At 41.5% G+C, this 115,343-nt stretch carries 101 protein-coding genes and 1 tRNA gene (2 of these 102 only partly in view); 54 read left to right on the forward strand and 48 right to left on the reverse strand.

Features of this window, described 5'->3' with window-relative positions; translation table 11 throughout:
- A protein-coding gene (gene alr, locus AAEY78_RS04130) for an alanine racemase (RefSeq protein ID WP_352337554.1) crosses the window boundary here: on the forward strand, window positions 1-756 show its 3' portion. Its footprint begins 351 nt before the window's first position; 756 of the gene's 1,107 nt are visible here — the last part of the coding sequence; its start codon lies off the left edge, out of view; its stop codon occupies window positions 754-756.
- 278 nt (window positions 757-1,034) lie between these two features.
- Window positions 1,035-1,955, forward strand: coding sequence for an ornithine carbamoyltransferase (argF, locus tag AAEY78_RS04135; protein WP_352337555.1), 921 nt, complete (start codon window positions 1,035-1,037; stop codon window positions 1,953-1,955).
- Window positions 1,956-2,082: 127 nt separating this feature from the next.
- On the opposite strand, the gene rpiA is transcribed toward argF, so the two are convergent.
- Window positions 2,083-2,742 (reverse strand): ribose-5-phosphate isomerase RpiA, encoded by a 660-nt coding sequence (rpiA, locus tag AAEY78_RS04140; protein WP_352337556.1) that lies wholly within the window; start codon window positions 2,740-2,742, stop codon window positions 2,083-2,085.
- Window positions 2,743-3,089: 347 nt separating this feature from the next.
- Here rpiA and ilvA point away from each other — a divergent pair, with 347 nt between their 5' ends.
- The 8 genes from ilvA (at window position 3,090) to AAEY78_RS04180 (ending at window position 9,687) form a co-directional block, all read left to right on the forward strand.
- Window positions 3,090-4,643 carry a threonine ammonia-lyase, biosynthetic gene (ilvA, locus tag AAEY78_RS04145; protein ID WP_182406349.1) on the forward strand — a complete coding sequence of 518 codons (1,554 nt, stop codon included), beginning with the start codon at window positions 3,090-3,092 and terminating at the stop codon, window positions 4,641-4,643.
- Window positions 4,644-4,688: 45 nt separating this feature from the next.
- On the forward strand, window positions 4,689-5,018 hold the full coding sequence (locus AAEY78_RS15295) for an excalibur calcium-binding domain-containing protein (RefSeq protein WP_502943648.1): 330 nt from the start codon (window positions 4,689-4,691) through the stop codon (window positions 5,016-5,018).
- 81 nt (window positions 5,019-5,099) lie between these two features.
- Window positions 5,100-5,519: an RNA-binding S4 domain-containing protein gene (locus AAEY78_RS04155; protein ID WP_352337558.1), complete on the forward strand. Its 420-nt coding sequence runs from the start codon at window positions 5,100-5,102 to the stop codon at window positions 5,517-5,519.
- 221 nt (window positions 5,520-5,740) lie between these two features.
- Window positions 5,741-6,238 carry a low molecular weight protein-tyrosine-phosphatase gene (locus tag AAEY78_RS04160; protein ID WP_352337560.1) on the forward strand — a complete coding sequence of 166 codons (498 nt, stop codon included), beginning with the start codon at window positions 5,741-5,743 and terminating at the stop codon, window positions 6,236-6,238.
- Between the two features lie 140 nt (window positions 6,239-6,378).
- Window positions 6,379-7,455 carry a UDP-N-acetylmuramate dehydrogenase gene (gene murB / locus AAEY78_RS04165; RefSeq protein ID WP_352337722.1) on the forward strand — a complete coding sequence of 359 codons (1,077 nt, stop codon included), beginning with the start codon at window positions 6,379-6,381 and terminating at the stop codon, window positions 7,453-7,455.
- Window positions 7,421-8,230, forward strand: a complete 810-nt coding sequence (locus AAEY78_RS04170) for a YdcF family protein (RefSeq protein ID WP_352337562.1) — start codon at window positions 7,421-7,423, stop codon at window positions 8,228-8,230. The genes murB and AAEY78_RS04170 overlap by 35 nt, the downstream gene beginning before the upstream one ends.
- Before the next feature lie 151 nt (window positions 8,231-8,381).
- The gene (gene ccoS / locus AAEY78_RS04175) at window positions 8,382-8,660 is read left to right on the forward strand and encodes a cbb3-type cytochrome oxidase assembly protein CcoS (protein ID WP_352337563.1); all 279 of its coding nucleotides are present in this window, start codon (window positions 8,382-8,384) and stop codon (window positions 8,658-8,660) included.
- 121 nt (window positions 8,661-8,781) lie between these two features.
- Window positions 8,782-9,687: a sulfite exporter TauE/SafE family protein gene (locus tag AAEY78_RS04180; RefSeq protein WP_352337564.1), complete on the forward strand. Its 906-nt coding sequence runs from the start codon at window positions 8,782-8,784 to the stop codon at window positions 9,685-9,687.
- A gap of 158 nt (window positions 9,688-9,845) precedes the next feature.
- Here the strand turns inward: AAEY78_RS04180 and AAEY78_RS04185 are convergent, their stop codons facing one another.
- Window positions 9,846-11,000 (reverse strand): DEAD/DEAH box helicase, encoded by a 1,155-nt coding sequence (locus tag AAEY78_RS04185; protein ID WP_352337566.1) that lies wholly within the window; start codon window positions 10,998-11,000, stop codon window positions 9,846-9,848.
- Window positions 11,001-11,246: 246 nt separating this feature from the next.
- Window positions 11,247-11,459 (reverse strand): cold-shock protein, encoded by a 213-nt coding sequence (locus tag AAEY78_RS04190; protein ID WP_352337567.1) that lies wholly within the window; start codon window positions 11,457-11,459, stop codon window positions 11,247-11,249.
- A gap of 483 nt (window positions 11,460-11,942) precedes the next feature.
- On the opposite strand from AAEY78_RS04190, the gene aroQ reads away from it, so the two are divergent.
- Window positions 11,943-12,482, forward strand: coding sequence for a type II 3-dehydroquinate dehydratase (gene aroQ / locus AAEY78_RS04195; protein WP_352337569.1), 540 nt, complete (start codon window positions 11,943-11,945; stop codon window positions 12,480-12,482).
- Window positions 12,483-12,749: 267 nt separating this feature from the next.
- A complete protein-coding gene (locus tag AAEY78_RS04200; protein ID WP_352337570.1) occupies window positions 12,750-14,045 on the forward strand; it encodes an ABC1 kinase family protein in 1,296 nt (431 codons plus the stop codon).
- A 57-nt stretch (window positions 14,046-14,102) separates the two neighbouring features.
- On the opposite strand, the gene AAEY78_RS04205 is transcribed toward AAEY78_RS04200, so the two are convergent.
- Entirely contained in the window at window positions 14,103-14,933 is an 831-nt protein-coding gene (locus AAEY78_RS04205; RefSeq protein ID WP_352337572.1) for an ion transporter, read from the reverse strand.
- Window positions 14,934-15,341: 408 nt separating this feature from the next.
- On the opposite strand from AAEY78_RS04205, the gene AAEY78_RS04210 reads away from it, so the two are divergent.
- On the forward strand, window positions 15,342-16,094 hold the full coding sequence (locus AAEY78_RS04210; RefSeq protein ID WP_352337573.1) for a YebC/PmpR family DNA-binding transcriptional regulator: 753 nt from the start codon (window positions 15,342-15,344) through the stop codon (window positions 16,092-16,094).
- Between the two features lie 140 nt (window positions 16,095-16,234).
- Here the strand turns inward: AAEY78_RS04210 and AAEY78_RS04215 are convergent, their stop codons facing one another.
- The 3 genes from AAEY78_RS04215 to AAEY78_RS04225 all read right to left on the reverse strand — a co-directional run bounded on the left by AAEY78_RS04215 (window position 16,235) and on the right by AAEY78_RS04225 (window position 19,046).
- Window positions 16,235-16,873 carry a methylated-DNA--[protein]-cysteine S-methyltransferase gene (locus AAEY78_RS04215; protein WP_352337574.1) on the reverse strand — a complete coding sequence of 213 codons (639 nt, stop codon included), beginning with the start codon at window positions 16,871-16,873 and terminating at the stop codon, window positions 16,235-16,237.
- Between the two features lie 32 nt (window positions 16,874-16,905).
- Window positions 16,906-17,817 carry a signal recognition particle-docking protein FtsY gene (gene ftsY, locus AAEY78_RS04220; RefSeq protein ID WP_352337723.1) on the reverse strand — a complete coding sequence of 304 codons (912 nt, stop codon included), beginning with the start codon at window positions 17,815-17,817 and terminating at the stop codon, window positions 16,906-16,908.
- Between the two features lie 986 nt (window positions 17,818-18,803).
- Window positions 18,804-19,046 (reverse strand): hypothetical protein, encoded by a 243-nt coding sequence (locus tag AAEY78_RS04225; protein WP_352337576.1) that lies wholly within the window; start codon window positions 19,044-19,046, stop codon window positions 18,804-18,806.
- Between the two features lie 101 nt (window positions 19,047-19,147).
- On the opposite strand from AAEY78_RS04225, the gene AAEY78_RS04230 reads away from it, so the two are divergent.
- The 3 genes from AAEY78_RS04230 (at window position 19,148) to AAEY78_RS04240 (ending at window position 22,657) form a co-directional block, all read left to right on the forward strand.
- Complete coding sequence (locus tag AAEY78_RS04230; protein WP_352337577.1) at window positions 19,148-19,324, forward strand: hypothetical protein; 177 nt, start codon at window positions 19,148-19,150, stop codon at window positions 19,322-19,324.
- Window positions 19,325-19,445: 121 nt separating this feature from the next.
- Window positions 19,446-20,975, forward strand: coding sequence for a M16 family metallopeptidase (locus AAEY78_RS04235; RefSeq protein ID WP_352337578.1), 1,530 nt, complete (start codon window positions 19,446-19,448; stop codon window positions 20,973-20,975).
- 122 nt (window positions 20,976-21,097) lie between these two features.
- A complete protein-coding gene (locus tag AAEY78_RS04240) occupies window positions 21,098-22,657 on the forward strand; it encodes a M16 family metallopeptidase (protein WP_352337580.1) in 1,560 nt (519 codons plus the stop codon).
- A 201-nt stretch (window positions 22,658-22,858) separates the two neighbouring features.
- Here the strand turns inward: AAEY78_RS04240 and AAEY78_RS04245 are convergent, their stop codons facing one another.
- Window positions 22,859-23,854 (reverse strand): D-Ala-D-Ala carboxypeptidase family metallohydrolase, encoded by a 996-nt coding sequence (locus AAEY78_RS04245; RefSeq protein WP_352337582.1) that lies wholly within the window; start codon window positions 23,852-23,854, stop codon window positions 22,859-22,861.
- Between the two features lie 322 nt (window positions 23,855-24,176).
- Here AAEY78_RS04245 and rodA point away from each other — a divergent pair, with 322 nt between their 5' ends.
- A complete protein-coding gene (gene rodA / locus AAEY78_RS04250) occupies window positions 24,177-25,319 on the forward strand; it encodes a rod shape-determining protein RodA (RefSeq protein ID WP_352337583.1) in 1,143 nt (380 codons plus the stop codon).
- Window positions 25,320-26,385: 1,066 nt separating this feature from the next.
- Complete coding sequence (locus AAEY78_RS04255) at window positions 26,386-27,000, forward strand: septal ring lytic transglycosylase RlpA family protein (protein ID WP_352337585.1); 615 nt, start codon at window positions 26,386-26,388, stop codon at window positions 26,998-27,000.
- Between the two features lie 103 nt (window positions 27,001-27,103).
- On the opposite strand, the gene radA is transcribed toward AAEY78_RS04255, so the two are convergent.
- The 11 genes from radA to AAEY78_RS04310 form a co-directional block, all read right to left on the reverse strand.
- Window positions 27,104-28,549, reverse strand: a complete 1,446-nt coding sequence (gene radA, locus AAEY78_RS04260; protein ID WP_352337587.1) for a DNA repair protein RadA — start codon at window positions 28,547-28,549, stop codon at window positions 27,104-27,106.
- A 366-nt stretch (window positions 28,550-28,915) separates the two neighbouring features.
- The gene (gene lptB / locus AAEY78_RS04265) at window positions 28,916-29,626 is read right to left on the reverse strand and encodes an LPS export ABC transporter ATP-binding protein (protein ID WP_352337725.1); all 711 of its coding nucleotides are present in this window, start codon (window positions 29,624-29,626) and stop codon (window positions 28,916-28,918) included.
- A gap of 240 nt (window positions 29,627-29,866) precedes the next feature.
- Window positions 29,867-30,433, reverse strand: coding sequence for a lipopolysaccharide transport periplasmic protein LptA (gene lptA / locus AAEY78_RS04270; RefSeq protein ID WP_502943652.1), 567 nt, complete (start codon window positions 30,431-30,433; stop codon window positions 29,867-29,869).
- Between the two features lie 163 nt (window positions 30,434-30,596).
- The gene (gene lptC / locus AAEY78_RS04275) at window positions 30,597-31,181 is read right to left on the reverse strand and encodes an LPS export ABC transporter periplasmic protein LptC (RefSeq protein ID WP_352337588.1); all 585 of its coding nucleotides are present in this window, start codon (window positions 31,179-31,181) and stop codon (window positions 30,597-30,599) included.
- Window positions 31,178-31,753 (reverse strand): KdsC family phosphatase, encoded by a 576-nt coding sequence (locus AAEY78_RS04280; RefSeq protein ID WP_352337590.1) that lies wholly within the window; start codon window positions 31,751-31,753, stop codon window positions 31,178-31,180. The genes lptC and AAEY78_RS04280 overlap by 4 nt, the downstream gene beginning before the upstream one ends.
- Before the next feature lie 157 nt (window positions 31,754-31,910).
- Window positions 31,911-32,903, reverse strand: coding sequence for a KpsF/GutQ family sugar-phosphate isomerase (locus AAEY78_RS04285; RefSeq protein WP_352337592.1), 993 nt, complete (start codon window positions 32,901-32,903; stop codon window positions 31,911-31,913).
- A gap of 154 nt (window positions 32,904-33,057) precedes the next feature.
- A complete protein-coding gene (gene hfq, locus AAEY78_RS04290; protein WP_352337594.1) occupies window positions 33,058-33,606 on the reverse strand; it encodes an RNA chaperone Hfq in 549 nt (182 codons plus the stop codon).
- A gap of 378 nt (window positions 33,607-33,984) precedes the next feature.
- Window positions 33,985-35,178, reverse strand: a complete 1,194-nt coding sequence (gene miaA, locus AAEY78_RS04295; RefSeq protein WP_352337596.1) for a tRNA (adenosine(37)-N6)-dimethylallyltransferase MiaA — start codon at window positions 35,176-35,178, stop codon at window positions 33,985-33,987.
- Between the two features lie 68 nt (window positions 35,179-35,246).
- Window positions 35,247-37,046 (reverse strand): DNA mismatch repair endonuclease MutL, encoded by a 1,800-nt coding sequence (gene mutL / locus AAEY78_RS04300; protein WP_352337598.1) that lies wholly within the window; start codon window positions 37,044-37,046, stop codon window positions 35,247-35,249.
- 72 nt (window positions 37,047-37,118) lie between these two features.
- Window positions 37,119-37,637, reverse strand: coding sequence for a tRNA (adenosine(37)-N6)-threonylcarbamoyltransferase complex ATPase subunit type 1 TsaE (gene tsaE, locus AAEY78_RS04305; RefSeq protein ID WP_352337600.1), 519 nt, complete (start codon window positions 37,635-37,637; stop codon window positions 37,119-37,121).
- Window positions 37,630-38,256 (reverse strand): 6-pyruvoyl trahydropterin synthase family protein, encoded by a 627-nt coding sequence (locus AAEY78_RS04310; protein WP_352337601.1) that lies wholly within the window; start codon window positions 38,254-38,256, stop codon window positions 37,630-37,632. Before AAEY78_RS04310 ends, tsaE begins: the two co-directional genes overlap by 8 nt.
- Before the next feature lie 253 nt (window positions 38,257-38,509).
- Between AAEY78_RS04310 and AAEY78_RS04315 the strand changes: the two genes are divergently transcribed.
- A complete protein-coding gene (locus tag AAEY78_RS04315; protein WP_259365089.1) occupies window positions 38,510-38,632 on the forward strand; it encodes a hypothetical protein in 123 nt (40 codons plus the stop codon).
- Window positions 38,633-38,773: 141 nt separating this feature from the next.
- On the opposite strand, the gene AAEY78_RS04320 is transcribed toward AAEY78_RS04315, so the two are convergent.
- From AAEY78_RS04320 to AAEY78_RS04345, 6 genes are all read right to left on the reverse strand, one after another.
- Complete coding sequence (locus tag AAEY78_RS04320; protein WP_352337603.1) at window positions 38,774-39,115, reverse strand: YnfA family protein; 342 nt, start codon at window positions 39,113-39,115, stop codon at window positions 38,774-38,776.
- Between the two features lie 12 nt (window positions 39,116-39,127).
- Window positions 39,128-39,949, reverse strand: a complete 822-nt coding sequence (locus AAEY78_RS04325) for a PhzF family phenazine biosynthesis protein (protein ID WP_352337605.1) — start codon at window positions 39,947-39,949, stop codon at window positions 39,128-39,130.
- A 93-nt stretch (window positions 39,950-40,042) separates the two neighbouring features.
- Entirely contained in the window at window positions 40,043-40,504 is a 462-nt protein-coding gene (locus AAEY78_RS04330; RefSeq protein ID WP_352337606.1) for a methyltransferase family protein, read from the reverse strand.
- Window positions 40,505-40,603: 99 nt separating this feature from the next.
- Window positions 40,604-41,188 (reverse strand): HD domain-containing protein, encoded by a 585-nt coding sequence (locus AAEY78_RS04335; protein ID WP_352337608.1) that lies wholly within the window; start codon window positions 41,186-41,188, stop codon window positions 40,604-40,606.
- Window positions 41,189-41,267: 79 nt separating this feature from the next.
- Window positions 41,268-41,684, reverse strand: coding sequence for a hypothetical protein (locus AAEY78_RS04340; protein WP_352337610.1), 417 nt, complete (start codon window positions 41,682-41,684; stop codon window positions 41,268-41,270).
- Window positions 41,685-41,772: 88 nt separating this feature from the next.
- Entirely contained in the window at window positions 41,773-42,408 is a 636-nt protein-coding gene (locus AAEY78_RS04345; RefSeq protein WP_352337612.1) for an FMN-binding negative transcriptional regulator, read from the reverse strand.
- A gap of 332 nt (window positions 42,409-42,740) precedes the next feature.
- On the opposite strand from AAEY78_RS04345, the gene AAEY78_RS04350 reads away from it, so the two are divergent.
- Both AAEY78_RS04350 and AAEY78_RS04355 read left to right on the forward strand, forming a co-directional pair.
- Window positions 42,741-43,184: a DMT family transporter gene (locus tag AAEY78_RS04350; RefSeq protein ID WP_352337613.1), complete on the forward strand. Its 444-nt coding sequence runs from the start codon at window positions 42,741-42,743 to the stop codon at window positions 43,182-43,184.
- Between the two features lie 38 nt (window positions 43,185-43,222).
- Window positions 43,223-43,684: a DMT family transporter gene (locus AAEY78_RS04355; protein WP_352337615.1), complete on the forward strand. Its 462-nt coding sequence runs from the start codon at window positions 43,223-43,225 to the stop codon at window positions 43,682-43,684.
- Window positions 43,685-43,724: 40 nt separating this feature from the next.
- Here the strand turns inward: AAEY78_RS04355 and AAEY78_RS04360 are convergent, their stop codons facing one another.
- The 6 genes from AAEY78_RS04360 to AAEY78_RS04385 form a co-directional block, all read right to left on the reverse strand.
- Window positions 43,725-44,408 carry a DUF4145 domain-containing protein gene (locus tag AAEY78_RS04360; RefSeq protein ID WP_352337617.1) on the reverse strand — a complete coding sequence of 228 codons (684 nt, stop codon included), beginning with the start codon at window positions 44,406-44,408 and terminating at the stop codon, window positions 43,725-43,727.
- Between the two features lie 138 nt (window positions 44,409-44,546).
- Entirely contained in the window at window positions 44,547-46,820 is a 2,274-nt protein-coding gene (betT, locus tag AAEY78_RS04365) for a choline BCCT transporter BetT (RefSeq protein ID WP_352337618.1), read from the reverse strand.
- 197 nt (window positions 46,821-47,017) lie between these two features.
- Complete coding sequence (locus AAEY78_RS04370) at window positions 47,018-47,815, reverse strand: hypothetical protein (protein ID WP_352337619.1); 798 nt, start codon at window positions 47,813-47,815, stop codon at window positions 47,018-47,020.
- 65 nt (window positions 47,816-47,880) lie between these two features.
- On the reverse strand, window positions 47,881-48,552 hold the full coding sequence (locus AAEY78_RS04375) for a hypothetical protein (protein WP_352337621.1): 672 nt from the start codon (window positions 48,550-48,552) through the stop codon (window positions 47,881-47,883).
- Window positions 48,553-48,686: 134 nt separating this feature from the next.
- Entirely contained in the window at window positions 48,687-49,961 is a 1,275-nt protein-coding gene (locus AAEY78_RS04380; RefSeq protein ID WP_352337622.1) for a saccharopine dehydrogenase family protein, read from the reverse strand.
- A gap of 290 nt (window positions 49,962-50,251) precedes the next feature.
- Window positions 50,252-51,523 (reverse strand): carboxynorspermidine decarboxylase, encoded by a 1,272-nt coding sequence (locus AAEY78_RS04385; protein ID WP_352337624.1) that lies wholly within the window; start codon window positions 51,521-51,523, stop codon window positions 50,252-50,254.
- A 166-nt stretch (window positions 51,524-51,689) separates the two neighbouring features.
- On the opposite strand from AAEY78_RS04385, the gene AAEY78_RS04390 reads away from it, so the two are divergent.
- Entirely contained in the window at window positions 51,690-52,334 is a 645-nt protein-coding gene (locus AAEY78_RS04390; protein WP_352337625.1) for a DUF924 family protein, read from the forward strand.
- A 23-nt stretch (window positions 52,335-52,357) separates the two neighbouring features.
- Here AAEY78_RS04390 and rnhB read toward each other — a convergent pair whose 3' ends face one another.
- The gene (gene rnhB / locus AAEY78_RS04395) at window positions 52,358-53,221 is read right to left on the reverse strand and encodes a ribonuclease HII (RefSeq protein ID WP_352337626.1); all 864 of its coding nucleotides are present in this window, start codon (window positions 53,219-53,221) and stop codon (window positions 52,358-52,360) included.
- Between the two features lie 30 nt (window positions 53,222-53,251).
- Entirely contained in the window at window positions 53,252-54,580 is a 1,329-nt protein-coding gene (lpxB, locus tag AAEY78_RS04400) for a lipid-A-disaccharide synthase (RefSeq protein WP_352337627.1), read from the reverse strand.
- 204 nt (window positions 54,581-54,784) lie between these two features.
- On the opposite strand from lpxB, the gene AAEY78_RS04405 reads away from it, so the two are divergent.
- Window positions 54,785-55,867, forward strand: a complete 1,083-nt coding sequence (locus tag AAEY78_RS04405) for a 3-deoxy-7-phosphoheptulonate synthase (RefSeq protein ID WP_352337628.1) — start codon at window positions 54,785-54,787, stop codon at window positions 55,865-55,867.
- A 98-nt stretch (window positions 55,868-55,965) separates the two neighbouring features.
- Here the strand turns inward: AAEY78_RS04405 and pepN are convergent, their stop codons facing one another.
- Complete coding sequence (pepN, locus tag AAEY78_RS04410; RefSeq protein WP_352337630.1) at window positions 55,966-58,623, reverse strand: aminopeptidase N; 2,658 nt, start codon at window positions 58,621-58,623, stop codon at window positions 55,966-55,968.
- 435 nt (window positions 58,624-59,058) lie between these two features.
- Here pepN and pal point away from each other — a divergent pair, with 435 nt between their 5' ends.
- Both pal and AAEY78_RS04420 read left to right on the forward strand, forming a co-directional pair.
- Entirely contained in the window at window positions 59,059-59,610 is a 552-nt protein-coding gene (pal, locus tag AAEY78_RS04415) for a peptidoglycan-associated lipoprotein Pal (RefSeq protein ID WP_352337631.1), read from the forward strand.
- 135 nt (window positions 59,611-59,745) lie between these two features.
- A complete protein-coding gene (locus AAEY78_RS04420; protein WP_352337632.1) occupies window positions 59,746-60,504 on the forward strand; it encodes a 4'-phosphopantetheinyl transferase family protein in 759 nt (252 codons plus the stop codon).
- A gap of 138 nt (window positions 60,505-60,642) precedes the next feature.
- On the opposite strand, the gene AAEY78_RS04425 is transcribed toward AAEY78_RS04420, so the two are convergent.
- A complete protein-coding gene (locus tag AAEY78_RS04425) occupies window positions 60,643-61,524 on the reverse strand; it encodes a hypothetical protein (RefSeq protein ID WP_352337633.1) in 882 nt (293 codons plus the stop codon).
- 629 nt (window positions 61,525-62,153) lie between these two features.
- Here AAEY78_RS04425 and AAEY78_RS04430 point away from each other — a divergent pair.
- Window positions 62,154-62,912, forward strand: a complete 759-nt coding sequence (locus AAEY78_RS04430; RefSeq protein WP_352337635.1) for an IclR family transcriptional regulator — start codon at window positions 62,154-62,156, stop codon at window positions 62,910-62,912.
- A 50-nt stretch (window positions 62,913-62,962) separates the two neighbouring features.
- Here the strand turns inward: AAEY78_RS04430 and AAEY78_RS04435 are convergent, their stop codons facing one another.
- From AAEY78_RS04435 to AAEY78_RS04450, 4 genes are all read right to left on the reverse strand, one after another.
- Complete coding sequence (locus AAEY78_RS04435) at window positions 62,963-64,264, reverse strand: enoyl-CoA hydratase/isomerase family protein (protein WP_352337637.1); 1,302 nt, start codon at window positions 64,262-64,264, stop codon at window positions 62,963-62,965.
- A gap of 158 nt (window positions 64,265-64,422) precedes the next feature.
- Window positions 64,423-66,093 (reverse strand): fatty acid--CoA ligase, encoded by a 1,671-nt coding sequence (locus AAEY78_RS04440; protein ID WP_352337639.1) that lies wholly within the window; start codon window positions 66,091-66,093, stop codon window positions 64,423-64,425.
- A 225-nt stretch (window positions 66,094-66,318) separates the two neighbouring features.
- A complete protein-coding gene (locus tag AAEY78_RS04445) occupies window positions 66,319-67,464 on the reverse strand; it encodes an MFS transporter (RefSeq protein ID WP_352337728.1) in 1,146 nt (381 codons plus the stop codon).
- Between the two features lie 352 nt (window positions 67,465-67,816).
- Window positions 67,817-68,608, reverse strand: a complete 792-nt coding sequence (locus AAEY78_RS04450) for an ankyrin repeat domain-containing protein (RefSeq protein ID WP_352337641.1) — start codon at window positions 68,606-68,608, stop codon at window positions 67,817-67,819.
- Window positions 68,609-68,957: 349 nt separating this feature from the next.
- On the opposite strand from AAEY78_RS04450, the gene AAEY78_RS04455 reads away from it, so the two are divergent.
- Window positions 68,958-69,779 (forward strand): carbonic anhydrase, encoded by an 822-nt coding sequence (locus AAEY78_RS04455; RefSeq protein WP_352337642.1) that lies wholly within the window; start codon window positions 68,958-68,960, stop codon window positions 69,777-69,779.
- Between the two features lie 142 nt (window positions 69,780-69,921).
- Here AAEY78_RS04455 and AAEY78_RS04460 read toward each other — a convergent pair whose 3' ends face one another.
- On the reverse strand, window positions 69,922-70,503 hold the full coding sequence (locus tag AAEY78_RS04460) for an Rrf2 family transcriptional regulator (protein WP_352337644.1): 582 nt from the start codon (window positions 70,501-70,503) through the stop codon (window positions 69,922-69,924).
- Window positions 70,504-70,539: 36 nt separating this feature from the next.
- Window positions 70,540-71,793, reverse strand: a complete 1,254-nt coding sequence (locus tag AAEY78_RS04465; RefSeq protein WP_352337646.1) for an NnrS family protein — start codon at window positions 71,791-71,793, stop codon at window positions 70,540-70,542.
- Between the two features lie 183 nt (window positions 71,794-71,976).
- Between AAEY78_RS04465 and AAEY78_RS04470 the strand changes: the two genes are divergently transcribed.
- A complete protein-coding gene (locus AAEY78_RS04470) occupies window positions 71,977-72,216 on the forward strand; it encodes a hypothetical protein (RefSeq protein ID WP_352337648.1) in 240 nt (79 codons plus the stop codon).
- Window positions 72,217-72,313: 97 nt separating this feature from the next.
- Here AAEY78_RS04470 and AAEY78_RS04475 read toward each other — a convergent pair whose 3' ends face one another.
- Window positions 72,314-73,804, reverse strand: a complete 1,491-nt coding sequence (locus AAEY78_RS04475) for an aldehyde dehydrogenase family protein (protein WP_352337649.1) — start codon at window positions 73,802-73,804, stop codon at window positions 72,314-72,316.
- Window positions 73,805-74,080: 276 nt separating this feature from the next.
- On the opposite strand from AAEY78_RS04475, the gene AAEY78_RS04480 reads away from it, so the two are divergent.
- From AAEY78_RS04480 to AAEY78_RS04510, 7 genes are all read left to right on the forward strand, one after another.
- A complete protein-coding gene (locus tag AAEY78_RS04480; RefSeq protein ID WP_352337651.1) occupies window positions 74,081-74,719 on the forward strand; it encodes a TetR/AcrR family transcriptional regulator in 639 nt (212 codons plus the stop codon).
- Window positions 74,720-75,065: 346 nt separating this feature from the next.
- Complete coding sequence (locus AAEY78_RS04485; protein ID WP_352337653.1) at window positions 75,066-76,286, forward strand: iron-containing alcohol dehydrogenase; 1,221 nt, start codon at window positions 75,066-75,068, stop codon at window positions 76,284-76,286.
- Between the two features lie 102 nt (window positions 76,287-76,388).
- Window positions 76,389-77,438: an NADPH-dependent curcumin/dihydrocurcumin reductase gene (curA, locus tag AAEY78_RS04490; RefSeq protein WP_352337655.1), complete on the forward strand. Its 1,050-nt coding sequence runs from the start codon at window positions 76,389-76,391 to the stop codon at window positions 77,436-77,438.
- Window positions 77,439-77,659: 221 nt separating this feature from the next.
- Window positions 77,660-78,337, forward strand: a complete 678-nt coding sequence (locus AAEY78_RS04495) for a type 1 glutamine amidotransferase domain-containing protein (RefSeq protein WP_352337656.1) — start codon at window positions 77,660-77,662, stop codon at window positions 78,335-78,337.
- A 33-nt stretch (window positions 78,338-78,370) separates the two neighbouring features.
- Entirely contained in the window at window positions 78,371-79,006 is a 636-nt protein-coding gene (locus AAEY78_RS04500; protein WP_352337658.1) for a glutathione S-transferase family protein, read from the forward strand.
- Between the two features lie 294 nt (window positions 79,007-79,300).
- On the forward strand, window positions 79,301-80,917 hold the full coding sequence (locus AAEY78_RS04505; protein ID WP_352337660.1) for an efflux MFS transporter permease: 1,617 nt from the start codon (window positions 79,301-79,303) through the stop codon (window positions 80,915-80,917).
- 101 nt (window positions 80,918-81,018) lie between these two features.
- On the forward strand, window positions 81,019-82,374 hold the full coding sequence (locus AAEY78_RS04510) for an HlyD family secretion protein (RefSeq protein WP_352337662.1): 1,356 nt from the start codon (window positions 81,019-81,021) through the stop codon (window positions 82,372-82,374).
- Between the two features lie 136 nt (window positions 82,375-82,510).
- On the opposite strand, the gene pdxH is transcribed toward AAEY78_RS04510, so the two are convergent.
- The 5 genes from pdxH to cysS form a co-directional block, all read right to left on the reverse strand.
- Window positions 82,511-83,161, reverse strand: coding sequence for a pyridoxamine 5'-phosphate oxidase (gene pdxH / locus AAEY78_RS04515; protein ID WP_352337663.1), 651 nt, complete (start codon window positions 83,159-83,161; stop codon window positions 82,511-82,513).
- 72 nt (window positions 83,162-83,233) lie between these two features.
- Complete coding sequence (glmM, locus tag AAEY78_RS04520) at window positions 83,234-84,601, reverse strand: phosphoglucosamine mutase (protein WP_352337666.1); 1,368 nt, start codon at window positions 84,599-84,601, stop codon at window positions 83,234-83,236.
- 280 nt (window positions 84,602-84,881) lie between these two features.
- Window positions 84,882-86,354 (reverse strand): IMP dehydrogenase, encoded by a 1,473-nt coding sequence (gene guaB / locus AAEY78_RS04525; protein ID WP_352337667.1) that lies wholly within the window; start codon window positions 86,352-86,354, stop codon window positions 84,882-84,884.
- A 313-nt stretch (window positions 86,355-86,667) separates the two neighbouring features.
- On the reverse strand, window positions 86,668-88,497 hold the full coding sequence (locus tag AAEY78_RS04530; RefSeq protein WP_352337669.1) for a mechanosensitive ion channel family protein: 1,830 nt from the start codon (window positions 88,495-88,497) through the stop codon (window positions 86,668-86,670).
- A 257-nt stretch (window positions 88,498-88,754) separates the two neighbouring features.
- Window positions 88,755-90,215, reverse strand: a complete 1,461-nt coding sequence (cysS, locus tag AAEY78_RS04535) for a cysteine--tRNA ligase (RefSeq protein ID WP_352337671.1) — start codon at window positions 90,213-90,215, stop codon at window positions 88,755-88,757.
- Window positions 90,216-90,492: 277 nt separating this feature from the next.
- On the opposite strand from cysS, the gene AAEY78_RS04540 reads away from it, so the two are divergent.
- Window positions 90,493-91,128 carry a cob(I)yrinic acid a,c-diamide adenosyltransferase gene (locus AAEY78_RS04540; protein ID WP_352337673.1) on the forward strand — a complete coding sequence of 212 codons (636 nt, stop codon included), beginning with the start codon at window positions 90,493-90,495 and terminating at the stop codon, window positions 91,126-91,128.
- A 113-nt stretch (window positions 91,129-91,241) separates the two neighbouring features.
- Here AAEY78_RS04540 and AAEY78_RS04545 read toward each other — a convergent pair whose 3' ends face one another.
- Entirely contained in the window at window positions 91,242-92,210 is a 969-nt protein-coding gene (locus AAEY78_RS04545) for a hypothetical protein (RefSeq protein ID WP_352337675.1), read from the reverse strand.
- A gap of 415 nt (window positions 92,211-92,625) precedes the next feature.
- Between AAEY78_RS04545 and AAEY78_RS04550 the strand changes: the two genes are divergently transcribed.
- From AAEY78_RS04550 to wecB, 18 genes are all read left to right on the forward strand, one after another.
- Window positions 92,626-93,504, forward strand: coding sequence for a glycerophosphodiester phosphodiesterase (locus AAEY78_RS04550; RefSeq protein WP_352337676.1), 879 nt, complete (start codon window positions 92,626-92,628; stop codon window positions 93,502-93,504).
- A gap of 476 nt (window positions 93,505-93,980) precedes the next feature.
- Window positions 93,981-95,177: an acyl-CoA desaturase gene (locus AAEY78_RS04555; protein WP_352337730.1), complete on the forward strand. Its 1,197-nt coding sequence runs from the start codon at window positions 93,981-93,983 to the stop codon at window positions 95,175-95,177.
- Between the two features lie 154 nt (window positions 95,178-95,331).
- Entirely contained in the window at window positions 95,332-96,804 is a 1,473-nt protein-coding gene (locus tag AAEY78_RS04560) for a protein adenylyltransferase SelO (RefSeq protein WP_352337678.1), read from the forward strand.
- Window positions 96,805-97,117: 313 nt separating this feature from the next.
- A complete protein-coding gene (locus AAEY78_RS04565; protein ID WP_352337680.1) occupies window positions 97,118-99,439 on the forward strand; it encodes an NADP-dependent malic enzyme in 2,322 nt (773 codons plus the stop codon).
- Between the two features lie 174 nt (window positions 99,440-99,613).
- Window positions 99,614-100,825 (forward strand): tRNA nucleotidyltransferase/poly(A) polymerase-related protein, encoded by a 1,212-nt coding sequence (locus AAEY78_RS04570; RefSeq protein ID WP_352337681.1) that lies wholly within the window; start codon window positions 99,614-99,616, stop codon window positions 100,823-100,825.
- Between the two features lie 13 nt (window positions 100,826-100,838).
- Window positions 100,839-101,645 (forward strand): pteridine reductase, encoded by an 807-nt coding sequence (locus AAEY78_RS04575; RefSeq protein WP_352337682.1) that lies wholly within the window; start codon window positions 100,839-100,841, stop codon window positions 101,643-101,645.
- Between the two features lie 56 nt (window positions 101,646-101,701).
- Window positions 101,702-101,778: transfer RNA gene (locus AAEY78_RS04580), tRNA-Ile, on the forward strand.
- Window positions 101,779-102,503: 725 nt separating this feature from the next.
- Window positions 102,504-103,619 carry a polysaccharide biosynthesis/export family protein gene (locus AAEY78_RS04585; RefSeq protein WP_352337684.1) on the forward strand — a complete coding sequence of 372 codons (1,116 nt, stop codon included), beginning with the start codon at window positions 102,504-102,506 and terminating at the stop codon, window positions 103,617-103,619.
- Window positions 103,620-103,944: 325 nt separating this feature from the next.
- Window positions 103,945-106,182: a polysaccharide biosynthesis tyrosine autokinase gene (locus tag AAEY78_RS04590; RefSeq protein WP_352337685.1), complete on the forward strand. Its 2,238-nt coding sequence runs from the start codon at window positions 103,945-103,947 to the stop codon at window positions 106,180-106,182.
- A gap of 83 nt (window positions 106,183-106,265) precedes the next feature.
- Entirely contained in the window at window positions 106,266-107,546 is a 1,281-nt protein-coding gene (tviB, locus tag AAEY78_RS04595) for a Vi polysaccharide biosynthesis UDP-N-acetylglucosamine C-6 dehydrogenase TviB (RefSeq protein WP_352337687.1), read from the forward strand.
- A gap of 20 nt (window positions 107,547-107,566) precedes the next feature.
- The gene (locus AAEY78_RS04600; protein ID WP_352337688.1) at window positions 107,567-108,529 is read left to right on the forward strand and encodes a Gfo/Idh/MocA family protein; all 963 of its coding nucleotides are present in this window, start codon (window positions 107,567-107,569) and stop codon (window positions 108,527-108,529) included.
- A 3-nt stretch (window positions 108,530-108,532) separates the two neighbouring features.
- Window positions 108,533-109,129, forward strand: a complete 597-nt coding sequence (locus AAEY78_RS04605; RefSeq protein ID WP_352337690.1) for an acyltransferase — start codon at window positions 108,533-108,535, stop codon at window positions 109,127-109,129.
- 49 nt (window positions 109,130-109,178) lie between these two features.
- Window positions 109,179-110,258: a DegT/DnrJ/EryC1/StrS family aminotransferase gene (locus tag AAEY78_RS04610; protein ID WP_352337691.1), complete on the forward strand. Its 1,080-nt coding sequence runs from the start codon at window positions 109,179-109,181 to the stop codon at window positions 110,256-110,258.
- On the forward strand, window positions 110,255-111,511 hold the full coding sequence (locus tag AAEY78_RS04615; RefSeq protein WP_352337692.1) for a glycosyltransferase: 1,257 nt from the start codon (window positions 110,255-110,257) through the stop codon (window positions 111,509-111,511). The genes AAEY78_RS04610 and AAEY78_RS04615 overlap by 4 nt, the downstream gene beginning before the upstream one ends.
- On the forward strand, window positions 111,501-112,910 hold the full coding sequence (locus AAEY78_RS04620; protein WP_352337694.1) for a lipopolysaccharide biosynthesis protein: 1,410 nt from the start codon (window positions 111,501-111,503) through the stop codon (window positions 112,908-112,910). The genes AAEY78_RS04615 and AAEY78_RS04620 overlap by 11 nt, the downstream gene beginning before the upstream one ends.
- Window positions 112,911-113,155: 245 nt before the next feature.
- Window positions 113,156-114,184 (forward strand): hypothetical protein, encoded by a 1,029-nt coding sequence (locus tag AAEY78_RS04625; protein WP_352337696.1) that lies wholly within the window; start codon window positions 113,156-113,158, stop codon window positions 114,182-114,184.
- Between the two features lie 26 nt (window positions 114,185-114,210).
- The gene (locus AAEY78_RS04630; RefSeq protein WP_352337697.1) at window positions 114,211-115,323 is read left to right on the forward strand and encodes a glycosyltransferase family 4 protein; all 1,113 of its coding nucleotides are present in this window, start codon (window positions 114,211-114,213) and stop codon (window positions 115,321-115,323) included.
- 18 nt (window positions 115,324-115,341) lie between these two features.
- Window positions 115,342-115,343, forward strand: partial view of a non-hydrolyzing UDP-N-acetylglucosamine 2-epimerase gene (gene wecB / locus AAEY78_RS04635; protein WP_352337699.1) — a 2-nt sliver only. 1,069 nt of this gene lie beyond the right edge of the window; a 2-nt sliver of its 1,071-nt coding sequence is all that appears in the window; its start codon straddles the right edge of the window (only 2 of its three bases are visible, at window positions 115,342-115,343); its stop codon lies off the right edge, out of view.

Below are 115,343 nucleotides of genomic sequence, written 5' to 3' on the forward strand. Positions count from 1 at the left end.
CGGCTAGTCTGGCTAAAATTTAATACCGGCATGAATCGCTTAGGCTTTAATGAGCAGACTATTTTGGATGCTGCTCAGCGTCTGCATGATGCCGGTTATCAGCTGATTCTTACCACCCATTTTGCCAATGCTGATGATGTTCATCATCCGCTCAATGCCATTCAAAAACAACGCTTTGCCGATATGCTTAATATCTTACGAGAGACTGTGAGTCAAGATGTGCAAGGCTCGCTATGCAATTCATCAGGACTAATCAATTTTCCTGACAGTCATTACGATTGGGTACGTCCGGGTATCATGCTATACGGCAGCTCACCCATTAAGAATATGTGTGCGCATGAGTTAAACTTGCAACCAGCGATGGATTTTAGCGCGCAGATTATGGCGCTACAAACGATAAAAGTGGGTGATGCCATTGGTTATGGCAGCCACTGGATTGCGCAGCAAGAAACCAGAACTGCGTTGGTAAGTATTGGCTATGGTGACGGCTATCCGCGCATACTCAATCAAGATGCTTATGTTTCAGTGATTGATGAGAGCACCAATCAAAGCTACCCTTGCCCTGTTCGCGGTCGGGTTGCTATGGATATGATTGTCATTGATATCAGCTCCACACCTATAACGCTTGCTTTAGATAGTAAGGTGATACTTTGGGGCAGCGCGCCGCATGTTGATGAGGTGGCAAACCATGCTGGAACAATAGGCTACGAGTTATTATGTCGCCTAAGTACCCGACCGCTGCGCATGCAGAATTAAGTTGCATTGCATTATCAAAGCGCGGTCTTAAAGTTAATAAAGCGATTTTAAAAGTTATTTCAAAATAGCAGGTAAATATTTTAGTAAGTGCCTTTATTGGTAAATCATTTTCATAGAAAAATGGTCAAGTTTATTATGGCAAAATTGGGCGTTTACATTATCCTCAATTGCGCTATACTAAAATTTTGTTGTCAGCACGCTATCGGTCATTTTGCCATATCGTCGACTACTGATAACCTTCCATTTTCCATTGACTGTGATCGACTGCTAGGATTGCTATGAGTTTGCGCCATTTTTTGACTTTATCTGATTTAACCAAACAAGAACTACAAGCCCTTATCAAACGCGGCAGCGAGTTGCGCAAAATGCAGCATGCCGGTGAGATTTACCAACCTTTTGTTGGTCGGACGCTGGGCATGATTTTTGAGAAATCCTCTACCCGTACGCGTATCTCCTTTGAGACTGGCATGGGGCAATTTGGTGGCAGCGCGATATTTTTATCACCAAATGATACCCAGTTGGGTCGCGGTGAGCCGCTTGAGGATTCCGCACGGGTGATATCTAGTATGGTCGATATCATTATGATTCGTACCTTTGGGCATGAAAAAGTTGAAACCTTTGCAGAATATTCTAGCGTACCGATTATTAATGCTTTAACCGATGAGTTCCATCCGTGTCAATTGCTGGCTGATATGCAAACTTACTATGAGCATCACGGCAGTATTGAAAATAAAATTGTCACGTGGGTTGGTGATGGCAACAATATGTGCGCCTCCTATATGCAAGCGGCAAATCAGTTTGGCTTTGAGCTACGCGTTGCTGCCCCTTATGGTTTTGAGCCAGATCCGGTACTTATGGAGCAGTTCTCGCATTGTGTTAGCCTAGTTGAAAATGTGCAAGATGCAGCAAAAGACTCAAACCTGATTGTCACCGATGTATGGGCGAGTATGGGGCAAGAATCTGAGCAAAGCACTCGCGCGCGTCGTTTTGCGCCTTATCAAGTGACACCATCGTTATTGGATAAAGCCGATCCTGATGTGGTGTTTATGCATTGCTTACCAGCGCATCGCGGTGAAGAGATTTCTCATGATATGCTTGATGACCCGCGTTCAGTCGTTTGGGATGAAGCTGAAAACCGGTTACATGCGCAAAAAGCACTGATGGAATTTTTATTAAAAGATAAGATTAAATTGTCTTAATGATATAAAAAACGTATTTTAAAAGTCCATAAAAAAGGCAGGCTACTTAACGTAACCTGCCTTTTTCTTATCTTGTACTTAAATACTCATCAATCAACTTATTAATGAAGCTTTAACGCAGCAAACATTAACGCAAAATAGTTTTAACGCCATTACTACCAGCTTTGAGCAAAATATCCGCTTGATTGGCGGCAAAAATACCATTACAAACCACGCCAACGATATTATTTAATTGCTGCTCAAGGGCGATAGGATCGCTAACATCCAAGTCATAGGTATCTAAAATCACATTGCCATAATCAGTAACGAAATCTTCACGATATACTGGCTCACCGCCCAATTGCGCCAATTGACGAGCAACATACGAGCGCGCTTGTGGTAAGACTTCAATCGGCACCGGAAATGCGCGCCCTAACACATCAACCATCTTGCTGTCATCAACCATGCAGATAAACTGATTGGACGCTGCGGCAACGATTTTTTCACGGGTTAATGCGCCACCACCACCTTTAATAAGTTGCAAATGCGCATTTACTTCGTCTGCGCCATCGATATATAAATCAAGCGTACCGGCAAAGTTTAAATCGACCACTTCAATGCCAAGCGCACGAAGCTTATCTTCAGTCACTTGCGAGCTGGCAACCGCACCGGCAAGCCTAAGCTGCGGCAATAACTCAATCAAGCAGTTGACCGTGCTGCCCGTCCCTACACCAAGTATCATATCGTCTTCAATATAGCGTAGCGCAGCCTTGGCAGCGGCTTGCTTTTGTGCGTGCTGATCACTCATCATAAATCCTTGGCAAGGTAAAATAATATAAAAAATGCGCGCTTATTATAACTGATAGTGCTAAGCACTGGCTATGCTTGTCTGAGGTCATTAGTAATTATCCATTGATAATCATTCCTTGATATTCTCGTATTAAAAGCAGCCTATTATTACAACAACTACAGCAACCTTCTCATTTTACTAGATAAATTAACGTTTGAAGTTAAGCTGAGACGCTTATCGCCTTAAAATGGATGGCAAAAATTGCAATTGCGCCTTGCAAGATACCAAAAATCAGCATAGGCTAATCTATTTCGTTTTTACCATTGTTTGTCTTCTGTTTATTCACTTTTATATTAGGAACCATTATGCTGTCACACTGGGTACGAGCCATCTTGCAAGCCACCGTCTATGACGTTGCCATTCAAACCCCTCTTGAGCCTGCACCCAAGCTGACCCAGCGTTTTGCTAATGATATTCGTCTAAAGCGTGAAGACCTGCAGCCGGTTTTTTCTTTTAAATTGCGCGGTGCTTATAACCGAATTAGCCAGCTGAGTGATGAGCAAAAAGCGCGTGGCGTTATTTGTGCGTCAGCCGGTAATCATGCCCAAGGCGTGGCTTATTCTGCTCGTAAATTATCTCTTAATAACATCATTGTGATGCCAACCACGACCCCAGATATCAAGGTCGACGCGGTTAAAGCACTGGGCGGTAATGTTGATTTATATGGCGATAGTTTTGATCAGGCAAATCGTTATGCGATTGATCGCGCTGCACGTGAAGGCTTAACTTTTATCCCGCCCTATGATGATGAATTGGTTATTGCGGGGCAAGGAACAATTGGGCTTGAGCTGACCCAACAATGGCGCAATATGGATTACGTCTTTGTAGCCGTTGGCGGCGGTGGTCTTATTTCAGGGATTGCCGCATTTTTAGGTGAAGTGGCACCGCATGTGAAAGTTATTGCCGTAGAGGCGGATCAATCGGCTAGCTTAAAAGCAGCGCTAGAAGCCAATGAGCGAGTCATACTGCCACAAGTGGGCTTATTCGTCGATGGTGTTGCCGTTGCTCAAATCGGTAAGCTGCCGTTCGATGTGGTGCGCATGCAAAAAAGCGATAACTCAGGACCTGTTGTCGAGCCGGAAGTCGTTACTTGTACCAATGATGAAGTGTGCGCCGCTATTAAAGATGTGTTTGAAGAAAACCGTAGTATCGTTGAGCCTGCTGGCGCGCTCTCTGTTGCCGGTATGAAAAAATATATTAAAGCCAATAATTTACAAGGTAAAAACTGCGTTGGCATTATTTGCGGTGCTAATATGAATTTTGATCGCCTGCGTTATATTGCTGAGCGCACTGAAATTGGTGAGAAGAAAGAAGCCATTTTTGCCGTCACCATTCCTGAAAAAACGGGTGCATTCTTAAACTTCTGTCGCAGCCTACATGGCCGTAATATTACTGAGTTTAACTATCGTGCCGACCATCAACAGTCGCCCGACTCTATGGATCCTGCGGCTATTTTTGTCGGTATTGCACTAAAAGAGGGTGATAAAGAGCGCGAGACTATCAGCAATCAATTAGCCGCTGACGGCTATCTAGCCTATGATTTAACCGATGACGATATTGCCAAATCGCACATTCGCCATTTGATTGGCGGTCATGCTCATGTTGAAAACGAGCAATTATTAAAAATTAAATTTCCCGAACGTCCGGGCGCTTTATTAACCTTTTTAGAAAAGCTGGGTGATGACTTTAATATTACCTTATTTCATTATCGCAATCATGGCGCTGCTGAAGGTCGGGTATTGGTCGGGCTACAAGCCTCTGAGAGCAATTCACGCTTATTACAAGATGCGCTGCTCGATATCGGCTATGACTGTATCGCTATCAATGATAATATCGGCTATCAGTTATTTTTAAAATAAACACCTCACTAATTACATAGTAAATAGTAATAAAAAGATGCCATTATGAAAAAAATAATGCTCGTTGTTATATTATTAATAGTGGCATTTTATAGCTATCAATACTTTCAAGCTAAAGGTGATATAGATAGTAATGCGTCTGCGGGCGTGTCATCATCTGCTATGAGTATCGCTGACGTCGATAGTATTGCGCCAACTTACGTGGATGATGAAACCATACAGCCTGTTGCCGCAAATTTTTCTTGTGACGGCAGGCAACATTGTTCACAAATGACCTCCTGCGCTGAAGCAACTTATTTCGTTCAACATTGCCCTAATACGCAGATGGATGGTAATAATGACGGCGTACCGTGTGAGCAGCAGTGGTGTCATTAGCAAATGAGACCGGCGCAACAGTCAGCCTTTTAATTAATACAATTAACCCCATTAATATCTTAATCTGTTAACGAGGTTTTGATGAGTAAACATAATGATAGCGCTGGTGTGCCAGCCAAAATTCGCCTTGATAAATGGCTATGGGCGGCGCGTTTTTATCGGACACGTACCCTTGCTAAACAAGCTATTGAAAGTGGTCGTGTACATTACGCTGGCAGTCGGGTAAAGACTAGTAAAGAGATTGCTATTGGCGATGAGTTAACCATTCGTCAAGGCTCTGCCACGGCAATGACTGAAAAGACGGTTATTGTTGAGGCATTAACGCTGCAACGTGGCAATGCAACTGCCGCACAAATACTGTATTCTGAAACAGAAGAAAGTGAAACACGGCGCGCCTATTATGCCGAGCAGCGCAAACTTGCTAATCTTGCCCGCCCAGACAATAAGCCCAATAAGAAAGAGCGCCGCGATTTGCATCGCTTTAAAAGCAGTCAAGACTAAGTATTTAAGCCGTTAAGTCATGCTATTATTAATTTGTTGATGCGCTTAGCGAGATTTGGCAATGGTTCAAATGACGGTATTCTTTAGTGTCGGCTATTGCCATCCGCTTCATTAAGCGTTACGCTGAGCGCGAATACTATCGCTATTGACATGCCGATACGCCAACATTGCAATGCTGGTTTGTGCTGGCATGTTTTTTTATGGTTATAAAAGGTACTATTATGCTGATTAAAGCGTCTGCCCCTTCATCTGTACTATTGGTCTGCTTAGGGAATATATGCCGCTCGCCAACTGCCGAAGAAATCTTTCGTCAGCAAGCTGCGGTTGCCGGGTTTGAGATTAAGGTCGATTCTGCCGGTACTGGAGATTGGCATATTGGTCATGCACCTGATGAACGCGCGCAGCGTCATGCAAAAGCGCACGGCTATAACATCAGTAAACTCAAAGCCCGCCAAGTAAGTGCGGATGATTTCCATGACTTTGATTTGATTTTAGCGATGGATGGTCAAAACTTAGCCGACTTACAAGCCATCAAAGATAGCGTGGCGGGTGAAAAAAAGAACTTGGCTAAATTGGCTTTATTTAGTGAAGAAGACCCTACTTATGGTGGTGATGATGTTCCTGATCCGTATACTGGTGATGGTGATGCCTTTGAAGAGGTCATTGAGCGTATCGAATCAAGTGCGCAAGCTTGGATTGAGAGCTGGAAGAGTAACTAAGCCATTTTTACTGTTATAGCTATGCCTTGTTATGTTTTATCCTTTAGTCTATAGGATACTTTAAACCCTTATCCATTCGCCACATAGGTCGTTTTATGACGTTAGCTTCACGCTCTGCTTTGCATACTCATGATGACTTGATGCTTAAACAGCAGCATGATCTGTCGCAAGCTAATACGATGGCACTAGCTTGTATGGCAGATACGGTGGTGACATTAACCGATGAGGCACAGCTCGATGACTTTATGGCGTACTATCGCGATAATGATGAGCAAGCGCCTTTATTTGTATTGTCTGGCGGTAGCAATGTGTTGTTGCCAGCCACGTTACAAGCGACCGTGCTACAACCACACATGCGCGGCATTCATCTGCTTGAGCATACGGATGATTATGTCGATATTGAAGTGATGGCGGGTGAGAACTGGCATGAGTTGGTGTTATATACAATCAGTCAAGGATGGTATGGGCTAGAAAATTTAGCGCTAATTCCTGGTCTGACGGGCGCAGCACCAGTACAGAATATTGGTGCATATGGCGTACAGCTGGATGACTGCTTACAATATGTGCGCGCTTATCATTTACCGAGCAATACATGGCATCAGCTGACAGCAAGTGACTGTCAATTTGGCTATCGTGACAGTATGTTTAAGCGTGCGCCCAATACTTGGCTGATTAGCCGTGTTGGCTTGCGTTTACATAAGGACGCGACACGGATTTTAGCCAGTTATGGCGATGTGCAGTCGGTTGCACAGCGTTATGCTGAGCAAGATGGTCGTCAGCAACCAATGCCAGCTGATGTGATGCAGGCAATTATTGATATCCGTCAGCAAAAACTCCCTGACCCCAAGCAGTTGCCCAATTGTGGCAGTTTTTTTCAAAATCCAATTATTAACCAATCCCAGTTTACCGCGCTGCAAGTATCCTTTCCCAATATTGTCGGCTACCCTATGCCAGACTCTATGGTCAAAGTCGCGGCAGGCTGGCTCATTGAGCAAGCAGGGCTAAAGGGTGGTGGTATTGCACCCATTATGACTCATACACAACAAGCCTTAGTATTGACCAATCATGCGCCCTTTATGGCTACTCAAGAAGATGTAGCAGCCGCCCAAGACTATATTGCTAACTGCGTGTATGAGAAATTTGCTATTACCATTATGCGTGAACCTGTTTGGGTACAGGCTGATGCAACCATCGGTCTTGGCAACCATGCCATCTAAAAAGCTGTTCTCAAGACGTTTATGGTCAAAACGGCTATGGCGCTATTATTTGCGTTCAGCTGAGCGCACGATTAAAGTTTTCCGTATCATTAATATTACCTTCGTACTTGGTACGACCATGGTTATTGTGGTTATTATCAGTTTATTCACCCCATTATTTTCGCGCGCTGTCGTCTATTTATTCCAGCACTTACCCTTACCGACGATGACGGGCGCAGCCATGAGTTCGCCACCGACTGCCTATGTCATACTTGGCGGCGGTCTAACCAATGATCGTGATAATCGCACGATATTAAATAACTATAGTTTAAACCGTGTCCGCACAGCAGCAACCGCGTATCATGATTTGCCGCTACCGATAGTCTTAAGCGGTGCTGAAGCGCCATGGCTTGGGCACTGGCTGATTGAGCATGGCATTGATGGCATTATTAGTGAAAATGCCAGCATGAACACCTGTGAAAATGCGCGGTTTACCGCTAAACGCATACCATTACATCACGTTTACCTAATCACTGATAGCTACCATATGGCTCGTGCACGGCGACAGTTTGCGCTAAACAATATCAATACCACAGCCATGCCAGCGCCTTTACCGGTTAATCTCGATTGGATGCAACCAGCGCAAAACTTAACCCATTCACGCCGCGCCGTATATGAGATTGCCGCTTATATGCGGGATATTTTTAGCCCTCAATCTAATTGTCGCCATGCTGACGAAGTGAGCGAGCAGCAACTCTTAACACCAAGAGGCAGCGCGGTAAAAACCTTTTCTTAAATAATCTGTTATAAATATTTGAATGCTCTTCTCAGTCGGTTTATAAGTTGCAGATAATCAATGCTAAGTAGCGTACTGCGCCTTCATTATGCAAATAAACAGCGTATAATAAAGGTATTATTTATTAAAACTGCCAGTTAAGAGGTATCTCATGCTCAGCATATTTTTATTAATTCCATTAAGTCTTATGCTGTTTGTGGTCGCTATTTGGGCAGTACGCTATGCGGTAAGGTCTAATCAGTTTGAGGATTTGGACAATGCCTCCCAGCGCATTATTTTGGATGATCGCCAAGAGCGGCGGCAGGTCATAAACGCGCATCAAACGACACTTTCTGAAGACTCAGCAGATGAATCTATCCTTCCTGACACGCCTGCCAACTCCCCCACTGCTGATAATGAGAGTGATGCTAATAAGTACATTATTAAGTAATGACGATGAATAATTAATCGTGCCATATTTGGTTAAGATTACTTTTAGTAGCATTACTTATCACATTACCTAAATTTTAAATCCTTTTTTAAACTGTCTTTCATATTAAGAGATACTTATTATGACCATTGCTTTATTGGTTGCCGCTTTGCTGATGGGATTCTTTGGTTCGCCACATTGTTTGGGGATGTGTGGTGGCTTGGTTGCCGCTTTCGGGCTGTCTATGAAAGATGTTAGCCCGGCTAAACGTCGTGTCTTAATTGCTACTTATCACGTTGGGCGACTGCTTAGCTACGCATCATTAGGGCTATTAGCAGGCGTGATTGGTACTACTGTCCTAGCGCCACTGATGGTAGGAAACAATATCCCACGTATTTTACTTGGTTTGGTATTGGTGTTCGTGGGTATGATTATGCTTGGTGCACCATTTTTGAATAAGCTTGAACGCTTAGGTATGCGCTTTTGGCAAGCATTAGCTCCCTTACGCAAAAAAGTATTTCCATTGACCACTTTTCCACGGGCGTTAACGGCTGGTCTATTATGGGGATTTTTACCATGCGGGCTGGTATATGGCGCATTATTAATTGCCGTGGTGGGACATGACCCATTAACAGGTGCCGTGTTAATGTTTGCCTTTGGCTTGGGCACCGTACCTATGTTAGTGGCAACTCATGGTACGGTTAATTGGCTACGCACTCAAATCGGACGCTGGCGCTTACGACAAATGAATGGCGCGATTATGATGCTGTCAGGACTGGCGGTTATTGTTGTACCGATAGCCATGAGCAGCATGCATGGTGGACATTCTGGTCATAGCGCTGGCATGCCTATGGATCATAGCGCTCATTCAGCGATGATGACTGAGACAGACATGTCTAATCAAGCCGATATGAGCCATATGAATCATGATATGATACCTAAAGCACATGCCGAGATGAATCATGGTATGGAGCACAGCATGGATGAGATGCCAAGCGAGCATCATATGAATGACCAGAATGCAGTAACAGAACACGCTCATCATTAATGATTTAATAATTATTCAATCACTGTTTTTACAACCTCCCTATTCATTATATTTATCAAAAAGCCTTTAACGTCATATTAACGTTAAAGGCTTTTTGTTTTAGCTAATTATAGGTAACTATCAATGTAGCAATGAGCGGGTTGATAGTTTGTGCTAACTTACTCTTGCCATTGCTCAAGGGTAAATTTACTATCCAAATGTTTCTCAAGCTCTGGAATATTAAAGGCATCATCTTCACTAACAAAGCTAATGCTAATACCGGTTTGCCCTGCACGTCCGGTACGTCCAATACGATGCACATAATCATCTGGCTGATCCGGCAAGGTATAATTAATCACATGGCTGATATCATCCACATGAATACCGCGCCCTGCTACATCCGTCGCCACCAATATTGAAGCATGACCTTCTTTAAAACGCTGCAAATATTTCTCACGTTTTTGTTGAATCACATCGCCCGATAGCATGACGATTTTATGTGCTTGGCGCAATTTATGATACAAACGCTTCACTTGGTCTTTACGATTGGCAAAGATAATAACTTTACCAACCGCGCTATCAGCAAGAATACGCTCAAGTGCTGCTAACTTTTGACTCTCGCTTAGCAGATAAAAGTGCTGCTCTACCAACTCACTGGTTTTATGCTCAGGCTCAATTTCGACAAACTGCGGTTCATGAAGCCAGCGATAGGCTAAATTCATCACATCTTGATTAAAGGTGGCTGAAAACAGCAAACTTTGGCGATCCGTATTGGCTGGCATCTTACCCACCAAGCGCTTAATATCAGGGATAAAGCCCATATCTAGCATTCGATCAGCTTCATCTAACACCAGAACTTCTACCCGATCCAAATATACCATGCCCCGATTGACAAGATCAATCAAGCGCCCCGGCGTCGCAACCAAAATATCAACATATTGCCGCTCAAGCTCATGCTGCTGGGTTTCATAATTGGTGCCACCCATGATGCAGACGCTGTGCAGCCCTGTATACTTTGTCAAAGCCAGACAATCATCAAATATTTGCTGAGCAAGCTCGCGCGTCGGTGCCATTACCACTGCACGCGGCTCTCCTAAGTAGCGCTCTTCATCCGCGGTAAAGGGTCGTGTGAGTAGCGACTGTATAATGGTTAGCAAAAATGTGGCGGTCTTACCCGTACCCGTTTGCGCCTGCCCAATAGCATCTTGGTGCGCTAAGGTATACGGCAATATATGGGCTTGAATCGCCGTCAATTCCTTAAACCCTAAGTCATCAATCGCCTGTAATATAGGCTCTGAGAGCGGTAAATCTGTAAATGTTGTGAAGTGACTCAAAAAATTATCCTTACTATGGTAACGGCTGATATCAGTGGCAAAAACCTTGATAATGAAGTCTTTACTGCAAACCAACAAACACAAAAAAGCCAAACCTAATGCCATCATCCCACCATGGACATAAAATGTCCCTATCAGTAGGATAAGACAGGCTTGGCTTGATAGTATATCAGTAGTTCACTCAGTCACGACTACTCAAAAGTAACATTGTCCGAATGACTGATATCACATGATTTATATTGCTAACTAATCTACTTTTCTAACTTCTTCTGCTTGCAGACCTTTATCGCCTTCCGTTACAGTGAATTCCACCTTTTCACCATCTTGTAGTGAGCGATAGCCATCACCTTGAATAGCGCGGAAATGGACAAAGATATCTTCACCACTATCACGTTGAATAAAACCGAAGCCTTTTGAATCATTGAACCACTTGACAGTACCTTGTTCACGAGCTGACATAATATTATTTCCTAAAAAGTGTGCTTAGCCCCAAATCCCTTTGCTACATTGCATATAAGCGGGGTCTAAATAAAATCATGAAATTCATATCTAAAGTAAGCGTTATCGATAAAGTGAAAGCATACAACCTTATAAATAAGTTTCGCTTTAGATACAAGTCGTTTGCAATCATAGCAGTAACAAGCTTGCAATGTTTCCTACCTAAAAAATATCATAGCATGGGTTTTTAGTAACATAAAGTCTTTTAACCCGATTTTTGACGAGTAGATAGCCTTTTGTGTAACTTTTTTATAAAATACAGGTCAAGCTGTTATGATAATGGATTAGGGTAACTATAAAGGTAGATTCACAACTAGCAGTGATAATAAAAAACAACGTTGACGATAATAAAACGTCTTTATAGTCAAACCCCTTTATATTCAAATTCTTGATCTTTATTCAATACATTTCCCTTTTCTTCATTTTATATACACCGAGAACTTTATGAGCACTGCTTCCGCCACCAATATCTCATCACAATCCATAGCTACGCCGCAACCTCAAATCTTGTCTCATAAAATATTATTGGTGAATGGTGTCAATTTAAATCTGCTAGGCAAACGTGAACCAGAGATTTATGGACATACTACGCTTGCTGATATCGAAGCCCAGCTTACCGCTAAAGCAGCAAAATATGGGATTGAACTTATCTGCATTCAGTCCAATCATGAAGGCAAACTGGTTGACGATATCCAGCATTATGGTTTATTGGCTGACGCGACTAAGCAAGTTGATGCGATTATCATCAATCCTGCCGCCTTTACCCATACCTCTGTCGCTATCCGTGATGCGCTGCTTGCTACGCAAAAACCTTTTATCGAAGTGCATTTATCGAACGTTCATAGCCGAGAACCGTTTCGCCATTTGTCTTATCTAAGCGATGTGGCAGTGGGTGTTATTTGTGGTTTAGGGTCTTTAGGCTATCAAACCGCGCTGGATTACTGGCTAATAAATGCCTATAGCCTTGATTTGAGTGCTGAGTAATATATTACCTAAGATGACAGATAGATTGGGTAACGCAAGCTTACTGGTTAAAGAGCTATGGTTTTATTACACTGTATTTATTGCGCCCTACATTTATTGAGCGCTAGATTTATTGCGATAAAGAACCTTGTATATAAAGAATAAATATCAATATAGAGTGACAGTCATAATTAATATCAATTCTCATTAATCTTCATAATGATGAATAACTTATAACTCAGCAGATAATCAATAACACATAGACAGTCAAAAAACACGGTGATATGAATGGCACAATCGTCCGGAAAACGCTTTATGAAATTGGCGGGCATGACGGCAAGTATTGCAGGTAAGGCAGCAAAGAATTCATTAAAGCACCTATCTAGTGACGAAGAAAAACGTCTGCAAGCGCGCTCAGACATGATGCAAGATGTCGGTATTCAGATTGCAGAAACATTAGGCGAGATGAAAGGCGCAGTGATGAAAGTGGGGCAAATTGCCTCGCAGTATAAAGATGTGTTTCCGCCCGAAGTCGCAACGGCATTAGAGAAGCTGCAAAAAGATGCGCCGCCGATGCCTTATGCGCAGATTAAAGCCCAAGTTGAGCGCGAGCTACAAGGGGATATTACTGAATTATTTGCTGAGTTTGAAGAAACACCATTTGCAGCCGCGTCTATCGGTCAAGTGCATAAAGCGGTTTTGCAGTCAGGGCAGCATGTTGTGGTAAAAGTGCAATATCCTGATGTCGATAAAAACTGCGATAGCGATTTAAAACAAGTACGTATGGCGCTTAAAATCGCAGGCGTCTTGAATATGAGCCGGGCGCTGCAAGAGCAACTGTTTGCTGAGATTCGTCAAAGCTTACATGATGAGCTGGATTACACAAAAGAGGCGCACAATTTACGCATTTTTGGCGGTTTTCATTCTAGAGATGACGGTATTATTATCCCGAGAGTGATTAGTAGCCATTCTTCCAAGCGCATATTGACACTGACGGAGGAGATGGGTGAGACGCTTGCAGTTGCGGCAACTTGGGATAATGACATTAAGCAAAAGATAGCCACTCATTTATTTCACTTTACCGCAGGTCAGCTGTTTGGCTTATACCGCATGCATTGCGACCCGCATCCGGGGAATTTTGCTTTTCGCGCTGATGGTAGTGTAGTCGCTTATGACTTTGGTGGTATTCGCAGCTATAGCGATAGCGAAGTGAAGCTGTTCCGCCGTTTTGCACAGCATGCTATAAAAGGTGATGTGACCGCGCTTGAACAAGATTTAATTGCGCTAGAAGTTCGTCGTGATGATACTAATTTAGTTCCGGGTGAATTTTATCAGCAGTGGTTAGCGATTGGGCTCAAGCCATTATCGATTCCGCCTTATCAAGAAGGTGAGTTTGACTTTGCCAGCAGCCACGTGCATCACGATGTCATCGCTCAAATGCGCACCTCACTCAAATACTTTGGACAATTTCAACCGTCTGCAACCACAATGATGCTCGATCGCACCGTCTCGGGTCAATACTGGAATTTGGTCAATCTCGGGGTGAAAATTGATTTATCACCACTCGTTCACGAGTATTTATAGATGATTAGATGACAGGTAAGACATAATTATTCGCAAGTGAATATATAAAAACAAAGATTAGATATGCAACGCATGCCCACAACGATCGCAAAACGTAGCATTTACCGCGTGACCAAATTTACCACAATTTGGACATGCTATAGGGGTCAACTGCGGGCGCATATTACGTGCCAGCTCAGCAGTAAAAATCCCAGTCGGTACGGCAATGATAGAATAACCCGTTATCATGACCATAGATGCAATCGCCTGCCCAATGGGGGTCTTAGGTGACATATCGCCATAGCCGGTTGTGGTTACCGTTACAACCGCCCAGTAAATAGACACTGGAATACTGGTAAAGCCGTTTTCTGCCCCTTCGACCACGTAAATAACCGCGCCAAAGATTGTCACTAACAGTACTAAAGATAAGAAAAATACCGTGATTTTTTGCTGGCTTGTTTTTAGCGCTGATGCTAAAAATCCGGCTTGCTGCATATAAGCTTTAAGCCCAAGTACCCGAAACACCCTTAATATCCGCAGAATTCGAACAACTAGTAGATATTGAACGCCCACAAACATTAAGCTTAAATAACTTGGTAATACCGATAATAAATCTACTACCCCAAAAAAACTAAACACATAACGTAAGCGGTTGGGTGCTGAAAACAGTCTGAGCAGATACTCAATGGTAAATAAGAGGGTAAAGAACCATTCTGCATAAAAAAATAATGTGCCATACTGCAAGCGCATATACAGCACGCTATCGAGCATAACCACGGCAACACTTGCTAAAATAGCTATTAATAATATCACATCAAAAATTTTACCCAAACGTGTATCTGTGCCTTCAACAATAATGTGAATGCGATTACGCAGATGGGTTATGGCTTCAGCAGTCGGTTGCTTCATAAAATCAATAGGTTCGTGAACGCTTGGATGGGTGCATAAATAAATCCGTAGATAAACAGTTATGCATGACTTAAATAGCGCTAGAGTGGCTGAAAGTAGTTAAATGAGACAGAAGTGGTTTATAATATAACCCACTTCTATACAATTTTGACAGTGTAGCAAAAATTCGCCGCGAACAACATCACATTCACTGATTTGTACAAGCGCTTGTATATATTTGCACGCATATTGAGCTTCTATTCATAAGCGCCTTTTTATAAGAAAAAGTAAGCGGTAACAAGTCTTAAGAAAAAAAGTACATACCATAAAAAATGTAAGACATGGCAGTAGAGACAGTTTTATTCATATTAATCTATTAGCCTTGTTTTATTAGCACTATCACTCGTCAGCAACAGTTAAGGATGTAACATGGCAGGTCATTCAAAATGGGCGAATATCAAACACCGCAAAGCCCGTCAGGATGCGGTAAAAGGTAAGATATTCACCAAAATTATTCGTGAAATTGTTTCCGCTGCCAAGCAAGGTGACCCAGACCCCAATAAAAATCCACGCCTGCGTGCTATCATTGAAAAAGCATTGTCTGTCAATATGACTAGAGATACCATCAATCGCGCTGTCGCACGTGGCACGGGCGGCGGTGATAATGATAATATGGAAGACATCACCTATGAAGGTTATGGCATTGGCGGCGTTGCCGTATTGGTCGAGACCATGACGGACAATGTCAATCGTACGGTTAGCGAAGTACGTCACGCCTTTACCAAGCATGATGGTAATTTGGGTACCTCAGGCTCTGTTGCCTATTTATTTAATAAGCGCGGTGAAATCAGTTTTAATGATGTGAGCCTAGAAGACGAGGTAATGCTAGCCGCATTGGATGCAGGCGCGCTGGATATTGAAAACGATGGTGAAACACTATTAGTCATCACTGATGTAGAAAACTTTGGACAAGTAAAAGACGCGCTAAATGCAGCGGGTTTGGTCTCCGATAACGCAGAAGTCACTATGTCACCTGCGACCATAGCAGATATTGACAATATCGATGATGCAATTAAAGTAATGAAAATGATTGATATGTTAGAAGATATCGATGATGTGCAAGAGGTTTATAGCAATGTCAATTTTACAGATGAGGTTATGGCGCAGCTTGAAGCGCAATAGTAGTGGGCGCAATAATAGTAGGTTAAGTTATTAGTAAATAAACTTCAAAGCACTATATTAAATAAAAAAGCCAGACGTTCTAACCGTTTGGCTTTTTTATGTCATGGGCATACAGTTTGATATAATTTAACTAACCTTAACTATGACCGACACTTTATTCCTTCTAAAGCCAACAAGTACTCTTTTTTATCTACTCCGCCCGTATAACCGCCAAGCTTACCATTGCTGCTAATTACACGATGGCAAGGTATTAAAATACTAAGTGGGTTTCTACTATTAGCTTGAGCGACGGCACGAAAACCTTTTGGGCTATCAACGCGCTGTGCTAACGTCGCATAACTGATGGTATCGCCATGTTTGATATCTAATAACGCTTGCCAAACTTTTTGCTGAAAGGGCGTGCCTAAAGTGGCATCTATTGGTAAGTCAAAGTCATGACGTGTTCCTTGCACATACTGCTGCAACTGCGCAATACTTGCCAATAATAACTGCTGTTCAGGCTTGCTGGCATTCAATTCTGAAACAGGGATAAACTGTGTATCAATAGCATTAAACTTATAATGCTTAGCTAGAGCAGCCAGTTTAACTTTATCCTGCCAGCGCACATCAGTAGCAAGCCAATCACACAGAATTAATTTGGGTGTACCTTCTATCAGATGACAGCCTAGCAGCAATGATGCTTTAGGCATTGGTTCATTATTCATTGGGTTATTAGGCACTGAGTCATTACTATCGTTATAAGGAGCGATATCAGATAATAAAATAGTGGTAATAATCATAGCTATAAATCCTTGAGCACTGTCATTAGGAATTATTCTTTATCATCAGTCTCAAACAATGCTGCGACAAACTGCTTCGGACTAAAGGCACGCAGATCATCAATCGACTCGCCAACCCCAATATAACGGATCGGCACATCGGTGGTTTCAGCAATATTAAAGACCACACCACCTTTTGCGGTACCATCAAGTTTAGTAATGGTAATACCTGTTAATGGCACGACTTTATTAAACAGCTCAACTTGGTTAATCGCGTTTTGACCTGTACCCGCATCGAGTACAATCATCCCTTCATGAGGGGCGCTAGGATCCGCTTTACGCATGACCCGAACGACCTTTTCAAGCTCTGCCATTAAATGCGTTTTATTCTGCAAGCGTCCTGCCGTATCGGCAATTAACACATCAATATTCTTTGCTTTTGCTGATTGCATAGCATCAAAAATAACAGAAGCGCTATCCGAGCCATGACCTTGAGCGACCACTGGGATATCGTTACGATCGCCCCAAATTTGCAGCTGTTCAGTGGCAGCAGCACGGAAAGTGTCGCCCGCAGCTAGCATGACCGACTTGCCCTCGCCTTGTAAACGTTTGGCAAGTTTGCCGATAGTCGTCGTTTTCCCCACCCCATTCACACCGACAACTAAAATAACAAAAGGTTTTTTAGTGGTATCAATAACTAATGGGGCAACTTTTGGGGTTAAGATATCGACCAGCTCAGTTTGTAACGCTTTATAAAGAGAATGGGCATATATCAAATCGCCACGCGCCGTCTGCTCCGTTAAGCTTTTGATAATACGATTAGTCGCATTCACACCAATATCAGCAACCAGCAGCTGATCTTCAACTTCTTCTAATAACTCATCGTCAATCTCTTTACCGCCGATAAGAATACTTACCATACCTTCAGCAAGATTCTTGCGTGACTTAGTTAACCCCGACTTCATGCGGTTAAACCAGCTGCCTTTTTGCTTGTCTTGTTGCTGCGCCTCTTGGCTCTCTTCATTATCCTCTTGCAATTTTTGTGAAGAATCTATTGTTTTAGAAGATGTTTCAGAGGATATTAATGTCGTTTCTTGTTGTTGCGCGCCTGTCGTTGTACCACTTATATTGTTAGTACTGATCTTGTTAGTACTGGTATTGGTCGCATGAATATTGGTCGAATTACTTGCTGCCCCATCGCCCAATTGCGCTTGCAAAGGCATTTTTGGGATAGCTGATTGATTAGTAGCAAGTTTTGGCTGAACTTCCGTTGAGGACGCATTTGATGTTGTATCTGATGAGCTACTTGACGCTTCATTTGATGTGCTGTTTGGTACCACTATTTCAGTTGGCGTGGTCACCTCTGGTGAGACAATGGGTGAGCCTAAAGCGATATCTTCGCTGATTTTGGGTGCTGATACATCATTACTTATTTGGGGTTTGTCTTGGGTCTCTTGCTGATTTAAGGCGTCCTGATTAGCGTGATCCTCTACTCGAACAACGCCTTCATCAATAATAGGCACCGATTGCACTGGCATACTGGGTAAGGTAATATCATCGTCATCCAAGTCATCAAATGCTCCATCTAGATTGATGACGACACGACTGGTATTGTCTGCATTATTCATAAATTCGCCCTAAAATTGATATCGTGAGTAATCTAATTATTATGCTGGTTTAGCGCCACATGGGCATCCATACCAGCAGTAGTATTCACTTTTATTATAATTTAGCTATTATAGTTTAGCATAATTCAGTCGGTGCTCAGCCCTATCATAAACGCTATTGTAAATCGAGTTCAGGCTTTTTAGAGAGGTTAGCTTAAGGTTTGCTAACAAAACTCTGACCTTTACTGCGCTAAATTTCGCTACAGTCTGCATATCGTTATGTCGCCATAATAAAGCCGACCGTGACTTTACTTATAAACATTTAATTACCTTCCCTCTTTTCACTATCTCTTTTTTGGAATTCTTATGTCATTAAATAATGGTTTTAACTTACCTTCCTTGTCTACTGCAACACCTACTGAAATCTCATATTTCAAAAAGTATTTAAGATTAGGTATGGTATGTGCAATAGCAACTCTGATGCTACCTCTGACAGGGTGCAATACCACACATGAGTTTAAACCAACTGCCAGTGTTATGGTTGGCAAGTCCTTATAATTGTCGTGTTCTTTATTATTGTTGTACATAGCCATCATAATGAATGACGATAAATAGACATTACAAACTGTCATCGTAAATTAGCACCAACACTCACCAGCGTTATTTTAAATAAATAAGGTTTATCATTTTGCGCATATTACCGTCACGTATCCAAAAAACATTTACAACTATGCCTAAAACCGTAATTAACGCTATCCGAGCGTTCTTTATTATGGCGTTATGTTATGGGGCAGTTGGTTGTGCCACGCTACAAGACCTTGAACCAACTGCCATTTTTATTGCCAACATTAAAGATATTTTATAGTCGCATTTGTCAGTTAATATCTGCTTACTTTAAGAAAATTGTTCCATTTAATAGCATTAAATATTATAAAAAATCTTTTGCATAAATCCATTCAGACCCTATTTTTATAAGTAGAATCACTATGTCCTCTTCTATTATCCTGCGTACAGCTGTTGCCCTAGCGCTTGCCAGCACGATTGCCGCTTGCCAGACCACTACTCTAACCCAACCTAATACATCATCATTGCCCTCAGTGACCCAAGCCAATCAAACCACACATACGCAAGCTGATAAATCATCACCAGCTCAGTCATCAAAACTGGCAATCGATTTGTCAGGGCGTCATGAATATATGCTGGAGAATGGCTTAAAGGTGATTGTCAAAGAAGATCATCGCGCCCCTGTGGTGATGACCCAAATCTGGTATCGAGTAGGTTCAACCGATGAACCGCTGGATAAAGGCGGTATCTCACATTTACTTGAACATATGATGTTTAAAGGAACCAGTAATGTATCAAGTGATGACTTTGAGCGCCTGATAGCAAAATTTGGTGGGGTTAATAATGCGTTTACCAGCTACGACTATACGGGTTATTACGAACTGTTTCCAGCGAATCGCTTGCCCCTAGCGCTAGAGTTAGAGGCGGATCGCATGGTGAATTTACGCTTTGATGCCAAGGAATTTGCCAAAGAGCATCAAGTGGTAATGGAAGAGCGCCGCCAGCGTACCGATGACAATCCACTTGCTAAAGCGTATGAATCATTTCGCCTGCTTGCTTTGCCCGATAGCCCCAAAGGTGAGTCTGTCATTGGTCCGATGAGCGAGCTTGAATCGATTACCTTGCCTGAATTAAAGGAGTGGTATAAGACATGGTACGCGCCTAATAACGCGACCTTGGTAATCGTTGGTGATGTAAAACCTGAAGAAGTCTTAACCCATGTTAAACGCTACTTTGGCAAGCTGCCAACCAGTCAATTGCCCCAGCGTCCAGCCGTCAGCCAACGCGGGTTTCGCGGTTATAAACAAGTTAGCTCCGAGCAAGCAGTACAAGTGCCGGTATTACTTATGGGATATAACGTACCAAGCTTATTGACGATAGGCGCAAAAGATGAGAAGCAAGCTTATGCCTTATCGCTTGCTCAGGACGTATTAGATGGCGGACTGTCTGCGCGTTTAGAGAAGCGTTTGATTCGTGAGCAAGGTTTACTAACCTCCGTTGGCACTTCTTACGATTTATTAGATCGCGGCGATGGGCTATTTTTAATTCAAGCCACACCGCGTGAAGGCGTGAGCTTAGCGCAAGCACAACAGGCAATTATCACCGAAATTAATAAACTAATGACGGATCCAATTGCACCGGATGAGATTAGCCGCGCCAAAACCAATACCGTCACTGGACTTATCTATGCTCAAGACAGTATGAAAGGGCAAGCACAAATGATAGGCTCGCTGCAGTCTATTGGGCTGGATGATCGACTGCTGGCAACCTTACGTGCCAAGCTCGATAATATTACGGTTGCCGATATTCAGGCGGCGAGCAAAAAATATCTGGTTAAAGACAACCTAACCGTCATGCATATCGTTCCGCCCGTTGTTGGCGATAAAGTAAAGACAGATGCGGCAAAAACAACTCAAACCACTAAAATAACTCGTGCCAAAATCGCTAATTAAGACTACTAATTAGCATTGTTCCTAGATTTCCTTAGCAATTTTATGCAGATTTACATTTAATCAACCATGCTGGTTTATTTTTAGAGCATATGGTTTTAAAACTTATTATTAAGAAGAGCGTGATGACTTATAAGACTTCTATATCGCCGATTGTAAAAATATTTACGACAGATAATATCCATTCAATACGAAAATCTTTTTTAACCTCAACGTTGACGTTAAGTATAACTCTCGCATTAACCGCTTTAGTAGCGCCCGCTTATGCAGATGAAAATCGCGCATCGGCTGCCACAGTTGATACCAGCGCGCCCATTGCAGCACTCTCAAAACTAAGCAGTCTTGATAATGTCAAACAATTAAAAGTCACAGTACCCACTATTGAGTATTTCAATACCAGCTCTGGCGTGCCAGTCGCTTTTGTACGCGCAGAAGCGCTGCCGATTGTCGATATTGATTTACGCTTTAATGCTGGTAGCGCCCGTGACGGTGACATTCGTGCTGACGGCTTTGGTATTGCCAATATGGTCGCGACAATGCTCCCGCAAGGCACTGCCTCATTAGCTGAGGATGATTTTACACGCGCGGTGGAAACCTTGGGTGTTAATTTAGATAGCAGCGTTTATAAAGATATGTTTATCGTATCTTTGCGCAGTTTGTCGGATGATGAGCATCTGTTACCTGCGGTTGAATTAATGACCCAAATGCTGACCACGCCTAGTTTCGATACCAAGATTTTAGCGCGTAATAAAGCACGGTTATTGGTAGGTTTACAACAACAAAAACAAGACCCAGGCAGTCTTGCCAGCATTGCTTTTAATCAAGCGTTATATGGCACCCACCCTTATGCCCATCCTACTTCCGGCACGCTCGATACCGTTCCCAGTATCACGCAAAAAGACTTAACCGAGTTCCAAAAACGCTATTTGGTGGCTGCTAATGCGTCTCTAGCAATAACGGGCAATTTAACCTTAAGCCAAGCCAAAAAAATGGCGGACAGTCTCACCGCTGACTTATCTATAGGCAAAAAGGCGGCAAATCTGCCAGAGCCAAAGCCGCTGACCAAAGCACAGCACATTCATATTCCTTTTCCCAGCACACAAACGACCGTTTTAATGGGGCAGTTAGGCGAAAAACGAGCCACTGACCCAACAGCACAGCAGCAGCAAACCAACTTTGCGGTTGGCAATGAAGTGCTCGCAGGTGGTGACTTTAATGCCCGTCTAATGACTGAGATTCGTCAAAACTTGGGTTATACTTATGGTATCTCGGGCTCTATGAGTCCCATGCTCACGCGTGGTCCATACCAGATTGGCTTTGCCACGCGCAACGATAAAGCACGGGCAGCGATTGATGCCAGTATTGAGGTTATTAACAATACTTTAGATAAAGGCATCACAGGTGCTGAGATGCAGTTGACCACGGATAACCTAAAGAATAGTTTCCCAATGGGATTTGCCAGCAATGCTGGGATTAATGGTCTATTAGGTATGATGAACTTCTATCAATTACCCGATGACTATTTGAGCAATTACATTACGCGTATTGATAAGGTAAAGCTTCCTGCTGTCAATCAAACGCTACGTGATACATTGCAGCCCGATACGTTTTTAATCGTCACGGTAGGCGAAAATAACCCATGGGAAAGCACTAAAGATAATAAGCAAAAAATAACAAGAAGGTAAAACGATAGGAAAAAGAAAAGAACTGACAGCACTTGTTAGCGTTGAAGGCTAATATTTTTGAAAGCTAATAGTTTTGGAGGCAAAATACTTAAGTTTTATATATTAAGTATCTTGCCTACCATCAGTTTATCTTGTCAAATAATGATTATGCATCACCAATATTGCTTAATAAGCAAGATTGATACAATCTAGTTAATCTTCTTAATATCGGCAAGCAGAGCTGCTACTGGCATGGTTAAAGCCCCATTTACGGTAGCCTTGCGTATCTAAATGAATCGCACCGGTTGCATATAAGCCAAGCCCAAAGCTATAAATCTCACCTTGATATTGCCAAAAATCACACAAACTGTCCTGCATCTTATTTAAGCCCCACAAGTTATTTTCATATTCAGGTACCCAAATATCTATCGCTCCCGCCGTCATATGCTTACTACTATTAGCACCGCCAGCACATGCATTCAAATTAGGGCTACGGTATACGGAGCGAATTTCGGCACTGCGCGGTAGGACGCCTTGATTTTTTAAATTACTATACAGCCTTAGCGTTGGGACAATATTTGACCATAATTCTTGCGGTGGCAATTGATAGGGTTCATAACCACATTTCTCCCAGCTCCGAGCGGTCGTCAGCAGCTGTGCCATTGGCGGCACGTTTTTGGTACCCAACTGAGCAGTTAGATAACGCTGGAAGCTGGCAACTTGCTGAGCGCGATAGTTATCTCTATTGAGCCAATTATTAAAGTCTAGCGCGGCATCGTTGTTATTACCGGTATTGTAAATGGGGTCATAGGTCGTGTTATAAATCGTATTATATGCAGGAGGCTTTGTATTTATGTAAACGCGCTTATTCTCATCAATCGATAGCTTGGCATTAACACCAAATTCGCGCTGTTTTTGTTCAATGAGTCCTTGCATGCTATCGCCACTTAACCCATTGCGATTAAGCATACGAATACCGGTGTCATTTGTGACGGTGGGTGTCGCTTTACTGATATATGCTGTACCACTGCCTTGGCGCACTTGAATACGGCGCTCGCTACTATCGCTGATAATAGCACCCTGAACCGATGCAGCGCTCAAACCAAAGACAAAAATTGATAAAAAGGGTTTGATATTGGCAGAAATAAAGGAAGGCACATTGAAACTATGACCAGACTGTCGCGCTTGTCTTGACTTATACAGGGTTACGTTTTTCATTCCTATTAACTATCCCAAAAAATATGCTATCGATACTATCAAATTTTAAATAAGCCGGCTAAAATATCGTCTATTATACGGTCTTGATAATTGCCTATTAACACTTATCCATATAAGTATTTATAATTACGTTACTTAATTGCTATAGTGTTGCTGCTTGATAAAAGTATTTTGTCTTTGCACGTCTCTGGTTTATTTGGTCTGCGTATATAGACAGGTATTTTTTATCTGATGTTAGGTAAACTGTCTGCGTTATCCTTCTCATATTGCTACCTCCTTGTTTATCCTTTTTCTTGCACCACTTTATAGTCACTTACCGCCTATGTCTTTAAGCTCACAATATCGCCTATCCCGTCAAAACTCTTATTTTGATCCTTTCCCTGAGGCGACTTTATGGCAACGCCTGCACATTGATCCTTGGACAACGCTGCTTTTATTGACCACTTGTTGTATTGGGCTGACTATTTTATATAGCGCTTCGGCTCAAGACAGTGAGATGATTTTGCGGCAGATGACCAGTTATGGTATTGCTTTTGTAGTGATGTTTGTCATGGCGCAAGTACCGCCACGTATCTACTATATTTTGACGCCCATTTTTTACGCATTGGGCTTAGTATTGTTGGTGCTGGTTGACTTGATTGGCGAAGTACGAATGGGTGCTCAGCGCTGGATTAATCTGCCTGTATTTGGCAGTGTACAACCATCAGAATTTATGAAGCTTGGGATGCCCATGATGTGTGCTTGGTTTTTATCCAAGCGCGAATTGCCGCCCTCCTTTTCTAGTATTTTGATAACCTTAGCCTTAATTGTTTTGCCTGTGTTATTAATCGCTAAAGAGCCTGACTTGGGAACATCGCTACTTGTGGCTGCTAGTGGATTTTTTGTCCTATTTTTAGCGGGACTATCGTGGTGGATGATTGGTGGGGCTATCGCGTTATCCATACCTGTTGCGATATTTGCTTGGAATTTTTTATTGCACGATTATCAACAGCTGCGTGTATTGACCTTATTTGACCCAGAAATAGATGCTCAAGGCGCTGGTTGGAATATCATTCAATCGCAGACCGCAATAGGTGCAGGCGGTATCACTGGTAAAGGCTATCTAGATGGTACGCAATCGCACCTGCATTTCTTACCCGAAGGACATACCGACTTCATTATTGCCGCCTTCTCAGAAGAGTTTGGTTTAGTTGGGGTTATCTTGCTCCTCTTTCTTTACGCCTGTTTGCTTAGCCGTGCGCTATATATCACCTTTACTCATCCTGATACCTATAGCCGTCTCTTAGCAGGCGCAATTACCATGTCATTTTTCGTTTATATTTTTGTGAATGTGGGTATGGTCAGTGGTATTTTGCCTGTGGTGGGTGTACCTTTGCCATTTATCAGCTATGGAGGAACCGCTATTGTGACACTAATGGGTGGATTTGGTCTACTAATGTCTATCAATACGCATCGCACTGCTTAATATCGTTTAGACAATGGGTAACAAATATACCATTTTTTATAGATGTGGCAGTTGTAATATTTTTACTGCTCGCCACAGTTGTAATGAGCATTTAGATTATCCTTTAAACTCTTATGACACTATTATATATAATCTTTGTGACACCCAATGCTTACTATCCCAGCCTCTCTTTTATTACCTGCACGGTCTGCCTTTCATAAAAAAACACTAAAAATTATGATAACATCCTGAAATATTAACCTATAAAAGCAGAAGTAGCCAGAGGCGTAAGCTATAAGCAATGTGTCTCCATGGTTAATATTTATTAATAAATATCTACTCTATACTTGATGTTTATTAATAAATATTAACTCTAAGTCGTTGTTTTTAATACGTAAAATAAGTCTGTATCACCAGCTATATGGCTCAATATTTATTAGATTGTCAATATTTTCTTATAAGTATTAAGACTTGTTTTTTACAAAAAATTGCGTTACTCTCTTTTTACTGCATTTTAGATACATAAGCCGTACACACCTACTAATTAAGTTGGCATTTGGTTGTTCTGCGGTGAGACTGCTTCAATATAGTGAGTTTTCACAGTGATTAAATGAATGACTGGCTTGTCATTATGGCTTAACAACAGGCAAGTTCTATTGTCGTATCTACCGCTTGCATCTCATTGAATATAGTATTCGCTTTATTTAGTTTGTTATCATTTGGAATGGTGATGGACGATAGTATTATAAAATTTGTAAATTTTTGTTGATAGTTTAATTATTTAAGTATGTTAGGTTTTTTAACAGTGACAGTGCTCTCTGTCATATAAACATATCATTATTGTTCGTGTGTCATTTGCGTAATTTGACATATACAACTTTATGATAATGAATTAAAAAAATTATCCATACGTTAAAATCTATTAAAGCTTTTGATGCTATACCCTTAGGTAATAGTGTGTTGTGTGAAGCTTTAGAGTAGGTCTTATCATTAGAGTGGTCTAATGAAGCCATACTCAATCTGCGACCGTTAATAGTTGAGTTTTAACGTAGATTAGGTTTTAGGGTATATGTTATAGAGGTTATTTATGAATAAGCGTTTATCTGGTTTACTAACGATATCTTTGTGTGTATTTGCAAGCTCAGCAATGGCTTCAAACGTACAGGCAGCAGAATCAAAAACCTCCTTTGTGACTTTGTCTCAAAATAACGCCTCCCATATTGATCGTGTACTCGGCGAGCTTACCCGCCAACATGAAAATGCATCCAGCTTAGTTAAATCTGCCCGCCAGCCTACATCGTTAGCCCTTAGCAGCTCGCTACTGGCCAGTAACAGTGCCAAAGTATCTAATGACGAAGATGTGCTAGAACGCTTAACTGCCGTAGCATCGAACTCCGTCAGTAAGTTTAAGCAAAATGGATTGGCTTCTTGGTACGGTCGTCAGTTTCATGGTCGTAAAACTGCCAGTGGTGAAACCTTTGATATGAATGGTTTGACAGCAGCGCACCGCTCATTGCCATTAAACTGTTATGTAAAAGTAACAAACAAGAGCAATGGCAAATCTGTGGTTGTTAAGGTAAATGACCGTGGTCCATTCCATGGTAATCGCGTCATGGACTTGTCTTATGGCGCAGCCAAGCAGCTTGGTATTACCAGTAAAGGTGTTGGTAATGTATCTATTGAGCGTGTATCTGGTCCCTAATAGTTGAACCATTCTGTTTTTTTGCTTCATCTTATTATATAAAAAAAGTGCCTTACTATTATTTAGTAAGGCACTTTTTTATTGCAACTGTTATAAATGCTGATTACAACTCAAAAGCTCTTTGAATGGCATCATCTAATCGCTCTACTGCGATAATGGTAATACCTGCAAACTGGGCACTATTGGCGCTTGGTGCATTGGACTTTGGTACAATAGCGTGAGTAAAACCGTGCTTCATGGCTTCTTTTAAGCGCTCTTGACCATTAGGCACTGGACGAATTTCCCCTGATAAGCCCACTTCACCAAATACCGCTAACGATGAAGGTAACGCCCGCTCTTTGATACTAGACGCACAAGCCAGCAGTACCGCCAAGTCTGATCCGGTCTCGATGACTTTAACGCCACCCACAACGTTGACGTACACATCTTGACCACTGGTATGAATACCGCCGTGACGGTGCATAACTGCAAGTAACATTGATAAGCGCTGAAAATCAAGTCCAAGCGCCATACGTCTTGGCTGTCCTTGCGAATCATCGACCAATGCTTGAACTTCAACCAATAACGGGCGTGTTCCTTCACGGCTGACCATCACCACTGACCCAGCAACAGGCTTATCATAGCGACTTAGAAAAATAGCTGAAGGATTCGCAACTTCTTTTAATCCCATATCCGTCATGCCAAAGATACCCAGCTCGTTAACCGCACCAAAGCGATTTTTAACCGCACGAATCATGCGAAAGCGCGAATCCGATTGCCCTTCAAAATACAACACCGTATCAACCATGTGTTCAAGTACTCGAGGTCCTGCCAGCGTACCTTCTTTGGTCACATGACCGACTAAGAATAGCGCGGTACCTGTTTGCTTGGCATAGCGGGTTAAAATAGCCGCAGACTCACGAATTTGACTCACACCTCCGGGCGCAGAATTAATCGCATCGGTATAAATGGTCTGAATCGAGTCAATAATAGCAATGGCAGGCTGCTCTTGCGTTAATGCAGCACAGATAGTTTCAACGTTGGTTTCAGCCAAGACGCGCAAGCGATCTGCCGGCAAATCCAAACGCTTAGCCCGCATAGCAACTTGTGCCAAGGACTCCTCACCTGTCACATAAAGGGCACTGCCTGCTAATGAGTCAGCACGCGCCATATTGGTTGCGGTTTGTAACAGAATAGTTGATTTGCCAATGCCAGGGTCGCCGCCAATGAGTACCACGGAACCTGCGACCAAACCACCGCCCAATACGCGATCAAACTCGCTAATCCCAGTCGGCATACGCGTATCTAGCGTCACACTCACAGCATTTAGTGGCATAACCGCACTATGGGTTCCGGCATAGTTACCTGTTTTTGCACCACTGCTAGTAGGGCTACGCGGAGAGGCACGACTGCTATGAGGTTTCGCTACACTTTTATTATGATGTGGCATACTAACATTGGGCGCTTCAACCAAGCTGTTCCACTCGCCACAATCGGTGCATTGTCCTGCCCACTGCCCAAAATGCGCACCGCAATGCTGGCAGACATAGCTACTTTTATTTTTTGCCATAAAATATAAGCCTTATTTAAATTAGCAAGTAAGAGTATTTATTATTAATAGAGGATACGTGCAGTTGAATCTTAAATTAAAGCATTGAAATATAGCGAATCTTTTAGATGCGTCTGTCTCTGCTATAGACACTGCAATGAATAAGATATAACCAAGGTAATGGATTAATTAAAGATTATATTAATGGTAAGACGATATGCGATAAAGATTAACGTTAGCTTATAAGCTCAGTTAGCATGACGTTATTTTTGGAAGTCGTTTGGCAATGTAATTAGATACACTAAGCAATGAACGTAGACAAGTAGCGTCATCTCGATAAACGCTACTTGTATATGGAAAAATAAAGGATTAATAGAAAGTAAAATGTTATACCTGAAAGTCCTTACCTAAATAAACGCTTTTTACCAGCTCATTATCTAAAATATCTTGTGGCGAACCTTCAGCAATAATCGCACCTTCGGACACGATATATGCTTTTTCGCAAATGGCTAAGGTGTCACGGACATTATGATCAGTGATTAACACACCAATACCACGATTTTTTAGATTTAAAATAACATCTTTAATATCACCGACAGAAATCGGATCGACACCCGCAAATGGCTCATCCAACAAGATAAATTTAGGATTAGCAGCCAAAGCACGAGCAATCTCACAGCGCCTGCGCTCACCGCCTGACACACTCATGCCAAGTGATTGACGTACATGCTCTAAATGGAACTCACCAATCAGTTTTTCAAGCTCTTGGCGTTGTTCGGCTGCTGACAGCTCTTTACGCGTTTGCAAAATCGCTAGAATATTGTCTTCAATAGACAGTTTTCGAAAAATAGACGCTTCTTGTGGCAAATAGCCGATACCTGCACGCGCACGCTCATGCATGGCATATTTAGACAAATCCATTTTGCCTAAAGTCACGCGCCCTTTGTCCATATTAACCAGCCCCACCACCATATAAAAACTGGTGGTCTTGCCTGCCCCATTAGGACCCAATAGCCCAACGACTTGCCCTTGTTCCACGGAGAAAGACACATCTTTTACCACCCAGCGCTTACCATAACGCTTGCCCAAGTTCTGCATCACTAATGTGGGGACGGCTGGGTTCAAACTTGAATCAGTAACAGGATTTTTTGCAAAAGCGACATGGGCTGACTCATGCAGAGGCGCTTGTATCTGCTGCTCGCGGATGTTGTTAATATCGTTAACATGTTCACTAACATTATTACCGTTATTACTGGTATTGTTGAAATTATTATCACTCATACCATACTCTTGCTATTACGAAATTTAAATGACACTCATCTTACTTGGTCAAATGGCTTAGCGGATACCACGCTGGCTGGCACTATTATTAGGCGGGAACACCAATTCAACGCGCTGATTGCTACCTGCTGTGGCTTCAACATCTCCCTCTTTTAGACTGTAACGGATAACATTACCAGCAAAGCTTGCCCCATTTTGCACGAGTCTGGCATTACCAGTCAACGTTACAATACCTGTGACTGCATTATAATCAATCGTATTTGCCTGCCCTTTTGCCAGACCTTTTTCTTGGGTCACAATCTGTTGCATCGTTGCTGGTCGACCGGTTGCCACTGCAGAATTGATGCTACGTCCCTGCGACAAATTCACAGTAATATTATCAGCGGTCATCTTTAGCGAGCCTTGGGTAATAATCACGCTACCTGAATAACTGGTCACCCCTGTGCGTTCACTATAGGTCGCCTTATCTGCCAAAAGTTTAATCGGCTGATTGGCATCTGATGGCAACGCATGACTATATAAGGGCAGCGCCAACAACATCACCGTTGATACTGAACGCGCATAACGAGGGACTTGAAGGCGGCGCGATATTGAGCGCACAAACGGCAAAAAGTCGAATTTCATAAATAATTACTCTTGTTATAAGGGATAAATAATGCGCTCAGGCAAAGCTAGACTAGATATATGGGGTCAATAATACAAACTAAGTCATGAATATCAAATACAAATGTAATTTAAGCAAATGATAAGCTAAGTATAAAGGGCAATGCGACAAAATGGCAGCGCTTTAAAAAAGAGCTTTATCTTTTCGAGCGGCTGGCGTAAAACTAACCGCAACTTGTCCAAACTCATATTCACCAGTTTCAAGATTTGCCTTCATGCTGGACGCTTGAAAGCGGTTCATCCCTTGTTCCACTGTAACCGGCTCATCACTATATACCTGCCGAGATTTTGTATTGCCTTTAAGACTTTGACCGGTCACTGTAATAGGCTCAACACCCGTTGCTGCCTTTTTATCCTCACTACTTAAAGTAAAACCGCCTGATAAACGCAGCTCACCTGTCTGCTGATTAATGGCTGCGGTACCTGCTTGAATACGATAGCGCTGCTCATCGGACGGCTCCCAATTCATGGTAATGCCAGACATCTCATCTTGATTAGTGACCGGGTTATGGGTTAATGACTCTGCATTGACTTCATATTCTGTCTTACCCTGCTCATTGGTTTGTACTGCCTTAATATCCGTCGCTTCATAGTCCACTTCAGACGGCGCTATCTTAATAGGAGGCGCGATTTCGCCTTGTTGCTGAAAGAACCATCCGGCGATAACAGCAATAATCAATGCTAAAACGATTAAAACACGGGTATTCACGATAAAGTATCCTGAGCACTGTCTGAAGGAAGGTGAGGTAAGGTGTAATGAGCGATGAAATCAGCATAATGCCCGTGCCCCTTTAAAATGAGATCACAAACTTCCCGCACCGCACCATAGCCGCCTGCCCGCGTGGTGACCATATCACTACGATTGATCACTTCTGTATGCGCATTAGGAACGGTCGCAGCAAAGCCAACCGTCTGCATGGCTTTAATATCAGGCAAATCATCACCCATATAAGCACAATCAGCAACGCTAATGTTAAGCGACTTATCAAGGCTTGCCAATAATTCAGTCAATGCAATTAGCTTGTCATCGCGTCCTTGAATCACATAATTGACACCCATCTCGGCAGCGCGCTTATTCACCATCTCACTGCTGCGACCAGTAATAATGGCGGTCAAAATACCATAACGCGCCAATGACTTTACACCCACGCCATCTTGTACTGAAAAGGCTTTGGTCTCGATACCATTAGCGTCATAAATAATCTGCCCATTGGATAAAATACCATCCACATCCATAACGAGCAACTTAACTTGACCGGCTTTTTTAATTAAATCCTGCATGAGTGGTCTCTTATATATGATATTTTAGTTCACGACACGGTTTATCAATCGCAATTTTTATTAATGATGCTTTTGATTCATGATACTACAGTATAAAAATGCGCCCTGCTTAAAATATAATCGGCTTGGCAAACAAAAAGATTATATTGCTTACTGCTTATTTAACTCCAGCGTTTAGCAAATCATGAACCGTAATAATCGCTTCTAAACGGGCGTGCTCATCCATCACCAATAGCTGACCGATAGCATTTTCATTCATCACACTGAGGGCATCTGAGGCGCGCATGGTTTTGCTAACATGACGAGGATTGGTGGTCATTATCTTAGCCATAGGTGTATCAAGGTCAATCCCTTTCTCCAAACTACGTCGTAAGTCGCCATCGGTAAAGACACCGACCACTTGCTGCGCCTCATCTGTCACTACGGTCATTCCGAGACGACCGTTAGTCATAGTAAATAATGCTTTACGAAGGGGTGATTGCGCATCAACCACGGGCAGATTCTCTGAGCGCGTATGCATTAAATCCTCAACCCGCGTAAGTAGTTGGCGACCAAGCGCACCGGCTGGATGCGACAATGCAAAATCCTCTGAGGTGAAATTGCGCGCATGCACCAAAGCCACGGCAAGGGCATCACCTAAAGCTAAAGTAGCCGTCGTACTTGAAGTTGGTGCAAGATTTAATGGACATGCTTCTTGAGAATGACCCAAAGTTAATGCAATGTCAGCGGCATGAGGCAACATACCGCGTTTATCACGGCTGATGCTAATGAGCGGAATACCTAAACGTTTGACCACTGGCAATAATGTTCTGATTTCATCAGACTCACCAGAGTTAGAAATCGCAATCAACACGTCGCCTTTGACCACCATCCCTAAATCGCCATGCCCTGCCTCACCCGGATGCATAAAAAAAGACGGCGTTCCTGTAGATGCAAAGGTCGCGGCTATTTTGCGTCCAATCAGTCCAGATTTCCCCATTCCAGTGACCACCACTCGACCTTGGCATCCCAAAATAGTATCACAAGCTTGAGCAAACCGATCGTCTATCTGTTCTATAAGTAGCGACAGTGCAGACTTTTCAGTGGCAATGGCTTCAATGGCAGTCAGAATAAACTGTTCATGGGTTAAGCTGCGCGTTAGATCACTCATGAGGGGACTCATTTACAAATGTTATATTTAAGATATTGAAACAACAATAAACTTCAATGGCACAATCTAAAAAGACCTACTAAAGAGTAGGTCTTTTTATAAGCTCAATAAGAGATAACAATCCATCTCTTTATACGCTGTCATAACCTATTATCTAGCCATTGTTATCATCATCAGTTGGCGTATTATCAAAACCTGCGTTATCTGCTGGAGTCTCAAAACCGCGATCTTGACCAAAGCCACCACGCTCAAAACCGCGATCTTGACCAAAGCCACCACGCTCAAAACCGCGATCTTGACCAAAGCCACCACGGTTAAAGCTACTGCGCCCTGCTGCAAAGCCGCGATCTTCATAGCCGCCAGTACTTGGAGCAGTGCTGCGCTCATTACTGACGCTCCGCTCAGGACTACTACGCTCAAATCCACTACCCGTGCTACCTTGATATCCTGATGTTGAACCTTGCACTTGACCAGTAACAGGGGTCGTTCCGCTAGCTCGTGGATTACGCGCTGGTACTACGGTTGAGATAGCATGTTTATAAACCATTTGGCTAACTGTATTTTTAAGTAGGACAACATACTGATCAAACGATTCAATTTGACCTTGTAGCTTGATACCATTGACTAAAAAAATAGAGACAGGAATGCGATCTTTACGCAGCGAGTTCAAGAACGGATCTTGTAAGGTTTGCCCTTTTGACATGAAATCTCTCCTAAATGGTGTACATATTTATAGTAGTAGCACTGGTGTAATTATAATAATTATAGTCAGATACAATAGTAATTGTTATTAATGAAACGTATCTAAATCAGCACTATCACTGCTTAAGCTATTCTATCTAATATCTTTACCGTTTAATCTTTATTTTAGAAAATATTAATACTCTACGTCTTAATATATGAACATTATAACAGTTATATTATGCTTGGAAACCTGTTGTCATTCGTTCTGTTATATATGGCATATGGTTATGCATTGTAACTTTAAGCAATGTAGTAATTTTTATGCCATTATATACTTGGGTCTTATTATAAATATTATTAGGCATATAACTAATTACTAATAGATAAAGGTTAATAATTAGCGCAAATAATCGGCTGCTTGTTCCATCGTGGTACAGGATCGTAATATGGTAGTAGAAAACATCGTATTATGATGCCATTTATGCACTGATTCATCTGATGGAAAGACTCTCGATTGATCATAAGGCAGCTGGTTCAGTTTACGTAGCCAAGTGTACTGGCGCTTTGCTAACTGTCTTGTGGCATATAATGCCTTATTTTGCATATGATAACAAGCAAGCGCCTCGGGTGTACTGTTGGGCTTTGGTTGTATGCTACTTGCTAAATCATTGATGCCTTGAGTAATTTGAGCTTGAGTCTGTGCTTCAATCGGAGCAAATGAGGTATAAAATTGAGCCTTGTCTAAATGTGGCTGCTCAAATACTGGATGACTAATTTGTACTAAATACTCCAATACCTGACGATAACCCACGCAGCGCATGGATGGCAAATTTGGGGTCAAAGGGTAACGCTTAAGTAAGCCAATTACTTCAGCAACCAGACCCTCATGCCACATGATATCTAAGCGCTGAGCGATACGCTGATGTAACCATGCGCGATCGGGCATCATAGTAATAGCATGCCACTGCTGGTTTTTATTATGCGATAAGGCAGATTTTGGCTCACGCTGCCATTCACTAATAGGCGTCTGTGTCTGCAAATAGACCTCAACGGCTCGAGTAATGCGCTGGGTATCGGTTGGTTTTAACCGCTGTTGGGTAAGTGGGTCAACCTTGCCAAGATACTCATGTAATGTCTGAATACCGTCACTTTGTCGCCACGCATCTACTTGCTGACGTATATTATCGTCGCTATCAGGTACCGGTGACAATCCATCCAATAGCGCCATGTAATACATCATCGTTCCACCAACCAGCAACGGTATCTTGCCATTGTTATGGCAATTATCAATAAGACGAGCTATATCTGTGACAAATTCAGCCACGCTATAGCTCTGCACGGGATCAATAATATCTACCAAATGATGGGGATAACGTGCCAGCTCAGCTGCAGTTGGCTTTGCCGTTCCTATATTCATGTCACGATATATCAGGGCAGAGTCTACCGATATCAGCTCGTAGCGCCCAGTGTCATAAAGCTCATACGCCAATGCCGTCTTACCACTTGCAGTTGGCGCCATCAGACATACCACACTATTATCTGCTAATTTATTATACAAGCCATGAGATAAGTTATTAGAGGGCGATTGCATATATTTGCCTTATATAAATGTGGTAGCGTAAAGCAATAAAGGGCTATTTGCTCATTAGGGATAAGCATTTATTGCCATGCAGAGGATAACATAATGCTGAGTAACTGCTCGGTATTGATACTAGCACAGGCATATTTTTTTAAAGAGTACTCGAACGAGGCTACAAACTCATCTAAATGCTGAGCTGATAACTGACTGGCATAATTATTTATTTGTTGATTAATAGCTTGAGCGTTGATTAATTTTTCATCTTTCATCAATAACTGTTGTTCTGTTAAATCAGGCAAATCCAGCTCATTAGTAAATGTTAGCTTATCTTCTACTACTGTTTGCCAAATATTTTGCCAATCTTGAGCTGTAATGATTAAGAATTGGCTCTGGCTATAAAACAATAGTGCCTGCTCTAAGAGTTCATCATTTGTACTTAGAGAAATGCTTTTATCTAAACAGTTGGGTAAGCTATCTAGAACATCCAAGCAATGCGGTAGCGCTATATTATTGTTAGTAAAAGACGATGCTACCAATGTAGTATTGTTTTTGGATTCACTTTTAAAAATACTATTAGGTAAGTCTGTTACTGGTGAACGTTGATATGAGGCTTGTGCCGAGGCTACATGCTGGCGCGGGCGTTCATGTTGAGCTAAACTCCCTCTATCCCTACTTTGATATAAAACTTCTTTATTTACCCGTCGATTGGAATCTAAGGTAATTGAGGTTTTTGCAACCTTTATATCGGTAATATCATCTATATTACTAACGCCATCATTAACTACTTTGCTATTTGTAGCACTTATATTGCGCTGCAAGCCTTTAAGCTTAAATCCAATTGCATGACCCAAATGCGCCATAATATTATTTAGCGGGCTAATTTTTATACGCTGCTTGGTCGGATGCACATTGACATTAAGCCATTCGGTTGGCAGATCAAAATACAGCGCATAGCCAATACCATCGAGTTGCGCATTGGCTGCTAACTGTCGTAATTGGTTGCTAATAACTGCTTCTTTAATAAGCCGTCCATTGACGTAAAGTAGCTTTGGCAATGTGGTTTGCGCCTGCGATTGATGGCTTACCCATAACCAACCACTAATCCTTGCCGATGTTTCTATCGATTGAGCATCCGACTGTAGCAAACTGGACAAATCAACGGTGATAGGCATGGCGTTGGTCGTTAATGCTATCCCCAATGCTTGCTCAAGCCGCGATAATGGTAAACGGCTATGGTTGCTTTCAACCGAACTTGCTGACAACAATAAGCGTTTTTTATGATCGTGCAATAGGCTAAGCGTGACATCTGCGCGCGCTAATGCCACCTCGCGAACGATGGTTTCAATGTGAGCAAATTCAGTACCAATGGACTTTAGATTGCCACGCCGCGCCGGTAAATTAAAGTATAAATCTTTAACGGTAACGGTTGTGCCGCGATTATGGACAACTGGTGTCAGTTTTGGCGTATCCGCTAGGACACCTGCCACCTGTAGTTGTCGTCCAACCCCACTATCATTATGACTACTAATAAGTGTCAAGCGAGACACTGCCGCCATTGCGGATAACGCCTCACCGCGAAACCCTAAGGTATTAATCCCTTGCAGGGTAGCAATATCAGCGACTTTGCTGGTTGCATGACGGGTAATTGCCATGACCATATCATCAGGATGAATGCCCGAACCATTATCTACGACCTCAATCATACCCATACCGCCTTGGGTAATACGTACCTCAATATGAGTCGCGCCAGCATCAATGGCATTCTCAAGCAGCTCTTTGACCACAGCTGCCGGACGCGTGACGACCTCACCAGCTGCCAATTGATTGATGAGCAGCGGTGATAGTTTTTTGATTCGCGTAATAGTAATATTATCCGTCATAGTGGCAGTCATATTTTTTAGAGGATATATTTTTAGAGCATATAGATGTTAATGACTTGGCTAACATAGGCATCATATTTTTATTGCAGATAAATCTAACCCTTGCGCTTGCCCAACTTTAGAAAGTCTTAACTCAACGTGACGACTATTATTCTCAGCTTGGGTGATATCAATAAATAAAGTGGGTGGCGGTAAATAGCTGTCCGCACGGCTTGCCCATTCGATAATAACCAGCGCATTTGGCTCATCAAGATATTCATCAAAACCAATAAATGACAATTCTTCAGGGTCTTGCAAACGATATAAATCTGCATGATAAACTGGCTTGACCGTGCCGTCTTTTTGTTGAATCTGATACGGCTCAACCAAGGTATACGTCGGGCTTTTCACTGCACCAGAATGACCCAATGCGTGCAACCAATAACGCGTTAATGTGGTTTTACCCGCTCCCAAATCCCCTGCTAGCCATATGCTGCCTGATAACGGTAACGCCGCCAATTGCTCAGCAAGACGCTGCGTATCCGCTTCTGAATGCAAGATTACTGTCTGCAACTTTTTATGAGGATGAGCAGCTTCATCAATTTTAAGCATCAGGCTGCACCTGCGGCTCTACTTGCGGATTGACTTGCATTGTCACAGTTGGATTGACAAATCGCTCACCACGAATCAGCTTGGCATAAAGCTCTGAATCATGCCACTCGCTACTAACTTGCTCACTAAATGCAAACGCTGCAAGCTCAAGTTTGCCCATTTGCTCATTAGATACGTCTTGGGCAAAGCATTGTGCATAGCCTGTTGCGGTTTCGTGGGCAATGACCGAATAGACGCTCACATCCGACTCACCATTTTGCATTTGGGTTTGCTTGAGAATTTCTTGTGCCCAAAAGAATATGACACGCGAGAATTGCTCAGCTGATGGCGATACTGGTAAGCTTATCCAGCGCGCACTAAACTTCTTACAGGCCGCGATATATTCAGGGTCATCTTGATTCCAAAAGCAAATGGCATGATCAAAGCTATCAATGATGTCTTTAATCGAAGACTTCAATAAGCCAAAATCATAGACCATCTGCCCATGGTCTAAGCGCTGAGCTTCAAGGATCAATTCAATTTGATAGCTGTGACCATGAATAGAATGTTTGCAGCGCTCAGAGCTACAATTGCGGACGATATGAGCATTTTCAAATTTAAAAAGTTTACGAATACGCATAATAATAATTTAACCAAAACAGTGAGCATCCACATTCTGCATAGGTGCTACATGACAGTTTGCCCAGCGTGACGCCAAGCTTATACGCTATTATAGCAAATCAGGCGCTATCCGTAAGTAAGCACGTATCAACGCCGTCGTCTATTTGTATACCAGTCATGGAGTCGCTATCTATTGGTTCGCCTTAGCGCTATACTCATTTTACGAGATTCATTTTATAAGCTAGCAGTCTCGCATTAAAAAGGACAGTCTCATGGCAAAAAGTCAAGATAGTAAAAAAAATGTCAAAAAGAAACCGCTATTAACGGCAAAAGAGAAAAAAGCAGCTAAACAAGCGAAGAAAGACGACAGTGGCAGTATCTTAGGTAAGCATTAATCGTCATCGTATGACTATTAAATACGTTTAAAAAATGAATATGCCAATCGAATCCAATGATTTGATTGGCATTTTTTACGTTGCTTCAACTTAATAAATTTTAAATGGTTAAATATTGAGGAACAATGTTCATAATCACTATTAACTACTACGCGGCGCAAACATAATAATTGCCATACCACAAAGTGCCACGACTGAGCCTACGATATCCCAAGTCGATGGGCGAATACCATCCACTGTCCATAGCCACATAATTGCCATAAAAATATATACGCCGCCGTAAGCGGCATATACCCTGCCCGTAGCCGTCGGATGCAAAGATAATAGCCATACAAAAGCCATTAAACTCAAAGCACCCGGTATCAGCAGCCAAATTGACTTGCCTTCTCGCAACCAAAGATACGGTAGATAGCAACCGGCTATCTCTGCCAGTGCCGTAACTGCAAAAAGACCTACCGTCCTCAATTCAGAAAATTCAGGCAAAGTTATCCACTCCTAAACTGTGATAAACCCTGTTAAATATTGCACGGCATGACCCGAAATGAATACCCTATCACCGGCAACCACACAGTCGAGCACCCCGCCTCTACGTGATGCCTGATATGCTCGCAATTCATTTTTATGCAAACGCTCTGCCCACAGTGGCGCAAGTCCAGTATGTGCTGACCCCGTTACTGGATCTTCATCACCACCATTTGCTGGCCAAAAATATCTGGAGATAAAATCATAATTTTCGGATTCAGATTGACAGGTAACCACAACATCTAAAGGCGCAAGTTGCTTTAGTTTTTCATTATCACGCACGATGGACAGTACATCAGCTTCAGACGGATAAATCACAAAATAAGCTTGCGAGTTGCGATACACTTCAACTGGAGTAATTGATAAGCCAGCTGACAAATTCTCAGGAATAACACCAACTTTTTCAGGCTTTTTATTGGGAAAGTCCATTCGTATTTTGCCATTGTCCGTTTGTACAATGGTTAATACGCCCACCGCCTTTGCAACAAACTTAATCACTGCCAAATCCGGATTCTTGCTAAATAAAACAAAAGCAGATGCTAATGTTGCATGACCACAAAAATCAATCTCAGTCAGCGGTGAAAACCAACGAATATGATAGGTGTCTTTATTGATTGATTCATCATTGCTTGACTCATCCGCTACTAAAAAAGCCGTCTCGGATAAATTGTTTTCCATTGCTATCGACTGCATTAATTCATCGCTTAGCCAATTATCGGTTATGATAACTGCTGCCGAATTTCCTTTAAAAACAGTATCTGTAAACGCGTCAACAACATTTATTTCGAGCTGCATATTATTTTCTCATTTCTAATAATTTATAAAGATAGAAGTATATAAATAGTTAGTATCGACTGGTTATTTATAGTAGTTCTCAGATATTAGTCTTCAAACCCAGCGTCTAACTCGTGCAAGATAAGCTCGATACTTATCACCAAACTTTTGGGTCATAACCCTTTCTTCAGGTAGAATTTGAAAACGGGTGATATAGCTAATAAAAACAGCAAGCAAAACTAACGTTAAAATATGAGATAAGTATAACGCCCATGCCAATAAGATAAGAACCAGCCCTACATACATCGGATTACGGGTATGTTGGTAAATGCCACTGGTCACTAAATGAGTAGCATTCTCAGGCGTTTGCGGATTAACGGTCGTTTGGGCTTTTTTAAATTGAGTGACGCCCATAGCGACGACGCTTAACCCAGTAAGTCCAAGACTCGCACTTAACCACTTTGAGCCAGTAACAGAAAATTGCAACATTGGCAGCGTTTTAGATACGCCATACATCGCAGTCGCAGTAATGATGACTTGCAATGGAGGAGGTATTTTAAGCTCTAAAGCATTCATAATATTCCCTTATAAAGACGTATCAATATTGAATCCTAAACTATACGCTATTCTATGGTCGGTATTCGCTACAGCCCTGTCAGATTAACATTAATAGCGTTAAGCATCCTGTAGCCAACCCTTTTGTACTGCCACTTCAATATTATCAAGCATCCACGCATGAATATCAGGAAAATCATTGGCAATAAAGGCATGCGCATTTAATACTTGCGATTTCTTAATACCTTGCTCGCGCCACGTTTTACCTTTGCTTGATATATTGTGTAAAAAAGGCAACATTCTATCGACAACTTTAAGCAATTTAGTCTCTATGCTCGTGCCTGTTTCTTGCTCTTCCCATAATTCGGATAGCTCAGTCACCGCATTACCTTTATGACTTTCCAAGCGTTTCACCCCGTCTCGCTCAGCACTATGGGCGCTACTTCTATCGCTGGCATATAAAAAGGTGTCACCGGCGTCAATTTCGCCTAAGTCATGAATGAGCGCCATTTTTAAGAGCTTTTCTTCAGAGACGTCAAGCTTAAAACTTCTCGATATCGTCCAGCACGCCATCGCTAAATGCCATGAGTGTTCTGCCGAATTTTCAAGGCGCGCGCCACCGTCGATATAAGTACGACGGTTAACAAGCTTTAAGGCATCAAGCTCGAGAAAATACTCGGTAATCGCTGTCAGTTCAGTTGACAAGGTAAACTCCCTAGATAATTTTACGGTCATATAAAAGCTAAAAGTGGCTTTACGTCTGTCTTATTTATTTTAAATAGAATTATATACTTTTCACTGCAATAAACCACTTTGGTTGCATTGCCTCAAAATCCGTGCGTATATTGCTAGGCAAATAGCTGGCTGAATCTAATACAACAGGCTGACCATTGATACGCTTAAAGACGACCCAATGCCAATAGTTTATGCCATCTATACAATGAGGTTTAATCGCTAATAAAGCGGTGTCAGGCAGTTTACCCCAAGAGTTAAAAGGCGTTTCCTTTGGCGATATGCTAACGCCCGCGTTTATTAGTAGTTTTCTGACGTATTCCGTATCTGACCACAGCGATTTATCATCGGCATAAATACCCATCGAATTAGCAACTGCTTTCATTTGCTGATAGCTCTTACCTAAAATATTAGCAACGGAGGCGATACCGCAGCCAGTGGCTTCTTCTTGGATGACTGGTTTTAGCATTAAAAAAGTTCCTATTATAAGAAATAAAACAAAATATATGGTTTAACTTATTTCTTAAATCATTGATATCTCTTACCAAAAAACCTGCTTACGCTTGCAACTGCGCTTGAACCATAGCCGCTACAGTTTTATCATTTTGCTTGTCACTAGCAGACAATCCTTGAATAACGCCTAGCTGGTTTATCGTTGGTTGGTTTTGACTTAACTTCCATTGTCCCGTAATAGAGGTCACCGCTATCTCAATACCGACAATGGCAGGTAACATTTTGTCAATATAAGGCGCGGGCGCATCAGACATTGCCCATGGATTATCCAATCCTGACTCATGCTCAGCGGTCAGATTTTCTAGCGCCCGATATATCCATGCAGCATCATGAATAAATGAGATTCTACCTTTGACATGCACGGCAACATAATTCCACGTGGGAACGGCTTTACCCGTTTGCTGTTTGGTTGGGTAATGATTTGGCGAGATATAACAATTAGGACCGTTAAAAACGACTAGCACTTCCGAGGACTCAGCTCCAGATTGCCAAAGGCTATTTATTTTAGCAATGTGCGCGTGCAAGTATAGCTTATCTTCTTGCCATGACAGAGATATCGGCAGATGATTTGCCTCCATGCCTGATGTGGAATGCGTCATAAGCGTGGCAAAAGGATACTCGCGCATCAATTCTAAAAGCTCCGTATCGTTTTCTTGCTTAAACTGCGTTGGAATGTGCATTATTCTTCCTTGAAAATTCACGCTAAAAATAAATGGTATGTCCATAAAGTAGCCAGCTCGTTCAGCTGGTTATTCTAGTAATAGCTGTAGCCACAATTCGCCATCAAGTCTAATTTAAATCACGGCAAAGTGATATCCATCCCTTGACATTTTGGTAGCATTCCACTGATTAATTATTATTAAAATATAATGACTATCTATTAAATAATATCACTGTATCAAGCCATCCAGTTGCTTAGCGCTCAACATCGCCCTACAATGTGGGCGCTGTCATTATCAGCAGGGTTAAAGTAATGATTAAAGTAACGTTTGGCACAAAAAAAAGGGAAGCCATGAAGCAAATTTTAATGTTGTTATTCGTCGTCTTGGGCGGCATGGCGCTGGCATTGGAAGCAGCATTTTTAGGACCATTAGGCGAGAACATTGGGCGCTTATCAGCATCTTTATCTATATTCCTGATTGGTGTGTTGGTATTTAGTGTGGCAATGGTCGGGCTGAAATTTGCAGGAAAACGCAACTATTTAGTCACCTTACCCAAGCAGCCACGCTGGCTATTAACAGGTGGTCTGGTCGGTTTTATTTATACCATTGTGCTCACTATTACAACGCCATTAGTAGGCGTAGGTACAACGATGGTCGGTATTTTATGTGGACAAATTACCGCCAGTCTTGCCATTGACCATTTTGGGATTTTAGGAAGTGAGCGCCGCGCTATTGATATCTATCGAGTGTTGGCATTGGTGCTAATTATGATTGCTCTTTGGCTGATTTATTAAATAACGATAAGTAAAAATACGATGTTAAGGAAAATCCCATGCTATTAACCTTTGCTTTCCCTTTGTTATTGATGGGCGGTATGGCGATCGCCGCGCAGTCTTCCATCAATGGTACGCTTAGCGTCCGTACTGATGTGGTAACGACTGCATGGCTTGCCAATGTGGTCGCGGCAGTTATTTTATGGGTGCTAGTGGTTTTCTTTGAGCCACCACAGGCAGCGACGATGTTTAGTGTACCGATTTGGCAGTTATCAGGCGCGCTGTTTGGTACGTTTTCTATGGTGGTTATCGTGATTGGCGTACCGCGTATTGGTACGGCGGCAACCATTGTGGCGGTCATCGCTGGACAAATCATGATGGGGCTATTGGTTGACCATTTTGGCTGGTTTGGCAATACACAACTGCGACTCGATGAAAAGCGCATGGCGGCTATCGCTCTACTCGCTGGCGCGTTATATTTTATTTATTTGAGTAATGTGAGGCAAAAGCCTGTAATTTGAAATAATAATTGAAAATCTAGATGTTTCACTCAAATAATTATTATTCTGAACTGTCATGAGTTTTTTTAAGCAAACTAGCCTTATGATCAAGATCAAATTTTGCTTCATACATATGAGTCATAAGAGATTCTAGTAGATTGATAGATAAAACAAGAATACTTTTTTCAGGTGTATTAAGGCGATGAGCGGCATCATCACCTATGAACTTTATCCTTTTTAATCCTTCAACTATAGCATTAGGAATGCTTGATACTTCTGTTAACTTATCAAGCTTTTTATCAAGACCCCATGCTGTTTTATCATCTATTCCTTCTAGGACACAAATCCCTTCCAAAAGAGCTCTAACACCCATAGCTGTAACAACGATTAACCCTTGCTGAAATGAAGTTACTATCTCCTTATATATATCATTTAGTTTTTTATCTACATGATGAAATTTCTTTGCTTCAACTACTCCTAAGTTTGCCCTTTTTGGATAATAGTTATAAGAGTAAAGAGTATCACCATTATAGTCATACATACCTGAGTAAGTACTTTTTTCTTCTAATGTCGCTGTATCACAGCCTCGGCAAACTAAAAAATAATACTCTGTTTCCTCATAGTAGGCAGGAAAGCTCTGACCATTACTCTCATACCCTTCATAATATGACTTGTCATGAGAAGACTTAACATCGTGATTAGTTTCACTTTTACAGCTGTTACAATATATTTTCTTTATATTCATTTAAATCTCTATATTTGCTTTAAGTTCATTACTGTTAAGTGTGGTGACTTATAAATTAAACAATACAGCCGCTACCTTCAGATAATCAAATAAGAGCAGATAGTAAGATTCATTCCTACCATCTACCAATTCCTATTATCAATTCTTATCCACTATCGGCATCACTTGACCTAACTCTTCATCTATCTCCATAGGCGTCGTCAAAAACGTTAAATAAGCTTCATACTGCTCAAGCACATCGTCAATGACTTGCTGCTTGGTTAATCCAGTCAAATCATAACCGCCTGAACCCGTTTGCGTGGTCACTTCTAGACGATAATACACATCGGTATCCGTAGCCATTTTACCGCTAAAGGTCGGTGCCGGGGTTTCAACCATTGATACCTGATAATAAAAATCATCCGTCGCACTGGTCGACAAGCGTAATAATGGTCCTGTTGGCGCTGGCATGCCATTTAAGTCGATAGTCGCCGCATTGCTATCATGATCCGCATTGATACGCTCGACATCATAGCCTTGACGGCGGAACTCATTGGCAACATCATCAAGCGCTGGTCGCACGATACGCTCAAGGAAACGTACGGACTCGCGCTTGGACGGATAAGTAAGCATACGCCCCAACCGCTGTGTCCATGAACGCTCCGGTATATGACCGCCACTTGGCGCGATAGACGGACGGCGCAGCACTTTACCCTCACGCTCAGCGCGCTCAATGCGTAACGCTTTATAAAAAGAGAACATCACTAAATAAGCAATAATCGTCACCGGTAAGGCAAAGATAAGCGTCGCGTATTCCATGGTAATGACGCCACCTGCCAGCAACATCGAAATGGTCAATACTGCCGTTAATACTGCCCAAAAGATACGTAGCCATTTTGGTCCATCTTTTGAAGGATCAGGAATGGAGGCTGAAAAATTCGACATGACCATCGCGCCAGAGTTCGCACTAGTAATATAAAACAGTAATCCTGAGAAAGTCGCTAAGGCAATTAAGAAAGTCGCCCCAGGGAATGTTTCTAATAACGCATACCAACCGCGCTCAGGGCTTTGTACCGCAAGCTCAGCAAAAGCGGTATTCCCTTGTAAGACTTCATAAAGTGCTGAATTACCAAAGAAAGACACGATAATGAAATCACATAAGACCGGAACCGTAATCGCAGCAATCACAAATTCACGTAATGTCCGCCCGCGAGAAATACGCGCCAGAAATACCCCAACAAAGGGTCCCCACGCCAGCCAAAACGCCCAAAAGAACAGCGTCCAACCGCCCATCCATTCACTGCTACCAGGCACATAAGCAAAGGTTTTAAACATACGCGCTGGTAAAGTAACGAAGAACTGTCCTAAGTTTTCAACTAACGCATTTAATAAAAATGCCGTTTGTCCAGCGATGAGAATATACGCCATCATCGCCACCGCACTCCACAGGTTCAGCTCAGATATCCAGCGAATTCCGCGGTCAACGCCTGAAGTGGTGGCAGCAATGGTCAGCATAACCGCACCAACGACCAAGGCAATCTGTAGCGTAATGCCTTCTTCAAAACCAAACAATTTAGAGAAGCCGACGTTCAGTAGTACCACCCCGATTCCCATGGTCGTCGCCACACCAAACACGGTGCCAACCAATGCCAAAATACTGATGCCATGACCCACTGGACCGCTGACGCGTTTACCGAGCAGCGGATAAAGTGCCGCACGAATGGACAATGGCATATCCCAGCGATAGGCAAAATAGCCCATTGCCATGCCAAGCAGCGCATACACCGCCCAACCAGCAATACCATAATGGAACATCGTCCATACAACCGCATCTTGTAGCGCGGCAGAATTGGCACCTTCACCCGTTGGCGGCGTGAGATACTGCACAACCGGACCTGTGACCGAGAAGAACAACAAATCAATCCCGACCCCTGCCGCAAATAGCATTGCCACCCACGTTCCCAGCTTATATTGCGGGCGCGAGTCATCCGGACCCAAGCGAATATCACCTTCTTTTGAAAATGCGACCCATACCACAAAGCCAATAATCAAAGTCATGGTAATCACGTAATACCAACCAAGATTCGTTGCAATCCAGTCAACAATATGACCCATCGTCATATGCGCATTATCTGGCATGACAATTGCCCAAATGGAAAACGCCACAATCACCAATGATGAGATGATGAGCACACTCCAGTTAATATGAGCCGTGCTGTTTTTGGATAACTCTTGCGCTGCTTTTTTTAGGTCACTTTTGGAGATAGGCACATCATCATCAAGATGATTTTTGGGTTGGCGCTGTGAGCCACCAAACTGACTACGCTCAAATGGAGTTTGCGTTTTTTGAGATGATGAGTTTTGTAAATCAGCTTGGTTATTATGAGCCTCATTGTTTGGGATTGGATTGTCATCGGTTGGTTTATTGGGCATAAATGCATTCCTTGCATCGAATATTAATTAATGAGTGAACGCGTGTTTATAGCGTAGATTTAACATTGATATGTACAAATTGTAACATTAAAGACTTTTAGGCCAGTATAATTAACGTATACCACCACTTATTTAGCTTCAAAAGCTGATTTTTAAATTCAATACCTAATATAAATCCATAAGATAAATACTTGGTATCAGTGCTCAGGCTCACAGCGAACCTTTTTGAATATCCATTCAGACTCTATTTTTTTTGCCACCAAGATATCACTGGCAGATAAAAACAGCACCCCTTCGATATTATTGAAATCCGCGCCTGTACATGTATAGTGACCATAAAAGTCGATTTTTACCGCAAAATCCTGCACTATACCATCGCTATATTTTGATAAGTGTCCCGCTACTAATAAGCAAATAGTAACCGTCAACACAAAAAACGCACCCGATCCTATCTTTTTTCTGAATGTCCGCGCTTCATATTGAGCCACAGATGGCATCGCCACATTTTCCGAAAATTGATAAAAGAAGTACAAGCCAATCGCGATAAAATAACTGCTTAATAACGCCATAATTGCATATTTAAAAAACTGAATAGCGGTCAGTGCTGTCGAGGTCAACGCTAAATTGCTCGGGTCAACTAGGAATATTCTATTAATTTCTCCTATTGACCATAAGTAGGACTGAGCGCTGATAAACGCCACCAATAAATAAAGGACAATTTGACCCCAAATACTTTTTTTAAGCGTTTTATAGACGATATTTTCGATCGATATCATAATAATCATGATGAATAAAACAGCAGCAACCAGCAGCACAATGGCATAAGATACATAAACAGGAAGATGCGCTATGACACTCACAAATAATGCAACGCCCAAACCAGCCAATATAATGGCAAATCGCGCAAACAGCTGGGTGGTGTGAATGAGCCATTCTCTAATCGTATTTATGGTGACTTTATTGTTACCCGTCACTCTTTTCTCAGTGCTCGCCATTATTTTTTCTTATCACTTGTCATTTATAATATGAGTTTTTATTTAATAGACTTTCAATAAATAGCTTAAGGTAGCAAGTGCTGTGGAATCGCACGATTTAAATAACCACTACTAGTGATGCTACATATTTTTTCTGCCCAGTCAGGCTCGGTAGGATGCGGTAAACTGTCCAAAACCCTTAAAGCCTCAGAGTAATGAGCGGCAAAAGCAGTCATAAAACCAGTCGCCGTATCGCCACAAGGTACAATAATAAGGTTAGGCGTGGCAGCATCGAGTACGTGCGTTAAACATTGCGCAAAATCGGCGAACTCAACACTATCTGCCAATGCTCTATATGCGGAATTGTTAGCATCAGAAGGCAAATTCTGCGCTGCAAGACTGTTCTTAATATTGACCAAATGTTGTACCTGAGACAAGTCAGCAATAGGCAACGCGCACGGATAAAAAGCGGCATTCATCGGTAGCGTAGAGCAGTTCAAGATACCAAGCGCCGTATAATGTTGCGTTTTAATATTGCAGCCTATAGGTAGTTGATTGTTAAAATCGTGCAAATATCCTTGAGATTTTAAAAATTGGGTCAACTCGAGCGCTGACTCCCCTGCTGCCGGATGTTGATGAATATACTCATTGATATGCGGCGATTCCAAAATCAGCAATACTTTTAAGGCGCTGACATCTTCAATCAAATTGAATACTTTATATTTGTTAATAAGTAATGACTGTTCTTTAGATGACATAACTTTCCCCATTAAACTTTAATAGCAGACCTTGTTTAAAAAAGGCTGATACTTAAAAAAGCACCCTATCGAGTCATCACTCAATAGGGTGCTTGTCTATCACAAAATTGATTAACTTATAAAAATGCTAGGCTCTAAATGTCAAATTCAAGCGCTCTATCACCATCGGCATCTTTAATACGCGTTGGTAAACCAATTTTATTCAGCAAATTGATGAATGGTTTGGCATCAAGTTCTTCAACGTTGACCATTTTGCCTGCATCCCACTCGCCCGTAGCGATAAGCATAGCAGCAGCAACCGGTGGTACACCTGCGGTATAAGAAATACCTTGGCTGCCCATGGCTTCATAAGCTTCTTTATGGTCAGAGATATTATAAATAAATACCTCGCTATCAACGCCGTCTTTTTTACCTTTTACTACATCGCCAATACAGGTTTTGCCCGTATAGTTTGGTGCTAATGAGCTTGGGTCAGGAAGCACTGCTTTCACGACTTTTAGCGGAATAACTTCTAAGCCTTCAGCAGTCACTACTGGTTGCTCAGACAACAGACCTAAGCTTTGTAATACAGTAAAGACATTGATGTAATGCTCGCCAAAGCCCATCCAAAAACGGATATTTGGCACATCTAAATTGGCAGATAACGAATGAATCTCATCATGACCACTTAAGTAGCTGTTTTGCACGCCAACTACCGGCAAGTCATCAGTACGTTTGACTTCAAACATTTTATTCGATTGCCACTTACTGTCTTGCCAAGAATAAACCGTACCGGTAAATTCACGGAAGTTAATCTCAGGGTCGAAGTTGGTCGCGAAGTATTTACCATGGCTACCAGCATTAATATCAATAATATCAATATCAGTCACTGAGCCCTTATCCATCATGTCATAGCCAAGTCTGGCATACGCATTAACCATTCCAGGATCAAAACCTGCACCTAGAATGGCAGTGATATTATTATCAGCACAACGCTGTTTACGCTGCCACTCATAGTTGTTGTACCATGGCGGTGTCTCACAAATCTTGCGTGGATCTTCATGAATCGCGGTATCAATATACGCCACGCCTGTTTCGATACATGCTTCTAACACGCTCATATTTAAGAAAGGCGAGCCCACATTAATAACAATTTGAATGCCCGTTTCTTTAATTAAGGCAATCACTGCAGGGATATCTAGCGCATCAAGCTCATGCGTGTGTAAGGTTGCAGGCTGCTTAAAGCTACCTTTTTCGACAACGCTTTCGGCGATCGCATCACATTTATCCAAGGTGCGTGAAGCGATATGAAGCTCGCCAAGCACATCATTATGCATGGCACATTTATGCGCCACAACTTGTGCCACGCCGCCTGCACCAATGATAAGTACATTTTTTTTAGCTTGTTTGGTATGTTGAGTGGATGTCAAGGCAACAATCCTCCTTTGTGTCCCTGTCAGTGCCATTAATAATGACGATGCAAAACAGAAACGAGTGAATGATATGCGTGAATTAAAAAGGAAGACCGAGGAAAACCCACGCACCCAATGGACAAAACTATTGATAATGATTGGTTTTGCCCATGCCAATTATAACAATATTTAGCCCTCTTTCGGCAATAATTAATCATAAAATGACCATGCGATATAATTATGCCAAATAAGCACACTGTTAATCGCGCTTATTAATATTGTTAATCAGGGCTAAAGCAGCGGACGGCTTACGACAAGCTCGCTTTATATTCTTGATAATTAAACTCACGCTGAATATCAACCGTTCCATCAAGGCGACGAATAACAATTGCGGGCATATTAACGCCATTAAACCAGTTCTTTTTGACCATGGTATAACCAGCTGCATTGCCAAAAGTGACCGTATCGCCCACTTTTAAGGTACTTGGCAAGCTATATTCACCAAAGATGTCACCTGCTAGACAAGAGCGACCATAAATAATGGTGTTATCTGCTGATGAGTTTTTAGCTAATGCCTCACTCTCACTATCTGCCACATCTTTATTTAATGCGGTATCCAAGGGTGCAATAATGACAGGCTGACCATTGATAGCGACTATAGGTGCGGACTCACGATAAATCAGTAAATCGAGCATATGCGCTTCAATAGACGAGTCAACTACGGCTAGATTTTTTGCATTATGCATGGTGTCTAATACGGTAGTGACCAACGTGCCAGCGCCATGAATGCTGGCTTCACCCGGTTCAAGATAGACTTGTACACCATATTTTTCACTAAAAGCTTTTAGGCGTTCGGCTAATTTTTCTAGCGGATAATCAGGCGCGATAAAATGGATACCACCGCCTAAGCTGACCCACTCTAGCTGCTGTAAAATATCACCAAAGCGCGCTTCGATATCAGCCAAACTTTCACTAAACGCTTCAAAGCTATCATTTTCACAGTTGTTATGAATCATCACCCCTGTAATATCACTCAATACCGCAGCAATACGCGCTTTGTCATGCTCGCCTAAGCGACTAAACGGACGTGCAGGATCGGCAATAATAAAGGAAGAATTACTGGTTTTTGGATTAAGACGTAAGCCGACCGGAATATTTTTCGCATGAGCTTGGTCTTTAAAAGCACTCAGCTGAGAGAACGAGTTAAAAATAATTTTATCGGCATACTTCAATACTTCTGGTATCTCATCAGCGCTATACGCCACGCTATAAGCATGCGTTTCTTTCTTTTCTGAATTATCCGCTGCATTATCATTATTACCAAAAGTCTCGAAGCCTAATCTAACCTCATTAAGCGAAGAGGACGTCGTTCCATGCAAATAAGGCGCCATTGCATCAAAGACACCCCACGTCGCAAAACACTTGAGCGCAAGTAACGCCTTGGCACCGGACAACTCACACAAGCGCGCGATAATCTGCATATTATCAACGATTAACGCTTCATCAAGTAGGTAATAAGGGGTTGGCGGCATGGATACATTGATAGGTACATTGATAGATTGTGCAGGCGATACATTCATAATTGATAACCTAATAGCATTAATAATGGTGGTAAATAATGATTCATCATGGACGATAACGAGTCACAAAACCTTGCAATAACATAGACAGCATTGTGACGAATAGCCATATTTTCGCTATAGTAGACTAAACCCATGATAATTAGAATAGTTTATGACGCTCTCAATGGATAATTCAATACCTCAACATCAGCTTCAACCTAATTTAAGCCAGCTCAATGCTGATGCTCGCACTGTACTAGATTTTTGGTTTGCTAAAGACAATGAGCCGTATTGGTTTGTCGCTGATGATGACTTTGATACACAAATTAGAGATAAGTTCAGCAAGATTTGGCAAGCAGCTATACAAGGAGAATGTGCGCATTGGCGACGTATTGAGCAGCAAACTATTAACGCTATTGATAATCAAGATAACTTAATAATTAATCTTGCTGGACGTTTGGCGGAGATTATCGTACTGGATCAATTTTCACGTAATCTATGTCGCGGGCAAGCTTGTGCATTTGATCAAGATAAAATGGCACTAGTATTGGCACAAGAAGCGATTTGTCAGCCTGATTTTGAAGCTTTACCGATGCCGTGGCGTAAGTTTATGATTATGCCGTTTATGCATTCTGAATCTAGAGCCATTCATCAGCAATATCTGCCTTTATTCAAGCAGCTAAATGAACCTGTTACGTTAGATTTTGCGTATCAACATCAAGAAATTATAGAGAAATTTGGGCGTTATCCGCATCGTAATATGGCACTTAATCGTATCTCAACTGCTGAAGAAATCGCCTTTTTACAACAGCCGAACTCGTCGTTTTAAGCCTATATTTTTATCATTTAAGTTTAAGTTATTTTCCCATTATCTAGCGCCTTTTTAATGGGTGCGTAACTGCGTCTGTGTTCAGGCAAAACACCAAATTCATCAATCGCCTGCATGTGCGCTTTAGTCGGATAGCCTTTATGTTTGGCAATGCCATATTGCGGATATTGAGCATCCAGCTGATACATAGTGTGGTCACGGCTGACTTTTGCCAAGATGCTGGCAGCAGCAATACTGGTATGACGCGCGTCCCCTTTTACCCATGCTTGGCAGTCAATATCGGACGGCTCTATCCCAACTCTGGCTAGTTTGGCACAATCCAGCTCTGGACAGCGATTACCATCAAATAGTAATTCCGCCTGAATATCGTAAGGCGTTTTATCTGCTATCGTCTGTAAATAATTAGCTATGACAACCAATAACGCTTCTGTACATAAGCGCATACCGAGCATGGTGGCTTGCAAAATATTGATTTGATCGATGACCGCTGCTGGAATCTTAGCAACAAGATAGCCCACACTATGCTGCTGCACCAATGGATAAAGGATATCGCGCTTTTTTTCACTCAGCTGTTTGGAGTCGGTCAAGATAGACAGCGCTGTATCTTGCAGCGGTTTATTCTCGATCAACCCTGACCACGCGTGAGGTAATATAGTCGCTGCCACATTAACGCTACCCAGCAAAGGACCACGTCCTGCCTCATCGACGCCAATTTGTAATGGCTCATCTTGCTTAAGCTGACATTCTGCCAATAATTTAGCGGTATTTAACTGCCCAGTTAACAGGATAGGCGCAGCTAGGTTGATATATTGACCTTTAATCTCAATGTGTTCAATAGTTATTGAAATAGGTAGAATATGATTATCTAAAATAATTATCTTAGTCATAATTTTATTATCTTTTTTATGTGCTAAAGGTTAGCGGGAATTTTGCGCATACCATTGTTCAATCACGCTACTGGCAGGATTGTGATTACTTTGATGCTGCAAGATTTGCTTGGTGCGCCTAAGCGCTTGCTGTTGCTCTTTATAAGCGCGTGGCTGCAATAATTTCGTCACCGTACGGCAAATACTAGCGCCACTCGCCTGCTCTTGAATCAATTCCGTCACAATAGGCGCATCGGCTAAAATATTAGGCAACGCAACATAAGGGACTTTTACCAAGCGTTTAGCGATTTGGTAGGTCAACTCATTCAGCTGATAAATCACTACCATGGGTCGCTCAAGCAGCATGGCCTCAAGAGTGGCGGTGCCAGATGCCAGCATTACGATATCGGAGGCTGCCATGGCTTGTTGGCTAAAGTTCGGCTGGCTTTCATCATAGACCACAACGATAGCTTCGCGCAGGAGTTCTGAACGTGTATCAATTACTTCTTGCACGATATACTGATGATTTTTATCAACCGTTGGAATAATAAAACAAAGCTTCGAATCTAACGCTAATAACTTTTCGATACCATCCAACATCAGCGGTAATATCGCCTGAATTTCACCACGCCTTGACCCTGGCATCACGCAAATCAGCTGACTGACCGTATTAAAGCGCTCAACAAAAAATTGCTGCAAGCCGTCATTGTGCCAAACCAGCTCGCTACGTAACTGATGCGTTGGCGTGTCAACCAAAGTCTGATTCATGGTGTGTAATAATGGATGACCCACACAAATGGCAGGATGCTGATGACGCTCATATACTGGCAGCTCAAATGGGAATAGGCATAGCACGAGGTCAGTTGCCGCCTTGATACCGTGAATACGCGACTCGCGCCATGCCCAAATAGACGGGCTGACATACTGCACACAAAACACGCCTTGCGGCTTCAGCTTCTTAGCAACACGCAAATTAAAATCAGGAGCATCTATTCCTACAAACCAATCAATATGCACCGTTTTAAAAGCTTCTAGCAGCTCACGGCGCGCTTTTAGCAAGTCCGGCAGTTGCGATAACACTTCAACCAAGCCCATCACGGCTAAACGCGATAACGGAAAAATACTGTGCAGACCTTGCGCCTGCATTTTCGCACCGCCAACGCCCACCCAGATGATATCATCACGTAAATTATTCATCTGCTGCATAAAATCAGCGCCCAAGCTATCGCCAGACACTTCACCGGCGACAATACCAATGATAAGTGGCTTAGATTTAGTTGGTAGAGGTTTGGTCGGTATAGATTTGGACAGCGATTCTGGCGTATGCGCCAACGCCTGATGTGACGCTTGAGTATCCGCACTCGCGGTGATAACAGTCATGAACCACTCTCAATAATAAGCAAACAACAGATGCAGTTTTAAGCGTATAAACACCTTTAAGCATCCACGTAACCGGCAAGTATAACAAAATATTGGTTTTGACATTCCAGTTATCAGTCAATTAACTCAGTGACTGCCCTTGTCAACGCCCAATTTTCACCGCATAATGAATATTCCTATAAATTAGCTAGACGACATATAACTATGACCATATCAGCTACTCATAACGCAGACATTGATGACGTGAATATTGAACAATTTATCCCTTTAATCACGCCCGCCGAACTAAAAACTGAGCTGCCATTAACCGACTCTGCCTATAATACTGTATTAAACGGTCGCCATACCATCCAGAATATCTTGGACGGTAAAGACAAGCGCTTATTCGTTGTGATTGGACCTTGCTCCATTCATGATATTAAAGCCGCACATGAATATGCCGACCGCTTAGCCATATTGGCAAAAGAGATTGAAGATACTATCTTTGTGGTGATGCGGGTTTATTTTGAAAAACCACGTACCACAGTTGGCTGGAAAGGCATGATTAATGACCCCGATATGAATGACAGCTTTGATATCGAAAAAGGTCTACGTACTGCCCGTAAGCTCTTAATTGACTTAAATGAAAAAGGCTTGCCGTGTGCGACCGAAGCCCTTGACCCGAACACTCCGCAATATATGCAGGATTTAATCAGCTGGTCAGCCATTGGCGCACGTACCACCGAAAGCCAAACGCATCGTGAGATGAGCTCAGGCTTATCGTGCCCTGTTGGTTTTAAAAATGGCACTGATGGCGGCATGACCGTTGCAGTTAACGCTATGCAAGCGGTAAAAGCCGGTCATAGCTTCTTAGGGCTATCATCAGACGGCAAGGTTTGTATCATCAAATCTAAAGGCAATCCTTATGCACACGTGGTATTACGTGGTGGTAATGGCAAACCTAACTACGATGAAACGGCTGTTGCTCAAGTTGAAAATGAATTGGCTAAAGGCAAAACCAGCGGCAAAATCATGATTGACTCAAGCCATGCCAACTCAGGTAAAGACCCGTACTTACAACCGATGGTTATCCAAAACGTTGCTGAACAAATCAAAAACGGTAATAAATCTATTATCGGCATGATGATAGAAAGTCATCTTAAAGGCGGCAATCAAAACTTAACGGCTGATTTGAGCGCTTTAGAATATGGCGTCTCTATCACGGATGGCTGCTTAGATTGGGATAGCACTGTAACCGCTCTATACAACCTACGCGATACCGTAAAAGACATTTTACCTAATCGTTAATTGTAAATTTGCCTACATCTTAAAGTCAAAACGCCCATCTATATAAGATGGGCTTTTTATTGTTGAAACCACTAAAAGAAATTAAGTCTTAATAAATATTAATTATTGGCTGCACCTAATACCGTATCCAAGCTTTCAAGAACATGCTTTGATGTGGCAGTTTGCTTTAACTCAAGCAGCTGCTCATGCGCCATTTGACGACGCGGCTCAACCAAAGTATACCAACGCGCCAGCACTTGTAACAGTCGTGAGGCGAGCACAGGATTGGCATCATCCATCTTTTTAATCACGCTCATATAGATATCTAGCCCTTCAGGCGTCCACAATACCGTTGGCTGCGAGGTAAAGGCGCTAATCACTGCCCGTACACGATTTGGGGTATGCCAATCAAAATCAGCATGTTCTAGTAAGGATTGGATAGTATCCGTATTCACATGCGCTGCAGAGGCTTGCACACTAAACCATAAATCAATAACTAAATCATCCGCTTGGAAACGTTTATAAAAATCAGCTAAATAACCCTGATATCCTGCCACTCGATGATTCACCATGGCTTTTAATGCACCAAAACGTTCAGTCATACAACTGGCATTATCGTACAGTTGCTTTGCCCAATCGGTAGCTTCTGCAACTTTTGCGGTCAATGCCATATCAAGCACAACATTACGCAGCGCTCGCGCACCTAACGCTTCAGGACTGTCCGAATAAGCTTGCAACGGCAATTGCTGATATAACACCGTCCACTGCTCTGTTAGTGCTTCAGCAACTTGTTTATACAAGCCTTCTCGCTGCTGTTTAATCAGCACAGGGTCATAATTTTGCGCTATAGCTGCTGCCAATTCTTGCTGCGACGGTATGTCCAATAAGCGGGCGGCAAGCATTGCATCTTCAGCCGCCAGTTTAGGCAACGTATCCACCAACGCTTTCAAATACACTTTAGCATCATTTTTTTGTAGCAAAATACGATTGACCAGCATTTGCGTTACTTGCCAGCGGTTAAAGCCGTTGGTTTCATGGGTTAATAAAAATGCCAAGTCTTCATCTTGATAATTATAATTCAGCTGAACGGGCGCACTAAAATCTCGGAGCAATGACACTACAGGTTCACTGCTGACATTGTCAAAGCTAAAGGTTTGCGTTGCTTGGTCGAGTAGTAACATCTGCTCTGCAATAATATTGCCACTTTCTTTATCAAAAAGTGCTGTTGCAACTGGGATTGGTAACGGTTTTGGCGCATCGAATCCTGGTACATGACGTGTCTGCTGACTTAAAGTAACGGTTAAGGTTTGCGTCTCAGGATTATACTCCTGATGACCTGATACCACTGGCGTACCTGGTTGACGATACCAGTCAATAAAATCATTAATTTTACTGTCAGTAATACTTAATGCCGATAAGAAATCTTCCACTGTCACCGCTTGACCATCATAACGACGGAAATATTCATCTGTACCCTTACGGAAATTCTCTGCCCCTAATGTATTGGCAAGCATGCGCACGATTTCTGCGCCCTTTTCATATACCGTCGTGGTATAAAAGTTATTAATCTCCACAAAACTCTCAGGACGTACCGGATGCGCGAGTGGTCCTGCATCTTCAGCGAATTGATGCGCACGTAATGTTGCCACATCATCAATGCGCTGAACCGCACTGGACTGCTGATCGGCAGAAAAGGACTGGTCACGATAAACGGTAAAGCCTTCTTTTAAGCATAATTGGAACCAATCACGGCAGGTAATACGGTTACCCGTCCAGTTATGAAAATATTCATGAGCAATCACTGCTTTGACAGTAAAGCTGCGGCTATCTGTCGTGGTTTCTGGACTTGATAATACACAAGCAGTATTAAAAATATTTAGCCCTTTATTTTCCATTGCTCCCATATTAAATTGACTGACAGCAACAATCATATAACGGTCTAAGTCATAAGCGCGCCCATAATTAACCTCATCCCAAACCATTGAATCTTTCAGCGCTTGCATACCCACGTGACATTTTTCAATATCGCTTGATTTGGCATACAGCTCAAGCGTCACGTTACGACCTTCACTGGTAGTATGAGAATCGGTCAATACATCTAAGTCAGCAATCACGCAGGCAAACAGATAGCTTGGTTTATTGGTTGGGTCATGCCAAATCGCATAATGACGCTCTGGCGCGTCCGTAACCTCGCCTTGCTCAACCAAGTTGCCATTGCCTAATAATGTTGGATAACGCTTATCGGCTTCAATACGGGTGGTAAATATCGCCAGCACATCTGGGCGATCGGGATAAAAGGTAATTTTGCGAAAGCCCTCAGGCTCACACTGGGTCACAAACATCGTCTCACTACCACTGCCAGCAATATATAAACCTTCAAGCGCGGTATTAGTCTGCGGGCAAATCTTAACGGATAGCTCTAGACTCACGTTATCAGGCGCATTTGCAATCGTTAGCGTACCAGCATTTTGCTGATACTCATCAGACGCTAGTACATTACCATTCATTGACAGACTCATTAATTCCAGCTCTTCGCCAAACAACACCAAATCGCCAGCTGCCTGTCGTACCATATGTAACGTACTATCAACCTGCGCATAATGTTCAAACAGCTTAATATCTAAATCGACCGTCTCAACATCATAGCTTGGCGGCTGATAGTCTTTTAAATTGATTTTTTTATTGGTTTTACCTTGACTGGTTTCATAAGGCAAGTGTGCGGGCGCATCCGGTATTTCAGAGTTAATAATTTGAGCATCTTGTTCAGTGATAGACATTGTTATTCCTATTATTGAGTAGTGGCAAATATCGTATAGCGGATTATATTTATAAAATCATTATAATAAAGTTAAAATACACCTGAATGAATGGTCATATTACCTTTTATTATATACCTCTAAGATTTAATAGCCTTATGATTACATTGGTTCAAGCTAGAACATTTCAAGTGTAAATAAGTTAAGGTAAAATGAGTATAATCATGAGAATAATAATGGCAAACTCACAAATGACTGATTAGGCTACGAACCTATGCAAGCTATTGCAAAATGCATATTGAATTAACCGGCAAAATTTGACATGATTTACAGTAATGCTATTTACATAACGTAACATAGCTTCTACTATGAGCAGCAATTGCCTATCTCTATTACAAGCAGTTTTATTATAAGCAATTCACAATAACAAATTTGATTAAAATTTAGGAGTTCATCATGTCTATTGACGCTACGTTTTCTACTCGTACCACCCATAATGGTTTTGCTAAGATTGCTGCATTAGCGATATTATCTACTGCTGTAGCGTTAACTACAGGTTGTGCCACTAAGCGTGCCACCTCTGAAGTTGTGGTTGCGCCTCTTGGCATCCCAGGCGGTCAAATCGGTTATGCAGGCGGTATTGATCTTAATAACTCGGGCGCTGTTATCTCTGCAGCTAATAACTTACAAGCCGTGGTCTATTTTGACTTTGACAGCAGTGAAATTACCTCGCAATCTGCCAGCGTACTAAATCAGCATGCAAGCTTATTAAGTTCAAATCCTGGCGCTGGCGTATTAATCGCAGGTCACACCGATGAGCGCGGTAGCCGTGAATACAATATGGCACTTGGCGAACGTCGTGCCCAGTCTGTCAGTGGTTATCTTGCTGCGCAAGGCGCTGCTTCTAACAACATTCAAGTCATAAGCTATGGCGAAGAGCGTCCTGCTGCTGCGGGCGCTGATGAATCTGCCTACGGTCAAAACCGCCGTGCAGAGTTATCATACTAGTCATGTACACTAAGAACTATTGATTACTCTTAAGTGGCTAATCCTTGAGTAGCCATTATAAAGTGAAAAAGCCTAGTAATAGTGTTATTACTAGGCTTTTTGATTGATTATATTACAATAGAATTTATAAATACCATGTCCCTATTCCCGCTAAAACATATCTGTTATACCCAGCTTAATACCAGTACTTGGTGTGCCACTGCCCAGCTTATGTCGTCCTCACCACCTCAGCCATTACCTCTATTGCATTTCGTATTTGACAACCCATTGCAACCTTTTCTTATTAATACTGACATTCGTTTTATCACTAATTGGCAAATAGCACCTTACACCACTTTAACCAAACCGCAAATCGCTCAGAGCAAACGACAACAGCAGCAACATGGTGTTCGTTTATTGCTTGACTCGCTTCTTACTAACCTGAACATTAAAGACAGTTTAGAAGAATCCGCCTATCCTTATCGACTGGCTAATAATCGCTATTACGTGTGCTTTAGTCATTCAAGCGGTAAAGATGCCAGCAATATTGAGATTACGAGAGTGGCTGTAGCGCTAAGTAAATACCGCGCTATTGGAATAGATGTTGAAATTCAAGATATTGCTTGGCCCGTAGTACAGCGTTTTTATCATCCAGCAGAGATTGAGATTTTAAATAAGTTACCTACAGTTCAGCGAGACGTGATAAGTAAATGGTTATGGCAACTCAAAGAAAGCAATATCAAAATAATGCAATATACATTGGCACAAGGGTTAGGCAAATCATATGCAGATATTATTCCTAAGCTTGTAGATACTGTAGACAAAAACTGCTTGGCAAAGATTGCTGTTATTACTGCCCATTCAGGTTATGAAGTTGCTTTATTGCCAAGCCAACAAACATTAATAGTTTTCTGAAACTATATTTCAATTCTAAAAGAATAAAAATTAAATCTGTTTTCTGGATTATAAGCTTATTTAACACGAAAAAAAACGACCCGAAGGTCGTTTCTTTATCCTAACCATTTATAGTAAAAAATCTACTATAAATCGTTATTAGAAGCGGTAAGTTGCACCAACTTTAACGATTGGCATCCACTCTAACCAGCTTTTGTCTTCTAAATCTTTCTCGGCTTTACGAGCAGCTTCGTTAGCTACTACAGCATTACCTTCTTCGCCTGTATACTTAACAGTAGCGTTAACTTTACCCATATATGCCGCACCTACTTCGCCAAATAAACCAAAGTTATTGGTGATGTTAGGACGGAAGCCAAGAGTAGCATAAGGAGCAAGTTTGTTGCGATGCTCAATAGTACCTTCTAAGTTACCAACGTTTTCAGCACCAAAGTCTTCATCACCGCGCTTATCTACAGCTGCACCAGTGTAGAATTTTTTACCATCGATTTTGTAAAAGCCTTCGCCTTCAGCATTAGCGCGAACGTCAATATCGTTATCAGGAACGATGATACCAGCGCCCATAGTGAACCAATTCGCCATTGGACGTACTTGTACGCCTAAGTAAGGATTGCTAAAGTCAGTATCAACGTCGTAGTTTACATCGTTAGCATCAAAATCGCCACCGAATAAATCAGCTACATCACCACCTGCCCAACCGGCTTGTAATTCAGTTTTGTCGTTAAGTGCCCAACCAAGATTAGCACCATAACCTAGCGTACCCACTTCAGCACTGATAGCAGCTGGATGAAGGGCTGTTTGGAAGAAAGTTTTAGTACCGCCAACCACTGCACCAGCAGTGTTACGGATAACACCAGCATCAGCGTTATAAGCCACGGCTACAGGCTGTGCTTGATACGCGATAGCAACTGGCTGAGCTTCATATACTTCTGCATCGTCAACAACGATAACAGGCTGAGCTGCTAGAGCAGCACTAGAGGCTAAGACAGCAGCAGAAATAGCAGTTAATTTAATAAGTTTCATGATGAGCTCCTAAGATATAACACAAATAGATAAAACAGATGAACTACAAAGAACGATTATCTAGCCTTTATTTTAGACAATCATTTTGTTGAGCAGATTAAAGCAATATTGGCGTAAAAAGTCACCCCTAAAGTTGCCTTTTTTATTTGCCATTATGTAAAGATTGCATAGATATTGTAATAATTGCTACACGAAGTCATGAAACGTGACATTTATGTTACACAATACTCTTAAACTACAGAGATAACAATATAAAGACATAGTTCCTAAAAACCCATACGTTATTATAAAAAATATGATAACGTTAAGGCTATGCATCGTCATTTTTACATAATAATCTAGTTATAAAAAACCAAATTATGTGTAACAATATGGCAAACTATAGCGCCATGATGTCGTAGTTTTGCTAAGAATTCAATAACAATTTCATAAACAAGCCAATTGCTTTGTTATTTTATGCTCACTTAATTACAAAATAAGCCCCTCTTATCTGCTTGAAATCAGCTAGAAACGCTGCTAAATAATAGGCGAAACCACTCATACTGTGCTGACTCTTATTATCTTTTAACTTATTAATATTTTGTACCATTTTACCTATTACTGGTCCCTTTTTTTGACGAGTGCTCCTTATGCCTAAAGTTTCCTCAATTACCCGTGTGTTAGAGATTATTGCAGCGGTATCTTATGCACCTAAGCCTATTTTCCCTCTTGAATTATCGCAAGTGCTCGATATCCCTAAACCTACTATTCATCGATTAATTCAAAATTTAGTTGATGAAGGTTTTGTTGCGGTAGATATTACTGGCGGTATTGTCCCCGGTAAGCGCGTGCGCAATTTAAGCGTTGAGCTATGGCAACAGCGCCACTTCTTTAATGAGCGTCAAGTTATTTTGCAGAGATTGGTTGATGATGTTAAGGAATCATGCGGTATTGCAATTCCGTATCAGATGAATATGACGTATACCAATCGCGTACAAACAGAATTACCATTACAGATTTATTTACCGGTTGGGGCAAAGTCGCCAATGTGGTGTACAGGAACGGGCAAGCTGTACTTGAGTCAGTTGTCTAAAGCCAGCCGCCGTAAGATGTTGAATAGCTTGGCACTGAGTAAATTCACCAAGAACACGATTGTGGATATAGACTTGCTCAACGCTGAACTTGATCGTATCGCTAAAACCGGAGTCGGTATCGATAATGAGGAGTTTATCTCAGAGATGGTGACGGTTGCTGTACCGATATTGGATAAAAAATCGCGTTATTTAGCATCGCTATATGTGCATGGTCCAACGATTCGGGTATCTTTAGAAGAGCTACTCAGCCATGTGCCACGTTTACAACAGGCGGCACAGGATATTCAAGGCTTGGTCTATGATTTGCAAAGCTAAATAAAGCGACCTTGGTTTTTAACGGTCACTTTATTTATGACTAAGTCTGCTTAACGAACCTTTTGTGCACCAAGCGCGTTACTACCTAACCACTCGTCGAGTGGATGTGCGCCGTTAGGATAAGGGCTGGTAAAGTGTTGGCGAATATATTGGCTGCCTTCTGCAGTTAAACATTCTGCCAATGAGCGTGACCACTGTGGCTTTTTATCTTTATCAATAAGTAATGCGCGCACGCCTTCTCTAAAATCGGGATTAGCAGCACAATGCACAGCAACATTGGTCTCTAGATATAATGTTTGCTCTAGCGAGAGCTGACTACTCTGCTGATAGAGATTATAAGCTAAGGTAACGGTAACGGGACAACCATGCCGATAGGTTGCCACCGCTTTTTGTGTCCACTTATCAGCTGCAAATTCAGCATCAAGCTGTGCCAGTGCTGTATCATTTTGCAATATGGCGTCAATATCTGCCAAGCCGCCACTGTTCATTAAGCGCTGAATCGGTCGCCAGTATTGCCCAAGTTTACTCTCTGGTAAAATAGCGACTGGTAAGGCTGCTAACGCGCGGCTGGTTATACTATGCGCCATAGCAGAATGACTTATATTAAGATCATTTTCCTTATCAGAAGTAGTGAGCGATTGCCAATCACTGTCAATTAAATACTGTAAAACGGTCTCATAATTATGACTTGCTACGGCATATTCTGCCAAATTCACCAATAACGCATCACCACCCGTACATTGGACTCCCGTCAGCCCTAAAAACAATCCCATTTTGGCAGGCATCCGTGGCAAAAACCAACTACCAGACGCATCTGGAAACAAGCCAATCGTCACCTCTGGCATGGCAAAACGCGTACGTTCAGTCACGATGCGATGGCTGCAAGCGGCAAACAGACCCATACCGCCACCCATAATAATACCATCACCCCACAGTATTAACGGCTTAGGGTAAAAGTGCATTTGTCTTAATAAGCGGTATTCATTGGTAAAAAACTCTGTCGCATAAGGGTTTGGTATTGGCGCATCATCGGACATACTGTTATAAAGCTTACGAATATCACCACCCGCACAAAACGCCTTATCGCCCGACCCTTTTAGCAAAATTGCCACCACATTATTATCTTCCTGCCACTTTGCGAGCTGCTGTGATAATAGTTTGCACATCTCTACACTAAGCGCATTTAATGATTTGGGTACATTAAGGGTCATGATGCCAATGAGATGACCGCTATCTGTGAGTAAAGTATTAAAAATCACGGGCGTGTCTTGTGAATTAGAAACATCATCAGATAAAGTATCGTATTGATGTTTAGCAGCATTATCTTGACTATCGATGCTATTTTTTGTCATAAAAAAGACCTATCAGAAATTAAAAATTAGAAAAGTCATACTAAATAAACATAAAAACCGATACATAAAGTATCGGTTTAGAATATGTTAGCTTAAATTTAACAGAGCGATGAATAAAGCTCAACTACTCATCAATTAAGATTATAAATAAAGAATAATTATGCTTTATTTGGTTCAGCATACATCTCACGCATGACTTTTTTGTCATGTTTGCCGACAGAGGTTTTCGGTAATTCATCGACAAATTTAAATTCACTAGGCACACCGTATTTCGGAATCATGCCTTTACTAGCTGCCTGTTCAGCGATGGCTTTTATATTATCGCTGCTGGTGTCCTGACAATTGGGCTTAAGAACAATCAAAGCTAACGGGCGCTCGCCCCATTGTTTATCTGGAATACCGATCACCGATACATCAGCCACTGCTGGATGTAGCGATAAGATAGTTTCAATCTCAAGCGAGGATATCCACTCACCACCGGATTTAATCACGTCTTTGAGGCGATCAGTGATTTTTATTGTGCCATCAGTTTGCATATAGGCGATATCTTGGGTATGCATATAGCCGTTTTCCCATAGCTCCTTGCCTGCATCGTCATTTTTTAGGTAGCTTTGGGTCAACCATGGCGCCCGCAGCACCAACTCACCGGTATGTTCTTTACCTGTACCGACAGGTTGATTGTGCTCATCCCAAATTTGAGCATCGACCATTAACACTGGCTTACCGGTCATACAGCGACGAGCAATGTTTTCTTCTTCGCTCATTTTAGGTTCAGTAAGGCTAAAATCTGTTAGGCTAATAAGCGGTGCTGTCTCTGACATGCCATAGCCAGTATAAACCTCAATACCTTGTGTTAAGGCGGTTTTTGCCAAGCCTTCGGTCAGTCTTGAGCCGCCAATAATCATTTTTAGCCCATTAAAATTAACATCACGATCTTGCGCTTCTTTGAGCACCATTTGCAAAATCGTTGGTACGCAATGGGTAATACTGACCTTCTCATTAATAATTAAATCGACCAAAGTATCTGGCGCATAACGACCCGGATACACTTGCTTGAGACCAGTCATGGTGGCAGTAAAGGGAAAGCCCCACGCATGCACATGGAACATCGGGGTCATCGGCATATAGACGTCGCCATAGCTGACGCCCTGCTTATCCGGCAACATACCAAGTGATGCTGCTTCTGCCAACGTGTGCAAAACCAATTGGCGATGGCTAAAAAACACGCCTTTAGGATCGCCTGTTGTCCCGGACGTATAGAAGGTAGTGGCAATGGTATTTTCATCAAAATCGGGAAAGTCAAAACTATCCTTTGCAGCTTCCAGTAACGCCTCGTACTCGCCAGTGACGCGACTTTGATTACTGCCAAAAACGTTTTCGGAGGTTACATCATTATCATCAAGCCAGATAATATGCTCAATACTAGAGTTTTCAAACTGATAGTCTTTAACAAGTGGGGCAAATTCAGAATTGAGCAGCAGTACTTTAGGCTTGGCATGATTAATGGTATACAGCACCTTGTCCGGTGACAGGCGAACATTCACCGTTTGCAAAATATACTGCGACATTGGCACGGCAAAGTAAGACTCTAAATAACGATGACTGTCCCAATCCATGACCGCAATAACATCACCGGCAGCAAGATTCAATCCGTCTAAAACGTTCGCCAAGCGATTAATACGGTTAAATAAATCCTTATAAGTAAAACGCTTTTTATCGGCATAAACAATTTCTTGGTCTTGCGACACAGTCTTAGCACGGTTCAATAATTGCTTAATTAGTAGAGGAAACTCATAGGCAGAAGGCGCACTCGGATAAGCATTTGACATGATATTAACGTCCTTGTTGTCATGGGTGAAAGTTTGACCATTTATTTTTAATTATGCTTAATTAATAGTCTTTATTGCTTAATTAACGTTAATTAATTAAGCCTACCCATTGATAATATGAACAAATCAATACCCTGTAAAGTGTCGCCACGTAAACGTAACCATACTGAACGTTCGTTTATTATAGTTTTATAGCTAGCAAAGTTATGTTAGCGGATACGAAGCTTAAGCCGTACGTGCTTTAGTCTTTACCATGCCAAAGCTAGCTATCAATAATGCCAATATTTGCACGACTAATAACAGCCCTACCGTCATCGACCAATCGCCACGCGCATACGCCAAGCCGCACAGCCATGCGCCCATCGTACCGCCCGCGTAATAGCCCATATAATACAAACCAGAAGCTAGTGAGCGCCCTTTTTCGACATTGACAGCGATATAGCTGATGGTCGCGGCTTGGGTCACAAAGACACCCGACGACATAATAGCAAGCCCAATAATGATGCCCCATAATGGCGCTACCAACGTTAATAACACGCCTATCATCGAAAAGACGACTGCGACGCGCACCGTACGTGCTGATCCAAAACGCCGTAACAAAGTGGTCGATAAAGGCGTAATAACCACACCAATTAAATACACCGCAAATATATTGGCAAGCGCGCCTGTACTTAACTCATAAGGCGTGCCAGCAAGATGCAGATTGATAAAAGTAAAGCAGCCGACAAGCGAAAATAATACGCACGAGCCAAGCAGACATGCAGTCACTACATAACGATTGGTCAAATGCTCGCCTAGCGTCTGTATTGCTGAGCGAAAATTCGGATTGGCTTTAAAGCAGCGTGATTGCGGTAGCATTTTACCAACCCACACGCCGCCTATTAATGTCATGACTGCCATCACATAATAGCCATGCCGCCAGCCCATAAACTCATGTAAATGCCCAAGTAAGAAGCGCCCTAAAAAGCCACCAAGTACAGAGCCAGAAACGTAAAACGACATCAGCTCAGTGACCGCACGCCCTTTAAATTCTTCGCCAATATAAGCAATGGTCACCACCGTAATACCGGGAACGGATAACCCTTGCATGAAGCGAAAAGCACCCATCCAAGCAATACTAGGGCTTTGAGCAATGAGTGCGGTCGGTATCGCTAAAAAAAATAACGCCCCAACGATAAAGGACTTGCGCCCGACCGCGTCAGAGAGCATACCCAAAAATGGCGACATAATCGCAATTGCCATTACCGTTGCCCCAACAACCATTCCAGCTTGTACTTCAGTCGCCGCAAAATCCACCATCAATACCGGCAGCACCGCTTGAATGGAATACACTTGTAAAAAGGCAAACATACCAATCATACACATCGTCATTTTTAGCACCCAAGAAGGCGCATCGGTTTGCGGAGACAACGGCAATAGACGATCTTTTTGAGTCGGACTGATGGGTTTATTCACAAGTTTACTGACTGTATTGGACGCTATTATTTCAGCGTGAGTGGAAGATAATAGGCATCTAGATACCTAAGCTTAGCTTAATTTATAGTTATCTGGCATTTGTCATAACAGGTATATTATGGTATCACATTGAAACGTCTACTTAGACTTTGAATCGTTTTGAATGACCATCTAAAACGCATAAAAAAGGCTACTATTATAATGGTAGCCTTTTTAAAATATGCCATTTAATGCGTTAATCAACACCACCTAAAACACAGCAAAATGCTTATTCGCAGCTGGCTTTACCTGTGCGATGATTGATTGCGCCGTTCGCTGCTAGTAGCTTTTGCATATCTACCAAATTGCGCGTACACGCATACGAATAAGCACCTTGGTTATATGAGCCCATTTTTTTATCTTTAGTCGTTGCCACTAGATTTGGATTGGCACCTTGCGTTAATAAATATTTGACCGTTTCAATACGATTATTACTTGCCGCTACCATAATCAAGGTTTCGCCGTCACTTTCTTGCGTCTGATCATTTAGATTTACGGGCGCTTTAGCATTTAATAATTTGTGTGCTTTTCTAACAATATTAACATTTCCACCTAAGGTAGCTGATTTCATGACGTTATAAACGTCGCCTTTATCGGTTGCATAAATGCTCGCACCTTTGCTGATTAAATAATCCACCATGTCTTCATAGCCGATAAATGCCGCCCAACCTAGTGCCGTTTGGTCAAGATTCCCTGTATCCTTGACTTCTAAATTCTGTCCATTGGCTACCATATATTTGACCGTTGGCAAATCGCCACGTTTTACTGCATCAAACCATTTGGCATCGACGCCCTCTGATGGTTTTGAATAAAAATTGCGATAAGACAGTCTGTTTTTATTGGCAATATCAAAATTCTCAGCCGCGCTAAAGCGAAAACCTGTTTGCGGTGTTGGCGGAGTTTGGGTTACTTGAACCACGGTGTTTTTATTAGAGTTATTATCAGTACTTAAGCTGTTACAACCCGTTAATAACATCGCTGCTAACACTGCTGAAGTGCTCATCTTATAAAATAATTTCATGTTCAGTCCTAAAAAATTAAAAGAAATAGCATGCTGTTATTATGCAAATTTGTTAAACAGTAATCAATATGACATAAGCTAATGACAACAGTTTCACCGGATAACTATCTATTTGCAATATTTTTCAGTATTAACTTATCAAAATAATTAAGTATTTTATATAGATTAACTATTCAATTTTTAGCCAATAGTTGAACAAAAATTTGCCTTGGCAGTATTATTCTGTTACAACCTATGCTGAAAATATTGCTATCAGTTAATACGCTCTAATGAAACTATTAAGTTTCCATTGATAGACTGAGTAAGTTTTTACATTTGAATCACCCAAAACTATATTAAGGACTTTTATATGACTCGTCATTATTTAACCGTAGCTATGATAGCGATTAGTGCTGTCAGTATCGCCGCTTGTACCTCTACCACCCAACAGAGCACTCAAACTGCCAAATCAAATATTACTACCAACAATGTAGTGGTTAAAGACGTTCATCACCCAAAATGGTCATATACAGGACACAATGGTCCTGAGTCTTGGGGCGATGTTGAAGGCGCAAGTACTTGCAAAATTGGTAGTGCGCAGTCGCCTATTAATATCATCAAAGTGACAACTAGTGCTGCTACCGCACCCGTGGTTAACTATCGTCAAGCCAGTAATATTCGCATCCATGATAATGGACATACGGTCGTGTATACGCCAACGACTGAAGAAAACAGCATACGTTTAAATGATGATACTTATGTGCTCAAGCAATTCCATTACCATACGCCAAGTGAGCATCAGTTTGGCGGTCAAAACTATCCTGGTGAGATTCATTTTGTCCATGCTAATAGCAAAGGTAACCTTGCAGTGATTGGCGTGATGCTAGAGATTGGTAAAGCCAACGAGCTATTAAAACCATTAATTAAAGGAACCAAGCTAACTAGCGAAAACGACGATGAAATCATTATGGCTATGAACTTGTCAGCGCTTGCTCCTGCCGCTGCCACTTTTTATCATTATGCAGGCTCGCTCACCACGCCACCATGCTCAGAACAAGTACAATGGTATTTGAGCAAGCAACCCTTAACCCTTGACCGCGCGCAGTTTGCAGTGTTATCTGACTTATATGACGGTAATAATCGCCCGGTACAGTCGCAAGGTAACCGCAAAGTAGAACAGCTTAGCCATTAATATTATTCCTAGCTAATTATTATTGATACTTGGCGGCAGTTAAAATAGCCATGTTGATTGTATGAACCGTAAAAAGCGCCAAGACTACTTAATCAGTCTTGGCGCTTTTTTATATTGAATAATAAATGATTGTCTAAACGCTTTATGATAATAACGCTAACAACTCGTCTTTATTAGTAATAACATCTGCCAACGTATAGCGCTCAAGTACCGTAATAAATGCGGTTAATGCTTCAAAAAATACGCCTTTTAACTGGCATACAGGACTAATTACGCAGCCTAGCGCCTGTTGATTAGAGCGCTCATGTTCATTAATTAAAATAATCTCATCAGTAACAATAGTAGATGGCTGATTTTTCCCAATACTTTGCTCAACACTTTGTGTACTCTCTTGCTTATTAGGCGATTTATTAGTAGCGTCAACCGTCATGCGTGATGTCGCAAAACACTCAACCAGCGCAAAATCCGGCTCTATTTGCTTAATCAATATACCCAAATTAATATCTTCTGGCGCGCGCGCTAAGCGAATGCCACCGTTTTTACCACGCACACTATCGATATAACCAAGTTGCCCCAATTGATGAATAATCTTGGTTAAATGACTTTTAGAGATGTTATAACTATTAGCAATATCACTGATATTCGCCAATAAATACGGATCGGGTTTAGTCGCCAAATAAATCAAAGAGCGTAGTGCATAGTCACTATAATTGGTTAATCTCATCTAAAACCTCTCTTTTTTTATACTTTTTAATAACGATCAACCAAATAAACCATCTGGGCGCGGACTTGCTAGGATGCGCAAATAGCTGCTGCAAAACAATACAAAGCAAGCAACCCAAGCCCCTTGGGCAATAGTAATCCACCATAAATAATGGCTATTATCAATAAGGGGTAACAGCACACGACTAATGAATACCAATACCATCAAGCCAAACATGATATTAACTGTTTTAGGTGGCGTATGAATACTACGTCCTGTATGCCCAAGCGACACACGCGCCATCATTGCCACCGTCATCAGGCCAATACCGGATATTGCCAATCCATGCATGGCAATACTATGATTATAACCAAGCCACGGCTGTAGCGCATACAATATAAAGCTCACACACATGCCCGAAAACGCGATAAACAGCGACCATAACAACGGCTTTTGCCGAATACCATGATGATACCAGCCCATCAAGCGTACGATATTGACCACTGCCACGCCAAGAGCGCTAATGGTCAGTAAATATTTATTGGGATAAAATAAATCAATGATAAAAAACGCGAAGAAGAATAGCAAACTTGCGATATCTTGCGCCTTACTATTACGTACTATCACCGTTTCCGCCACGCCTGCTGCATTCGGAACACTTAAACCACGCTCAATAAAAAACGGTAATACCCGGCGACCGATGGTCAATACCAAGCCAATGATAAGATAAAAACCCAAATAGACGCCTGTTTTAGTTAAAGTCATATTGGCGCTGATAATTCCCCAATAACATAAGCCATTGCCGAGCGTCAGTAGCATAAGCTTTGCTAAAATACCCATTTGCTTATACTGCTTCCCTTGCCATACTGCCCTAAAAATCGCAAATGCCATTGATCCAACAAACAGTAAATCAAACACTGCTGCTATATATAACCAAGCACTTTGTTCAAGTCCAATATCAATGCCCAAACCAAATGCTATCCAACCCAAACGTGCCAGCAACCAGCAGATAAAAATGCCTAACAGCTTATAACCGTATGGCATCATAACGCCGGTCCACGTCTTTACTGCGGTCAACAAGAACCCTGCAACGATGGCTAACGCATAGCCATAAACCATCTCATGACCGTGCCAATAGTTTGGGTTTAATATTTGCGCATCAATATTTGTATGTCCGGTAAAGACAAATGCCCACAATGCCATGGTTATAATGGCAAAAATTGCCCCTGCACTGAAAAATACCCGAAAGCTCAAATTAAGGATAGAATGCGGAGAACTTGGTGGTTTACTGGGCAAATTAATTGATTGCATAACGGACTTCTTATTATAAAGTTAAAAGAATTACCCTAAAGATTCATATTAAATGAATGTTATAAGTTATTCAATGGTATTTTGCAGATATCTACAACCCTACTTCATGATTTCTCACTTGCAATACACTCATTGACTATCATTGAACTGACTGCTTAAATGTTTCATCCCTAGGAGAATATCATGACTGAAAGAACCGAAGAAAACGCTGCGCTTCACAAACGTCAATTGCTTGATAAATTTTTGATAAAACTAACCAAAGAAGAACCGCAGATGTATTACGCTACGACATCTGAGATTGCCCGTAGTCTTTATAGCATGTTAAAAGAACATACCAACCGCTTGACGGTTGAAGAGCAAGCGCTCATCAGACATATAACCATTGAGGAAATACAAAGCTTACTAGGCTTTCATGTTAAATGAAAAAATAAAGTCATTATAATTGCAAAAAAAAAGACTGCCTTATAGGCAGTCTTTTTTCATAGTAAAATTTAATCCAAACTGCTTAAAAAGGCTGCTTCTAAAAAGGATAATCGCGCGGCGTATGCTGCACTGAAATCCAATGTAATGTAGTAAATTCTTCTAGTATCCACTCGCCGTTAAAGCGCCCGATACCTGAGTTTTTCTTTCCGCCAAAGGGTACATTGCTTTCATCATTTACCGAGATATCATTAATATGGGTCATGCCGGCTTTGATACCACGAGCAAAGCGCAAGCCTTTTGCCATATCTTGAGTAAACACCGCACTTGATAGCCCATACATAGAGTCGTTAGCAATCGACAGCGCATCGTCTTCATCTTTGGCGCGGATGATACCGACCAAAGGACCGAATACTTCGTTGCAAGACAAGTCCATCTCACGCGTTACTTCAGTAAATACATGCGGTGGTACAACTTGCCCTTTTATCTTGCCACTTAAGAGCATTTTTGCGCCTTCATCCTGAGATTTAGCAATTTTCTCTTTAAGCGACTTGACTTGTTTTTCATTGATAATCGGACCGACTGCCGTATCAATTTTGCTAGGATCGCCGACGTTTAAGGTCTTAACATGCGCGACAAAACGCGTCACGAAATCGTCATAAATCTCATCTTCGACAATGATACGGTTAATCGCAATACAAATCTGACCTTGATGTAAGAATTTACCAAAGGCAGCGGCTTTCACAGCCTGCTCAATATCGGCATCTTTTAACACCACAAATGGACTATTCCCACCAAGCTCTAACGCTACCTGTTTAATATAGTCGCCGCCATTAGCTAATTCACCAATATGTTTACCCACTGAGGTTGAACCGGTAAAGGAGACCAAACTTGGAATATCATGGGTAACGATAGCATCGCCAATTTCGCTACCGCTACCAACAACGACATTGAGCAGACCTTTTGGCAAACCCGCTTCTTCGAATATTTTTGCCAGCAGCAACCCACCGGTAATCGGCGTATCACTAGCAGGCTTTAACACTACTGCATTCCCCAATGCCAATGCTGGCGCAATCGAGCGCTGGGTTAAATGGAGCGGGAAATTCCATGGGCTGATCACCGCAATCACACCCATCGGCTCACGATAAATAAAGTTCTCTTTACCCGGTGTATTCGACGAGCGGATCTCGCCATGCACCCGATTAGGGAAACTTGCCGCTTCAAGGGTAATCGCCCGCGCACTGCTAAACTCGACCATCGCTTTAATACGCGTACTGCCCGACTCTTTGATTAGCCAATCAACAATCTCATCTTGACGCTGATCAAAGATACTGACTACCTTATAAAGTATAGCAGCACGTTCGTTCGGGGTTTGCTGCGCCCACTTTTTTTGAGCCTCGTTCGCCGCTTGATAAGCTTCATCTAGCTGCTTATCCGTTGCTTGCTGAATCTTAACCAAGGTTTCACCGTTAAACGGATTGGTATCGGTATTAATGCTATCATCATCGCCTTTTTTCCATTCGCCTGATATATATTGCAAATGAAAATCTGTATAAACATTTACCTGCGTATTTTTAGTTTCTGTTGACATAATTGTTCCTATTTTTTATTTAATAATATTATTAGAGTGTGGCTATAACGTATCATGGCCGTCTATCAGATTCCGTAACACGTTTAATAAGCAATAGCAGCATACGATAACAAACGTAACTTGCTAGACGACTGGTCTAATGCTAACATAAACGATATAAAAATTAGAATCTTTTAAACCTGTTGTTTGTTGAGCAAACGTAACTTGCCAATTAATACTTATAAATTTGTTAAACCATCTTAAATAATTAGTCTCTCTAAGGAGAACATAAGTCACATGTCTATACCCAATACTATAAACATATTGAATACTGATAACGAGCTTTCAAATATTGTTCCTTCAAATACCAAAGAGCATCTACTCACGACGGGCTACAAGCTCATTGCACAGAAGGGTTTTACTGCTGTTGGTATCAAGCAAATCTTAGATACCGCAGGCGTGCCCAAGGGCTCTTTTTATCATTATTTCGCGTCAAAAGAAGCCTTTGGTGAGGCAATTATCAGTCACTACTTTACCCAGTATAAACAGCGCCTGAACGTTATTGGGTCACAAGATGTTAGCGCTCAGCAAAAATTGTATGATTACTTTCAAAACTGGTATGACACCCAGCAAAATAACTGTGACCATGAAAAATGCTTGGTCGTGAAGCTGAGTGCCGAAGTTGCCGATATGTCGGAGCCAATGCGTATGGTATTACATGCAGGCTACCAGCAAACCATTACTTGGCTTGCAACTCAAATTAAAGCAGGTTGGGCAGACGGTTCTGTTCCTCGAGCTGATAATATTGCTGCCGAGAGTATGGCAAAGCGTTGGTACTTTGCTTGGTTAGGTGCTAGCTTAGTGGCTAAGATTAGTCAAACAGATACACCATTAGCAGAAGTATGGCTGATGACCACTACCGCAATGGGTCGATAATTCTTTTACTTTACAATCGCTCTTTTCACCGTTTTTATCTGTCACCTCATCTATCCTTCTGCTTTACTCATCCTTGTTTGACTCATAACAATCTAGCGTTAAATAAGGATATCTTATTAATATTTTGTCTTAATAAAAACATTAAGCATTACTATCAAAAATTCAATCACACAATACAATTAAATTAATATCGGCTGACATGCTTATACGATATTTTTGTAAATATTAAATATAATTACTAGACGACCGGTCTAATTAATGTACAATGCCAACAGATGCAAATGATCTGCATAATCTTTTCGCTATTAAACACTCTTCTTATACTTATCAATCTATTAGGAATTTCATGAATAACTTTCAATATTACAATCCCGTTCGTATCGTCTTTGGTGAAGGTCAAATCGAGAAGTTAGCTGAGCTTGTACCAACAGACGCTCGTGTGCTAATTACTTACGGTGGCGGTTCAGCACAGCGCACAGGTACGTTAGATGAAGTTAAAACGGCATTAGCAGCCAGTGGCAATCGCGAAGTATTTGAGTTTGGTGGTATTGAAGCCAATCCAGAATTTACAACGCTACTAAAAGCAGCTGATATGGTCAATGAACATAATATTAACTTCTTATTGGCAGTTGGTGGTGGCTCAGTCATCGATGGCAGTAAGTTTGTCGCGCTGGTATCGTCATTGACAGAAGAAGACGGTACGGTATCACGCGAGCAAGCATGGAATGCGCTGACCAGCTATTGCCGAAACATCGACTCAGCGGTTGATTTGGGTGCGGTATTGACTATTCCAGCGACTGGCTCTGAGATGAACTCAGGCGGCGTGATTAACTATAGTGAACGTCAAGCAAAGCTGCCGTTTGGTAATGCGCTTACTTTCCCTAAGTTTTCAATTCTAGACCCGACTAAAACTTTGACGCTTCCTGAACGCCAAGTGATGAACGGTGTAGCTGATGCCTTTGTCCATGTGATGGAACAGTATTTAACCTATCCAGTCAATGCAAAAGTTCAAGATGCCTTTGCTGAGAGTTTACTTAAAATTCTGATTGAAGAAGGTGCCGCAGTCAAAGCTGATCCAGAGAATTTAGAGACGCGTAAAAATATCATGTGGACAGCGACTATGGCATTGAATGGTCTGATTGGTACAGGTGTGCCTCAAGATTGGACAACGCATATGATTGGTCATGAATTGACTTCATTGCACGCGATTGACCATGCGCGCACGTTAACCATTGTACTGCCGTCTGTAATGCGTGAGCTTAAAGACAGCAAAAAAGACAAGTTGCTTCAATATGCACGCAATGTTTGGAATATTACAGCTGACAATAATGGTGCTGAGCTGAATGATGACGCCATCATTGAAGCGGCTATCAAACAGACTGAAAACTTCTTCCGTGAGCTTGGACTGCCGGTCAGCTTAGAAGATGCAGAGTTAGATGCAGCAGCTATTGATCCTATCATGAAGCAGTTAGAAGTACATGGCATGGTGAAATTGGGTGAGCATGGTAAAAACGACTTGGCAGTATCACGTCGCATCCTAGAGCGTGCTGTTAGCAGTAACGCTTAGTCGCTTTATAAATTAGCAACAAATAGCAGTCCTTCAGTTCAGTATTGAGTGGCTGTTATATTAAAGATAAATAAACTAATAAATAAAATAAGGCGATTTATCATGAGCTTCAATGAGCAGCAAAACCAACAACAAAACCGTCAAATCAAACTGGCAAGCCGCCCACATGGCGCACCAACTGCCGATAATTTTGAATTGGCTACTGGCGAGATTCCAAAACCCAATCAAAGCGAGATGCTATTACGCACCGTATATTTATCGCTTGACCCTTATATGCGCGGACGTATGAGTGATGCCGCAAGCTACGCTGACCCATTAGAAATTGGCGATGTTATGCTAGGCGGAACGGTTGCGCAAGTGGTCGAATCTAATATCGATACATTTGCCGTCGGTGATTTGGTAGTATCGAACTCGGGCTGGCAGGACTATAGTGTCAGCGATGGCGAAGGCGTCCTAAAACTCGATAAAAACATGGCAAACACTTCTTATGGCTTGGGTGTGCTTGGTATGCCCGGCTTCACAGGCTACATGGGTTTGACTGATATCGGTAAACCAAAAAAAGGCGAAACCTTAGTCGTCGCGGCGGCAACGGGTCCTGTTGGCGCAACTGTTGGACAAGTCGGTAATCAATTAGGCTTACGTACTGTTGGCGTGGCAGGTGGTGCAGATAAATGTGCTTACGCGGTTGAAGAGTTAGGCTTTGATGTTTGTCTTGACCATAAAGCCGATGACTTTGCTGAACAATTGAAAGCCGCATGTCCAGATGGTATCGACATTTATTATGAAAACGTCGGTGGCAAAGTATTTGATGCTGTCATGCCATTGCTTAATGCTCATGCCCGTATCCCAGTATGCGGCTTGGTCTCACAATATAACGCTACTGAGCTGCCTGAAGGTGGCGATCGTTTGGGCGTATTAATGGGCTTGATATTAAGACAGCGTCTAACAGTCAAAGGTTTTATTATCTTTGAAGAGTATAGCGATCACTTTCCAGAATTCTTAGCTACGATGAGCAAATGGCTTGAATCAGGTGATGTTAAAACCAAAGAACATCAAGTCGATGGTTTAGCACAAGCGCCACAAGCTTTCTTTGACATGTTAGATGGTAAGAACTTTGGTAAAACAGTGATTAAAGTGGCTGACGTTAAATAGCTGATAGCTCATATAAAAATTATGAAAATAACCAGTTAACAACATAACTTGTTAAGACAGCCACTGAAAGTCATTCTCAAAAGATGAATACTGTCAGCAGTCGGTTTTTTAACGTTACTCGTTTTTGATAGCGTTACTTCTCGATACCGGCTGTAACACAGCACTGATAGGCTTCAATAATAAACCTCAATAATAACTTTCAATAATAAACAGGGACAATTATGAATATTTTAATGGTACTAACTTCACACGATAAATTGGGTGATACTGGTAAAAAGACTGGTTTTTGGCTAGAAGAATTTGCTGCGCCTTACTACGCTTTTTTAGATGCCGGTGTCAATGTTACGCTTGCTTCTCCTGCTGGCGGTCAACCACCACTAGATCCAAGTAGTGATACTGAAGACACCCAAACCAAAGATACTAAACGCTTTAAAGCAGACTCTGAGGCACAAGAGCATCTAGCAACAACCAAAAAACTGGCTGATATGAAAGCGGAAGATTTTGATTCGGTATTCTATCCGGGTGGTCATGGTCCAATGTGGGATTTAGCCGTTGATAAAAACTCGATTGAATTAATTGAGACATTCATCAAACAAGATAAGCCCGTTGCTTTTGTCTGCCATTCTCCTGCTGCGCTCAAAAACGTTAAAATCGATGGCGAATATCTGGTCAAAGGCAAAACAGTCACAGGCTTTAGTAATACCGAAGAAGAAGCGGTTCAGCTCACTGACGTCGTGCCTTTTTTATTAGAGGATGCGCTAAAAGCCAATGGTGGCAACTACGAAAAAAGCACTGATTGGGAATCGTTTGTGGTCGAAGACGGCTTGCTGATCACGGGTCAAAATCCAGCGTCATCAGAAGAAGCCGCCAAGCGTTTAATGGCCGAAATACAGGCTTAATAGCCTAAAACCCACCGCAAAAAGGCTAAATTCATGATTCGCTTACATCATCTCAATCAATCACGCTCGTTGCGCATTCTATGGCTGTTAGAAGAATTGGGGCAACCTTATGAACTCATTAGCCATCAGCGCGATGCCAAAACGCATCTAGCGCCAGACAGCCTAAAAGCGGTACATCCGTTGGGCAAGTCTCCGGTTATTGAGATGAATGGTGAAATTTATACAGAGTCAGGTGCCATTACTGAGCTATTGATTGAGCATTTTGCACCTGATACTCTGCGCCCTGCTACCGATAGCGCAGATTATGGTCATTATTTACAGTGGATTAACTTTGCTGAAAGCTCGCTGATGGTGCCTTTATTGCTTGAATTATTTACCAATAAAGCAGGCGCTGGTGATAATGAGTTTTTGCAAGGCTATATCGCTCACGAAAAACACAAGCTATTGAGCTATCTAAATGATGAGATTGCAGGCAAGTCATTTATCGTGGGTAATAAGCTCAGCGGTGCAGATTTTATGCTGTCGTTTGATTTGATTATGCTTGCCAAAAGTAAACAGCTAGAGCGTTATCCTCATATTTCCCACTATGCTCATCAGCTTAGTACGCTTGATAGTTATCAGCGTGCCATGCGATTAGAAACGAATTATGATGAAACGAGCGCGGCTTAATGACACCTAGCTTAACGATACTTAACTAAGAGTTGGGTTCACCTAAACGCGAACGATAATTAAAACTATGATAAAATAGCTCAAGCACGTCTTGGGCTATTTTTGTTTTTCTATCATAACTGTAGATTATAATTGTAGTTTTCAGAAAAATTATAGTTCTTAGAAATAATTACTAAGATAAAAACGGCATGCGTCTAGCTGACCATGCATATTTGCGCTCATTCGGCAAAGCCTGATAATTGGGAGAGAGTCCATGAAATTACACCAACCATTTATACAGACGATATATAGCCCATGAGTACTGACTATCAATTCAAGCCCCATGAACAGCCGTTTATGCTGGGCTCGCCTGCCACCCCTGATCATCCTGCGCGCCGAAAAGTATTTTATTTACTTATCGGCATTTTTATCGGCATAACGGCAAGTTTCCAAAATGGCTTGCTGGTCGCCAATCTAACTCAAATCCAAGGTGAAATGGGCTTAACGCCTGTTGAAGGTGGCTGGATATCGGTCGCTTACAATATGACCAATGCCTGTGTTACCGTGCTGCTGTACAAAATTCGCCAACAGTTCGGTATCTCGTTATTTAGTAAAATTACTCTATTCTTTTTGCTCTCAGCGACCAGTATGCAGTGGTTAGTCAGTAGTCATCTGATCAGCTCAACCACTGGCATTAGTATTGAGCCTTACTATCTAGAGCTGATTGCCCGTGGTTTTAGTGGCGTGGTTGCCAGTGCGATGACGGTATTGTCTATTTTTTACTGTCTACAAGGTATGCCGACGGCGCGGCGTATCAGCGGGCTAATTTTGGGCTTTGGCTTGGTACAATTCGGTATTCCGTTATCGCGTATCATCTCGCCCTACCTTGCTGTTGATGGTCAGCTTGAAGGCTTATTTTTATTTCAAGTTGGTTTAGCACTAATGTGTTTTGCGCTCATCAACATTCTAGAGCTACCGCCCGGCAATACGGAAAAGGTGTTTGAAAAACTTGATATTGTCAGCTTTGCCTTTTTTGCTAGTGGTCTTGCAGCATTATCCGTATTTTTGGTACAAGGGCGTATTTTATGGTGGACGACGCCTTGGCTCAGCTACCCGCTTATCATAGCTGTCGTGACCATTGCTATTGCGTTATGGATTGAGACGCATCGTAAAAACCCGATGCTACAAGTACGCTGGATGCGTAGCCGAACGATTATTGCCTTTATGATAACGGGCGCTGTCATGCGTATCTTGCTGTCTGAGCAAAGTGTTGGTGCGGCAGGGTTATTAGCAAATCTAGGCTATGGTAATGATCAGCTGATTGTCTTTTATGCCATTATTTTAGCCGCAAGTGCGCTGGCATTAGTAATTAGTATTTTTAAAACCAATGCCATGGATTTACGCCGACCGGTGATTTTTTCAGTAGCACTGATTGCGATTGGGGCATGGATAGATACAGGCGTATCGCTAAACTCTACTCCCGCTATGTTTTATTTCAGTCAGTTTATGATTGCTTTTGCTGCTGTGTACTTTATGGGTCCGATGGTATTTGAAGGTATGTTCCGCGCCATTGCCAACGGTCCTGCTTATATTATTAGTTTTTCAGTGATTTTTGGTATATCGCAAACGGTTGGCGGTCTTGCTGGCGCTGCCGGTATACAAGCTTTTACCACCATTCGCACGCAGATGCATTATGCTGATATGGTCAGCTCAATGAGTACCGGCAATCCAGCAACGATGAGCCAAATGCTACAAGGGATTCAGCGCCAAGCCACCATCGCCGCTTATGATGATTTGTTCTTTTTAATGGCAGTCAGTGCCACGATTACGGTAATTTATCTGTTGATAGTTTATTTCTATTATCGTTATCATAACCGTAATCCACTTGGCAAAGAGCTTGCCGCGTTAGCAGAAATGATGGGAAAAAAATAGCAGATAGTACAGATTTTATTGTGTATTCTGTACCCATCTTTCTCTCTCATTATTATTTTAAAGTTATCTATTATGTTTATTAAAACCCTTAGGAGCGCGTCATGAACGAAGACAAATCTAACAGCGTTGATGACGCAAGCACCCCTAATAAAGCAGCAAAAAGTGCTGAAACTATTCAAGCTACTGAATCACCAGTAACTCCCCATACCGATACTAATACCGATAGCATAACCATTAAGCCTGAGCCTGCCGCGACTGCAACACAGGTTCAAACAGATAACTCTAATGACGAATCGACTGAAACTAGTGCGCCTATAAAGGTCATTGATGCTGATGAAGCAGACAGTAATGTAGCAGTCGATGGCAATAATAATGATACGCCAATGCCGCCCACTGAGCCTATTCCGGGACCTGCGGGTTGGTCACCAAAAAAGAAGTCGTTTTTTAATTTAGGCTTACTGATTGCGCTAATTATCATTGGTGTATCATTGATTTTGTATGCGTGGAAATTGCCGCCTTTTACCCCAACGGTACAACATACCAATAATGCCTTTGTGAAGGGACAAACGACCATTATCAGTCCGCAAATATCCGGCTACGTCACTGAAGTGGCAGTAGAGGATTTTGCTAACGTTGCTGCTGGTGACTTATTGGTAAAAATAGATGATCGCACTTTTCAGCAGCAGCTTGAACAAGCGCAGGCGAATATCGATATTGCCTTGACCAATCGTTCAAGCAATGCACAAGATACCGGCACCAGTCAAGCACAAATTGAAGCGCGCGAGGCAGATGTATATAGTGCTAAAGTGAGTGTTAATAGTGCCCGTGAGGACGTTAGCCGTTATCAAGGCTTGGTTGCTATTGGCGCGGTTGCACGAGCAGATGTTGCCCATGCCGAAGCGCAACTCGCAAAAGCGCAGGCGGGTGTCCAGCAGGCAGAAGCCAACCTACAAGTGGCAGTCGAGGGCAGCAAAAAAACCACAGCCAGCCGTTCCTCGTTAGATGCCAATATTAAAAATGCTGAAGCCGCAGCAAAACAAGCACAGATTAATTTAGATAACACCATTATCCGCGCTCCTGAATCAGGACAGCTGAGCCAGCTAACAGTTAAAACGGGACAATATGTCACCGCTGGTACGCAGCTTATGTATATCGTACCAAAAGGGGTTTGGATTATCGCCAACTTTAAAGAAACTCAAGTGGCAAATATGACCATTGGCGAAACGGCAACCGTGCAAGTTGACGCTTTAGGTGGTACCAAATTCCGTGGACGAGTGAGTAATATCTCACCTGCAACCGGCAGTGAATTTAGTGCTGGTGCAGCAAACCCTGCCACCGGTAACTATATTAAAATTGCCCAACGTATTCCGGTACGTATTGACTTAGACCAAGGACAGCCTGCGCTTGCTCAACTGCGTCCCGGCATGTCCGTCAATGTCGATGTGGATACGAAATAAACTGTAAAAGAATTAATTTAATATAATAAAGCCCCTTTACCTTCCAGATTTATATGGCAAGTAAAGGGGCTTTATTAGGTATCAAACTTTTTAATAGTTTGAAATATTGATTATCAATACTATTTAAAATATTAAGTTAAGGCAATAAGCGTTTGGTACTAAAGCTGCCATCTGCCTCTTTTTGATAAACAATACGGTCATGCATACGATTGGCGCGCCCTTGCCAAAACTCAATATGATCAACAGTAATTTCATAACCACCCCAAAACTCAGGCGTAGGTACGAGCGCATGTTCTGGATAATCACTTTGCAACTGTGCAAACGTTTGCTCCATCACCTCACGATTGGCAACTTCACCACTTTGCGGTTGACTGACCCATGCACCAACTTGACTATCGTGCGGGCGTTTTTGAAAATAGGCAGCTGATTTATCCGTATCGATTTTTGCAATACTGCCACTGATACGAATTTGGCGCTCTAATTCATGCCAAAAAAACAATGCTTCCGCATTAGGGTTTTCGGCTATATCTTGACCCTTGGCGCTTTCATAATTGGTATAAAAAACAATACCTGTATCCGTAATTTCACGCAACAGCACAATACGCACGCTTGGCTTATTATCCGCGCCACACGTTGCCAAACTCATCGCATATGGCTCTTGAACATTTTGTTCTATTGCTTGACTCATCCATGCTTTTAATAGTTCAAAAGGCGATACTGGCACAGATGACTGGTCAAGACTGCCTTTTTCATACGATAACCGTTGATCGGTAAAATCCATACTCATGACTGTTCCTTTTTAGTGCTAGAAAACTTCTTGTTGTCGTGAAATTTATGATTGATTAAAGCAAACTATTCATTAGCCAAGTACACTTTTAATATGCTTAGCCAATTCATTTGCCATTACGTCACATTCTATTTCATCATCCGACTCAACCATGACTCGAATCATAGGTTCAGTACCAGATTTACGAATCAATAAACGTCCACGACCCTCTAATGTCGCACGTGCTTTATCAAAAGCGATTACCAGCTCTTGATAGTCATACGGATCTTGCATGGTCGTTAAGCGCACATTAACCAGTTTTTGTGGTAATACTTCAAAACCTTCCGTCAGCTCACTCAAGGCTTTCCCTTGCGCTTGCATGACAGCTAAAACTTGCAATCCCGCAATAATGGCATCGCCTGTTCGACTTTTATCCAAGCATAAGATATGTCCTGAAGGCTCACCGCCTAATATCCAGCCATTGGCATCCAACTCTTGCATCACATAACGATCACCAACATTAGCACGGGTAAAGCCGATACCGGCTGCTTGCAGCGCCAATTCTAGCCCCATATTAGTCATCAATGTACCCGCTACGCCTGCTGCTGGCTGCATGCCTTTGGTAGCAAGAACATATAATATGCCATCACCATCAACTATATTTCCCGCCTCATCTACCATCACGATACGGTCGCCATCGCCATCTAAAGCAATACCAACATCTGCCTCATGCTGTAAGACAGCCTTTTGCAGCGCCTCAGGATGAGTAGAGCCGCAATTTTCATTAATATTGATGCCGTCAGGTGTGTTATTAATGGCTATAACAGTAGCGCCAAGCTCACGCAGTACACATGGCGCAACACTATATCCTGCACCATTGGCACAATCTATCACTACCGTTAGATGATCTAAGTCATATTGGTAAGGGAAACTACCTTTGCAAAACTCGATATAACGTCCCTGCGCATCATCAATGCGATGGTTTTTACCTAACTTCGCCGGATCAATAATTGGCATAACCAACTCAGCATCGCCAGTGTTATTCATGATAGCTTGCATTTTATCGTTGATTGCATTTTGCATCTCATCCGACAACTTTTTACCATCCGCTGAAAACAGTTTGATACCGTTATCATAATAAGGATTGTGTGACGCTGAAATAACCACGCCTGCATCAGCGCTAAAACTACGCGTCAAGTGAGCGATAGCAGGGGTTGGCAGCGGTCCGAGCATATAGACATCAACGCCTGCCGCATTAAAACCGGCTTGCAATGCGCCTTCAATCACATAGCCTGAAAGACGTGTATCTTTACCAATCACAACACTCGGCTTGCGCTCAGGCGTTTCACTATTTTCTATCAAAACGCGACCAGTAACATAACCTAATTTTAGAATAAAATCTGGGGTAATGGGCATTTTACCAAACTGTCCACGAATACCATCTGTACCGAAATAACTCATTATAACTATATCCTTACTCTAAAACGAACTACCAAAAATGAAAGCGCAGACCAACGCACATGTGAGGACAACTGCACACGTTACAACGAAAATCTATGGTCGAATATTTTACAAAAAAAACAGCCAACAATGGATGAGCATTGTTGACTGTTTGTATCTTGCGGTCACAATAGTCGTATATCGCATAGTATCGCTATGAACTATTAGTTAAATAACGCGACTAATATTGACTTTGCTACATAGCTACTTTATACCATACTATTGTTTATAAAAGTAGAAATTAATTGACGCGATAGTTTGGCGCTTCTTTTGTGATTTGTACATCATGAACATGTGACTCTTTCATACCTGCTGAGGTAACACGGATAAACTCTGGTTTGTTACGCATCTCTTCAACTGTCGCACAGCCAGTATAACCCATTGATGAGCGTAAACCGCCGACCAATTGATTGACGATACCTGCAACTGGTCCTTTATAAGGAACGCGACCTTCAATACCTTCAGGTACTAATTTTTCAACGCCTTCTTTGGCGTCTTGGAAATAACGATCTGAAGAACCGTTCTCGCCTGACATGGCACCTAAGCTGCCCATACCGCGATAAGCTTTATAATAGCGACCTTGGAACAACTCTACTTCGCCCGGTGCTTCTTCGGTACCAGCCATTAACGAGCCAACCATAATACATGACGCACCAGCAGCAATCGCTTTTGCCATATCGCCAGAATAGCGAATACCACCATCTGCAATAAGTGGAATGCTGTTTTGTAATGCACTAGCAACGCTATCAATAGCAGAAATTTGCGGTACACCGATACCGGCAATGATACGCGTGGTACAGATTGAACCAGGACCGATACCCACTTTTACGGCATCAGCGCCAGCATCACGTAATGCTTTAGCCGCATCGCCTGTCGCAATATTGCCACCAATAACTTGAATATGTGGAAAGTTCTTTTTAACCCAAGCAACTTTATCAATCACGCCACGAGAATGACCATGAGCAGTATCAACAACAATCACGTCAACGTCAGCAGCAACTAAAGCTTCAACGCGAGCTTGGGTATCTGCACCCGTACCAACCGCCGCGCCAACACGCAGACGACCTTGCTCATCTTTACAAGCATTTGGGTTATTTTCAGCTTTCGCAAAATCATTAACCGTAATTAAACCGCGTAGGCGGAAATCATCATTAATCACAATAACTTTTTCAATACGGTGCTCATGCAGCAAACGCTTAATATTCTCATTGCTCTCGCCTTCATGAACCGTTACTAACTTTTCTTTCGGGGTCATAATTTGGCTAACCGGCAGACGCAAATTGGTCTCAAAACGCCAGTCACGATGGGTAACAATACCAACTACTTTATCAGTGCCTTTTTCAACAACCGGTACGCCTGAAATATTATTATCGTGAGTAAGCTTTAATAACTCACCGATGGTCATCTCTGGATGCACAGTAATAGGGTCAACAACCGTACCTGCTTCAAACTTCTTCACGCGGCGCACTTGCATGGCTTGACGGGCAATATCCATATTTTTGTGCAAGATACCCATGCCACCCAATTGTGCCATCGTAATCGCCATATCAGACTCAGTTACTGTATCCATTGCCGCTGAAATAAGGGGCAGATTCAGTGTGATACTGTTGGTCAGTCGTGTGGATAAATCAACCATTTTTGGCAAGACTTCAGAATAAGCTGGCAACAATAACACGTCATCAAAGGTGAAGGCTTCATCGACAATACGTAACATACATACCCCTAGCGGTGGTTATTTTGATGGATGGGAGCTTGGCATTAAAGGCATTAATCAAACATAAGACCATTGGCAACGGCTTAATATAGACCGCTATTAGGCTTCTATGAATTATTAATAGAGTCGCCATGCAAATATAGCATCGCTTTACTCTTGACAATGCATTTATCCCTTAAAAATAACGACACATTATAACAAAAAAGCACACCCAACGTATAATAATTTTGCCCGCTTATGTTATTGCGCTCATATTATTCCTTGTAGAGCTGCCCTATTTACCTTTACCTTTACCTTTACCTTTACGTTAGCATTAGTCGTTAGCCTTAAAAGTCAAACGTTCAGTAGGCAAGGATGATTTTTGCTGCTGATAAATATAACTGAGCATTTGCTCACGTACGGCACATTCCAGCGCCCATGCGTTTAACGGGCTATCAGATGCCACCGTACCACGCAATTCTGTCGCCGTCTCACTGATGGATACGGCGACTAATTCCGGCTCTGTCTCACCATCCCAGAGTGTATGTTCTTTGACAAACTCGATATATTTTTGTCGAATAGCAGTAATATCTGCGCCAAAATCAACATAGAGATACACCACACAAGTTTGATGCGATTCTGTATGCGACCAATTTTCGATAATCTCGGTGATAAAGTGGCGCATGGGTACGATTAATCGGCGCTCATCCCACGTTTTTAGCACGGCATAGGTATAACGCAAATCCTCAATCGTCGTCCACTCTTTCTCTATCATCACCGTATCGCCAATACGAATCGGTTGGGTAATCGCCACCTGTATACCGGCCATGATATTACCCAAAATAGGCTGAGCGGCGATACCAATGACCGCGCCAGCGATACCTGCCGAGGTTAATAAGGTTTTGCCCAAGCCATTGATATTGGTAAACTCACTTAAACCAATCCAAATACTGCCCAAAATCATGACGAAAATAAAAACACGGCGAAATATGGATACGTAGGTACGGCGAATGCGTTCTTTATCAAAATGCTCGTCGGCAAGATTTTCAATTTGCAGATTCTGATAGCGATTGGCAAAGAAGTTGATGACGCGAATACCCAGCCACATGGCGCTGAGCACCAAGCCAATCCAAATAATGGGACGCGTAGAAGACGCCACCGCATCCAAATATGGAAAGCCGCCAGATACTAACGTAAACACCAATGAAAAACTAATCGTAAAAGTCAGCGGTACGGTCAACTTACTGACCAAGTCCACCACGCCATTGCTACTGTCAAAGCTATGATTGATAGTAGCTTCGGGATAATCATTAGTGATATAACGACTGATAATTTTGCCAGTCGCTTTACTAAACAGCCAACCTAAACCCATGGTAAATAAAAAGAAACCAACGAGCGCAACCAGCTCCCAAATGGCAATACCAAAAAACCTGAGTTTCATCCAAACGGGCAAATAACGCTCAAACTGAGCCGGGCGATATTGCTCATATAAATTATCAATATTGCCCACTGTCTGTGCCGAAAACACCCAAATTGGCGCATTGTCTCCTACTCGCACATGCTGCAAATATATCGGCACGCGCCGCTCTCGATAGTCAATATATCCCAGCTGAATCGAGCGTCTGGGCACGCCCATTACGCTACTGTCATTACCTATCGGCGGCTCAATTAAGCCATCAGGACGGTCTGGCAATTCATCAAAAACGTACAAGTCTTTTTTACTTAATAAAAAATCTAAGCGCTTAGACAATTCAATGGAGCGGTTGCGTTGCAACTCCTTATCGAGCAGATTCATATTCAGCGCATAGGCTGCCAAATCATATTGCTGTTTCATCACAGCCGACTGAAAAAACTCCAGCGTTGCCAGTGGTGTTGACAAATTAGCAGACTTAGCCAAAGGCGGCATACCCTCGTTTAGGGCGGTCAGTGCATAATAGCTTTCGTTATACTCACCCGTGAGCTGCTCATCGCCTTGCAAGTACCCTGCTTGCGGTGTGGCGTTGGTTTCTAACGGGTCAAAGACCTCTTCAACCATCTCAGAGACACTGACATCTTTATCTTTTATACGCGCAATTTTTTGCTCAGCATAACCCATAAAAGTATCTGGTTGACGGATATTATTGGGTTCTTCAGCTGCGGCAAAGCCAGTCGGTATCAACAACAAATAAAATAGGCTTAGCAAGGCACTTATGCATATTCTTATAATTGATGGTGGCTGAGCTAAATACTGCTTGTCATTGTCAACAGAATAGTTATAAGAACGGGGCGGATTTTTTTTCATAGCATGACATATATTTTATGGGTAATTGCTCAGCTAACTTGCTCCATAAAAAAAGCCAGCATAACACTGACTTTTTATAAGCGTAAATTTGGACTGGCAGTAAAAAATGATTAATGTTTAAAAATATTGATAGTTAAATATTAAGCACGGCGCCAAGTAGTACCGGCACGGCTATCCTCTAACTCAATACCCGCCTCTTTTAATAACACCCGAATCTCATCCGCACGCGCAAAGTTTTTATTGGTTTTGGCATCGGCACGTTCAATAATGAAAGCATCAATATCTGTATCACTAAAACCGTCAATTGGTGCATCGCCAATCAATGCCTGCAAAAACTGTTGCACGGGTTGCTGTAATATATTAAGTGATTGAGCAAGCGCTTTTAATTGCTGCGCCAATTGCCATGCTTGCGCCACATCTTCTGCTTTAGCGGCTTTATTGATATCACGTGCCAGCCCAAAAAGAACACTAATAGCAGAAGAGCTATTAAAGTCGTCATTCATAGCGGCAATAAATTCTTGCCCAGCGGTTGTACTATAAGCTTCGCTAATCAGTTCGTCAGTGACGCTAAGTGTTTGCCCTTGTAGTTGCTCTGCTGCTTTTAAGGCGTGATATAACCTACTTAGGCTATTATGGGCTTCATCTAAGGCGCTGTCTGAGAAATTCACTTGGCTGCGATAATGGCTGGATAATAAGAAAAAACGTACTGTTTCTGGCAAATATTGCGCCATTACATCGCGAATGGTAAAGAAATTCCCTAGCGATTTAGACATCTTTTCGCCATCAACATTGATAAAGCCGACATGCATCCAATTGCGCGCATATTCACAGCCAGTGCTGGCTTCTGACTGGGCAATTTCATTTTCATGATGCGGAAACTGTAAATCATGCCCGCCACCGTGAATATCAAAGGTATTTCCTAAGCATTTGGTCGACATTGCTGAGCATTCAATATGCCAGCCCGGACGCCCTTGACCCCATGGCGATGCCCATTGTGGCTCATTTGGTTTTGCTGCCTTCCACAATACAAAGTCGAACGGATTACGCTTTATATTTTCAATTTCAACGCGCGAGCCAGCTTGCATGTCATCCAAATTACGCTTAGACAGTTTGCCATAATCGGCAAAGCTATCGACGGCATAGTAAACATCGCCATTATCAGCGGCATAGGCATATTCACCTTTAACCAATGTACCAATCATATTCTGCATCTCATCAATATGGTCGGTGGCACGTGGTTCAGCATTTGGCGTTAAGCAGCCCAGTGCAGCGGCATCTTCATGCATAGCGACAATAAAGCGCTCAGTTAACGCGCCAATATTTTCACCATTTTCAGCAGCGCGCGTGATAATTTTGTCATCAATATCAGTGATATTACGCACATAATTAACCTGATAGCCCAGCTGCGTCATCCAGCGCACCGCCATATCAAAGGCAACCATTACCCGCGCATGCCCAATATGACAATAATCATAAACTGTCATGCCACATACATACATGCCCACCTGCCCTGCGGTAAGCGGTGTAAATATCTGCTTACGCCCCGTGAGCGAATCGTAAATAGACAGCTGAGACATAGCAGTAGCAAGTGGTGTGATCATTATCAATAGCCTTGTAAGTGAAAATATAATAAATAAAAATGCGCAATAATATATAAAAGATTTATTATCATGGCATCAAATAAGGGCTTTAATCCCAAGCAATGAATAAACCGTCTTATTTGAATACACTATCTAAGATAAATATAACCCTGTATCTTAGCTAAAATAGCCATAAAATACTACAATGGTCGCGCGCGTACTTAAGCTGCTAGCCTAACAGCAGATAAAACACACTCTCTATGAATGATAATTAACTGAAAAAAAATAAGGATAACTCATGGGCAATCGTTTAAGTAAAATCTATACTCGCACTGGAGATGATGGCAGTACTGGCATGGCAGATGGTAGCCGCGTCAGTAAAGCCGATCATTTATTTAGCGTTATGGGTGATGTTGATGAGCTTAACTCGCACATTGGCTTGGTACGAGCGCATTTATTACAGAGCTCATCTAATGTGGCTAATCAATTCTTGGTTGAGCGCTTAAACTCACAAAATGAGGTAGATTTTCCTCAAGCACTTATTATTATTCAGCATTTATTGTTCAATGTCGGTGGTGAGCTGGCGATGCCCGAATATGAAGGGATTAATGCCAGTCATATCGACTGGTTAGAGCAGCAAATTGATGCGATGAATACCACTTTACCACCGCTCAAAGACTTTATTTTACCAACAGGTTCTGTGCTGGTCAGCCAGCTGCATGTGGCACGTACCGTATGTCGCCGCGCCGAACGTCAAGCAGTATTATTGCAACAGCAACAGCCAAATGCTATTCGTAGCACAGCAGTCAGCTTAATTAATCGCTTATCTGATTGGTTATTTGTCGCTGCCAGATTTTGTACTGATCCTGCTCATGTCTCAGAAGTATTATGGGACAGTCAAGTATTGCAAAAACTTGCCGACAGTCAAAAATAAATCAGTACTTACATCGATCAGCACTATAAAAAAGCGCCCCTAACGTAAATCCGTTATGGACGCTTTTTTAATGATATAACTTGTTATTTATTGCATTATATTTTAAGTATAAGTTAGTACGTAGCAGTATCGTCTTCGATAATAACCATGTTAATGCTCTCATCTTTTGGCACAGATGCAGGCGCTTTTGGTGTCACAGGAGCGCTCGTTTCAGGCTTTGATGGTGTCTTTGGTACTGATGCTGATTCGTTGCTTTGATTGTTTGCGTTATTTGTCGACGGTTTTACAGGTTTTGCTGGTTGTACTGGCTTGGCAGGTTTTACAGGCTGAGCGGGTTTAGCAGGCGCTGCGGGCTTCGGCTGACGCACAGGTTGGTTCTGATTGCTGTTTTGAACCGGCGCACGGCGCTGCGGCTGTACTTGAACAGGCACTTCAACTTGCAAGCTGTCTATCGCTGATTTTAATAACGATGTTGCCAATACATCCGCTACAATACTGGTTAATGCAGGTTGTCCAGCAATACGCACACGCACTTGTCCACCTTGGGCGCCTGCAACATAGGTAAAGGCGTCATCAATCAGCATATTGTCATTGATACGAATGTTACCTTGTGCCAATACGGTCTCTAATCCCGGCTGATTGTTCGCGGCACTGACTTGACCAGCTTGATATAAGTCCTCAGTCGGTACCGTGATACTCACACTCGCCTGACATGTGGTCATACCATTGGCATTTGCTTCTTGCAATACCGACGCATTTTGCACATTGATAGCAACGCCATTGACCTTACTACTAATTGCCCCACTCTCAAGGCTGATTTCAGCATTATTAGCATAATTATTAGAGAGTATTTGCGCTTCTTGATAGAGCATATTTTGCAGTGACGCTCTGAGTCTGTCTTGTACTAAGGGGTTATCGCAACTAACAGCGGGCGCAGCGGCACTTTCTGTAGCAGGTTCAACTTTCACTTCAGTATCATCGGCCTTATCTGAGCGACTACAGCCAGTCACTGTCAAGCCACATAACATGCCGATACCGGCAACGTGCTGCCATTTTACCCATCTATTATTTACGACGCTCATACTGGTTGTGCTCCCAAGTTGCTGATTTTGTCACTGCCGATAGACGGTGTTTGACATCACTTAATTTGATATCACCTAAAAACGGGTGATGCATAGAAAATATGAATGGAAAGTGCTGATAGAAAAATTACGCCATTATACGAGCTTTAAGTAAGATGGTCATCAAGCCAGCGCTTTGATATGCCATTAAAACCTAACATTAGCCCCGAATAGCGCTGTTAGTTGCAAAACTATAACAAACAACGATGAGAATACTGCTAACCCTGACACAATCTGTCATTAAAATAAAGAGTAAGATGGACTCCATAAGTCTTTTTAAGAAAAGTTAATTTATTAATAAAAATAGCTTATTAATTAATTGTAAAACATACGTTTCTCTAAATAACTTATATACGTGTCGGAATGGTCGACCAAGATGATAAATCTTAAAACCACTTGTCTGTTAGGTCATCGCGGTGCTCGTAGTGAAGCGCCAGAAAATACCTTGTTCGGTTTTCAACATGCGCATAGCTTACAGGCGCGCGGCTTAGCAGGTATTGAGTTTGACGTCCAATTAACCGCTGATGGGCATTTAGTAGTCTTTCACGATGATACCTTATTACGCTTATGTGGTTTGCAATCGCGTATTGACCAGCTTAGCCTTACCGAAATACAGCGCCATTTACAAGACGGGCATCAAATCATTACTTTAGATGCATTATCACACGCTTTGCCTTTATCGTTAAAAGAGATTGCCGCATCAAAGCTGTCAGCCGCGCAGTTGTTGTCCGAACTACAAAAGCGCGCACGAAATAGTCTATACGGCTTGCCTAATATCGCCCCTTTCTTATCAGTAACCTCTAGCGTAGAGTCACAAGCGCATGCCCTTACTCGCTTTACCCATATTGAGCTGGAAGTAAAAACCCATAACCGCACCAATTATCGCCAGCTAATAAAAGCCTTGGCTAATTATCTGGTTGACAGTCCACTTGCCAGCTTACCTATTGTTATTACCAGTTTTGATACCTACCTACATGCCAAAATTCAGCGTCATAAATCCCTTAATAAGCTTCGACGTGGTTTATTAGTTCGCACGCAGCAAAGTCTAGATACCGCTCCCAATACAGCATTGCAGCTTGGTTGTAGTCAGCTGGGTATCTATTATCCATTACTCACTCGCGCAGTTATTCAAAACTGTCATCGTTACGGGTTGCCAGTTAGCGCTTGGACGGTGAATGATATTGAGCAGGTTAGACAACTGGTGGACTGGCAGGTTGATTTTATCATTAGTGATATTCCAACACAGCTGTTATAAACATTAAACATTTTAATTACTGTCTATCTTTTTTACTAAAAATCACACTTATACATTCAAGACAAGTGTCACAAAAAAGCGCTACAGTTTACATATTTACTTAATTCCTGATAGCTAGTAAGGTTTTTAGAGGATACTATTCTATAATTCATACAAGTTATTGTTATTTAGTAGGATTTTTCTAGTGTATAACCGTTCACTTTCCTCTATTTTTAAGGTAATATAGAGGCTGAAACTAATACCGTTAGGGATATTATATGATTGCAAGAAAAGCAATGGGCTTACCACTTAAAGGCTTACGTTTGGCTATTAAGTCTGGTGACACGCTCATACAAACGGCTGGCACTCAAGCATTACGTTTTAAAACGTGGTTCAATGATAGCAAGGCTGGTGAAGTTCTAAATGAGCAGCCTAGTGCAATGCGCGGCTATATAACTGATAAATCTGCTGATACAGCCAATCAGGGTTCGATGTCTATGAATGAGACTATCGATATCCGAGAACTTGAGTTTAAGAAAGCACCGGTTAACTGGATTCCGGCTGCTATTTTAATCGCGACTCCATTGGCAGCCGCTGTGATTACACCATGGTATCTCATGACTCATCAAGTCAGTGCACCAGTATGGGGCGTATTTGGTGCTTTTATGGTATGGACAGGTATGAGTATCACGACATACTATCACCGCCTGTTATCGCATCGCGCCTATAAAGCGCACCCATTGGTCAAAAACTTTTTATTGATTGGTGCTACACTATCTGTACAAGGCTCAGCTTTTGATTGGGTTTCTGGTCACCGTAGCCATCATCGTCATGTTGATGACCGTTTAGATGACCCATATTCTGCAAAACGTGGTTTTTGGTTCAGTCATATGGGTTGGATGTTACGTAACTATCCGAGCGGCAGATTTGACTATAAGAATATTCCTGACTTAACCAAAGAGAAAGTGCTGCAAATTCAGCATAAATATTACGGTCTTTGGGTATTGGCAGCGAACGTTGGCTTAGTAGCGGCAGTTGGTTGGTTGGTTGGTGATGTATGGGGTACTCTGGTATTAGCAGGCTTGTTACGTCTGGTACTAACCCATCACTTTACTTTCTTTATCAACTCGTTATGTCATATTACAGGTACACGCCCTTATACGGATACCAATACAGCACGTGATAACTTTTTCTTAGCGATATTTACGTGGGGTGAGGGTTATCATAACTACCATCATTTCTTCCAGTACGATTATCGTAATGGCGTTAAATGGTGGCAATATGACCCTACTAAATGGTTAATTGCTGGCCTGTCAAAGGTAGGCTTAACTTCTGAATTACGTACGGTTGATGACACCACAATTAAGCATGCTGAAGTACAGATGCAGTTTAAACAAGCGCAGCAGCAAATTGATACGGTAAAATCAGGTGGACTTGATATCACTCATGCGATGCAAAGCTTCCAAGACCGTATTAAGTTTGAATTTGAAGCCTTTACGCAAACGGTTGAAGAATGGCAAGCACTAAAAGCTAAAGCCATTGAAATGAAAAAGACTGAGTTTGCGGATCGTCTACATGAGGTTGATGAAAATCTTAAGCATGAATATGCGAAGATTGAAGAAAAAATCCATGCGCATAATGACAATTTAAAAATAGCCTTCCGCTCTATTGGCTATAACAATAAAGCTGCTTAAGTCTATTAAACGTTTTAACTTACTTTGATTACTTTTCTCCTTCCCTCTATCTATTATAGATAGGGGGATTTTTTTATGCATAGTTTTAGTTAGGCAGTTTTTAGGCTATGTTATAGTGGTTTGATATTATTTATATATACACGGATACCTTATTATGCGCTACCAAAATACTTATAAAAATTTAGATACCCGTCTTTATACTCGCCAGCTGCCAACACCACTAGATAATCCACGTGCGGGACATTTTAACGGGCAAGTAGCAGAGCAACTTGGCTGGGCAAACGATGCCGACTTAATGGCGCGCTGGGTTGAGATTCTTGGCGGTCATTATGTGCCTGATGAATTTGCACCATTATCTATGGCGTATGCCGGTCATCAATTTGGTCAATGGGCAGGTCAATTGGGTGATGGACGTGGCTTATTGATGGCGCAAGTGCTGGATAAAGATAATAAATTGCAAGATTTGCATTTAAAAGGTAGTGGACTGACGCCCTACTCTCGTATGGGTGATGGACGTGCGGTGCTACGCAGTACCATTCGCGAATATTTATGCGGTCATGCGCTTACGCAGTTGGGCATTGCGTCATCTAACGCGCTCGGATTTATTGTGTCGGACACGCCAGTACATCGTGAACGCATCGAATCCGGTGCAGCATTAATGCGCGTGGCTGACAGTCATATTCGTCTGGGACATGTGGAATGGATTGCCAGCTTTGCGCCAGATTTATTGGGCGAATTTACCAATTATATGATGGATACTTATTATCCGGAATGTCGTGATGGTGAGCAGCCAGTATTGGCATTCTTACAAGCAGTGGTTGAGCATACTGCACGGATGGTTGCCGATTGGCAGCTGATTGGTTTTGCGCACGGGGTGATGAATACGGATAATTTGTCCATTACCGGTAGCACGTTGGATTTTGGTCCGTTTGGTTTTATGGAACGCTTTAATCCCGCTTGGATTAATAATCACTCTGACTATAGTGGGCGCTATGCCTACCAGAATCAGCCTGCTATCGGACATTGGAATCTGAATAATTGGCTGCCGCATTTTATGCGTCTCACTCAAGCTGGCGTGACGCGTGACAGTTTGGCGACGTGCTTAGAGGTATACGAGCCAGTCTTTATGCAGCATTATCAACAAGGGTTGTGCCGAAAATTAGGACTGCCCCATCAGTCTGAGAGCTTAGTCTTAGCATTTGAATTTCTAACTTTATTAGAAGATAATTTACTGGATTATACCAATAGCTTTCGAGCATTACTGGGACTGGTGGCAGCAGAGGCATTTCCTTATGAGCAGCAACTGTTAGCAATCATGATTGCTGAGCTGAATAACGACGCTAAACAAGTTTGGCAAGATTGGCAAACCCGTTACCTAAGCCAAATTCAAACATCTTCTAAAGAGCAAGTGATAAACGATTTACAATCTAACAATCCGGTCTATATCTTGCGCAATGATATGGCACAACGTGCTATTGACGCGGCTGAACAAGGACAGTTTGATGAAGTTGCACGACTTTTTGACTTACTGAAAACGCCTTATACGGTACAAGATATTGCTACAGATTTAGATAGCCGTCCACCTGCGCCAAATGCAAGACAGTTACCGATTAGTTGCTCTTCTTAAATCCAGTCTTCCATTTTAGGAACTGCTATTATTTTAGGAACTGTTACTATTTATATTCCTAGCAATATTCAAACACTTATTATCAAAGTTATAAATACTGAGTATTAATTTATTTCATATTTACATATTTCACCTTTGTTGACTAGGAACTCAATTATTAATAGTGCTAGAATAAACTGCTGTCAACTTTCGTTTATTTATAATATTTTCAGCTTTTTTAAGGTATTTTTTCATTAACAGTATGATTTAAAGCATTGATTTAACTCGGTTACAGTTCATTTTATTCCAATTTATTCTAACAATGGCTAAGACTATGAATGACGATACTAATTTGAATACGGATAATGGCAATACGGACAAAGAGCAGTTTGAGCAAGCGGCGCTGCATTATCATGCCCACCCGCGTCCGGGTAAAATCTCGGTCACTCCCATCAAGCAGCTTGCGAACCAACGTGACTTGGCGTTGGCGTATTCGCCTGGTGTGGCAGTGCCTTGTCTCGAAATTCAAAGAGATCCTTCTTTAGCCGCCAAGTATACGGCGCGTAGTAACCTAGTTGGTGTGATTACTAACGGTACGGCGGTGCTGGGCTTAGGTAATATTGGCGCATTGGCATCCAAACCTGTGATGGAAGGTAAAGGTGTTTTATTCAAAAAATTTGCTGGAATTGATGTTTTTGATATCGAGATTGCTCAAGAAGATCCAGATAAATTTATCGAAGCCGTTGCCGCGTTAGAGCCTACATTCGGTGGGATTAATTTAGAAGACATTAAAGCGCCAGAATGTTTCAAAATCGAGCGTGAATTACGCAAACGTATGAATATTCCGGTATTCCATGATGACCAGCACGGCACCTCAATTATCGTTGCCGCAGCCATGCTAAATGCGTTAATTCTTACTGGCAAAAAAATAGAAGAGTTAAAAATTATCTGTTCAGGCGCAGGTGCAGCAGCCATTTCTTGCTTGAATATCATCTGTGCGCTTGGGGTAAATAAAAACAATATTTACGTCTCTGACTCACGCGGTATCATTACCACTCGCCGCGAAAATTTAGATGAAACTAAGCAGGCGTATGCTCGTGATACGGATGCCACGACTATCGAAGAATTGATTGACGATGTCGATATGTTCTTAGGGCTATCTATGCCCGGTACATTGACCGAAGATATGGTTCGCCGTATGGCAAAAGACCCTATTATCTTTGCGCTTGCCAACCCAACGCCTGAGATTATGCCAGAATTAGCCCATGCTGTTCGTCCAGACGTTATCATGGCAACGGGTCGCTCAGACTATCCAAACCAAGTTAATAATGCCTTATGTTTCCCTTATATCTTCCGCGGTGCGTTGGATGTTGGCGCAACGACTATTAATGAAGAAATGAAAATTGCCTGCGTACGTGCTATTGCTGCGATGGCACATGTCGAAGCGACCCCAGCAGGCAATGCCAAAAATATCGACAATACCCCAAGCTTTGGGCGTGAGTATCTGATACCAGGACCTCTAGAGCCAAACTTAATCATCGAAATTGCATCCGCCGTAGCAAAAGCTGCAATGGACACAGGCGTTGCCACGCTCCCAATTGACGATATAAAAGCATATCGTCAACGTCTGTCTGAGTTTGTTTATAATTCAGCCTTTGTGATGAAGCCAATCTTTGCTCGTGCGAAGTTAGATCCTAAACGTATCGTATACTGTGAAGGTGAAGACTATAATGTGTTACTTGCTGTTCAGGTCGTGGTTGACGAAGGCTTGGCACAGCCTATTTTAGTTGGACGCCCTGCAGTCATTGAAACCAATATTAAAAAACTTAGTTTGCGTCTAAAAGATGGCGACAATATTACTATCGTGAATATTGATGATGATTCACGTTATAAAGACTACTGGCAAGGCTACTACGAGAACAACAAGCGTAATGGGGTTAGCATTGAGCTTGCTCGTCGTGATGTACGCCGCGAGACTACCTTAGTCGGTGCATTATTGGTTGATAATGGCGATGCCGATGGCATGATTTGCGGCACCTTTGGTCATTATCAATTGCATCTTAAATATTTGCAAAATGTGATCGGTAAAAAAGAAGGCGTCAAAGATTTTTATTCAATGAATGCGGTATTGATGCAAGATCGCAATATCTTTATTGCAGATACCTATATTCATGAAGACCCAACCGCTGAACAATTGGCAGAGATGACCGTATTAGCGGCTGATCAATTACGTCGTTTTAATATCACCCCGCGCGTAGCATTAGTATCGCATTCTAACTTTGGCACCTCAGATCGCGCCAGTGCGGTGAAAATGCGTAAAGTATTCCAATTGCTTAGTGAAATGAACGTTGACTTTGATTTTGATGGTGAAATGCAAGGGGATGCAGCATTAGACGTGGATATCCGCGCCCATGACTTGCCATCAAGCCAACTAAAAGGCGCTGCAAATCTACTTATTTTACCAACCGTAGATGCGGCAAATATTGCCTTTAACCTGCTGAAAACAGCGACTAATAGTGCCACTATTGGACCTATTTTATTAGGGGCTAATAAGCCAGTTCATATTTTAACCCCTTCAGCAACAGCACGCCGCGTGGTTAATATGACTGCTCTTGCTGTTACGGAAGCACAAGATTTAGAAAGCGTACAACAGTAAATTAAGGGTATTTATATTCGTCGATATGTCGTTATGAATGAAATGATTCATAGCGGCAGTCTGTTATAATACAACCAGCCAGCGCCGTTAAAATAGCGTTGGCTGGTTTTTTTTGGCATTTTATATAACATTATTAAAAATAAAATATTTTCATAAAATAATAAAGAGGTTGCAATGCAAGTCTATCTCGTTGGTGGTGCCGTACGCGACCAACTGTTAGGTCGTTCTATTAAAGATAAGGATTTTGTCGTAGTGGGTGCAACGGCGGCTGACATGCTAGCGGCTGGATTTCATCAAGTGGGCGCAGACTTTCCCGTATTTTTACACCCAACCACTCAAGAAGAATATGCGCTGGCACGTACAGAACGTAAGCTTGGACATGGCTATCAAGGTTTTAGCGTGCATGCTAGTCCTGACGTCACCCTATTCGATGACTTACAACGCCGCGATTTAACGGTAAACGCCATGGCAATTGAGGTTATAAGCTTAACTGATGACCGTCCTATCAATGGTGAAATTATCGATTATTACGGCGGCTTACAAGATATCAAAGACAAGATTTTGCGCCATGTCTCAGAGGCTTTTAGCGAAGATCCATTACGGGTGTTAAGAACGGCACGTTTTTATAGTCGTTATTACGATTTAGGATTTTCTATTGCTGATGAAACGTCAGATTTAATGCAAATGTTGGTCAGTTCGGGTGAACTTGCTCATTTGAGTGCGGAACGCATTTGGCAAGAATCCAGCCGCGCCATGATGCAAAAATCGCCGCAAGTTTACTGGCAGCAGTTGTTTATAAGCGGTGTTTTACAAGCTTGTTTTGCATTCCTACATGATGCTTGGAACAATACTCACATACGCGAGACAGTACAAACAGCGCTTTATTTTTCAGCACAAATGAAGCTGAACCTATCTCAGCGCTGGGCATTATTAATGACGAGTCTTAATCCGGCATTATTTGATTTGAGTAATGAGACTAATAAGAATGATATAGAGGTCGCTGTCAAACAAATTAGTAGTATCGGCAACATAGTTAAAGTACCCAAAACGCATACTCAGTTTGCTAGCTTATTTATTCAACAAGCTGATGTTTTAAATGCTATAACCACGTTAACAGCTGCCCAAAAAATAGACCTTATTCAAGCTTGTAGCGCTCATAAAGAGCCGGATAAGCTGTCGCAGCTGTTGGTAATCAGTCACGTATTACAATTAGCACAACAGCACCGCCAAATGATGTTAGCGCTGAATAGCTTTCATGCTATTGGCATGGCAGATATCGCGCCCGACCTTAAAGGTGCGGATATTGGAGCAGCATTACGCCTAGCACGTATTGACCATTTGCAGGCGCACATGGCTATAAATAATAAAGTATCAACAGCTTTATGAACCAGCTATCTTTATGAACCAAATATCTACTGACGCAAGCTCAATGAATCAATTAGCCCCTGTCATGCTAGTAACGGGTAGTGCCAAACGTATTGGCGCGGCTATTATTCGCGCCGCTCACAGCCAAGGTTATCGCGTTATTATCCATTGTCATCATAGTGAGCATGAAGCTAATGCCCTAGCGGATACACTTAATCATAGCCGACCTAATAGTGCCACCATTATCATTGCTGATTTAGCGATTGTTAATAATGATGCCGACTTACGCCAATTGGTTACTAATATCTTAGCGGCTTTTGGTCAGCTTGACGTCTTAGTACATAATGCATCACGATTCTACCCTACTCCCTTTGGTTATATTAATCATGCACAGTGGGATGAGCTGTTTTTAAGCAATGCCAAAGCGCCTTTATTGTTAAGTCAGGCTCTAATGCCTTATTTAAAAGCCCAGCGCGGCTGTATCATTAGCCTACTCGACATCCATGCGGATAATAAACCATTTAGCGGTTATACGGTCTATAATATGGCAAAAGCGGCACATCGAATGATGGTGCAGTCGTTAGCATTAGAGATGGCGCCTTATGTTCGGGTCAATGGGGTTGCGCCGGGAGTCAATATTTTACCAGAATCAGATAGTGATCAAGCTTTAGATCTTGTACAGCAGCAGAATATTGTTAACAGTATACCAATGCAGCGGGTTGGAACCCCTGATAACATCGCCCATAGCGTGCTGTATTTAGCGCAAGCAAATTATGTTACAGGCGAGATTATTAGTGTCGATGGTGGACGAAGTTTGACTTTAGCAGGTCATAACTGTTAAATCTTGCATTTTTTACTTGAAAAATTTATAAAATCAGGTATTATAATCCGTCTAAAGGGCCCATAGCTCAGTTGGTTAGAGCAGAGGACTCATAATCCTTTGGTCGTAGGTTCAAGTCCTACTGGGCCCACCAAATTTATATGGTACAAAGAAATAAGGCTTGTTCGCAGCGATGCGGCAAGCCTTTTTTTATGGGCGTTTAAAAGTACTTTAAACCGCATATATTCATAACAACCTATATACCTTTAATTCATACTATGATGAATACATTACCCTCTAATAAGAAATATACCCTTAACTAAGCCAATAAAGACAGCATAGGTCAAGTTCTCATTACCTTGTTGACACTAAAACCTCTTCTTTATATATTCTAATTATTTTTATACGTTATTAGCAACTTTATTAAACACCTCTAAAATAATCAGCAACTTATCATTACTATGTTAAGTATATGAGCTGATAACTATACAAATTTTCGTATACCTCCAATTAAGTCTTCTCCTTAATGAAGTGAAAAACTTATAAGTATATTTCAACTTCTAATGTTATATAGCTGAAGACAATTTATAGCATCTAAAACTCTAGTATTCGCACGATATTGATAATTAAGAATTAAATAATATTACTAAATAATTAGTGCTTACTTTTCTGTTAATTATAGCTTAACAATAACCATTCAGCATAGAAAACCTGTCGGTCATCTAAAATTGATTGACTGATTACAATAAATAGAAATTTATATTTTCTAAAACGATACAGGAATGTTTAATAACTGGCTAAATGTGTTAGAATCTTGTTTTTTTACCGCAGATCAAATTTAATCTTTTATCGCACTGTCGTTTAGAGTAATAGTTAAACATGATATTTTCAAAGAACCCGCCAGTATTTTGCGTTACTATTGCATGCGCCATTATCATTGGTTTAACAACAGGCTGTACCACGACCCACACCATTAGTGCCGGTTTAAAATCAGGTGACCTACCTGCCAGTGGCGCCTTTACTGCTGAAAATGGTATCGAATTTGATATCCAACCGCTTACCCTTGCGACGCTACCAACCAAATTAGCGACTGTTCCCAGTAGTGAATTATCACGACTGATTCGAACCTCTGGACGTATTGACTATCGCATCACTCAAGGCGACATCCTAAGTATTATTCTCACCGAATATCCCGATATCACCCCCATTTCGGTAGGGGGCAATACACCTTACGCTTCAGGATTCCCTGTTGATCAACAAGGCTATGTTAAGTTCCCGCTCATCGGACGCATCAAAGCCAGTGGCCTAAGCGTACCCCAGTTCACAGCAAACTTACAAAAACAACTGCAACGTTATCTTAAATTCTCAGACCCGCAAGTCAAAATTATTGACTATCGTGGTAATAAGTTCTTTATTGATGGTGAAGTGAAGCAGCCAGGCGAGTTTAATATTACTGATGCCCCTGTATCCTTATACGGTGCCATCTCTATGGCCGGTGGTGCTCTACCAACCGGCGACTCAAATAACATTATCTTAAGTCGTAATGGGGTTAATTACAACCTAGGCTTGCAGTCCCTTAGACAACTGGGTTCGTCAGCCAACACTATCTATGTGCAAAACGGTGACTCTATTCACGTAAATAGCCAGAATCGTAATAAAGTATACGTCTTAGGAGAATTTGGCAAGGTTGATCCGGTGCCTATTCTTGAGCAAGGATTAAGCTTAGCCCATGTACTTGGTGAGTCTAGAGGTCTTGACTCCAATACCGCCAATGCCGCAAAGATATATGTGGTTCGAGACAATCCAAATTATCCGCGCACCACTATCTACTATATTGATATGCAAACCATTACTAGCTTCTCATTGGCCAATCGTTTTGAGATGCATCCCAATGATATCGTCTACGTAGATCCAACAGGTCTGACCCGATGGAACCGTGTGATCAGTGCCCTGCTCCCTTCTACATCAGCCGTCAGCATATTATCAGGTCTATAGGTTGCTTATATCACAAATTTCAACAACATTTTATATAGGTAATATTAGTCGTCGCTCCATTATAGCGATGCCTTAAAACGTTCTTTTGGGCAGACACATTGATTCTGCAACGTTATCCGCTATAGTGTGGCAACCTGAACGATGACGAAACACAGGCAGTAATGCATAACGGCAATATTGATATAAAAAACCTATTGGGCAAAACAAGTTAACGAAGCTATGGCTGAATCCCTTTGTCCATGATGATTTAGTATTTGAGGTAGCCAAACAGAGCATTATTACAGTTTGGATCATTGGTCTAATAAAATTTGAGTAGCGATTATTTATGAGTACAGATTCAAACAACTTATCAAAACCTATGGCCGAGAAAGATAGCGAATATATTGATCTAATGGCTATAATGCTTTTGTTATTACGTGGCTGGAAAATTGTCGTTTTCTTTGCACTCTTGGGCTTAGTAATCGGCTTGCTATATGGTCGATACGTGAATCCCACCTTTAAATCTACTGCTCTACTACAGATCAATGAAAAGTCGCAAGGCATCTCAGCACTAGGTGAAAATATCGCTGATCTTGTTGGCTCAGAGGTGAGTAAAGTTAACGCTGAAGCAGAGCTGATCAAGTCAACTATGATATTAAAGCCCGTCGTTGACTTACTGCATTTGAGTATTCGCTTAAGTGACCCTACAGTGAGTACTTTAGATAAAATAAAAAGCGATCGTACTGATACCCAAGTTAATGCTCCTGAAGGGGTAACACTTAATACTGAGAATGGGCACGTTCAAGTCAGTCAGTTTAATGTCTCGCAAGCCTATTTAAATCAGCCTTTTACCCTAGTGAGAACCAATGCTGGCTTTATGCTGAGTAATGGCTTTGACGACTTTAAGGGGCAATTGAACCAAGCGCACAACTTTAGAGGTACAGATGGTGTTATCCAAATTACCATCACTGACCTGCCTAATGCTGGTCATCCTATCACTATTACCAAGCAATCTCTTTCAAGTACCACAGATGCGATAAATAGCACCTTATCAGTGGTAGAAAAGGGCAAGCAAACCGGTATGGTTCAGATGTCTCTGACTGGGGCCAATCAGCAGCAAGTGAGCCTAATCCTAAAAGAGATAGTTTTATCTTATTTTAATCAGAATCAATCTCAGGGCTCTGAGGAAACCAATAAAACGCTAATCTTTATGGAAAAGCAGATACCTCTACTTCAGCAAAAGCTTGAAGCCTCTGAAGCTATATTCAATGATTTCCGTGAAAAGTATGGCACGATTGATATCAGTCAAGAAGCAGCACTTCTGGTAACGGAGAGCTCGCAAATTGACACCCAACTTAATGAGTTGGATTTAAAGAAAGCTGATTTAACGACATATTATACTGAAGAGCACCCGTTAGTTCTTAAGATCAATGATCAAATTAAGGTACTTAATGATAGAAAACAAGAGATCAGTAGTAATGTTCGTAAGCTGCCTGGAGTACAAAGAGAATTTCTAAAATTATCGGCAGATACTGAGATTAATAGAGAAATCTATCTCACTATGCTCAAAAACTATGAACAATTAAAAATTGTCAAAGCAGGACAAATTGGTTACGCCCGTATCATCGACCTGCCTGTTAGTACCTTTAGAGCAATTGCACCGAAAAAACTGCAAATCATAATACTCGGCATGCTCTTAGGAACCATATTAGGTACGATGTTGGTTTTACTTAAAAATATGCTTAGAAACCCGGTCAAAGATCCTGAGCGCTTGGAGTTAAAAACGGGTGTACCAGTCGTTGCCACCATTCCACGCTCAAAACCAATGACACGACTCAGTAAAAACAAAAAATCACCGAATCGCCTCCTCGCTTATGTGGATACTAATAGTTTAAGCTATGAAGCCATCAAAAGTCTCAGAACCCATCTGATGCTTGGTATGCCCAAGCTAGGCATGGCTGGTCAACGCGCTAGAGTCATCCTTATTTCAGGTGAAAGTCCAGGCGTCGGCAAATCATTTATCGCGGCTAATCTATCAGAGGTCTTCGGACAACTTAAGAAAAAGATTTTGGTTATAGATGCAGACATGCGCTTAGGTGAGCTTCATAAGGTGTTTAATATAGAGCAAAACTCGGGTCTTGCAGATTACCTCTCACAGAGTGAATCATCAGATAATGATGAAACGCAAACAAATAGTCTGCTGTCTAACTTTGTTCACCCTACCACCATGGAGCATATTGACTTTATGCCTAGAGGTCAGCAGCCTCATAATCCGACCACACTACTGGCTAGTGACAAATTTGGCGAGCTCATGTCAGAGCTGAGTGCCTATTACGACTATATCATCATTGATTCGCCACCTATCTTGTCGGCTTCAGATACACTGCTATTGTCAGAATATGCAGATAAACTGTTAATGGTGACCCGATACAATAGCTCGGTAGAAGGACAATTGGTCTACGCTATTAACCAGCTGGCTAAAGATGGTGTACACGTGGATGGTATCGTTCTAAATGACATACAACAAGGCATTATGAATAAGTACAGTTATCACTATAGCTATGCTTATGGCAATAATAAATAAACTCTTCTTAAATCTGTCGTGTTATTAATCAGATGTTCATTCTAAAGAAGAGAAGTAATTAAAGGCTATATTAAAGGAAGATTATGATAACTATGGACAACATTAAAATAGCCGTGATTGGACTTGGCTATGTCGGCTTACCATTGGCGGTTGAGTTTGGTAAACATCGTCCGGTAGTGGGTTTAGATATTAATGAGAAACGAGTAAAAGAGCTAAGAGATGAGAGAATTGACCATACATTAGAAGTTAATAGCGACGAGCTACAATCGGCTGAGCAGCTTACTTTTACATCTGATGTAAACGATATTGCTGATGCTAATTTTTATATCATTACTGTACCAACGCCTATCGATGATAACAATGCACCGGATTTAAAACCTTTAGAAAGTGCTTCTACTACAGTTGGGCAAGCGATTAAAAAAGGCGACGTTGTTGTCTATGAGTCCACAGTATATCCTGGTGCCACTGAAGAAGTTTGTATACCAATCATAGAAAAGACGTCAGGTTTGATTTTTAATCAAGACTTCTATGCAGGTTATAGCCCTGAGCGTATCAACCCGGGTGACAAAATAAATACTTTAACTAAGATTACTAAGATTACTTCAGGCTCAACACCTGAAGCCGCTGATTTAATCGATAGCCTTTATGCCTCCATCATTACAGCTGGTACTTATCGAGCCACATCTATTAAAGTCGCTGAAGCTGCAAAAGTAATTGAAAATACGCAGCGTGACTTAAATATTGCTATCGTCAATGAATTTGCAAAAATATTTAATATTATTGGTATAGACACTCAAGCAGTCCTAGATGCTGCAGGTAGCAAGTGGAATTTTTTAAAATTCAAACCAGGTCTAGTCGGTGGCCATTGTATTAGTGTGGATCCTTATTATTTGACTCATAAGGCGCAAGAAGTAGGCTACCGTCCAGAAGTGATACTTGCAGGTCGCCGTATTAATGACGGTATGGGACAATATGTTGCCACTCAGATGGTCAAAAAACTAGCGCGTAATAAAATACATATTGATGAAGCAAAAATACTGGTACTTGGGTTTACTTTTAAGGGCGACTGTCCTGATACCCGAAATACCAAGATCATTGATGTTATCAAAGAATTAAACAGCTTTAATATTAATGTTGACGTCTATGATGATTGGGCTGATAAGCAAGAAGTGGCTGATCACTACGGTATTGATCTTATCGATACGCTAGCTAAAGGTCGCTATGATGGGATCATTGTTGCTGTTGATCACAGTAACTATAAAGAGCTGGGAATAGACTTTATCCGATCTTTAGCTAAGCCAAATCATGTTGTGTACGATGTTAAAAACGTATTCACAGAAGAAGAAACTGATATTCGTCTCTAATAGATATTAAGGAAAGGTTAATGAAAAATTTTGCATTAATTGGCGCTGCTGGATATATTGCCCCTCGTCATATGAAAGCGATTAAAGAGACTAACAATCAGTTGGTCGTCGCTTACGATATTAATGATTCAGTGGGCATTATCGATAGTATCTCTCCTAGTAGTGAATTTTTCACTGAATTTGAGCGGTTCAGCGATTATTGCTATCAACTTAAACGTGATGTGAATAAAAAAATTGATATTGTCTCAATTTGCTCTCCCAATTACTTGCACTCCCCTCATATTGCCGCTGGTCTTAGAATGGGAGCAGACGTAATATGTGAAAAACCATTAGTACCGACTGAAGCCGTTCTTAATGAGTTGATCGAGATTGAAAAAGAGACAGGTCAAAAAGTATATAACATTCTTCAGTTACGTCATCATGATGCCATATTAAAATTAAAAGAACAAATTGCCACAGCCAATCGCTCAGAAAAGTATGAGGTAGACCTGACTTATATTACTTCTCGAGGCAAATGGTATCTTGAAAGCTGGAAGGGTGACTTAAACAAGTCTTTCGGAATTGCCACTAACATTGGCGTACACTTTTTTGACATGTTGCACTTTATATTCGGCGACTTGGTAGACAACGAAGTCTACTATACCGATGACACTAAAGCGGGTGGCTATCTAGAATATGATAAGGCTCGTGTACGTTGGTTCTTATCTATTGATGCAGAGGATTTACCTGAAAGCGTAAAGGGCAAACAACCAACCTATCGTTCGATTAATATCGAAGGGGACGAAATTGAATTCTCTGGTGGATTTACTGACTTGCATACGGTCTCTTACCAAGAAATCCTTGCAGGACGTGGTTACGGTCTGGAAGACGCACGGTTCGGGGTTAAGACTGTTGAATACATTCGCCATGCTAAAGACTCAGTTACAGATGAATCGCGTGTGCATCCTAATATTAAGCGCTTATTAACTATTAATGGAGCTTAACGTATGACTTTATCTATCCATCCTACCGTATCGATTCATGACTCAGCTATCGTAGATGCAGGCGCTCAGATTGGTGAAGGCTCTCGTGTCTGGCACTTTGTCCATGTCTGCAGCGGTGCAAAAATTGGTAAGGGCGTATCCCTTGGACAAAACGTATTTATCGGTAATAAAGTCACCATTGGTGATCACTGTAAAATCCAAAACAATGTCTCAGTGTATGACAACGTTCATCTTGAAGACGGTGTGTTTTGTGGTCCAAGTATGGTTTTTACCAACGTCTATAATCCGCGCTCGCTTATTGAACGTAAAGATCAGTTTTTAGATACTATTGTAAAAAAAGGCGCAACGCTTGGGGCCAACTGCACTATCGTTTGTGGTATTACCATTGGCGAATATGCATTTGTCGGTGCTGGTGCTGTGATTAATAAAGATGTGCCTGCATACGCCTTAGTAGTTGGTGTACCTGCTAGACAAATTGGTTGGATGAGTGAGTTTGGTGAGCAGTTAGATTTACCCTTAACCGGTCAAGCGCAAACCGACTGCCAGCATACTGACGCTGTATACGCACTTAATAACGGCTTGGTCACTAAACAAGCGTAACCGATTTTATATACTTAGTTGTAGGAGCGGGTAATACCCGGGATAGTGTATGCAATTTATAGATCTAGTCGCCCAACAGGCACGTATTAAAGATAAAATTGATGCTGGTATTCAAGCCGTATTAAACCACGGACAATATATTCTTGGCCCTGAAGTCAGCGAACTAGAAGAAAAGCTGGCTGACTTCACCGGTGCTAAGTATTGCATTACCTGTGCTAATGGTACCGATGCGCTACAGATTGCACAAATGGCCTTTGGTATTGGTCCAGGTGATGAGGTTATTACACCAGGGTTTACTTATATTGCTACTGCAGAAACTGTCGCTCTACTGGGTGCAAAACCTATATATGTTGATGTGTGCCCAAAGACATATAACCTTGATCCACAAAAGCTAGAAGCTGCCATCACATCAAAGACCAAAGCTATTATCCCAGTATCGCTATACGGACAATGCGCGGACATGGATGCGATTAATGCTATTGCTAATAAATATGGCATACCCGTAATTGAAGATGCGGCACAAAGCTTTGGTGCTAGTTATAAAGATAAAAAATCCTGTAATCTAAGTACAGTCGCTACTACCAGCTTTTTCCCCAGTAAGCCGTTAGGCTGTTATGGGGATGGTGGTGCGATATTTACTAATGATGATGAGCTTGCTAAAGTGCTCCGCCAAATCGCTCGTCACGGTCAAGACCGCCGTTATCATCATATTCGTGTGGGTGTAAATAGTCGTTTAGATACTTTGCAAGCAGCTATCTTATTACCAAAGTTAGAGATTTTGGAAGACGAGATGCAAGCCCGACAGCGGGTTGCAGAAACTTATACCAAACTATTTAATGAAGCTGGTATTTCTACTACTCCATTTGTTGAAGCGCATAATCAAAGTGCATGGGCTCAATATACGATTCAAGTAGAAAACCGTGATGAGGTACAAGCCAAACTTAGAGAGGCAGGCATTCCTACAGCAGTACACTACCCTATTCCATTGAATAGGCAACCTGCCGTTGCCTATAGCAATGCAGTACTGCCAGTAGGCGACGCAGTAGCACAAAAAGTAATGAGTTTGCCGATGCATCCTTATATTAAGGAATACGAGCAAGAACGTATTGTCAAGGTACTGATAGAATGAATAACTTAGTCTTACTGACTAGTAGCTTTCCTTATGAAGGTGGTGAACAGTTCTTAGAAAGCGAAATTCAGTATTGGGAAAATACAAAATTCGATAATGTATATATTATGCCTTATCAAGCGAAAGGTAATAGTCGTTTATATCAAAAGAATATAAAACTTATTAAGCCAATATATATGAAATCTAAGGCGAATTATGTGTTATCGAGCCTTTTTAGCCCTATATATCACAAAGAGTTGCTTTCTATAAAAGAAAATAGTCACTTTAAACACTGGCCTCTAAATATTAAATCGGCATTGAAGACAACAGCGTTGACTTTAAGAATTAAGGATTCTTTGGTACATTCCTTAAAACATGTAAATGGCAATATTACAGTTTATAGCTACTGGAATGATGCGTCATTTTATGCAGCTTGTATTCTGAAAAAAAAAGGCATTATCAAGCACATCATTTCAAGAGCGCATGGAGGTGACCTTTATACAGAAAGGCGAACTAATAGTTATATGCCTTTAAAAAAACAGTTTGCTAGTGATAGTGATTATGACAAAGTTTTTTTATTGTCTGAAAACGCTTTGAACTACTACAGTAATATGTACGGTGCTGAATTTCAATCACTTCATGTCAGTAAGTTAGGCGTTGACATTCCTTCAGAAGAATTTGATACAAAGTCAATGAATGGTAAAGTTAAAATATTGTCATTATCATATTGCGTAACAGTAAAGCAGATAGATAAAATCATGGATGCTATAGAAGCTTACGCAAAAATTAATAGTCATTTAATAGTTGAATGGATTCATATTGGTGCTGGGCCTTTATATGATGTGCTAAAGGCTAGATCGGATGATTTGACCTCTCAATATTACAATCTTAAAATAGATTTTGTTGGCCATCTAGTGAATAAAGACGTAAAAGTCATATTAGAAAAAAATCATTTTGATGTGTTTATAAATACTAGTAAGTCGGAAGGTATACCGGTCTCTATAATGGAAGCTATGAGCTATGGAGTACCTGCCATCGCTCCAGATATAGGTGAGATATCTGACCTAGTCAACGAATCTAACGGTTACTTATTACCAAATGGTTTTAGTATTGATGAGATTATTGATGGTATTAATACAATTTTGTCAAAGGAAAAAAAACAAGCTTATAGAACAAGTGCAAAATCTTGGGTAGAAAAGCATTTTAATTCTAGTGTGAATTACCCACTATTTGTCATCCAAGTTGAGAGCGTTGTAGGTTTATATGACTCGTAATAAAATACTAGCCTATGCGATAGGCCCAATTGGCGCGGCTATTATGGGTTTTATTACTCTGCCTATTATCACATGGTTCTATTCTGTCGAGGATATAGGCAGAATATCCATGCTACAGGTAGTGGCGAGCTTTTCAGTTTTGCTATTCTGCTTAGGTTTAGACCAAGCCTACGTACGTGAATATCATGAGCACAATGTCAAACCAAAATTATTTAAAACAGTTCTATTACCTGGTCTTATTCTTAGTATAGTAATTTTTGGCGCTATTTTTATTATTGATAGTCAGCTTATATCTAAATGGCTCTATGATGTTCCTAGTACTTATTTAACTATAATTAGTATTCTCTGTTTTATACTTTCATTGATATCACGATTCTTATCGTTGATTTTGAGAATGGATGAAAGAGCACTAGCTTATTCAATGAGCCAACTACTACCCAAAATCTTATTTTTAGCATCCATTCTTTCTACTCTCTGGCTAGGTCTGACAGCAGACATTTATAACTTAGTCACTGCCCATACTCTATCTATCACTGCTATTTTTGTGATATTTGCATGGAATACTCGTAAAGATTGGTTAAGGGCTTTCAATTATAAAATAGACTTAAAAGAGTTAAATAAGTTATTGGTTTTTGGACTTCCTTTAGTGATTGGCGGTTTGGCTTCTTGGGGTTTAAAGGTTATGGATAAACTTTTTTTGAGAAGTATGTCTACCTTTGCAGAATTAGGAGTATATTCAGTTGCTGTCAGCATAGCTGGTGCAGCAGCTATATTCGCTGGTATCTTTAATACAATTTGGGCTCCTATGGTTTATAAATGGGTAAATGAAGGTGTTAATTTAGATAAAATAGATGAGATATCTGAACATCTATTAGCCGCTATATATTTCATAGTGATATTATCAGGAATGTTTTCTTGGATATTAACCTATTTTTTACCCAAAGAGTATGCTGCTATTGAGTATTTGATTACTGCTTGCTTGCTTGGACCGTTATTTTATACGTTATCTGAAACTACTGGAGTAGGGATAGCTATCGTACGCAAAACAAGCTTATCTATGGTTGCCTCTATTGTCGCTATGTTCACTAATGCATTGGGTAATTATTTGCTAGTTCCCACGTACGGTGCCAGTGGAGCAGCGATATCAACTGCAATATCTTTTTGGGGGTTTTATATAATAAGGACTGAGTTATCTATTTTCGTTTGGAGGAAAATACCGAGGATTAAAACTTACTTTATAATTACTCTTTTGCTTATAGCATCTATAATTTCATCTATACCTACATTAGGTAAAAGCCCTATTATTATATGGTTAGTATTATTAATAGTAGGCATATACATATTTAGAAGAAACATACTTAGTGTTTCTTTTATTCGAAATATCAAGCAAGCTACCTAGATAGTAGTATATTAAACTTTAAAGGGTGGTTGAACATGTACTCTATTCCCTCTATTGAAAAGAGAAGGTCTAAGTTATTTATTTTGTTTATTTTTATTACATACTTATACTTCTTAGTGCCTACAGAGTCATATTCACAAGGTCTTGATTTTGCAATACTAGTAAGATTCTCTGCATGTGGAATACTTATTCTAACTTTACTCTGTTTAAATGGATTCTTCAAATCTGAAAGACTTATTATATGCATGTTGATTTTTTCTTGTTGGTATATTATTTCTGCATTATCAAGCTTTAGCTTGAAATTTTTAATAGCATTTCAAGGGTTATTATTAGGTGTGATTTGGGCTTATAGTTTTTATAGAAAGTTTCTAACCAGCGTTTACTTGATAGACGCTCTTAAGTTACTAATCTATACTTCTTTCCTAGCTTTAGTCTTACAATTTATTTTGTATAATTTTTTTAATTATGTTGATATCCATTCCATAATATTTCCATGGAGTGAAGCCAGATATCAAGAGTCTGAGGGTTTTATAAGACTTGGTGGTATGTATATAGAACCAGGCACTCTTTCCAATTGGATTTATGCTTTATTTCTTTTGTTTTTATTGGTTGAAGATAAGCCTGACACTAAATTAACTTTAGCGACAGCTTTAGCTATGTTATTTTCACTATCTGCATGGGGGGTAGCTGTATCAGGGATAGTATTCATATTCTTTATATTACAGTATAAATTTATAGCTTATGAAGAAGGAAGATTAGTTTTTAAAAGGCGTTCTTTTATTATGCTTATCGTAGGAATTATATCAATATTACTGCTACTATCATTTTTTATAACGGATAGCATATATTCATTTTTAGAAAGTAAGCTTTTATTTGAAACTGGTTCTGGTGAAATAAGGATTGATACTTACAATGAGTTTTTTAAAACCCTTCCAGATATATTATTTTTTGGATCTGGATATGCTTCAGATTTTTGTATTAATTGTAAGTCGCCTCAAGATGCAGGTTTATTCATTATTTTCACTGTCGTTTACGGATTATTCTTTTCTGTATTATTTTTCTTATTAATAGTTTTAGCTTTTTTTAAGAAATACAATTTTAAAGGTATAATCTTGATATTACCATTATTAACTTCTAAAATTTACTATTGGGATTATATTGTATTACTAATTTTCTTTTCAGCATTTTATCAGATATTTTTATTTTCTCAATGCTCGGTTGAGACCAAATTAGCCTATAAGAATTTTAAAAAAAATAAAAATCAATTGCTATAAAGACAAAATTTTTGGAAAAAAATTGTATGAAAAATCTTATTGTTCATCTGACATCAGTACATTCTCGATATGATACGCGTATATTTTTAAAAGAATGTACTTCTCTGGCTGCTAATGGGTTTTTAGTTTCATTGATCGTCGCAGATGGTAAAAAAGATGAGCAAAAAAATGGCATTGCTATTTTTGATGTAGGCGCTTCAAAAGGGCGTTTAGATCGTATGCGTAATGCACCAAGCCGTGTATTTCAAAAAGCACTTGAATTAGATGCAGATATTTATCATCTGCATGATCCAGAGCTTATACCTATCGGCTTAAAGCTTAAGAAGCTGGGTAAGAAAGTAGTTTTTGATGCGCATGAAGATGTACCTAAGCAGTTATTAGGTAAGCCGTATCTAAATAAACCAGCTAGATGGGCTTTGTCTAAAATATTTGCTACTTATGAATATTGGTCTTGCCGTAAGTTAGATGCTGTAGTAGCTGCCACTCCCTTCATACGCGACAAATTTATAAAAATGGGGATAAGTTCTGTCGATATCAATAACTATCCTCTGCTTGCAGAGTTAGCAAGCAGCCAAATTGATTGGTCACAGAAGAAAAATCAAGTATGTTATGTAGGCGGTATTGCTCGTATTCGTGGTATTCATGAAATAGTTCAAGCAATGGCTTTTGTACAACCAGAAACTAGACTTGGATTAGGAGGATCTTTCAGTGAAGCTGAAACTGAAACGATAGTTAAAGCAGAAAAAAGTTGGAAACAAGTAGATGAGCTGGGTTGGTTAGATCGCAATGGCGTACGTATACTTTTAAATGATTCTGTAGCAGGTTTAGTGACTTTGTATCCTGTGATTAATTACCTAGATGCGCTACCTGTGAAAATGTTTGAGTATATGGCGGTTGGTCTACCTGTTATTGCTTCTGATTTTCCACTTTGGAAGCAAATAATCGAAGGTAATAAGTGTGGGCTATGTGTAGATCCCCTAGACCCACAAGCTATAGCAAAAGCGATAGATTATTTAGTTAATAACCCTGAAGAAGCTGAACAGTTGGGGCGTAATGGTCAGCGTGCTGTGTATGAAAAATATAATTGGGATATAGAAGAGAAAAAACTTTTAGAGTTTTATACAAAGCTAGCCGGTTGAAGACACTTAAGGAAAATAAT

Origin of the sequence: Psychrobacter sp. 16-MNA-CIBAN-0192, from assembly GCF_040309565.1 — a bacterium.
Lineage (GTDB): Bacteria > Pseudomonadota > Gammaproteobacteria > Pseudomonadales > Moraxellaceae > Psychrobacter.

What these genes read in the sequence shown, in the direction of transcription:
- AAEY78_RS04630 (WP_352337697.1), top strand. Translation starts at nt 114,211, where the DNA reads ATGAAAAATCTTATTGTTCATCTGACATCAGTACATTCTCGATATGAT.
- lpxB (WP_352337627.1), bottom strand. Translation starts at nt 54,580, where the DNA reads ATGACTGTTATCACCGCGAGTGCGGATACTCAAGCGTCACATCAGGCG.
- ilvA (WP_182406349.1), top strand. Translation starts at nt 3,090, where the DNA reads ATGCTGTCACACTGGGTACGAGCCATCTTGCAAGCCACCGTCTATGAC.
- hfq (WP_352337594.1), bottom strand. Translation starts at nt 33,606, where the DNA reads ATGTCAAAAGGGCAAACCTTACAAGATCCGTTCTTGAACTCGCTGCGT.
- AAEY78_RS04545 (WP_352337675.1), bottom strand. Translation starts at nt 92,210, where the DNA reads ATGAGCGTCGTAAATAATAGATGGGTAAAATGGCAGCACGTTGCCGGT.
- AAEY78_RS04325 (WP_352337605.1), bottom strand. Translation starts at nt 39,949, where the DNA reads ATGCAGCTCGAAATAAATGTTGTTGACGCGTTTACAGATACTGTTTTT.
- AAEY78_RS04455 (WP_352337642.1), top strand. Translation starts at nt 68,958, where the DNA reads ATGACTCGTCATTATTTAACCGTAGCTATGATAGCGATTAGTGCTGTC.
- AAEY78_RS04560 (WP_352337678.1), top strand. Translation starts at nt 95,332, where the DNA reads ATGCGCTACCAAAATACTTATAAAAATTTAGATACCCGTCTTTATACT.
- AAEY78_RS04170 (WP_352337562.1), top strand. Translation starts at nt 7,421, where the DNA reads ATGCAACCATCGGTCTTGGCAACCATGCCATCTAAAAAGCTGTTCTCA.
- AAEY78_RS04465 (WP_352337646.1), bottom strand. Translation starts at nt 71,793, where the DNA reads ATGCAATCAATTAATTTGCCCAGTAAACCACCAAGTTCTCCGCATTCT.
- AAEY78_RS04315 (WP_259365089.1), top strand. Translation starts at nt 38,510, where the DNA reads ATGGCAAAAAGTCAAGATAGTAAAAAAAATGTCAAAAAGAAACCGCTA.
- AAEY78_RS04615 (WP_352337692.1), top strand. Translation starts at nt 110,255, where the DNA reads ATGAATAACTTAGTCTTACTGACTAGTAGCTTTCCTTATGAAGGTGGT.
- AAEY78_RS04605 (WP_352337690.1), top strand. Translation starts at nt 108,533, where the DNA reads ATGACTTTATCTATCCATCCTACCGTATCGATTCATGACTCAGCTATC.
- AAEY78_RS04280 (WP_352337590.1), bottom strand. Translation starts at nt 31,753, where the DNA reads ATGCAGGATTTAATTAAAAAAGCCGGTCAAGTTAAGTTGCTCGTTATG.
- lptB (WP_352337725.1), bottom strand. Translation starts at nt 29,626, where the DNA reads ATGCAGAACTTGGGCAAGCGTTATGGTAAGCGCTGGGTGGTAAAAGAT.
- AAEY78_RS04310 (WP_352337601.1), bottom strand. Translation starts at nt 38,256, where the DNA reads ATGCGTATTCGTAAACTTTTTAAATTTGAAAATGCTCATATCGTCCGC.
- AAEY78_RS04450 (WP_352337641.1), bottom strand. Translation starts at nt 68,608, where the DNA reads ATGAAATTATTTTATAAGATGAGCACTTCAGCAGTGTTAGCAGCGATG.
- AAEY78_RS04480 (WP_352337651.1), top strand. Translation starts at nt 74,081, where the DNA reads ATGTCTATACCCAATACTATAAACATATTGAATACTGATAACGAGCTT.
- AAEY78_RS04620 (WP_352337694.1), top strand. Translation starts at nt 111,501, where the DNA reads ATGACTCGTAATAAAATACTAGCCTATGCGATAGGCCCAATTGGCGCG.
- argF (WP_352337555.1), top strand. Translation starts at nt 1,035, where the DNA reads ATGAGTTTGCGCCATTTTTTGACTTTATCTGATTTAACCAAACAAGAA.
- rodA (WP_352337583.1), top strand. Translation starts at nt 24,177, where the DNA reads ATGTCTTTAAGCTCACAATATCGCCTATCCCGTCAAAACTCTTATTTT.
- AAEY78_RS04460 (WP_352337644.1), bottom strand. Translation starts at nt 70,503, where the DNA reads ATGAGATTAACCAATTATAGTGACTATGCACTACGCTCTTTGATTTAT.
- AAEY78_RS04495 (WP_352337656.1), top strand. Translation starts at nt 77,660, where the DNA reads ATGAATATTTTAATGGTACTAACTTCACACGATAAATTGGGTGATACT.
- AAEY78_RS04600 (WP_352337688.1), top strand. Translation starts at nt 107,567, where the DNA reads ATGAAAAATTTTGCATTAATTGGCGCTGCTGGATATATTGCCCCTCGT.
- tviB (WP_352337687.1), top strand. Translation starts at nt 106,266, where the DNA reads ATGATAACTATGGACAACATTAAAATAGCCGTGATTGGACTTGGCTAT.
- AAEY78_RS04405 (WP_352337628.1), top strand. Translation starts at nt 54,785, where the DNA reads ATGACCATATCAGCTACTCATAACGCAGACATTGATGACGTGAATATT.
- AAEY78_RS04240 (WP_352337580.1), top strand. Translation starts at nt 21,098, where the DNA reads ATGACTTATAAGACTTCTATATCGCCGATTGTAAAAATATTTACGACA.
- AAEY78_RS04585 (WP_352337684.1), top strand. Translation starts at nt 102,504, where the DNA reads ATGATATTTTCAAAGAACCCGCCAGTATTTTGCGTTACTATTGCATGC.
- glmM (WP_352337666.1), bottom strand. Translation starts at nt 84,601, where the DNA reads ATGAGTTATTTCGGTACAGATGGTATTCGTGGACAGTTTGGTAAAATG.
- AAEY78_RS04210 (WP_352337573.1), top strand. Translation starts at nt 15,342, where the DNA reads ATGGCAGGTCATTCAAAATGGGCGAATATCAAACACCGCAAAGCCCGT.
- AAEY78_RS04375 (WP_352337621.1), bottom strand. Translation starts at nt 48,552, where the DNA reads ATGTCATCTAAAGAACAGTCATTACTTATTAACAAATATAAAGTATTC.
- AAEY78_RS04370 (WP_352337619.1), bottom strand. Translation starts at nt 47,815, where the DNA reads ATGGCGAGCACTGAGAAAAGAGTGACGGGTAACAATAAAGTCACCATA.
- pdxH (WP_352337663.1), bottom strand. Translation starts at nt 83,161, where the DNA reads ATGAGTATGGATTTTACCGATCAACGGTTATCGTATGAAAAAGGCAGT.
- AAEY78_RS04625 (WP_352337696.1), top strand. Translation starts at nt 113,156, where the DNA reads ATGTTGATTTTTTCTTGTTGGTATATTATTTCTGCATTATCAAGCTTT.
- guaB (WP_352337667.1), bottom strand. Translation starts at nt 86,354, where the DNA reads ATGTTACGTATTGTCGATGAAGCCTTCACCTTTGATGACGTGTTATTG.
- AAEY78_RS04475 (WP_352337649.1), bottom strand. Translation starts at nt 73,804, where the DNA reads ATGTCAACAGAAACTAAAAATACGCAGGTAAATGTTTATACAGATTTT.
- AAEY78_RS04500 (WP_352337658.1), top strand. Translation starts at nt 78,371, where the DNA reads ATGATTCGCTTACATCATCTCAATCAATCACGCTCGTTGCGCATTCTA.
- AAEY78_RS04245 (WP_352337582.1), bottom strand. Translation starts at nt 23,854, where the DNA reads ATGAAAAACGTAACCCTGTATAAGTCAAGACAAGCGCGACAGTCTGGT.
- AAEY78_RS04155 (WP_352337558.1), top strand. Translation starts at nt 5,100, where the DNA reads ATGAGTAAACATAATGATAGCGCTGGTGTGCCAGCCAAAATTCGCCTT.
- AAEY78_RS04430 (WP_352337635.1), top strand. Translation starts at nt 62,154, where the DNA reads ATGCCTAAAGTTTCCTCAATTACCCGTGTGTTAGAGATTATTGCAGCG.
- ccoS (WP_352337563.1), top strand. Translation starts at nt 8,382, where the DNA reads ATGCTCAGCATATTTTTATTAATTCCATTAAGTCTTATGCTGTTTGTG.
- AAEY78_RS04160 (WP_352337560.1), top strand. Translation starts at nt 5,741, where the DNA reads ATGCTGATTAAAGCGTCTGCCCCTTCATCTGTACTATTGGTCTGCTTA.
- AAEY78_RS04180 (WP_352337564.1), top strand. Translation starts at nt 8,782, where the DNA reads ATGACCATTGCTTTATTGGTTGCCGCTTTGCTGATGGGATTCTTTGGT.
- AAEY78_RS04485 (WP_352337653.1), top strand. Translation starts at nt 75,066, where the DNA reads ATGAATAACTTTCAATATTACAATCCCGTTCGTATCGTCTTTGGTGAA.
- AAEY78_RS04440 (WP_352337639.1), bottom strand. Translation starts at nt 66,093, where the DNA reads ATGTCAAATGCTTATCCGAGTGCGCCTTCTGCCTATGAGTTTCCTCTA.
- AAEY78_RS04565 (WP_352337680.1), top strand. Translation starts at nt 97,118, where the DNA reads ATGAATGACGATACTAATTTGAATACGGATAATGGCAATACGGACAAA.
- AAEY78_RS04340 (WP_352337610.1), bottom strand. Translation starts at nt 41,684, where the DNA reads ATGCTAAAACCAGTCATCCAAGAAGAAGCCACTGGCTGCGGTATCGCC.
- AAEY78_RS04445 (WP_352337728.1), bottom strand. Translation starts at nt 67,464, where the DNA reads ATGACGATGTGTATGATTGGTATGTTTGCCTTTTTACAAGTGTATTCC.
- rnhB (WP_352337626.1), bottom strand. Translation starts at nt 53,221, where the DNA reads ATGACTAAGATAATTATTTTAGATAATCATATTCTACCTATTTCAATA.
- tsaE (WP_352337600.1), bottom strand. Translation starts at nt 37,637, where the DNA reads ATGCTTAAAATTGATGAAGCTGCTCATCCTCATAAAAAGTTGCAGACA.
- AAEY78_RS04505 (WP_352337660.1), top strand. Translation starts at nt 79,301, where the DNA reads ATGAGTACTGACTATCAATTCAAGCCCCATGAACAGCCGTTTATGCTG.
- pal (WP_352337631.1), top strand. Translation starts at nt 59,059, where the DNA reads ATGTCTATTGACGCTACGTTTTCTACTCGTACCACCCATAATGGTTTT.
- lptA (WP_502943652.1), bottom strand. Translation starts at nt 30,433, where the DNA reads ATGAAATTCGACTTTTTGCCGTTTGTGCGCTCAATATCGCGCCGCCTT.
- aroQ (WP_352337569.1), top strand. Translation starts at nt 11,943, where the DNA reads ATGAGCACTGCTTCCGCCACCAATATCTCATCACAATCCATAGCTACG.
- AAEY78_RS04425 (WP_352337633.1), bottom strand. Translation starts at nt 61,524, where the DNA reads ATGAAACTTATTAAATTAACTGCTATTTCTGCTGCTGTCTTAGCCTCT.
- cysS (WP_352337671.1), bottom strand. Translation starts at nt 90,215, where the DNA reads ATGATCACACCACTTGCTACTGCTATGTCTCAGCTGTCTATTTACGAT.
- AAEY78_RS04435 (WP_352337637.1), bottom strand. Translation starts at nt 64,264, where the DNA reads ATGACAAAAAATAGCATCGATAGTCAAGATAATGCTGCTAAACATCAA.
- AAEY78_RS04350 (WP_352337613.1), top strand. Translation starts at nt 42,741, where the DNA reads ATGAAGCAAATTTTAATGTTGTTATTCGTCGTCTTGGGCGGCATGGCG.
- AAEY78_RS15295 (WP_502943648.1), top strand. Translation starts at nt 4,689, where the DNA reads ATGAAAAAAATAATGCTCGTTGTTATATTATTAATAGTGGCATTTTAT.
- AAEY78_RS04360 (WP_352337617.1), bottom strand. Translation starts at nt 44,408, where the DNA reads ATGAATATAAAGAAAATATATTGTAACAGCTGTAAAAGTGAAACTAAT.
- miaA (WP_352337596.1), bottom strand. Translation starts at nt 35,178, where the DNA reads ATGCAATCGCCCTCTAATAACTTATCTCATGGCTTGTATAATAAATTA.
- ftsY (WP_352337723.1), bottom strand. Translation starts at nt 17,817, where the DNA reads ATGAAGTCGGGGTTAACTAAGTCACGCAAGAATCTTGCTGAAGGTATG.
- curA (WP_352337655.1), top strand. Translation starts at nt 76,389, where the DNA reads ATGAGCTTCAATGAGCAGCAAAACCAACAACAAAACCGTCAAATCAAA.
- AAEY78_RS04590 (WP_352337685.1), top strand. Translation starts at nt 103,945, where the DNA reads ATGAGTACAGATTCAAACAACTTATCAAAACCTATGGCCGAGAAAGAT.
- AAEY78_RS04510 (WP_352337662.1), top strand. Translation starts at nt 81,019, where the DNA reads ATGAACGAAGACAAATCTAACAGCGTTGATGACGCAAGCACCCCTAAT.
- AAEY78_RS04215 (WP_352337574.1), bottom strand. Translation starts at nt 16,873, where the DNA reads ATGATTATTACCACTATTTTATTATCTGATATCGCTCCTTATAACGAT.
- AAEY78_RS04190 (WP_352337567.1), bottom strand. Translation starts at nt 11,459, where the DNA reads ATGTCAGCTCGTGAACAAGGTACTGTCAAGTGGTTCAATGATTCAAAA.
- AAEY78_RS04390 (WP_352337625.1), top strand. Translation starts at nt 51,690, where the DNA reads ATGGATAATTCAATACCTCAACATCAGCTTCAACCTAATTTAAGCCAG.
- AAEY78_RS04570 (WP_352337681.1), top strand. Translation starts at nt 99,614, where the DNA reads ATGCAAGTCTATCTCGTTGGTGGTGCCGTACGCGACCAACTGTTAGGT.
- AAEY78_RS04385 (WP_352337624.1), bottom strand. Translation starts at nt 51,523, where the DNA reads ATGAATGTATCGCCTGCACAATCTATCAATGTACCTATCAATGTATCC.
- AAEY78_RS04345 (WP_352337612.1), bottom strand. Translation starts at nt 42,408, where the DNA reads ATGCACATTCCAACGCAGTTTAAGCAAGAAAACGATACGGAGCTTTTA.
- murB (WP_352337722.1), top strand. Translation starts at nt 6,379, where the DNA reads ATGCTTAAACAGCAGCATGATCTGTCGCAAGCTAATACGATGGCACTA.
- AAEY78_RS04420 (WP_352337632.1), top strand. Translation starts at nt 59,746, where the DNA reads ATGTCCCTATTCCCGCTAAAACATATCTGTTATACCCAGCTTAATACC.
- AAEY78_RS04205 (WP_352337572.1), bottom strand. Translation starts at nt 14,933, where the DNA reads ATGAAGCAACCGACTGCTGAAGCCATAACCCATCTGCGTAATCGCATT.
- AAEY78_RS04330 (WP_352337606.1), bottom strand. Translation starts at nt 40,504, where the DNA reads ATGAATGCTTTAGAGCTTAAAATACCTCCTCCATTGCAAGTCATCATT.
- AAEY78_RS04285 (WP_352337592.1), bottom strand. Translation starts at nt 32,903, where the DNA reads ATGAGTGATCTAACGCGCAGCTTAACCCATGAACAGTTTATTCTGACT.
- AAEY78_RS04255 (WP_352337585.1), top strand. Translation starts at nt 26,386, where the DNA reads ATGAATAAGCGTTTATCTGGTTTACTAACGATATCTTTGTGTGTATTT.
- AAEY78_RS04470 (WP_352337648.1), top strand. Translation starts at nt 71,977, where the DNA reads ATGACTGAAAGAACCGAAGAAAACGCTGCGCTTCACAAACGTCAATTG.
- AAEY78_RS04200 (WP_352337570.1), top strand. Translation starts at nt 12,750, where the DNA reads ATGGCACAATCGTCCGGAAAACGCTTTATGAAATTGGCGGGCATGACG.
- AAEY78_RS04550 (WP_352337676.1), top strand. Translation starts at nt 92,626, where the DNA reads ATGATAAATCTTAAAACCACTTGTCTGTTAGGTCATCGCGGTGCTCGT.
- AAEY78_RS04235 (WP_352337578.1), top strand. Translation starts at nt 19,446, where the DNA reads ATGTCCTCTTCTATTATCCTGCGTACAGCTGTTGCCCTAGCGCTTGCC.
- AAEY78_RS04355 (WP_352337615.1), top strand. Translation starts at nt 43,223, where the DNA reads ATGCTATTAACCTTTGCTTTCCCTTTGTTATTGATGGGCGGTATGGCG.
- AAEY78_RS04610 (WP_352337691.1), top strand. Translation starts at nt 109,179, where the DNA reads ATGCAATTTATAGATCTAGTCGCCCAACAGGCACGTATTAAAGATAAA.
- rpiA (WP_352337556.1), bottom strand. Translation starts at nt 2,742, where the DNA reads ATGAGTGATCAGCACGCACAAAAGCAAGCCGCTGCCAAGGCTGCGCTA.
- betT (WP_352337618.1), bottom strand. Translation starts at nt 46,820, where the DNA reads ATGCCCAATAAACCAACCGATGACAATCCAATCCCAAACAATGAGGCT.
- radA (WP_352337587.1), bottom strand. Translation starts at nt 28,549, where the DNA reads ATGGCAAAAAATAAAAGTAGCTATGTCTGCCAGCATTGCGGTGCGCAT.
- AAEY78_RS04225 (WP_352337576.1), bottom strand. Translation starts at nt 19,046, where the DNA reads ATGTACAACAATAATAAAGAACACGACAATTATAAGGACTTGCCAACC.
- AAEY78_RS04575 (WP_352337682.1), top strand. Translation starts at nt 100,839, where the DNA reads ATGAACCAAATATCTACTGACGCAAGCTCAATGAATCAATTAGCCCCT.
- AAEY78_RS04540 (WP_352337673.1), top strand. Translation starts at nt 90,493, where the DNA reads ATGGGCAATCGTTTAAGTAAAATCTATACTCGCACTGGAGATGATGGC.
- AAEY78_RS04555 (WP_352337730.1), top strand. Translation starts at nt 93,981, where the DNA reads ATGAATGAGACTATCGATATCCGAGAACTTGAGTTTAAGAAAGCACCG.
- mutL (WP_352337598.1), bottom strand. Translation starts at nt 37,046, where the DNA reads ATGACGGATAATATTACTATTACGCGAATCAAAAAACTATCACCGCTG.
- pepN (WP_352337630.1), bottom strand. Translation starts at nt 58,623, where the DNA reads ATGTCTATCACTGAACAAGATGCTCAAATTATTAACTCTGAAATACCG.